The sequence below is a fragment of the Bradyrhizobium sp. CCBAU 45394 genome (genome assembly GCF_028128655.1).
Lineage (GTDB): Bacteria > Pseudomonadota > Alphaproteobacteria > Rhizobiales > Xanthobacteraceae > Bradyrhizobium > Bradyrhizobium diazoefficiens.
The window spans coordinates 337,736-450,487 of the sequence record NZ_LBIX01000175.1 but is presented as its reverse complement, the minus strand read 5'-3'; the positions used below and the strand labels follow the sequence as shown (position 1 = coordinate 450,487).

95 protein-coding genes, 1 tRNA gene and 1 pseudogene (1 of these 97 running past the window's edge) are annotated in these 112,752 nt (G+C 65.0%); 50 read left to right on the top strand and 47 right to left on the bottom strand.

Going from position 1 to position 112,752, the window contains the following annotated elements:
• Positions 1–125 precede the first annotated feature (125 nt).
• Entirely contained in the window at positions 126–1,370 is a 1,245-nt protein-coding gene (locus WN73_RS37315) for a S1C family serine protease (protein WP_039186762.1), read from the bottom strand.
• 192 nt (positions 1,371–1,562) lie between these two features.
• Between WN73_RS37315 and WN73_RS37310 the strand changes: the two genes are divergently transcribed.
• The 5 genes from WN73_RS37310 (at position 1,563) to WN73_RS37290 (ending at position 4,541) form a co-directional block, all read left to right on the top strand.
• Positions 1,563–2,180, top strand: coding sequence for a hypothetical protein (locus WN73_RS37310; RefSeq protein WP_028172569.1), 618 nt, complete (start codon positions 1,563–1,565; stop codon positions 2,178–2,180).
• Positions 2,167–2,541: a transcriptional regulator gene (locus WN73_RS37305; protein WP_028172570.1), complete on the top strand. Its 375-nt coding sequence runs from the start codon at positions 2,167–2,169 to the stop codon at positions 2,539–2,541. Before WN73_RS37310 ends, WN73_RS37305 begins: the two co-directional genes overlap by 14 nt.
• Before the next feature lie 30 nt (positions 2,542–2,571).
• Positions 2,572–3,312 (top strand): di-trans,poly-cis-decaprenylcistransferase, encoded by a 741-nt coding sequence (locus WN73_RS37300; RefSeq protein ID WP_011083674.1) that lies wholly within the window; start codon positions 2,572–2,574, stop codon positions 3,310–3,312.
• Between the two features lie 121 nt (positions 3,313–3,433).
• Positions 3,434–3,970 (top strand): GNAT family N-acetyltransferase, encoded by a 537-nt coding sequence (locus tag WN73_RS37295; RefSeq protein ID WP_028172571.1) that lies wholly within the window; start codon positions 3,434–3,436, stop codon positions 3,968–3,970.
• 85 nt (positions 3,971–4,055) lie between these two features.
• A complete protein-coding gene (locus tag WN73_RS37290) occupies positions 4,056–4,541 on the top strand; it encodes a Crp/Fnr family transcriptional regulator (RefSeq protein ID WP_028172572.1) in 486 nt (161 codons plus the stop codon).
• On the opposite strand, the gene WN73_RS37285 is transcribed toward WN73_RS37290, so the two are convergent.
• A complete protein-coding gene (locus WN73_RS37285) occupies positions 4,480–5,307 on the bottom strand; it encodes a metallophosphoesterase family protein (protein WP_271557209.1) in 828 nt (275 codons plus the stop codon). The genes WN73_RS37290 and WN73_RS37285 overlap by 62 nt on opposite strands.
• Positions 5,308–5,514: 207 nt before the next feature.
• On the opposite strand from WN73_RS37285, the gene WN73_RS37280 reads away from it, so the two are divergent.
• The 4 genes from WN73_RS37280 (at position 5,515) to WN73_RS37265 (ending at position 8,041) form a co-directional block, all read left to right on the top strand.
• Positions 5,515–6,201, top strand: coding sequence for a DNA-3-methyladenine glycosylase I (locus tag WN73_RS37280; protein WP_028172574.1), 687 nt, complete (start codon positions 5,515–5,517; stop codon positions 6,199–6,201).
• 303 nt (positions 6,202–6,504) lie between these two features.
• Positions 6,505–6,798, top strand: a complete 294-nt coding sequence (locus WN73_RS37275; protein WP_028172575.1) for a hypothetical protein — start codon at positions 6,505–6,507, stop codon at positions 6,796–6,798.
• A 242-nt stretch (positions 6,799–7,040) separates the two neighbouring features.
• Entirely contained in the window at positions 7,041–7,268 is a 228-nt protein-coding gene (locus WN73_RS37270; RefSeq protein ID WP_028172576.1) for a DUF3551 domain-containing protein, read from the top strand.
• Between the two features lie 389 nt (positions 7,269–7,657).
• A complete protein-coding gene (locus WN73_RS37265) occupies positions 7,658–8,041 on the top strand; it encodes an SHOCT domain-containing protein (protein ID WP_028172578.1) in 384 nt (127 codons plus the stop codon).
• A 63-nt stretch (positions 8,042–8,104) separates the two neighbouring features.
• On the opposite strand, the gene dinB is transcribed toward WN73_RS37265, so the two are convergent.
• Positions 8,105–9,205, bottom strand: a complete 1,101-nt coding sequence (dinB, locus tag WN73_RS37260; protein WP_028172579.1) for a DNA polymerase IV — start codon at positions 9,203–9,205, stop codon at positions 8,105–8,107.
• A gap of 214 nt (positions 9,206–9,419) precedes the next feature.
• Here dinB and WN73_RS37255 point away from each other — a divergent pair, with 214 nt between their 5' ends.
• Positions 9,420–9,629, top strand: a complete 210-nt coding sequence (locus tag WN73_RS37255; protein WP_011083684.1) for a hypothetical protein — start codon at positions 9,420–9,422, stop codon at positions 9,627–9,629.
• A gap of 27 nt (positions 9,630–9,656) precedes the next feature.
• Here the strand turns inward: WN73_RS37255 and WN73_RS37250 are convergent.
• The 12 genes from WN73_RS37250 to WN73_RS37195 all read right to left on the bottom strand — a co-directional run bounded on the left by WN73_RS37250 (position 9,657) and on the right by WN73_RS37195 (position 26,627).
• Positions 9,657–9,733: transfer RNA gene (locus WN73_RS37250), tRNA-Arg, on the bottom strand.
• A gap of 284 nt (positions 9,734–10,017) precedes the next feature.
• Positions 10,018–13,128 carry a bifunctional diguanylate cyclase/phosphodiesterase gene (locus WN73_RS37245; RefSeq protein ID WP_028172580.1) on the bottom strand — a complete coding sequence of 1,037 codons (3,111 nt, stop codon included), beginning with the start codon at positions 13,126–13,128 and terminating at the stop codon, positions 10,018–10,020.
• 173 nt (positions 13,129–13,301) lie between these two features.
• Positions 13,302–14,387 carry a branched-chain amino acid ABC transporter permease gene (locus tag WN73_RS37240; protein ID WP_028172581.1) on the bottom strand — a complete coding sequence of 362 codons (1,086 nt, stop codon included), beginning with the start codon at positions 14,385–14,387 and terminating at the stop codon, positions 13,302–13,304.
• Positions 14,384–15,394 (bottom strand): branched-chain amino acid ABC transporter permease, encoded by a 1,011-nt coding sequence (locus tag WN73_RS37235; RefSeq protein WP_028172582.1) that lies wholly within the window; start codon positions 15,392–15,394, stop codon positions 14,384–14,386. The genes WN73_RS37240 and WN73_RS37235 overlap by 4 nt, the downstream gene beginning before the upstream one ends.
• Complete coding sequence (locus WN73_RS37230) at positions 15,391–16,113, bottom strand: branched-chain amino acid ABC transporter ATP-binding protein (protein WP_011083707.1); 723 nt, start codon at positions 16,111–16,113, stop codon at positions 15,391–15,393. Before WN73_RS37230 ends, WN73_RS37235 begins: the two co-directional genes overlap by 4 nt.
• A complete protein-coding gene (locus WN73_RS37225; protein WP_271557208.1) occupies positions 16,110–16,874 on the bottom strand; it encodes an ABC transporter ATP-binding protein in 765 nt (254 codons plus the stop codon). Before WN73_RS37225 ends, WN73_RS37230 begins: the two co-directional genes overlap by 4 nt.
• 178 nt (positions 16,875–17,052) lie before the next feature.
• Complete coding sequence (locus WN73_RS37220) at positions 17,053–18,237, bottom strand: substrate-binding domain-containing protein (RefSeq protein ID WP_028172584.1); 1,185 nt, start codon at positions 18,235–18,237, stop codon at positions 17,053–17,055.
• Between the two features lie 111 nt (positions 18,238–18,348).
• On the bottom strand, positions 18,349–20,397 hold the full coding sequence (locus WN73_RS37215) for an acyl CoA:acetate/3-ketoacid CoA transferase (protein WP_271557207.1): 2,049 nt from the start codon (positions 20,395–20,397) through the stop codon (positions 18,349–18,351).
• A gap of 113 nt (positions 20,398–20,510) precedes the next feature.
• A complete protein-coding gene (locus WN73_RS37210; RefSeq protein WP_039186767.1) occupies positions 20,511–21,821 on the bottom strand; it encodes an MFS transporter in 1,311 nt (436 codons plus the stop codon).
• 195 nt (positions 21,822–22,016) lie between these two features.
• Positions 22,017–23,459 carry a sigma-54 interaction domain-containing protein gene (locus WN73_RS37205; RefSeq protein WP_011083712.1) on the bottom strand — a complete coding sequence of 481 codons (1,443 nt, stop codon included), beginning with the start codon at positions 23,457–23,459 and terminating at the stop codon, positions 22,017–22,019.
• 261 nt (positions 23,460–23,720) lie between these two features.
• The gene (locus WN73_RS37200; RefSeq protein ID WP_028172586.1) at positions 23,721–25,457 is read right to left on the bottom strand and encodes a putative bifunctional diguanylate cyclase/phosphodiesterase; all 1,737 of its coding nucleotides are present in this window, start codon (positions 25,455–25,457) and stop codon (positions 23,721–23,723) included.
• A gap of 198 nt (positions 25,458–25,655) precedes the next feature.
• Complete coding sequence (locus WN73_RS37195) at positions 25,656–26,627, bottom strand: sensor histidine kinase (protein ID WP_011083714.1); 972 nt, start codon at positions 26,625–26,627, stop codon at positions 25,656–25,658.
• 179 nt (positions 26,628–26,806) lie between these two features.
• Here WN73_RS37195 and WN73_RS37190 point away from each other — a divergent pair, with 179 nt between their 5' ends.
• Positions 26,807–27,646, top strand: coding sequence for an SDR family NAD(P)-dependent oxidoreductase (locus tag WN73_RS37190; protein WP_028172587.1), 840 nt, complete (start codon positions 26,807–26,809; stop codon positions 27,644–27,646).
• Between the two features lie 106 nt (positions 27,647–27,752).
• Here WN73_RS37190 and WN73_RS37185 read toward each other — a convergent pair whose 3' ends face one another.
• From WN73_RS37185 to WN73_RS37175, 3 genes and pseudogenes are all read right to left on the bottom strand, one after another.
• On the bottom strand, positions 27,753–29,129 hold the full coding sequence (locus WN73_RS37185) for a cytochrome P450 (RefSeq protein ID WP_028172588.1): 1,377 nt from the start codon (positions 29,127–29,129) through the stop codon (positions 27,753–27,755).
• Positions 29,130–29,271: 142 nt separating this feature from the next.
• A complete protein-coding gene (locus WN73_RS37180; protein ID WP_011083717.1) occupies positions 29,272–30,507 on the bottom strand; it encodes an LLM class flavin-dependent oxidoreductase in 1,236 nt (411 codons plus the stop codon).
• Between the two features lie 148 nt (positions 30,508–30,655).
• Positions 30,656–31,520: pseudogene (locus WN73_RS37175) on the bottom strand (FAD-dependent oxidoreductase).
• A 159-nt stretch (positions 31,521–31,679) separates the two neighbouring features.
• Here WN73_RS37175 and WN73_RS37170 point away from each other — a divergent pair.
• Positions 31,680–33,092, top strand: coding sequence for an MFS transporter (locus WN73_RS37170; protein WP_271557206.1), 1,413 nt, complete (start codon positions 31,680–31,682; stop codon positions 33,090–33,092).
• Between the two features lie 129 nt (positions 33,093–33,221).
• Positions 33,222–34,400, top strand: coding sequence for an extracellular catalytic domain type 1 short-chain-length polyhydroxyalkanoate depolymerase (locus WN73_RS37165; RefSeq protein ID WP_271557205.1), 1,179 nt, complete (start codon positions 33,222–33,224; stop codon positions 34,398–34,400).
• A 93-nt stretch (positions 34,401–34,493) separates the two neighbouring features.
• On the opposite strand, the gene WN73_RS37160 is transcribed toward WN73_RS37165, so the two are convergent.
• Positions 34,494–35,186 carry an MBL fold metallo-hydrolase gene (locus tag WN73_RS37160; RefSeq protein WP_161532908.1) on the bottom strand — a complete coding sequence of 231 codons (693 nt, stop codon included), beginning with the start codon at positions 35,184–35,186 and terminating at the stop codon, positions 34,494–34,496.
• Between the two features lie 171 nt (positions 35,187–35,357).
• Here WN73_RS37160 and WN73_RS37155 point away from each other — a divergent pair, with 171 nt between their 5' ends.
• A complete protein-coding gene (locus WN73_RS37155) occupies positions 35,358–36,956 on the top strand; it encodes an alpha-amylase family glycosyl hydrolase (RefSeq protein ID WP_271557204.1) in 1,599 nt (532 codons plus the stop codon).
• 175 nt (positions 36,957–37,131) lie between these two features.
• On the opposite strand, the gene WN73_RS37150 is transcribed toward WN73_RS37155, so the two are convergent.
• Positions 37,132–38,829, bottom strand: coding sequence for an alpha-amylase family protein (locus WN73_RS37150; protein ID WP_271557203.1), 1,698 nt, complete (start codon positions 38,827–38,829; stop codon positions 37,132–37,134).
• A 261-nt stretch (positions 38,830–39,090) separates the two neighbouring features.
• Between WN73_RS37150 and WN73_RS37145 the strand changes: the two genes are divergently transcribed.
• Complete coding sequence (locus tag WN73_RS37145) at positions 39,091–39,582, top strand: MmcB family DNA repair protein (protein WP_011083725.1); 492 nt, start codon at positions 39,091–39,093, stop codon at positions 39,580–39,582.
• Between the two features lie 114 nt (positions 39,583–39,696).
• Here the strand turns inward: WN73_RS37145 and WN73_RS37140 are convergent, their stop codons facing one another.
• Together WN73_RS37140 and WN73_RS37135 are read right to left on the bottom strand one after the other, a co-directional pair.
• On the bottom strand, positions 39,697–40,251 hold the full coding sequence (locus WN73_RS37140; RefSeq protein WP_008141807.1) for an ActR/PrrA/RegA family redox response regulator transcription factor: 555 nt from the start codon (positions 40,249–40,251) through the stop codon (positions 39,697–39,699).
• 102 nt (positions 40,252–40,353) lie between these two features.
• Complete coding sequence (locus WN73_RS37135; RefSeq protein ID WP_011083727.1) at positions 40,354–41,676, bottom strand: ActS/PrrB/RegB family redox-sensitive histidine kinase; 1,323 nt, start codon at positions 41,674–41,676, stop codon at positions 40,354–40,356.
• A 106-nt stretch (positions 41,677–41,782) separates the two neighbouring features.
• Here WN73_RS37135 and WN73_RS37130 point away from each other — a divergent pair, with 106 nt between their 5' ends.
• From WN73_RS37130 to WN73_RS37115, 4 genes are all read left to right on the top strand, one after another.
• On the top strand, positions 41,783–42,586 hold the full coding sequence (locus tag WN73_RS37130; protein WP_271557202.1) for an ABC transporter ATP-binding protein: 804 nt from the start codon (positions 41,783–41,785) through the stop codon (positions 42,584–42,586).
• A 238-nt stretch (positions 42,587–42,824) separates the two neighbouring features.
• Positions 42,825–43,643, top strand: a complete 819-nt coding sequence (locus WN73_RS37125; protein ID WP_271557201.1) for an ABC transporter permease — start codon at positions 42,825–42,827, stop codon at positions 43,641–43,643.
• A gap of 122 nt (positions 43,644–43,765) precedes the next feature.
• A complete protein-coding gene (locus WN73_RS37120; RefSeq protein WP_028172598.1) occupies positions 43,766–45,094 on the top strand; it encodes a polyhydroxyalkanoate depolymerase in 1,329 nt (442 codons plus the stop codon).
• Positions 45,095–45,415: 321 nt separating this feature from the next.
• A complete protein-coding gene (locus WN73_RS37115) occupies positions 45,416–46,255 on the top strand; it encodes a M48 family metallopeptidase (RefSeq protein WP_271557200.1) in 840 nt (279 codons plus the stop codon).
• Between the two features lie 293 nt (positions 46,256–46,548).
• On the opposite strand, the gene WN73_RS37110 is transcribed toward WN73_RS37115, so the two are convergent.
• Complete coding sequence (locus WN73_RS37110; protein WP_271557199.1) at positions 46,549–48,762, bottom strand: transglycosylase domain-containing protein; 2,214 nt, start codon at positions 48,760–48,762, stop codon at positions 46,549–46,551.
• Positions 48,763–48,942: 180 nt separating this feature from the next.
• Here WN73_RS37110 and WN73_RS37105 point away from each other — a divergent pair, with 180 nt between their 5' ends.
• The gene (locus tag WN73_RS37105; protein WP_011083733.1) at positions 48,943–49,368 is read left to right on the top strand and encodes a DUF1330 domain-containing protein; all 426 of its coding nucleotides are present in this window, start codon (positions 48,943–48,945) and stop codon (positions 49,366–49,368) included.
• A gap of 162 nt (positions 49,369–49,530) precedes the next feature.
• Here WN73_RS37105 and WN73_RS37100 read toward each other — a convergent pair whose 3' ends face one another.
• The 3 genes from WN73_RS37100 to WN73_RS37090 form a co-directional block, all read right to left on the bottom strand.
• Positions 49,531–50,757 carry an ABC transporter substrate-binding protein gene (locus WN73_RS37100; RefSeq protein WP_028172601.1) on the bottom strand — a complete coding sequence of 409 codons (1,227 nt, stop codon included), beginning with the start codon at positions 50,755–50,757 and terminating at the stop codon, positions 49,531–49,533.
• A gap of 177 nt (positions 50,758–50,934) precedes the next feature.
• Positions 50,935–52,161, bottom strand: coding sequence for an ABC transporter substrate-binding protein (locus WN73_RS37095; RefSeq protein ID WP_028172602.1), 1,227 nt, complete (start codon positions 52,159–52,161; stop codon positions 50,935–50,937).
• Positions 52,162–52,338: 177 nt separating this feature from the next.
• A complete protein-coding gene (locus WN73_RS37090) occupies positions 52,339–52,695 on the bottom strand; it encodes a DUF1304 domain-containing protein (RefSeq protein WP_186363054.1) in 357 nt (118 codons plus the stop codon).
• Positions 52,696–52,793: 98 nt separating this feature from the next.
• Here WN73_RS37090 and WN73_RS37085 point away from each other — a divergent pair, with 98 nt between their 5' ends.
• A complete protein-coding gene (locus WN73_RS37085; RefSeq protein WP_028172604.1) occupies positions 52,794–53,324 on the top strand; it encodes a methylated-DNA--[protein]-cysteine S-methyltransferase in 531 nt (176 codons plus the stop codon).
• A gap of 146 nt (positions 53,325–53,470) precedes the next feature.
• Here the strand turns inward: WN73_RS37085 and WN73_RS37080 are convergent, their stop codons facing one another.
• Entirely contained in the window at positions 53,471–56,260 is a 2,790-nt protein-coding gene (locus WN73_RS37080; RefSeq protein WP_028172605.1) for a [protein-PII] uridylyltransferase, read from the bottom strand.
• A 188-nt stretch (positions 56,261–56,448) separates the two neighbouring features.
• On the opposite strand from WN73_RS37080, the gene WN73_RS37075 reads away from it, so the two are divergent.
• From WN73_RS37075 to WN73_RS37050, 6 genes are all read left to right on the top strand, one after another.
• Positions 56,449–57,420 (top strand): aliphatic sulfonate ABC transporter substrate-binding protein, encoded by a 972-nt coding sequence (locus WN73_RS37075; protein WP_271557198.1) that lies wholly within the window; start codon positions 56,449–56,451, stop codon positions 57,418–57,420.
• A gap of 261 nt (positions 57,421–57,681) precedes the next feature.
• Complete coding sequence (locus WN73_RS37070) at positions 57,682–58,527, top strand: ABC transporter permease (RefSeq protein WP_038965193.1); 846 nt, start codon at positions 57,682–57,684, stop codon at positions 58,525–58,527.
• Between the two features lie 4 nt (positions 58,528–58,531).
• Complete coding sequence (locus tag WN73_RS37065) at positions 58,532–59,317, top strand: ABC transporter ATP-binding protein (protein ID WP_028172608.1); 786 nt, start codon at positions 58,532–58,534, stop codon at positions 59,315–59,317.
• Positions 59,318–59,372: 55 nt separating this feature from the next.
• Positions 59,373–59,882, top strand: coding sequence for an OsmC family protein (locus WN73_RS37060; protein WP_027542149.1), 510 nt, complete (start codon positions 59,373–59,375; stop codon positions 59,880–59,882).
• A 218-nt stretch (positions 59,883–60,100) separates the two neighbouring features.
• Positions 60,101–60,910 carry a hypothetical protein gene (locus tag WN73_RS37055; RefSeq protein WP_011083743.1) on the top strand — a complete coding sequence of 270 codons (810 nt, stop codon included), beginning with the start codon at positions 60,101–60,103 and terminating at the stop codon, positions 60,908–60,910.
• A 388-nt stretch (positions 60,911–61,298) separates the two neighbouring features.
• Positions 61,299–62,975 carry a methyl-accepting chemotaxis protein gene (locus WN73_RS37050; protein ID WP_271557196.1) on the top strand — a complete coding sequence of 559 codons (1,677 nt, stop codon included), beginning with the start codon at positions 61,299–61,301 and terminating at the stop codon, positions 62,973–62,975.
• Between the two features lie 116 nt (positions 62,976–63,091).
• Here WN73_RS37050 and mutS read toward each other — a convergent pair whose 3' ends face one another.
• Positions 63,092–65,830: a DNA mismatch repair protein MutS gene (gene mutS / locus WN73_RS37045; protein WP_060909484.1), complete on the bottom strand. Its 2,739-nt coding sequence runs from the start codon at positions 65,828–65,830 to the stop codon at positions 63,092–63,094.
• 326 nt (positions 65,831–66,156) lie between these two features.
• Between mutS and pcaF the strand changes: the two genes are divergently transcribed.
• From pcaF to WN73_RS37015, 6 genes are all read left to right on the top strand, one after another.
• The gene (pcaF, locus tag WN73_RS37040) at positions 66,157–67,365 is read left to right on the top strand and encodes a 3-oxoadipyl-CoA thiolase (protein WP_028172612.1); all 1,209 of its coding nucleotides are present in this window, start codon (positions 66,157–66,159) and stop codon (positions 67,363–67,365) included.
• Positions 67,366–67,484: 119 nt separating this feature from the next.
• Positions 67,485–68,378 carry a dioxygenase family protein gene (locus WN73_RS37035; RefSeq protein ID WP_271557193.1) on the top strand — a complete coding sequence of 298 codons (894 nt, stop codon included), beginning with the start codon at positions 67,485–67,487 and terminating at the stop codon, positions 68,376–68,378.
• Positions 68,379–68,506: 128 nt separating this feature from the next.
• The gene (gene pcaH, locus WN73_RS37030) at positions 68,507–69,208 is read left to right on the top strand and encodes a protocatechuate 3,4-dioxygenase subunit beta (protein ID WP_271557191.1); all 702 of its coding nucleotides are present in this window, start codon (positions 68,507–68,509) and stop codon (positions 69,206–69,208) included.
• A 1-nt stretch (position 69,209) separates the two neighbouring features.
• Positions 69,210–69,812 (top strand): protocatechuate 3,4-dioxygenase subunit alpha, encoded by a 603-nt coding sequence (pcaG, locus tag WN73_RS37025; protein WP_271557189.1) that lies wholly within the window; start codon positions 69,210–69,212, stop codon positions 69,810–69,812.
• A 263-nt stretch (positions 69,813–70,075) separates the two neighbouring features.
• Positions 70,076–71,767 carry a methyl-accepting chemotaxis protein gene (locus WN73_RS37020; protein ID WP_028172616.1) on the top strand — a complete coding sequence of 564 codons (1,692 nt, stop codon included), beginning with the start codon at positions 70,076–70,078 and terminating at the stop codon, positions 71,765–71,767.
• Positions 71,768–71,815: 48 nt separating this feature from the next.
• Complete coding sequence (locus WN73_RS37015; protein ID WP_271557186.1) at positions 71,816–72,907, top strand: phosphotransferase; 1,092 nt, start codon at positions 71,816–71,818, stop codon at positions 72,905–72,907.
• 176 nt (positions 72,908–73,083) lie between these two features.
• On the opposite strand, the gene WN73_RS37010 is transcribed toward WN73_RS37015, so the two are convergent.
• The 3 genes from WN73_RS37010 to WN73_RS37000 are packed head-to-tail and all read right to left on the bottom strand — an operon-like array spanning position 73,084 to position 76,283.
• Entirely contained in the window at positions 73,084–74,640 is a 1,557-nt protein-coding gene (locus tag WN73_RS37010) for an MDR family MFS transporter (RefSeq protein WP_011083753.1), read from the bottom strand.
• Between the two features lie 4 nt (positions 74,641–74,644).
• Entirely contained in the window at positions 74,645–75,808 is a 1,164-nt protein-coding gene (locus WN73_RS37005) for an HlyD family secretion protein (protein ID WP_271557182.1), read from the bottom strand.
• Positions 75,801–76,283 (bottom strand): MarR family winged helix-turn-helix transcriptional regulator, encoded by a 483-nt coding sequence (locus WN73_RS37000; protein WP_011083755.1) that lies wholly within the window; start codon positions 76,281–76,283, stop codon positions 75,801–75,803. The genes WN73_RS37005 and WN73_RS37000 overlap by 8 nt, the downstream gene beginning before the upstream one ends.
• A gap of 156 nt (positions 76,284–76,439) precedes the next feature.
• Here WN73_RS37000 and WN73_RS36995 point away from each other — a divergent pair, with 156 nt between their 5' ends.
• The 6 genes from WN73_RS36995 to WN73_RS36970 all read left to right on the top strand — a co-directional run bounded on the left by WN73_RS36995 (position 76,440) and on the right by WN73_RS36970 (position 82,583).
• The gene (locus tag WN73_RS36995) at positions 76,440–76,934 is read left to right on the top strand and encodes a Fur family transcriptional regulator (RefSeq protein WP_011083756.1); all 495 of its coding nucleotides are present in this window, start codon (positions 76,440–76,442) and stop codon (positions 76,932–76,934) included.
• Between the two features lie 34 nt (positions 76,935–76,968).
• Positions 76,969–77,922: a DMT family transporter gene (locus WN73_RS36990; RefSeq protein WP_011083757.1), complete on the top strand. Its 954-nt coding sequence runs from the start codon at positions 76,969–76,971 to the stop codon at positions 77,920–77,922.
• A gap of 12 nt (positions 77,923–77,934) precedes the next feature.
• Positions 77,935–79,218: a flavodoxin-dependent (E)-4-hydroxy-3-methylbut-2-enyl-diphosphate synthase gene (gene ispG / locus WN73_RS36985; protein ID WP_027542165.1), complete on the top strand. Its 1,284-nt coding sequence runs from the start codon at positions 77,935–77,937 to the stop codon at positions 79,216–79,218.
• A 138-nt stretch (positions 79,219–79,356) separates the two neighbouring features.
• Positions 79,357–80,253 carry a TauD/TfdA dioxygenase family protein gene (locus WN73_RS36980; RefSeq protein WP_271557177.1) on the top strand — a complete coding sequence of 299 codons (897 nt, stop codon included), beginning with the start codon at positions 79,357–79,359 and terminating at the stop codon, positions 80,251–80,253.
• A gap of 185 nt (positions 80,254–80,438) precedes the next feature.
• Positions 80,439–81,776, top strand: a complete 1,338-nt coding sequence (locus WN73_RS36975; protein ID WP_271557175.1) for a Rieske 2Fe-2S domain-containing protein — start codon at positions 80,439–80,441, stop codon at positions 81,774–81,776.
• Between the two features lie 3 nt (positions 81,777–81,779).
• Entirely contained in the window at positions 81,780–82,583 is an 804-nt protein-coding gene (locus tag WN73_RS36970) for an N-acetylmuramoyl-L-alanine amidase (protein ID WP_271557173.1), read from the top strand.
• 224 nt (positions 82,584–82,807) lie between these two features.
• Here the strand turns inward: WN73_RS36970 and WN73_RS36965 are convergent, their stop codons facing one another.
• The 3 genes from WN73_RS36965 to WN73_RS36955 all read right to left on the bottom strand — a co-directional run bounded on the left by WN73_RS36965 (position 82,808) and on the right by WN73_RS36955 (position 85,911).
• Complete coding sequence (locus tag WN73_RS36965) at positions 82,808–84,418, bottom strand: Na+/H+ antiporter (protein ID WP_074076494.1); 1,611 nt, start codon at positions 84,416–84,418, stop codon at positions 82,808–82,810.
• Positions 84,419–84,463: 45 nt separating this feature from the next.
• Positions 84,464–85,345, bottom strand: a complete 882-nt coding sequence (gene bla, locus WN73_RS36960; protein ID WP_271557170.1) for a class A beta-lactamase — start codon at positions 85,343–85,345, stop codon at positions 84,464–84,466.
• Positions 85,346–85,536: 191 nt separating this feature from the next.
• Positions 85,537–85,911: a nuclear transport factor 2 family protein gene (locus WN73_RS36955; RefSeq protein WP_011083764.1), complete on the bottom strand. Its 375-nt coding sequence runs from the start codon at positions 85,909–85,911 to the stop codon at positions 85,537–85,539.
• Between the two features lie 94 nt (positions 85,912–86,005).
• Here WN73_RS36955 and WN73_RS36950 point away from each other — a divergent pair, with 94 nt between their 5' ends.
• Together WN73_RS36950 and WN73_RS36945 are read left to right on the top strand one after the other, a co-directional pair.
• Positions 86,006–86,434 carry a GFA family protein gene (locus tag WN73_RS36950; RefSeq protein WP_028172624.1) on the top strand — a complete coding sequence of 143 codons (429 nt, stop codon included), beginning with the start codon at positions 86,006–86,008 and terminating at the stop codon, positions 86,432–86,434.
• A gap of 148 nt (positions 86,435–86,582) precedes the next feature.
• The gene (locus WN73_RS36945; RefSeq protein WP_271557168.1) at positions 86,583–88,400 is read left to right on the top strand and encodes a caspase family protein; all 1,818 of its coding nucleotides are present in this window, start codon (positions 86,583–86,585) and stop codon (positions 88,398–88,400) included.
• Positions 88,401–88,552: 152 nt separating this feature from the next.
• Here WN73_RS36945 and WN73_RS36940 read toward each other — a convergent pair whose 3' ends face one another.
• Together WN73_RS36940 and WN73_RS36935 are read right to left on the bottom strand one after the other, a co-directional pair.
• Positions 88,553–89,239 carry a DUF1345 domain-containing protein gene (locus WN73_RS36940; RefSeq protein WP_028172626.1) on the bottom strand — a complete coding sequence of 229 codons (687 nt, stop codon included), beginning with the start codon at positions 89,237–89,239 and terminating at the stop codon, positions 88,553–88,555.
• A gap of 7 nt (positions 89,240–89,246) precedes the next feature.
• A complete protein-coding gene (locus WN73_RS36935; RefSeq protein ID WP_011083768.1) occupies positions 89,247–90,170 on the bottom strand; it encodes a polyprenyl synthetase family protein in 924 nt (307 codons plus the stop codon).
• Positions 90,171–90,331: 161 nt separating this feature from the next.
• Between WN73_RS36935 and mtgA the strand changes: the two genes are divergently transcribed.
• The 3 genes from mtgA (at position 90,332) to WN73_RS36920 (ending at position 92,160) form a co-directional block, all read left to right on the top strand.
• Positions 90,332–91,006 carry a monofunctional biosynthetic peptidoglycan transglycosylase gene (mtgA, locus tag WN73_RS36930; RefSeq protein WP_028172627.1) on the top strand — a complete coding sequence of 225 codons (675 nt, stop codon included), beginning with the start codon at positions 90,332–90,334 and terminating at the stop codon, positions 91,004–91,006.
• 168 nt (positions 91,007–91,174) lie between these two features.
• Positions 91,175–91,357: a 50S ribosomal protein L32 gene (rpmF, locus tag WN73_RS36925; protein ID WP_007598106.1), complete on the top strand. Its 183-nt coding sequence runs from the start codon at positions 91,175–91,177 to the stop codon at positions 91,355–91,357.
• Positions 91,358–91,515: 158 nt separating this feature from the next.
• Positions 91,516–92,160 carry a hypothetical protein gene (locus tag WN73_RS36920; protein WP_028172628.1) on the top strand — a complete coding sequence of 215 codons (645 nt, stop codon included), beginning with the start codon at positions 91,516–91,518 and terminating at the stop codon, positions 92,158–92,160.
• Between the two features lie 202 nt (positions 92,161–92,362).
• Here the strand turns inward: WN73_RS36920 and WN73_RS36915 are convergent, their stop codons facing one another.
• Positions 92,363–92,623 carry a hypothetical protein gene (locus tag WN73_RS36915; protein WP_028172629.1) on the bottom strand — a complete coding sequence of 87 codons (261 nt, stop codon included), beginning with the start codon at positions 92,621–92,623 and terminating at the stop codon, positions 92,363–92,365.
• Positions 92,624–92,844: 221 nt separating this feature from the next.
• Here WN73_RS36915 and WN73_RS36910 point away from each other — a divergent pair, with 221 nt between their 5' ends.
• On the top strand, positions 92,845–94,539 hold the full coding sequence (locus WN73_RS36910) for a bifunctional diguanylate cyclase/phosphodiesterase (protein ID WP_028172630.1): 1,695 nt from the start codon (positions 92,845–92,847) through the stop codon (positions 94,537–94,539).
• A gap of 42 nt (positions 94,540–94,581) precedes the next feature.
• Here WN73_RS36910 and WN73_RS36905 read toward each other — a convergent pair whose 3' ends face one another.
• The 7 genes from WN73_RS36905 to WN73_RS36875 form a co-directional block, all read right to left on the bottom strand.
• Positions 94,582–96,090: a tripartite tricarboxylate transporter permease gene (locus WN73_RS36905; RefSeq protein ID WP_011083773.1), complete on the bottom strand. Its 1,509-nt coding sequence runs from the start codon at positions 96,088–96,090 to the stop codon at positions 94,582–94,584.
• A gap of 4 nt (positions 96,091–96,094) precedes the next feature.
• On the bottom strand, positions 96,095–96,580 hold the full coding sequence (locus WN73_RS36900) for a tripartite tricarboxylate transporter TctB family protein (protein ID WP_028172632.1): 486 nt from the start codon (positions 96,578–96,580) through the stop codon (positions 96,095–96,097).
• 187 nt (positions 96,581–96,767) lie between these two features.
• Positions 96,768–97,745, bottom strand: a complete 978-nt coding sequence (locus WN73_RS36895) for a tripartite tricarboxylate transporter substrate binding protein (protein WP_011083775.1) — start codon at positions 97,743–97,745, stop codon at positions 96,768–96,770.
• A 202-nt stretch (positions 97,746–97,947) separates the two neighbouring features.
• On the bottom strand, positions 97,948–100,815 hold the full coding sequence (locus WN73_RS36890) for a PAS-domain containing protein (protein WP_271557160.1): 2,868 nt from the start codon (positions 100,813–100,815) through the stop codon (positions 97,948–97,950).
• Between the two features lie 335 nt (positions 100,816–101,150).
• Complete coding sequence (locus WN73_RS36885; protein WP_011083777.1) at positions 101,151–102,026, bottom strand: hypothetical protein; 876 nt, start codon at positions 102,024–102,026, stop codon at positions 101,151–101,153.
• 95 nt (positions 102,027–102,121) lie between these two features.
• Positions 102,122–103,102 (bottom strand): amino acid--[acyl-carrier-protein] ligase, encoded by a 981-nt coding sequence (locus tag WN73_RS36880; RefSeq protein WP_028172634.1) that lies wholly within the window; start codon positions 103,100–103,102, stop codon positions 102,122–102,124.
• Positions 103,103–103,166: 64 nt separating this feature from the next.
• Positions 103,167–104,384: an acyl-CoA dehydrogenase family protein gene (locus WN73_RS36875; RefSeq protein ID WP_028172635.1), complete on the bottom strand. Its 1,218-nt coding sequence runs from the start codon at positions 104,382–104,384 to the stop codon at positions 103,167–103,169.
• 353 nt (positions 104,385–104,737) lie between these two features.
• Here WN73_RS36875 and WN73_RS36870 point away from each other — a divergent pair, with 353 nt between their 5' ends.
• From WN73_RS36870 to mtnA, 3 genes are all read left to right on the top strand, one after another.
• Positions 104,738–105,010, top strand: coding sequence for a phosphopantetheine-binding protein (locus tag WN73_RS36870; RefSeq protein ID WP_011083780.1), 273 nt, complete (start codon positions 104,738–104,740; stop codon positions 105,008–105,010).
• Positions 105,011–105,285: 275 nt separating this feature from the next.
• Positions 105,286–106,161, top strand: coding sequence for an S-methyl-5'-thioadenosine phosphorylase (locus WN73_RS36865; RefSeq protein ID WP_011083781.1), 876 nt, complete (start codon positions 105,286–105,288; stop codon positions 106,159–106,161).
• An 18-nt stretch (positions 106,162–106,179) separates the two neighbouring features.
• A complete protein-coding gene (gene mtnA / locus WN73_RS36860; protein ID WP_271557154.1) occupies positions 106,180–107,286 on the top strand; it encodes an S-methyl-5-thioribose-1-phosphate isomerase in 1,107 nt (368 codons plus the stop codon).
• Positions 107,287–107,393: 107 nt separating this feature from the next.
• Here mtnA and WN73_RS36855 read toward each other — a convergent pair whose 3' ends face one another.
• Positions 107,394–108,029, bottom strand: a complete 636-nt coding sequence (locus WN73_RS36855; protein WP_161532936.1) for an HAD-IA family hydrolase — start codon at positions 108,027–108,029, stop codon at positions 107,394–107,396.
• Between the two features lie 107 nt (positions 108,030–108,136).
• Here WN73_RS36855 and WN73_RS36850 point away from each other — a divergent pair, with 107 nt between their 5' ends.
• Positions 108,137–108,895, top strand: coding sequence for a S1 family peptidase (locus tag WN73_RS36850; RefSeq protein WP_271557151.1), 759 nt, complete (start codon positions 108,137–108,139; stop codon positions 108,893–108,895).
• A 125-nt stretch (positions 108,896–109,020) separates the two neighbouring features.
• On the top strand, positions 109,021–110,523 hold the full coding sequence (locus WN73_RS36845) for a flavin-containing monooxygenase (RefSeq protein WP_271557149.1): 1,503 nt from the start codon (positions 109,021–109,023) through the stop codon (positions 110,521–110,523).
• A 264-nt stretch (positions 110,524–110,787) separates the two neighbouring features.
• Here the strand turns inward: WN73_RS36845 and WN73_RS36840 are convergent, their stop codons facing one another.
• On the bottom strand, positions 110,788–111,720 hold the full coding sequence (locus tag WN73_RS36840; protein WP_442870132.1) for a response regulator: 933 nt from the start codon (positions 111,718–111,720) through the stop codon (positions 110,788–110,790).
• On the bottom strand, positions 111,704–112,752 hold the 3' portion of the coding sequence (locus WN73_RS36835) for a hybrid sensor histidine kinase/response regulator (RefSeq protein WP_271557147.1). The gene runs 2,323 nt beyond the window's last position; 1,049 of the gene's 3,372 nt are visible here — the last part of the coding sequence; the start codon falls outside the window, past its right edge — the gene reads right to left on this strand; it ends in the stop codon at positions 111,704–111,706. The genes WN73_RS36840 and WN73_RS36835 overlap by 17 nt, the downstream gene beginning before the upstream one ends.

The following is a 112,752-nucleotide window of genomic DNA, read 5'->3' as shown; positions in this document are numbered from 1 at the left end:
GACCGGGCGATCCAGTACTCCGAGAGGGGAGTGATAGAGACGAGAGGCCGCAGCGTACTGGATTCCCCGCCTTCGCGCGGAATGACAGCAGTGGTCGGCGCGGCAGCTTGCCTTGCTCGTGAGGGCTACCGCTTCGCGTCGGCCTGCTCCGTCGCGTTGCACGAGATCAGCATCGTATAGGGCCGCGCGTTGCCGGCGATGTCGGTGGTCTTGAGCTCGGCCTTAGGCTCGGCGGTCTGATAGGGCACCACGGAATTGTCGAGGAAGTCGCGCAGCACGCCGGTCTTGATGGCGAAGTTGATGTTCTCGGGAATGTTGCCGGTCGCCACGGCGATGCGGAGCGCGTCGACCTTTCCGGTAACGACGCCCACGATCTGCCCGGTGGCGTCGAACAGCGGGCCCCCGCTGTTGCCGGGCTGCACTGGCGCACTGATCTGCAGGAAGCGCGTGTCGTTGCGCATGCCGCTGAGTGAGCTCACGATACCGGTCGTCACGGTGAAGTCCGAGGTCAGCATTCCATGGTAAGGAAAGCCGATCGCGATGACGGAATCGCCGGAGCGGATCGAGCGGTCGCGGATACGGGCAAAGTCCTTGAAAGCCGCCGTCGACGGCGCCTGCAACAAAGCGAGATCGTTGTTCGCATCGCTGGACACAACGCGCAGCGCCATCGAGGCCTCGCTGGTGAGGTTGCCCTTGATGTCGCCGACGCAGCCGTCGATCACATGGTTGTTGGTGACGACGTGGCCGTTGGCGCTGACCACGAAGCCGGTGCCGCTCTTGGTTCGAGCAGATTTGCCGCCGGTTGCCGGTGATGCCTGCTTGTCCGGCGCGGTCTGCGGCTTGGCGGCAATCTTTGTAAAATCGCCGGCCTTATCCAGGCCGTCGGCTTTGACTCTGGTCACACAATTGGTAATCGCAGCCACCAAAGGCGCAGTTGACGTCAGGCTGAACTGAAAGGGCGTACCTCTCGCCACCGCCACCATCAGGCTCGCCTTCTGGAGCGCGCGGGCGACGTTGGTGGGCAGAACTGCCGAGACCATCACCTCGGAAAACGCGGTCGCGAAGAGTCTTACCTCGGCCTGACCGTCGAAGGTTACGTCGATCGTCAGGTTCTCACCCTTCTTGAAGCGAAATGCCGGATTGGCAAAGCCGAGCAGCCAAGAGCTGTTTGCATCCTGGCCAACAAGCAAGGTGACGCCGTTGGCGTAAGGTGTGCTTGCGGCGCAGTGAGAGAACGCGCCGGTTGAATCATTGGAATAGGCGCCACCGTTCCAGTTGCCGACGCGGATCGTGCCGAAAGGCCCCGCCGCATGGGCCACCCCGGCCAGGATCATCTGTAGCACGCACGCAACAACAGTCGTCTTGAACATCTCCACGCCCCGGAACGCTATTGGCTCATCTTATCCGGCCGGTCCCCATTGGCGCAACCGGCAGTTGTTCTGTTGAAGCGTGTTTCCTCGGGGCATCCTTCGGGCTTGCGCTTACTTTGCAATGCTATATACTTTGCAATACAAAGTAACGGATCCCGACAAGCGGGGTCGAGCGAGGTTCTGGCGTTGCCGATGCGCGATCTCGACAAGGCGCTGGCCGACATCGTGGCGATCCGCAGCCAGATTGCGGCCGGCACGGCGTTCCGCGGCTACGGCCCGGCAACCATGGTCGCGACCGGCGGTGTCGCGCTGATTACGGCAATCCTGCAATTCTGGCTGCTCGGCGACCCCACCGGAGAGCCGCTCGGCTTTTTCTTCGGCTGGTTCATCGCCGCCGTGGTCTCCGGCCTGATGATCGGGATCGAGATGCGCGCGCGTTCGCGCCGCCATCATTCCGGCCTTGCCGACGCCATGATCCACCAGGCGGTCGAGCAGTTCCTTCCGGCAGGCGTCGCCGGCGTGCTGCTTGCGGTGGTGATGTGGAAGTTCGCGAGTGAGACGCTGTGGCTGTTGCCGGGTCTGTGGCAGATCCTGGTGTCGCTTGGCATCTTCGCCTCCATTCGCTCGCTGCCGCGCACCGTCGCGCTCGCCGGCGCCTGGTATTTCGTTTCGGGTTTCGCGGTCGTGGTGCTCGCGAGCCGAACCCACACGCTGTCGCCGTGGACCATGGGCCTGCCTTTCGTGATCGGCCAGTCGGTGATGGCGGGCATTCTGTATTTTGCGTCCGGAGATCATGATGTCGAAGACTGACAGCGCGCCTTTTTCCTATGAAGGGCTCGACCGCGTCATCCACGAGAAGGCGAGGCTCGGGCTTCTGACCTCGCTGATGGCGCATCCGAAGGGGCTGGCGTTCGCCGACCTCAAGCTGCTCTGCGGCCTTACCGACGGCAATCTCAGCCGGCATCTTGCCGTGCTGCAGGAGGCCGGCCTCGTCGAGGTAACCAAGGGCTATGAGGGCAATCGCCCGCACACCACATGCCGGCTGACCAGGGCAGGCCGCCGCCGCTTCCTCGACTATCTGGCCGTGCTCGAGCGCCTGGTGCGCGACGCCGCCAAGGCCGCCGGTCGCGAAGCGCCGCCGCTCGGCCGTCTCGGTATCATCTCGACCTGATCCTCCCCTTTTTTGACCGGAGACTTTGCAATGCAAAGTGACATGACCTCTCGCAGCGAGAAGCTTCACGTCGGCATCATCATGGACGGCAACGGCAGATGGGCGACGCGGCGCGGCCTGTCGCGGCTGCGCGGCCACGAGGCCGGCGTCGAGACGATCCGCCGCATCGTCGAGGCGGCGCCCAAGCAGGGCATCGGCACGCTGACGCTCTATGCGTTCTCGACCGACAATTGGCGAAGGCCGAAGGCCGAGGTCGCAGCGCTGATGACCCTGCTGCGCTTCTATCTCGCCAACGAGGTGCAGAGCCTGGTGAAAAACGGGGTGCGTCTCACCGTGATCGGCCGTCGCGACCGACTGCCTGACGGCATCGCGAATGCGATCGCGCGGGCCGAAGCGGCCACCGCCCACGGCAGCACGCTCCACCTCCGCATCGCCGTCGATTATTCCGCGCGCGATGCCATCCTCAACGCGGCGGCGAAGGCGGCGGCGCTGACCAGCCTCACCCGCGAGGCGTTCTCGCAGCTCGTCACCGGCGAGGCCGGTTTGCGCGACGTCGATCTCATCATCCGCACCTCGGGCGAGAAGCGGCTGTCGGACTTCCTGCTGTGGGAAGGCGCCTATGCCGAGCTGCACTTCACCGAGCGGATGTGGCCGGAATTCGATGCGGGCGATCTCGCCGAGGCGCTCGCCGCGTTCCACGGCCGTGAGCGGCGCTTCGGCGGCCTCCAGGCGATCATGCCCGAGGAGGTGCCGTCACTCTCGCGGGTGTGAGGTACGGCATAGGGCGGCGCGCAGTTCGTTTTCGGCCGCAAGATTGGCAGCAATGTCCAAGCGGTAAGTGCACGGTCTCGGCTAGGTGTGCGGTTCACGCAACCTGCCGAGAGCGTCACGCATGCTACAGCTGTTTCCGGGGGGCGTCGTCGCGCCGGTTGAACTGGCCGAAGCGAAGGGGATGGTCTGCATCAGGGCCGCCAGTGCGTCCGATGTGGAGGACCTGTCGGTCTATTTCACCGGCCTGTCCACGTCATCGCGCAACAAGCGTTTCATGGGGGCGCGCGCCGACCTCGCCGTGGTCGCGGCCGAATGCGTGGCGAAGGCCGACCGTCCCGGTCACTTCACCTTGCTGGCCGAGTTCAGGCAGGAGGGGCAGCGCAACATCATCGGCGAAACGCACTACGCCTACGATGCGGCCGCACGGCACGGCGAGTTTGCCATCTCGGTCGCCGACGCCTTCCAGCGCCTGGGCCTTGGCCTCCAGATGATGACGGCGATGGAGACGCGCGCGATCGATCTCGGCCACGAGATGATCGCCGGCGAGACCGCGCGGACGAACGCGGAAATGCGCGGCCTGGCGAAGAAGGCCGGGTTCAGGGATACCGGGCTCGGCGACTGGCAGTCGGTTCACCTCGCAAAGCACCTGTCGCGATAGCTCTACACAGGTCGAATTGCCGCGTGGCACGGATCGTGCTCTAGTATCCCGGCGATGGGTATCCCCAGCGATGGGAGCTTCGGCGATGCGCGCAGTCCTGGATTATTGCACCGGCGGAATGGAGCGGCAGGTTGCGGCCGGTACGGTTTTCGTCACCGAGGGCGGCACCAGCGGCCATCTCTATGTGCTGATGCAGGGCAAGCTCGAAGTGCTCAAGGGCGAGATGGTGGTCGCCACCGTCACCGAGCCGGGCGCGGTGCTGGGCGAAATGTCGGTGCTGCTGGGCCAGCCGCACACCGCGACGGTCAGGGCCTGCTCCGATGCAATCGTCTACGAGTTCGAGGATGCCGCCTCGTTCCTGAAGCAGGAGCCGGGGGTGGCGCTGCTGATCGCGAAGATGCTGGCGCAGCGGCTCAACGTCGCCAACACCTATCTTGCCGATCTCAAGCGGCAATATGCCGGCCACGGCACGCATCTGGCCATGGTCGGCGAAGTGCTTCAGAGCATGATCAACTTGCCACCGCTTGAGGTCTCGCCAGGCTCGGATCGGCAATCCGATCCAAGAATGTAAGCCAGTCCGGCGGCGCCTCGACAAATGCCGCCGGCCGCTTCAGCGGCGCGCCGAGGTCGATCCACTGCGCCTCGCCGGCCGCGAGCCAGTACGCCCTGTCGGCATCGAGATCCAGCACGATATGCGTCGGCGGCCGGCCCGGTTGCAGGCCCGCGTTGAAGACCCAGGTCTGGCCCAGCCGGTCGAACCACGAGCCGTCGGTGATGAAGGGCGACTGATGCACATGTCCCGAGATCACCATCGACGGCTGATACTGCATGATCCACTGCACCACCTCGACATCGCCGAAGAAGCGCTTGCCGCCCCAGCTCGTCGGCGAATTCGCCGGCGGCGCATGATGCGCCCAGATCCAGCGCTGCGGCCGGCTCGCCGCGGCATCGCGGAGCTGGTCGGCGATGCGCTGCTTGACCAGCGGTCCATCCCACCACGGGCACACCGTGAACAGGGTGTCGCCGATGGTGAGGCTGTCGCCGTCGCAGGCGATGCCCAGCTCGCGCACCTCCGAGATCCAGCGCGAGATCTTCTCGCCTTCCGCATTGCGCTCGTCGAGGTCGTGGTTGCCGGAGCAGATGATCACGCGGGTCTTCCCGGCAAGCAGCGCGAGGTATTTCTTCACCACCACGATCTGCGCGCGAAAATCCACCATCGAGCCGATATCGAGCGCATCGCCGGCGAAGATCACCAGGTCGAATTGCGGCGCCGCGCTGACCAGCCAGTCGAACTGCGGCAGCGCGTAGTGCAGGTCAGCCACGACCAGGCAGCGCATTTGAAATCCGTTCGCGATTGAAATTGTCTGGGAATTCCAAAACGGCAAAAAGCAAGAAGCAGACCAGCACGGCCGCCCCCTCGCGTCAATCCAATGAGCCGGAGCATGCCGCGGCGTATCGCGGCATGCAGGGCATCGGGCGTCGCAGGTCTGGACCGGACCATCGAATTCTGCTGTCGTGGCATATCCTCAATCGCTCGTGTCCGCATGACCCCCTTCAAGACCATTCGTGCCCGCGCCGAGAAGCGCAAGGGCGGCCCCAAGGCGCTGGACAGGCTGATGCCCGACAAGCCCGACCTCAAGCGTCTGGCCAAGCTCGGCGACGACCGCATCCTCGCCGAGATGACCCGGCGGGTGTTTTGCGCAGGGTTTGCCTGGAGCGTGATCGATTCGAAATGGGACGGCTTTGAAGCGGCCTTCCTGCATTTCCAGCCGGCCAAGCTCACCTTCCAGCCGGAAGACTATTGGGAAGGTCTGCTGCGCGATGCGCGGATCGTGCGCAACGGCGCCAAGATCATGTCGGTGCGCGACAACGCCGCCTTCGTCCAGGCGATCGCAAAGGAGCACGGCAGCTTCGGCAAGTTTTTGGCGAAGTGGCCGTCGTCCGACGAAATCGGCCTGCTCGATCTCCTCACCAAGCGCGGCAGCCGGCTCGGCGGCAATACCGGCCAGATGCTGCTGCGCTTCGTCGGCTGGGACGGTTTCGTCACCTCCAGGGATGTCGTGGCCTGCCTGCGCGGTGCCGGCCTCGATATCGGCGAAGAGGTGAAGTCGAAGGGCGATCTCGCAAAAGTGCAGGCGCAGTTCAACGCCTGGGCCGGGGAGACCGGTCTGCCCTACACATATCTGTCACGCATCTGCGCGCTCTCGGTCGGCGAGGTCAGGAGCGAGTAACGGATCAAAAGGCATCAGGAGAAGCCTATCAGGCTGCCCATGATTTGCTCGGCGACGGCGCGGACCGCGACATTCGGATCGTCGAAGCTGCCGATTAGAGCCGCTCACAGGCAGATCGTGGACATCGTGTGGCGAACCCGTGCCGTGAGCGCGGCGGATGAAACTCGCGATCACGAAATACATTTCATCGGAACATTTGTGCGCAGCACCGGTTCGGGAATTTGAGCCAGGCGACACAGGCGCAGGGAACGCCGGTCCTAGCTCAACTCAATGAAACCCGGCACGACAGAAACGGAGCAGCTCATGAAGCTCACATCCGAACAGGTGAAGCAGACCGTCAACCAACTCGGCGCCCAGGTGCTGCCCGACGAGCATCCCGCAATGCCGCAGCTCAACAGCATGTTCGGCGAGCACACCTTCTTCGTCGACGAGACGGGCCTGAAGGTCCTCGAGCCGACCCCGTCGCTCGGCGCCGAGCGCCAGACCGGCGAAGTCGTCAGCCTCGCCGACTGGAGCGATGCCGACCTCACGCGCCTGATGGCCCACGAGCCGGAGCCGACGGGTGTGATCGTCGTGTTTGAGCATGTGAGGCATTGACCATTGCCGGTCGTGAAGGAAGATCAGATCGGCGGGGGAGACCCCCGCCGTGAAGGTGTGACGCCGTCAATCGATACGGCCGCCTTCAGGCAGCTCCGAGCTTGAGATTTTCGCGATAGCGTGGGCGCTTTTCGCCTCAGGTCGCATCAATAAACGCCGCAGCGTCTGGCAAGGGCTTTTACTGGCGGTATGGCCGACGCGTCGGCGATATAATTCGCCTCCATCCATCCATGGAGGTCGAGATGCATCGTGCCGTTCCGATGCTGGCATTGCTTGCCACATTTTTATCCGTTGTATTCTCGGGGCCGGCCCAGGCCGCCGAGGCGGATCGTTACTGCCTGCGTGGTCGCAACTGGGGCTTTCCGGGCAATTGCCAGTTCGCCACACGCCCGCAATGTCTGGCTGCCGCTTCCGGCACGAACGCATATTGCGGCATCAATCCACGCTATGCCGCTCCGCGGCGGCGCTGATCACCCTCAGAGATAAACCGTTCTGCGGTTATCTGCGCGGCAGACGCGTCCAATCAGGAAAGGCACGCTCAGATGCGAAAGCTTGCACTGTTCGTCATCCTGCTCGCGTTCGCGGGAATGTTCCCTTCCAGCGAATCGTATCCTCAGAGCGCGCTTCGGGGTGCGGTCATCGGCGGTGCCGTCGGCGGTCGTCGCGGCGCTGCGATAGGAGCTACGGCCGGAGCGATCGCCGGCGCCCACCGGCGGCATCGGCATTGGCATAGATATTATTGGCGGAACGGCAGCTGCTGGTACCGCTCGAGCAGCGGAAGGTCGCACCGCGTGTCGCATCGGTACTGCCGTTAAGTGGAGCGACGGATCGAGAACGGTAATTCAACGAGGGGATGGCAATGTTCTTCGTTCAAGAGGGATTCACGTACCGAAATTTCCTGATGGACATGATTGCGATATTCGCATTCGTCGTCTGGTTCTGGCTGCTCATCGTCATCTATGGCGACCTGTTCAGGCGCCACGACATCTCCGGGTGGGGCAAGGCACTATGGGTGCTCGTGCTGGTTCTGACCTCCTACCTCGGCATCTTTGCATACCTCATTACGCAAGGGCGAAGCATGGCCGAACGTAACGCCGAGCAAGCTCAACGGGCGCGCGAGGAGTTGCGGCACATCGTCGGCTTCAGCGTTGCAGACGAGCTTACCAAGCTTGATCAGCTCAGAAAGGCGGGATCCGTAACGGATGACGAGTACAGGCGGCTTCGCACCAGGCTGGTTTCCTAGCCGTCATTGCGCGCGGCACATTCGGAAGCGATGTTTGAAAAATCCCGTCACCGTCCATCCGGTTCAAATGCCGAAAGTCAGCTGCGGCTCCGGATCATCCCCGTCCTGGAGGGCAGACAGCGATACGCCCAACAGCCTGACGCGCTTGGGCAGCGGCATCTCGACTTCGAGCAGGCCGCAGGTCAGCCGCTCCAGATCGTCCCGGCCTGCAACCGGTGTTGGTGCGGACCTGCTGCGTGTGATGATCTCGAAGTCGGCAAATTTGATCTTCAAGGTGACGGTGCGGCCGCGGTTGCCGGTCGCCTCGCAATGGCGCCAGACCTTGTCGACGAGAGGCTTGAGCGCGGCGACCAGCGCCTCGAATTCGTCGAGGTCGGCCTGGAACGTGGTCTCCGCGCCGATCGACTTGCGGATCCGGTTGGCCCGCACCGGACGTTCGTCGACACCGCGTGAGATCCAATAGTAATAGGCGCCCGCCTTGCCGAAATTCGCGTTCATGAACTCCAGCGTCTGGTTACGCATGTCGCGACCGGTAAATATGCCGAGCGCATTCATCTTCGCGCTGGTCGCCGGGCCTATCCCGTGGAACTTGCCGACGGGCAGCGCCTCGACGAAGGCGGGTCCCATCTCCGGCGAGATCACGAACTGGCCGTTGGGCTTGCGATGATCGGAGGCGAGCTTGGCCAGAAACTTGTTGTAGGAGATGCCCGCCGAAGCGTTGAGCCCCGTCTCGGCCTTGATCTTCTCGCGGATCCGCAGCGCGACGTCGCGTGCCAGCGGAATGCCCTGCAGGTTTTCCGTCACGTCGAGATAGGCCTCGTCGAGTGACAACGGCTCGATGATCGGGGTGTGTTCGGCAAAGATCTCGCGGATCTGCCTGGAGATCGCCTTGTAGACCTCGAAGCGCGGCCTGACGAAGATCAGGTCGGGACATTGCCGCTTCGCCGTCACCGACGGCATGGCAGAGCGAACGCCGAACTTGCGGGCCTCGTAGCTGGCGGCCGCGACGACGCCGCGTTCGGCGGAGCCTCCGACCGCGACCGGCTTGCCGCGCAGCTCCGGATTGTCGCGCTGCTCCACGGACGCATAGAACGCATCCATGTCGATATGGATGATCTTGCGGACGGGCGAGGTTTCGCCCGTCACCGTGCCGGAATCGCTCATGGAGAGATGATACAATCGTGCAAGGAGAAGCGCGAGGCGATCGATGCTTTTCGCGCCTTACGCAGCCTGGGTTCGCGTTTGCCGGCCTGCTCAATGCGGCCATCTGGCGTTTGAATTGAGGCGTTCAGTCTCGACCAGGTTCAAACAACAGTCTCAGGCTTGTGAGTGGCAAGCATGGGCACGCGATCTAATATGAGGGCGCGGAGGACAACCCATGCAATACAGCTCCGAGCTCATTCGCACGATGCGTCAAGCGCTGGAGACCGTGATGGCGAGCGTACCGGCCCATCAATCGGTCTTCGGTCTGAAAGCGGCTGTGGCCGAATGCATCCTGAAGGCCGCCGCACACGGCCAGACGTCCTACGACGGCCTGGTCGCGTCCGCCTCGGACCAGATCCAGACGATGATCTCGATGCTCAGCTAGGCGCTGGCGTGAAGACGGCGACAAGGCTGGCGCACCCGACACGATTCGAACGTGTGACCTTTGCCTTCGGAGGGCAACGCTCTATCCAGCTGAGCTACGGGTGCAGTGGGCCTCATTTAGCCGATTGGCGAGGGGTGGGCAACCGCTTCCGCCGTGTTCGGCCACGTTGATTTGCGGGCAATGCGGCCAGGAACCGGCAGGCTGTCGCAGCCAAGCCGTATTGCCGCATAGAGCGCCTGGTCGGCCAGGCCCAGCAGCCGGTCGGGGGTGCCGTCGGCCTCGCCGGGAATGTGGCTGGCGACGCCGACGCTGAGGGTGACGTGGTCGCCGGCTCCCTGGCGCCATGGGCGATCCGCAAGGCCATGACGGCGATGCGGATCTCGCCATCTCAGGCCACCGCCGCCACCGGAACGGCGTGGCTCGGGCCGAACAGCTTTCGCACCTCGCTGGCGGGCTTCGGCGCGCTGAACAGATAGCCCTGCATCTCGGTGCAGCCGAGCGCGCGGAGCAGCTCGCGCTGGGCCTCGGTCTCGACGCCCTCGGCGACCGTGGTCATGTGGCTCGCGGCGGCGATGTTCACCACCGCCTGCACGATCACGGGCGCGCCGCTCGTCTCCGCGATGTCGGCGACGAAGCAGCGGTCGATCTTGATCTTGTCGAACGGGAAGCGCTTCAGATAGCTCAACGAGGAGTAGCCCGTGCCGAAATCGTCGAGCGCGATCCGCACGCCGATCGCGCGAAGCTGGTGCAGGATCGCGAGCGCCGCCTCGTCGTCGCGGATCAGCACGGCCTCGGTGATTTCGAGCTCGAGCCGGCGCGGATCGAGTCCGGAGGCGGCGAGCGCGCCGGCGATCCTGAGCGCCAGCGTGTCGCATTTGAGCTGCACCGGCGAGACGTTGACCGCAACCCGCACATGCGCCGGCCAGGTCGCGGCTTCGTTGCAGGCCATGCGCAGCACCCAGTCGCCGAGCTCGTTGATCAGGCCGGTATCCTCGGCGATCGGAATGAACTCCGCCGGCGAGATTCCGCCGCGTTCGGGATGGCGCCAGCGCAGCAGCGCCTCGCAGCCGGAGACCTCGCCCGAGCGCAGATCGACCAGCGGCTGATAGTGGATCTCGAAGCCGCCGTTCACCAGGGCCTGACGCAGATCCTGCTCCATGGTCAGGCGCGCCTTGGCGCACGCGTCCATTTCCGGCTCGAAGAAGCGGTGGGTGCGGCGTCCCTCGGCCTTGGCGCCGTACATCGCGAGGTCGGCGTTCTTGATGAGTTGGTCGAGATCGTTGCCGTCCTGCGGCGCCAGCGCGATGCCGATGCTGGCGTCGGTGGAGAGCTGGTGGCCGAGACAGTGATAGGGCTGCCGGATCGCCTCGTAGATCCGCGTCACGAAGGACAGCACGTCGGCACGGGACTGGATTCCGGTCTGGATCACTGCGAACTCGTCGCCGCCGAGCCGCGCGATCAGGTCGCTCTTCTTGAGGCAGCCACGTAGGCGGGTGGCGATCGCCTTCAACAGCTCGTCGCCGACGTGATGGCCGAGCGAATCGTTGATGCCCTTGAATTCGTCGACGTCGATGTAGAGCAGCGCGAACTGCCCGCCGTCGGCGACCTTCGCCAGCTCGCGTTCGATCTGCTCGCGGAACAACGTACGGTTCGGCAGGTCGGTCAACGCATCGTAGTGCGCCATATGCGCGATCTTCTCGTGGGCGCGCCGCCGCTCGGTGACGTCCTCGACGACATTGATGATGTAGCGCGGCTCGCCGGACTTGTCGCGAATGCCGATCCGGGTCGAGGTGATGTAGCGCCGTCCGATGGTCGGGGTGCTCCAGATGTGCTCATCCAGAAATAGTCCGTCCGGCGATTGCAGCAGCTTGTCGTCGTCCCGGGTGATGATCTCGGCGGCGTCCGTCGGATAAAGGTCGAACGCGGTCTTGCCGACGATCGTCTCGGGGGCGGTGACGAGTTGTTCCTCGGCCACCTGGTTGGCCAGGAGGTAGCGCCGCGTGTGGGCGTCCTTCACGGTGATGCGCGAGGGAATATGGTCGATGATCTCGCGCAGGAAGGTGTGGTTGCGATCGCGCTCCTGTTCCAGGTTGCGGCGCTCGGTGATGTCTTCGATCGTGGCGACCCATCCGCCCTGCGCGAGCGGGGTATTGATGACCTGGAAGGCGCGGCCGTTGGCGATCTGATGGGTTCTCGTGGAGACCGTGCCTTCGGCGACGGTCCTCATGACGTCGTCGCAAAATTCCTCGACGTCGCCGTCGAACGCGTCACGTTCCTTGCGATGGTACATCGCCTCGCGGATGTGACAGCCGGGCTTGATGACGTCGTGGGAGAGGCCGAACATGTCGGCGTACCGGCGGTTGCAGGTGACGATGTATCCGGCGGCGTCGTACAGGATCAGCCCTTGCGACATGTTGTTCAAGGCCGTGTCGAGCCGCAGCCGCTCCGCTTCGATTCCCTCCTGGGCTTCGCGGTTCTGCCGGTTGATCTGGCGGATGATCAGAAAGAGGATCAGCGCGATCACGACGGCCGAAAGCGCGGCCGTCGTGACCATGAAGCCGGTCTGCTGCCGCCAGTCGGCAAGCGCCGCCGCCGTGGTGTTGGTGGCAACGATGACCAGCGGGAAATGGTTCAGCGACGCGGCTGAGCCAAGCCGCTCCTCGCCGTCGACCGGGCTCCTGACGCGAAGCGTTTGATGGCCGCCCTCGGTCAGCACCTTGTGCATCAGCGGCGCGGTCTTGAAGCTCCTGCCGATCAGCTCCTCGACATGCGGATAGCGCGCCAGCATCTTGCCTTCGCGATCGAACAGCGAGATCGCCGTGCCTTCGGCGAGCGCCACGGATGCGAAATAGTTCTGGTAGCTGTCCGGATCGATCCGCCGGACCATCGCACCGACGAAGGTGCCGTCCGGCAGGCTCAGCCGGCGTGCGACGACCGTGGTCCATTTGCCGATGATGAAGCTGCGGACGGACTCCAGCAGCACCGGTTCGGCCATCGGGTCCGATTTGAAGGTCTGGAAGTAGGCGCGCGAGGAGATGTTGATCTTCGGCAACGGCTGGGCCCGCGACCAGTTGATCAGTTCGCCGTCGGCATCGTAGATCGCGATGTCTCCGAGATAGGAGACCGAGCTGACCTTGCTGCGCAGCATCTGGTTTGTGGCAGGTCCGTACATGCGCTCGCGGAACATCCCGGGCGAGGCGATGCCCGGCAGGTTCATCTGCCCGATCAGATCGGCGGCGACGACGTCGGAATCCTCGAATTGCTGATCGAAATGCCGCGCGATCAGCTGCACCGTGTTTTCCAGCTCGCGCTCGCGGTTGGCGAGGGTTCGCTCGCGGAATTCGCCGACGGCCATGGCGGTCACGGCGAAGATCCCCGCGACCAGCAACACGCCGCACAGGGTCAGCCACAGGACAGGACCACGCCGCGCCAAGGCCGCCCAGCCGCTCTTTGCGGCTAAGGACATTCCGGCTGCCACCGTGGAAAAGACCTGGCGCATTCCCCCTCCCTGGAGGAACATGAATACACCGCACAAATGGCCCAAACCTTAGGAAAGCCGGTTACCTGAGCATTAATGCGGTTGCACGGCCCGGCCGCATGCAGCTGGGCGGGAATCGCTCCGCGGTTGCGCGATGCGCGTAACAATCGCTGCGCTGCATCACTAACGGCAGCTTAATGCGAGGCGCCCGCGCTCTTGTCACCGCCGCCACTCCGCAGCCGTCCGACCACGCCGGTCGGGAAGAAATAGACGCTGGCAATGAACAGCAGCCCGAGCCACAGCAGCCAGCGGTCGGGATGCAGAAGTCCCGGCAGCAGCGGCAACCCGGCTTCCGACGCCGCCTTGGAGGCGACGCCCATCAGCGACTGGAGATAGTTCTGCGCGAGGATGAAGATGGTGGCGCCGATGATCGCGCCGTAGATCGTGCCCATGCCGCCGATCACCACCATCAGCAGGATGTCGAGCATGATCGAGAAGCTGAGCGAGGTGTCGGGGCCGGCGTAGCGCAGCCACAATGCGTTCAGGATGCCGGCGCTGGCGGCGACGAGGGCCGCGAGGCAGTTGGCGTAGGTCAGGTGGAACACGGTGCGGAAGCCGAGCGCCTCGGCGCGAAAACGGTTCTCGCGGATCGCCTGCAGCACACGGCCGAACGGCGAGTTCACCACGCGCAGCAATGCGAGGATCATCAGGGCCGAGATGGCGAGCACGAGGTAATAGGTGAGAATGCGGCCGTTGACCTCGAAGCCGAACAGGTTTCTGGAGATCAGCACCGTGCCGGGGCGCAGCAGTTCGGGCAGCTGGAAGCTGCGGCCATCCTCGCCGCCGGTTAGCCAGGACAGCTGCGAGGCCAGCACCTGGAAGGCGGAGGCGACCGCCAGCGTGATCATGGCAAAGAAGATCGCCGCGACCCGCAGCGAGAACAATCCGATCGCGAGCGCGAGCAGAGCCGCAAGCGGCAGGCCGATGACGATGCCGGTTGCGACCGCGGCCCAGTTCGGACCCATCCCGTACAGCGCGATCGCGATCGCGTAGCTTCCGATGCCGTAGAACATGGTGTGGGCAAACGACACCGAGCCGGTATAGCCGAGCAGCAGGTCGTAGGAGGCGACCAGCGCGGCGAAGACGCAGATCTTGGCCGCAACGTTCAGCGCCTTGGCACCGGGAAACAGGAACGGCGTCGCCGCAAGCGCCAGGATGATGAGGACGAGGACGAGCGTGAGAACGCGGCTGCGCGGCGGATCGCCTGAGAGGATCATCATCGGCTGGTCACCGCATAGAGGCCGCGCGGCCGCCACATCAGAATGGCGACCATCAGCAGGATGTTGGAGACGAGGGCGAGTTTCGGCACCAGGAAGCCGCCGTAATTGGCGACCATCGCCACCAGGATCGCGCCGATGAAGCAGCCGCCGATCGACCCGAGCCCGCCGATGATGACGACGATGAAGATCAGCACGGTGAGGTCGTCGCTCATGGAGGCGTGGACCTGCTCGCGATAGAGCGCCCACATCACCCCGCCGAGGCCTGCGAGCGCGGAGCCCGTCATGAACACGCCGAGGAACAGGCGGCGGATGCGATAGCCGAGCGCCTCGACCATCTCGCGGTTCTCGACCCCGGCGCGGATCAGCAGGCCGAGCTTGGTGCGGTTGAGCACGAGCTGGATCGCGATGAAGACGGCAAGGCCGATCAGCGTCGCCAGCACGCGGTACTTGGCGATCGCGACGTCGCCGAGGATGAAGGAGCCGCGCAGCGAGGTGGGCAGCGGCATCGGGATGATCTGCGGCCCCCACAGCGCATAGAGCGTCTGCTCGGCGACGATCAGGCCGCCGGTCGTCATCAGGATCTGCTTCAGGTGCTGGCCGTACACCGGCAGGATCAGCACGCGCTCGACGATCAGGCCGAGCGCGCCGGACATCGCCATCGAGAGGAGCGCAGCCGGCGCCAGCACCGCGAGGTTCATCCAGAGCGAATCGGCCTGAATGGACGCCGCAAACGGTGCCAGCACCAGGGTTGCGACATAGGCGCCGACGGCGATGAAGGCGCCATGACCGAAATTGAGCACGTCCATCAGGCCGAACACCAGCGTCAGCCCGGAGGCCATGATGAAGATCATCATGCCCATGGCGAGGCTCGCGGCGGTCAGCGTCAGCCAGGTGCTGGGCGAGCCGACCAGCGGGATCACCAGGAGGGCGAGCGCGATCGGCAGCAGGATCGGCGCGATGTCGCGCTTCGGCTTCGGCAGCGGATCGTTTGCGGCAAGTTCTGTCACTGATGCGCCTCCAGGCTCAGGCCGAGCAGCCGCTCCTGCAGCGGCACGTCGGCGGCGAGCGCCGCCATCTCGCCGCGATGAACGATGGTGCCGTTGTCCATGACCAGCACGTTGTCGCCGAGCTCGCGCGCGGCAAAGAAGTTCTGCTCGACCAGGAGAATGGTGGCGCCCTTGCGCTTGATCTCCTTCAGGCACTCGATCAGCGCCATGACGATGGCGGGCGCCAGCCCCTTGGTCGGCTCGTCGATCAGCAGCAGCTTTCGTGGCTCGATAATGGCGCGCGCGATCGACAACATCTGCTTCTGTCCGCCCGAGAGGCTTCCCGCGCGCGACAGCCAGAACCGGCGCAACGCCGGGAAGAAGCCGAAGATCCAGTCGAGCTGAGCGTCGTCGAGCGGCCCGTCGCGGGCCGCCAGCACGAGGTTCTCCTTCACCGTGAGATCGGAGAACACCGCCATGCTCTCGGGCACGTAGCCGACGCCGAGCCGGGCGATGTCGGGCGTGGCGCGGCTCTCGATGCGCATCCCGGCGAGGCTGATCTCGCCCTTCGAGGCCTGCCACAGGCCCATGATGGTGCGCAGCGTCGTGGTCTTGCCGGCGCCGTTGCGGCCGAGCAGCATCGTGGTCTGTCCTTGCGGGACGACGAGATCGATGCCCTGGAGGATGTGATAGCGGCCGATATGGGTGTGCACGCCGGAGAGTTTCAACAGCTCGGTCATGCTGCGCTCTTCGGTGCGATGCCGAGATAGGCCTCCTGCACGATCGGCGAGGCGATCACTTCGGCAGGTACGCCGTCGGCGACGAGCTGGCCGTTATGCAGCACGATGATGCGGTCGGCCAGCGAGCGCACCACGTCCATCTTGTGCTCGACCAGGAGAATGATCTTGCTCCTGTCCTGCTTGAGCTGCGCGATCAGGTTGAGCACGACAGGCACCTCGTCGATGCTCATGCCGGCGGTCGGCTCGTCGAACATGAACACCTTCGGCTCCAGCGCGATCATCAGCGCCACCTCCAGCTTGCGCTGGTCGCCATGCGACAGCGCGGTCGCGGCGACGCCGCGGCGGCCACCGAGCGCGACCCGGTCCAGGATGGCGGCGGCGCGCGCGATCAGGTCGCGGCGGACCATCCACGGCCGCAGCATGTCGTAATGGGTGCCGTTCGCGGCCTGTACCGCGAGGCGGACGTTCTCTTCCACGGTGAGGTTCGGAAACAGGTTGGTGAGCTGGAAGGCGCGTCCGAGGCCCGCGCGGGTGCGCAGCGGCGCGGAATGCTGGGTGATGTCGGTACCGTCGAACAGGATGCTGCCGCTTGATGCGCGCAGCTGGCCCGAGATCAGGTTGAAATAGGTGGTCTTGCCGGCGCCGTTCGGCCCGACGATGGCGGTGAGCTCGCCGGGGCGGAACGTGCAGGAGACGTTGTTGACCGCGACGTGGCCGCCGAAGCGGATGGTGAGGTCGCGGGTTTCGAGAGAGAGCGTCATTCGATGTTTCGACCGAGTTTGGCGAATAAAATGGAGATGTATCCGCGGTCACGCTGCGCTCCCTCCCCCGCTTGCGGGGGAGGGTTGGGGAGAGGGTGTCTCAGCAATCGAGAACCCCCGAGCGAGAAGAGCCCCCACCCGGCCTCCCCCGCCGGCGGGAGAGGTGAAGCAAGAGAGCTCAGCGCTTGTTGCGGACGGGAACGTCCATGTCTTCGATCTTCAGCTCGCGCACCGGCTCGAGCACGGCCCAGGCGACGTTCGGATCGACCTTGACCTTGAAGTGATACATGCTCTGGAGCGCCTGATGGTCGTCTTTCCGGAACACCATCTTGCCCTTCGGCGTGTCGAACTCCAGGCCTTCCATCGCGGTGATCAGCTTCTCGGTGTCGGTCGACTTCGCCTTGGTGACGGCGGCGACGACGGACATCGCGGCGGCGAAGCCGCCCGCGGTGAAGAAGTCCGGCGGCGCGTTGAAGCGCTTCTGGTGCTCGGCGACCAGCCAGTCGTTCACCGGGTTCTTCGGGATCTCGTAGAAGTAATAGGTGGCGCCTTCCATGCCGGGCAGGCCCTTATAGGCGGCGAGCGCCGGCAGGATGTTGCCGCCGGTGGAGAGCTCGATGCCGTAGCGCTTCGGATCCATGTCCTGGAGCTTGGCCAGCGGATTGCCGGCGCCGGCCCAGATCACCCAGATCACCTTGCGGCCCGGCTTGTCCTTCAGCGCGTCGAACAGGCGCTGGCCGACCGCGGTGAAGTCGGTGGTCGAGGTCGGGGCATATTCTTCGGCGGCGAGCGTCGCGCCGGTCTTGGCAAGCGCCTCCTTGAAGGCGGCGACGCCGTCGCGGCCGAAGGCATAGTCCTGCGCCAGCGTTGCGACGGTGACGCCCTGCTTGCCGATCGCGACCGCGTTCGAGATCGCGTCCTGCGACGAATTGCGCGCGGTGCGGAAGATGTAGCGATTCCACTTCTCGCCGGTAATCTGGTCCGCGACCGCCGGCTCGACGATCAAGATCTTCTTGTTCTCCTCGGCGACCGGGAGAATGGCAAGCGCTGCGGCCGACGATGTCGTGCCGATCGCGATATCGGCCTTGTCGTCCTGATAGGCTTCCGCGAGCGCGGCCTTGGAGAGATCGGGCTTGCCCTGGTCGTCCTTGGTGATGACGACGATCTTGCGGCCGTCGAGCGTCATGGTGCCCTTGGTGGCGTATTCAAAACCCATCTGCAGGCCGGTCTCGGTCTGCTTGGCATAGGCTTCCAGCGGACCGGTCTTGCCGTAGATCAGCGCGACCTTGAGATCGTCGGCCCGTGCGGAGGTGCCCGCGGCGAGGGCGAGGATGGTTGTTGTTATGATGAGTGATCGACGCACGATGGTCCCTCCTGATTCAAAGTTTCTCGGTAACAGCGAGTTGCACAACGTTACGAACATTGCAATTCATCCTTCCGGCGGACTGCGGCGGCCCATGAGCATGCATCATTTTTAGGCCTGCCGTGTCACGCGCGTGTCGCCTGATGCGGCGGGGCTGCCGGCAGTCTCGATCTGCCGCCAGTCCGACTGTGCCTCTTCCGCGCTCTCGAAGATGTGCGGCGCGACGCCGCGCTTCTCCAGCGCTTCGCCGAGCTTGATGCGCAGGAAGCCGGACGTGGTGTAGCGCGACACGCCGGAATAGAAGCGGTCGACGAGGCTGCGCACCATGGCCGAATAGTCGTCCATCAGCTCCGGCAGGATCGAGAAGTTGTCGTAGTTGACGATGGCGTAGACCCGGCGGCCGAGCGGGGCGAGCTTCGCCTCGACGAGGGCCGCGATCGCATCGATCTCGGCCTTACTGCGCAGCGGATAGCGTTCCAGGTTGACGAAGAACAGGTTCTGCTGCTCGTCGAGCGTGAAGCGCTGGTCGAGCGGAATGGTCAGCAGTCGCTCGCGCAGGTCCATGGGGCCGTCGCGGAAGATGCGGGTGTCCATCAGGATAGGGTCGCGCGGGATCAATGGCTTGAAATCCATCAGGCGCAGGATGTCGCGCTCGATGTCGATGCCGGGCGCTATTTCCATGAGCTCGAGCCCGTCGGGCCGCAACGCGAAGACGCAGCGTTCGGTGACATAGAGCACGCGCTGCCCCCGTGTCGCGGCGAAGGGGCCGCTGAAGGTGACGTGCTCGACGCTGTTGACGAATTTGCGCGACCTCGCCTCGTCGAGGATGGCGAGCTTTCCGTCGTTCACCGCAATGCGCTGCTTGCCGGCGCCGAACGTGCCGACGAAGACGACCTCCTTGGCGTTCTGGCTGATGTTGATGAAGCCGCCGGCGCCCGCGAGCTTCGGCCCGAACTTGCTGACATTGAGGTTGCCGGCGCGATCGACCTGGGCGAGCCCGAGGAAGGCGGCATCCAGGCCGCCGCCGTCGTAGAAGTCGAATTGATACGGCTGGTCGATCACCGCCTGGGTGTTGATCGCCGCGCCGAAATCGATCCCGCTCGCCGGAATGCCGCCGATCACGCCGGGCTCCGCCGTCAGCGTGATGAGATCGATGATCCGCTCTTCATTTGCGACCGAAGCGATCCCTTCGGGCATGCCGATGCCGAGATTGACCACGCTGTTGGCCTTGAGCTCGAGCGCGGCGCGCCGGGCGATGATCTTGCGCTCGCTGACCGGCATCACGGGCAGGGAGGCGGCGCGGACCCGGATCTCGCTCGAGAAGGCCGCATTGTATTGCGTGCCGAAGGTCTGCCAGTGGTTCTCAGGCCTCGCCACGACGACGCAGTCGACGAGGATGCCGGGAATCTTGACCTGGCGCGGATTGAGGCTGCCGCTCTCGGCGACGCGCTCGACCTGCGCGATGACGATGCCGCCGGAATTATGCGCCGCCATGGCGATCGCGAGCGCCTCCAGCGTCAGCGCCTCCTTCTCCATTGTGAGATTGCCGTCGGGATCGCCCGTCGTGGCGCGGATGATCCCGATATCGATCGGGAACGTCCTGTAGAGCAGGCATTCTTCGCCGCCGATCTTGATCAGCTCCACCATGTCCTCGGTGGTGCGCGCATTCAGTTTGCCGCCGCCATTGCGAGGGTCGACGAAGGTGCCCATGCCGACGCGGGTGATGTGGCCGGGCCGGCGCGCGGCGATGTCGCGGAACAGATGCGTGATGACGCCCTGCGGCAGGTTATAGGCCTCGATCTGATTGGCGATCGCAAGCTGCTGGAGCTTCGGGGCAAGGCCCCAGTGCCCGCCGACCACGCGCCGGACCAGGCCTTCATGCGCGAAATGATTGAGGCCGCGATGCTTGCCGTCGCCCTGGCCGGCCGCGTAGACGAGCGTCAGATTGCGCGGCTTGCCCTGCGTGTAGGGCGCATCGCCCTCGTGTGAGAGATAGAGCTCCTCCAGTGCGATCGCGATCTCCTCGGCAAAGCCGATGCCGACGAAGCCGCCGGTCGCGACGGTGTCGCCGTCGCGGATCAGCATGACCGCTTCGGCCGCCGTGACGACCTTGCCTTTCTCGGAATTGCGCAGATAGGGCAGAGCTGGATGATGGCTCACGGCGTTCCTCCCGATCCCTGGACGGTATGCCGTCGTTGCTGTGCGTCGATCCTAGCGCGGGGAGCAGGCCCGGAACAGGCTGCTCCTCGCGACGAGAGGTATCGTCAGGACGTTCAGGACTGCACTATCTTGCGTGTTTCGGTGGCGAAATAGACCGACACGACGGTGATGATCGCCAGCGCGATCATGTAGAGCGAGATCGGCCAGGTCGCCGGCGCGTACGCCGTCATCAATCCCGTCGCGATCAGCGGCGACAATGCGCCGGCGAAGATCGAGGCGAGGTTGTAGCCGAGTGAGACGCCGCTATAGCGCACCTTGGTGCCGAACAGCTCCGACAGGAAGCTCGCCTGCGGGCCGTACATCGCGGCGTGACCGACGGCGAGGCCGAGCACGATCGCGATCCAGGCATATTGCGGGTTCTTGGTCGAAAGCAGCATGAATAGCGGGAACGACATCAGCGCCGAGAACACCGCGCCGAAGATGTAGATCGGCCGCCGCCCGAGCCGGTCGGAGAGCGCGCCGAAGGCGGGAATGGTGAAGGTCTCGATCGCCGCGCCGATCAGCACGCCGTTGAGCATGTCCTGCTTGTTCATGCCGAGCGATTGCGTCGCATAGGCGAGCACGAAGGTCGCGTAGATGTAGAAGAAGCCGTTTTCGGCAAAGCGCGCGCCCATCGCGAGCAGGATGTTCTTGGGATACATCCGGATCGCCTCGAGGATCGGCATCTTGACCTCTTGCTTGGTGTCCTTGACCTTCTGGAACTCCGGCGATTCCGCGATGGTGAAGCGAATCCACAGGCCCACCAGCACCAGCGCGATCGAGAACAGGAACGGGATGCGCCAGCCCCAGGAAAGAAGCTGTGCGTCGGTCAGCATCGCGGACACCACCGAGAACACCAGCGTGCCGAGCACGAGGCCGAGCGGCGCCCCGAGTTGCGGCCAGCTGCCGTAGAATCCCTTCTTGTCCGCGGGCGCATGCTCGACCGCCATCAGCACCGCGCCGCCCCATTCGCCGCCGAGGCCAAAGCCCTGGATCAGCCGGCAGGTCACCAGCAGGACCGCGGCCCAGATGCCGGCGGTCTCGTAGGTCGGCAGGAAGCCGATCGCGGCGGTCGCCGCGCCCATGATCAGCAGGGTCAGATAGAGCATGGTCTTGCGGCCGATCTTGTCGCCGTAGTGGCCGAACACGACGCCGCCGAGCGGACGCGCGATGAAGCCGAGCGCGTAGGTCGCGAACGCCAGCAGCGTTCCCATCATGGGGTCGAAGGTCGGGAAGAACAGCTTGTTGAAGATCAGCGCCGCGGCGGTGCCGTAAAGGAAGAAGTCGTACCACTCGATGGCCGTGCCGATCAGGCTCGCGGTGGCGACGGTCACGTGCGAGGGCTGTCTCGCCTCAAGCTGATGGACTGAGATCGCTTCACTCATCTTGCGTCCTCCCTGGTTGCGAATGCGCATGTGCAGCACGCGTCATTGTGCAGAGCGAAGAGCAAGCTCCGCGCCAGATGCCACAGGTTTGCGCAAAATGGCTGAAAACCCAGCAGTTTCAGCGCCTGATCCGGGACAGAACGGCAGCGCGCCGTGTCTGGAGTCCGAGACTCCGGACACGCGATGTCTCGCAACTCAGACGGATGCGGCTCCCGAGGCGAGGCCGAACTTGGCGAGCTTCTTGTAGAAGGTCGCGCGCGAGATCTGGAGCATCTTGGCGGCCTCCGAGATCTGGCCGTTGCTGGCGGCGAGCGCCTGTTCCAGCGTGTGCTTCTCGAACTCGGCCTCGGCTTCCGCATAGGGCAGGACGAGGCCGGCCGGCCGCGATGGTGCCGTGGGCACCGTCTCCGCGCCGACGGGGAGAATGCGATCGAAGTCGTCGCTGGTGAGGCGTCCTGAATCGCTCAGGATCAGCGCGCGTTCCAGGATGTTGCGCAGTTCGCGGACGTTGCCGGGCCAGCCATAACGCGCAAGCGCAGCCAGACCGCTCGGCGTGATCCTGGCATTGAGGTAGTCGCCGGATGCGCTGATGTCCTCGAGCAGCCGTCCGCAGATCTCGGGCAGGTCGTCCAGGCAGTGGCGCAGGGGCGGCAGCTCGATCGAGAGCACGTTCAGCCGGTAGTAGAGATCCGCCCGGAATGTCCCCTCGCTGACCCGCTTGTGCAGGTCGACATTGGTGGCCGCAATCACGCGCACGTCGACCCTGGTGACCTTGTCGGAGCCGAGTGGCTCGATCTCGCGCTCCTGGAGCACGCGCAGCAGCTTGGCCTGCAATTGCAGCGGCATCTCGCCGATCTCGTCGAGAAACAGCGTGCCCCCGTCGGCGATCCGGAATTTTCCGTCGCGACCCTTGCGGTCCGCGCCGGTATAGGCGCCCGGCGCGGCGCCGAAGAACTCCGATTCGATCAGCGTATCCGGGATCGCCGCGACGTTGACGCTGACGAACGGCTTTTCGGCGCGGGCGGAGGCGTTGTGGATGGCCTGCGCCAGCATCTCCTTGCCGGTGCCGGTCTCCCCGGTGAGCAGAACGGTGACGCTCTGGCGCGCTGCGCGCGCTGCAAGCTCCTTGGCCTGTGCGATGCCGGCGGTTGCACCGACATAGTCGTCGAAAGTGAACCGGGCGGCGCGCGCATGCGACAATTGCCGCCGCGCCAGCCGCAAATCGTTCTCGAGCTGGGCGACGCGACCGAGCAGTGGCTTCAAGCCCTCGAGGCGGTCGTAAAGTACGAAGCCGATCGCGCCGATGATATTCCCCTTCTCGTCCTCGATCGGCATGCGGGTCACGACGAGTTGCTCGCCGCCGAGCTCCATGATGTCGAGGATGATCGGTTCACCCGTCTCCACGACCCTGCGCATCAGGCTGTTGGGGATGACCTCCTCGATCGGGCGGCCGAGCGCCTCGGATTCATGCGAGAGGCCCATCGCGGTGACGTATTTCTCGTTGACATACACCACGCGTCCGCTGCGATCGATCGCGATGGCGCCCTCGCACAGATGCTCCAGCCGCTCGAACAGCGTCTCCATGGCGCGTGCGCGGATATAGGCGGGATCGCTGACGACAGAAGAGGGACCGGACATGGCGTGCCTCGCGGGAAGCCCGCCTGTTTATTACCAAAAGGGCAGTAATTTCAAAGGGGAGAATTGGCGCTGGCTTCGCGACCCATTCTCGGTCGTCGTCCTGGACAAGCGAGCAAAGCGAGCGCCGATCCAGGACCCATTACCCCAGGAAGCTGTTTGGCGAAGACTCGTGGTCACCATCCCGCGCCACGACACCTGCCTGGGGTAATGGGTCCTGGCTTTCGCCAGGACGACGGCGGTGTTTGTTGCGCCGCTGTCGCCCTACCGCCGATACCCGCCCGCCCGCGAATAGCCGTGTCGGTTCTGCTGCATCGGGCGGCTGGCCACGCTGGCGCGGGACTCGCTGGCGACGGGTGTTGCGAGCTTCAGCTCCTCCAGGAAGATCGGCCGCGAGAAATAATAGCCCTGCGCGTAGCGGATCTTGGTCGCGGCCTGCAGGTAGGCGAGCTCCTCGTAGGATTCGAGGCCCTCGGCGATCACGGTCATGCCGAGCGCTTCGCTCAAGGATTCGATCGCGCGCAGGATGCCCTGGCTGCGCGGCCGCTTATGGATGTCGGTGATGAAGGAGCGGTCGATCTTGATCTCGTCGGCCGTGATGTCGGCGAGCGCCGAGAGCGAGGAATAACCGGTGCCGAAATCGTCGATCGAGATGCCGACGCCGAGCTTGCGGAACATCGGCAGGATTTCCGACTGGAAATGGCTTTTGGCGACGAAGGCCTCTTCCGTCAGCTCGATCATGAAGCGTTGGGGAAAGCCGGTGTTGTCCAGCGCCTGCGCGAAGCTGCGCATGAACTCGGGATTGCCGGCCTGCCTGGCGGCGACGTTGATGCTGATCGAGGCGTCCGCGCCGAACGTGTCGTTGATCAGGTCGATCGACTTGACGATCTCGGCGAGCACGAGATGGGTCAGCTCGTCGATCAGTCCGAGCTCGCCGGCAAGGTTGATGAACGAGCCCGGCGCCTGGATCACGCCTTCGTCGTCGCGCAGCCGCACCAGGGCCTCGATGCCCTTCACGGCCTGCGTGCGGATGTCGACCTTGGACTGGAACGCGCAGCAGAAGCGCTTCTCCAGGATGGCGAGCCGCAGCGACTGCTCGATCTTGGTCCGCGCCAGCGCCTCGCGCTCCATGCTGGCGTCGAAGAAGGCGGCCGATCCCTTGCCGTCGTTCTTGATGCGGTACATCGCGATGTCGGCGTTCTGACGCAGCATCTCGAAGCTGCTTCCGTGATCGGGATAGATGCTGATGCCGACCGAGGTCGAGGCGAAGACCTCCGAATGGTCGATGAAGAACGGCGCGGTCAGCCGCTCCAGCGTCGCTTGCATGAATTCGGCGACTTCCTCCTGGCCCTGGATCGGGGAGAGCAGCAGCAGGAATTCGTCGCCCGAGATGCGCGACAGCATGTCGGAATCGCGCAGGTCGCGCCCGAGCCGCTTCGCCAGCTCGACCAGCAGCGCATCGCCGACGGCGTGGCCGTAATAGTCGTTGATGTGCTTGAAATTGTCGACGTCGAGAAAGGCGAGCGCGAAGCGCTCGCCGCCGCCATCGCGCGCGAGCAGGTTGTTGGCGCGGTGCTCGATCACGCGCCGCGACGGCAGGCCGGTCAGCTCGTCGAAATAGGCCGAGCGGAACAGCTGGTCCTCGAAATTCTTCTGCTCGGTGATGTCGGAGGAGGCGGAGATCAGGAGCTCTCGTCCGGCGAGGCGAACGGGGCGATGGGTCGTGAGCAGCACCTGGCGCGCCGCGCCGTCGTGCAGGGCTTCCTCGGTGACGACCGCCTGGCCGGCGCTCAGCGCCCGGCGGCAGGCTTCCCGGCGCGGCGTCAGATCGGGCGAGGGACGGCTGCCGTCCATGCCGAGCTGCGCCGCTGCGGCATCGTTAACCAGCAGAAGCTCGCCATGGGCGTCCTGAACGGTCAGGCCGGCCGGCAGCATTCTAACGATTTCCTTGAGGAATCCGAGTTCGGCTTCGCTCGCGCCGGAATATCTGTTGTCGTTCATAGAAGTCATGAATCTTGTTGTTTCAGCGCGCCTTTGCAATGGGCGCGATCTTGCGTGGTTCCCTCTTAAGTTTGGTTAAGGGGTCCGGAGAAATACGGTGGTGTCTTGCGGCGATGCGGCACGCGCGCCGATCGTCATTAACAGAGGGTCAATGCGCCCAGCGAAACCGCGAGCGGGGCGCGCGGGCCTGCTTTCGCTTTAGCGGCTTTCACCTTGGGGGATGCGGCATTGCATGATGCAATGCAGCCCGGTCTTCAGATACGAGATCTCGGTCCTGCCATCGAAGGCGGAAAGCGCCGATTTCAGCAGCTTGGTGCCGAAGCCAGGCTCGGACACCTTGTCCACGGTTGGCCCCTCGGTCTCGTCCCAGGTGATGGTCAAGCGATCGTCGCTGACGGTCCACGACACCTGCAGTAGACCGCGCGGCGCAGAGAATGCGCCGTATTTGCCTGCATTGGTGGCGAGCTCGTGAAACATCAATGACAGCGTGACCGCGAGCTTCGCCGGCAGGAACAGCCGGTCGCCGTTGAGGGTGAAGCGGACGTGGCCGTAGGGGCCGAGCTCCGAGATCAGGAGATCGCGGATGTCGCAGCCGGCCTTGTCGATCCGCGAGATCAGATCGTCGGTTGCGGCCAGCGATCGCAGCCGCGGATCGACCCGGGCCCAGACCTGCGGCTGGTCATGCAGCACCTGGTGAATCACGGCGTGCACTGTCGAGAGCTTGTTCTTCAGCCGGTGCTGGAGCTCGTCGACCAGCAGCTTGCGATAGTCTTCTTCCTCGATCAGGCGCTTGGAGATCCGGCGCTGCTCCGCCAGCATGGTGCGATAGTGCTCGACGCCCCAGATGGTCAGCGCGCTCACGGCCCAGTAGAGCGCCAGCAGGGCAAAACGCGCGCGATCGGCAAGCGCATCGCTGAAATTCACGACGACGCCGAGCACGCCGCCGACGATCGCCGTCACGATGCCGATCCGGAAGCCTCCGAACGCGGCGGCAAAGAACACGGCCGGAAAGTACGGGGTGAAGTAGACGTCGGGCCGCACTTGCGCGAGGCCCCAGCGCGCCAGCGTCGCAACGAGCAGGCAGGCCACCGCAAAGGCAATGCTCAAGCCGAGCGACGGAGGTGCCGCGCCCTGCCAGCCCTTGCGGAATTCGTCGATCAGCTTCTCCATGCGCCGCCCGGTTGCGAGGTGCGTTCGTTGCGAATGTTACGCATCTCGCCAGCGCAAGCAAAGCTTGCCTTGTCGGGAGCCGGCAGGAATAGTGACCGTCGCGGCGCCGACTGTCGCGGCGTCGTCGTCGATCGGTATCCGCCATTTGGCGTCAAGAGGTTCGAAAACAGGGACATTCCATGGGCAGGCTGGACGGAAAGGTCGCGGTGATTACGGGTGCGACGAGCGGGATCGGATTACGGACCGCTGAAGTCTTCGTTGCCGAAGGTGCCAAAATTGTGATCGCGGGGCGGCGCATACCGGAAGGCGAGGCGCTGGCGAAGCAGCTCGGGGCCAATTGCATCTTCCGCCAGACCGATGTGACGGTCGAAGCGCAGATGCAGGCGCTGATCGCGCTCGCGGTAGACAAATTCGGCCGGATCGATTGCCTATTCAACAATGCCGGCGGGCCGGCGCAGACCGGCGGCATCGAGGGCCTCGAGGTCGAGCGCTTCGACGCGGCGATGGCGACGCTGGTGCGCAGCGTCATGCTCGGCATGAAGCACGCCGCGCCCTACATGAAGAAGCAGGGGTCCGGCAGCATCATCAACAATGGCAGCATCGCTGGCCGGCTCGCCGGCTTCTCCTCGTCGGTGGTTTACGGCGCGGCCAAGGCGGCGGTGATCCATCTCACCAAATGCGTGGCGATGGAGCTCGGCGAGTCCAACGTCCGCGTCAACTCGATCTCGCCCGGCGCGATCGCGACCGGCATTTTCGGCAAGGCGCTTGGGCTGGCGACCGACGCCGCGGAGAAGACGCCGGCGGTGATGCGCGAAGTCTACAAGACCGCCCAGCCGATCCCGCGCGCCGGCATTCCCGACGACATCGCCCATGCCGCGGTGTTCCTGGCGAGCGACGAATCCAGCTTCATCAACGGCCACGACCTCGTCATCGACGGCGCCATCACCGGCGGCCGCAACTGGAGCCAGCAGCAGCAGGGCTACGTGGCGCTACGCAAGGCGTTCGATCAGGAGGCGTAAGGCGGCCCAGCTATTTGCTGTCATTCCGGGGCGCGCGAAGTGCGAACCCGGAATCTCGAGATTCCGGGTTCGCACTTCGTGCGCCCCGGAATGACGGTGTTTGTCATCACACCGCCTTCACCCGCACCTTCAACCCGTCCCGCGGCTTCGGGATCGGCCACATCTGCCAGTCCGGCTTGTAGCCCGGCTCCAGCGACACCTCGATGTTCTGCAGGAAGTGCCGGGCAAAGCATTTGGCCTGCATGTAGGCGAAGTGCAGGCCGAGGCACATATGCGCGCCGCCGCCGAACGGCACCCAGGCGAAGCGGTGGCGGTTGCGCTGGGCCTCCTCGGTGAAGCGCAGCGGATCGAAGCGGTCCGGCTCCGGCCAGATGTCCTTCATGTGATGCGTATAGAGCGGATTGACGCCGACCGCGGTGCCGGCGGGAATCCTGAAACCCTTGAAGGTGAAGTCGCGCATCGCGCGGCGCGGCATCGACGGCACCGGCGGCTTGATCCGCAGCGCTTCCTTGAACGCCATTTCGGACAGCGGCATCTTCTCGAGATCGTCGAAGCTGCTTGGCGCGCCCGGGGCGAGCCCGAGCGCCAGAACCTCGGCGCGCAGCCTGTCCTGCCAGTCCGGGTTTGCGGCGAGCTCGCCGATGAAGGAGGTCAGCGACGAGGTCAGCGTGTCGTGCGCCGCCATCATCAAAAAGCTCATGTGGTCGATGATGTCCTGCTCCGACAGCAGCGCACCGTCCTCATGGGTGGCGCGGCAGAGCTGCGAGAACAGATCATCGCCGCCGTGATTGCCGCGGCGGAGCGGAATCTGCTGGCGGAAATAGGCGACGATGCGCTTGCGGCCCGCGACACCGCGCGCCATCTGCGTGCCGGGCAGGGGACGGCGGATCGGCGCGACGGCGGCCGCGACCATGTCGATGAAGGCGCGGTTGATCTCGTCGACCTCCGGCCCGATATCGGCGCCGAGAAAGGACGCGGCGGCGAGATCGAGCGTGAGCTGCTTCATCGCCGGATAGAGCTGCATCTCGCCGGGCTTGGCCTTCCACTGCGCGACGCGCGCGGAAATGCCGCGGTCGAGATCGCTGAGATAGGATTTCATCGGTCCGGACTTGAACGCGACCGACAGCGCCTTGCGGTGCAGCCGGTGCTCGTCGAAATCGAGCAGCATCAATCCGCGCGGAAACAGCAGGCCGAGCACCTTGTTCCAGCCGTGCGTCGACGAGAACAGTTTTTGCTGGTCGAACATCACGAGCTCGTTCGCTTCGGGTCCGAGCAGCACGACATTGGTCTCGCCGAAGACATGGGTGCGGTAGACCGGGCCGTATTTGGCGCCGTTCGCCTCGATATGCCCCTTGGGGTCGGCCAGCACCTGGAAGGTCTTGCCGATGACCGGCCAGCCCTCGTCGCCCGGGATGTGCGTCAGCTCGTTACGCCTGGGGGCGGTGAACTGAAGCGCAGGGGCGGCCACATTCTGCATCGACATGACGAGTGCTCCGGTTGGCTGACCGAACGGACATCGCGCGACCGCGACTTTATTGCGGCCTGCGCCAGCTGACCGGGGCAGCATAGCACAGGCCGATATCGCTTGCTTGAGATCGTGGTTACACGTGTAACGCCAACGAGCCCTACCGCTTCGCCGCTTCCTTCTGCAGATCCGGGGCGTTGACGGCGGGAATGGCGACGCGGCCGGGTCCGGTGACCTTCAGCGCTTCGGCAGCCTTCTCGTTCTCCATGATCTTGGCCATCACGGCCTGGCCGGCGCGTTCGAAGATCGCGCGGTTCTCGATCACGAATTTTTGCGACTTGCGGAGGCCATCGATATAGCCGTTGATCTCCGGCACGACATAGCGCGCGACCAGGTCCCAGCTCCGGCGCGTGTTCTCCGGGTTGGCCCAGTCGTGCACGAAGCCGATCACGGCGCCGACGCCGCCGGAGACCTGCATCACGTTCTTGATCATTTTCACGAGGTCGTCGGGCGTGCCGATGACGGAGGCGGCGCCTTCGACGAAGGCGGTCTTGTCCACGGCTTCGTCGGGCGAGGTGAACGCGGTGAGGCCCGGCCGCTGCAAGGTGCCGACATTATATTCGTTGTGCCAGCGCATCAGGCCGGCGCCGGCCTCGCGGCGGGCCTGCTCGCGGGTCTCGGCGACGTGCCAGGTCAGGAGCACGCGCCAGTCGGCGCGATTCACCGTCGTGCCGTGCTTCCTGGCGGCATCCTCGGCGAACTGCCATTGCTGCTGGAGCGACATCAGGCCCTGTGTCGTCATCGAGCCCAGCGAGATGATGCCGATGCCGTATTTGCCGGCGAGCGTCATGCCGGAGGGCGAGATCTGCGAGGCGACCACGAACGGCATTTCCTCCTGCAAGGGCAGGAGCTGGAGCGCGGCATCGTTCATGGTGAACCAGTCGCTCCTGGCGGTGACGCGCTCGCCGTTGAACAGGCGGCGGATCACGCCGATCGCCTCGTCCTGGCGGTCGCGCTGCGTCATCGGGTCGATGCCGAGCGTGTGCGCGTCGGAGGCGAGCGCACCGGGACCGGAGCCGAAGATGGCGCGGCCGCCGGTCATGTGATCGAGCTGCACCATGCGCTGGGCGACGTTGAAGGGATGGTGATAGGGCAGCGACACCACGCCGGTACCGAGCCTGATCCGCTTGGTGCGCTCGCCGGCCGCGGCCAAAAACATCTCGGGCGAGGCGATCATCTCCCAGCCGGAGGAATGGTGCTCGCCGCACCAGAACTCGTCATAACCGAGCGCGTCGAGCTGCTCGACCAGGTCGAGGTCGCGCCGGAACTGGAGCATCGGATGCTCCCCGATCGGGTGATGCGGGGCAAGGAAGGCTCCGAACTTCAGGCGCGCCATGGCGTTCTCTCCGGCTGGATTTTTTGTTTGTTGAGACGGTGAGGCTACGTGCCCGATGGCGCGAACGCAATCGCGCGATGTCCCGCGCGGCGGAATGCAGGCATGCGCTCATCTTCTCCCTCTCCCCGCGGGGAGAGGCGAAGGAAGATCACCGCGTCATCCTGTTCCACGCATCCAGGCCGGCGATCTTGTACGCCTCCGCCAGTGTCGGGTAGTTGAACGTGTTCTGGATGAAATAGTCGATGCCGCCTTTGAGGTTGAGCACGGCCTGGCCGATATGGATCAGCTCGGTAGCGCCTTCGCCGAGGATGTGCACGCCGAGCAGGCGGCGCGTCTTGGTCGAGAAGATCATCTTCATCATGCCGCTGTTCAGCCCCATGATGTGGCCGCGCGAGGTCTCGCGGAAGCGGGCGATGCCGACCTCGTAGGGAATGCCGCGCGTGCGCACCTCTTCTTCGGTGAGGCCGGCGGTCGAGATCTCCGGCACCGAATAGATGCCGTAGGGAAAGAACTCCGGCGGCGCCAGGGGCTCCATGCCGAGCGCGTGACAGGCGGCGACGCGGCCCTGCTCCATCGAGGTCGAGGCGAGGCTCGGAAAGCCGATCACGTCACCGGCCGCGTAGATGTGGGGCACGCTGGTCTGCAATGTCACGGGATCGACCGTGATGCGCCCGCGATGATCGACGGCGATGCCGGCGGCCTCGAGGTTGATGCTCGAGAACCTCGACCTCGTGATCGAGGGTTTTCTGCAGCCGGGTCGTCAGGTCGCTTGCCGCGATATCCTGCTTCACCCGGTAGGAGCGGCCGTAGAAGCCACGCTCGCGCCAGCCGGACAGATTGAGCACGGTCTCGCGCAGGGTTTTGGAGGGAATGGTGCCGGTGTGGACGGAGACGCCGCCGACCCGCCGGCCCTTCTCCACCACCAGCACCGCCTTGCCGAGCTTGGCGCATTGCACTGCGGCCCGGCGCCCCGACGAGCCCGAGCCGATCACCACCATGTCGTAGTCGTACATCGGAAGACTTCCGAACCCCGCGAGACCAGCGGGAACCGACATGCAGCAATCGGGCCAAGGCGGCAAGAAGGCGGCAAGGCCTACCTCGGAGGTAATCGCGCCGATGACGCCGATCTGCGAGCATCGCGCGCAAATAAATTCCGGAAGGGCCGCGCGCCGATGCATCAAACCGTCACAAAGCAGATCGATTCGTCGCGCCGCTGGTGGGTGCTCGGCATCGTCGTCGCCGCCCAGTTCATGTTCGGCGTCGACGCCTTCATCGTGAACGTCGCCATTCCGACCATCGCCGTCGATCTGCACGCAACGCCGGCGCAGATCGAATCCGTCATCGCGATCTATCTGATCGCCTATGCCACGCTGGTCGTCACCGGCGGCAGGCTCGGCGACATCCACGGGACCAAGAACGTATTCCTGGCCGGCGTGCTCGGCTTCACCCTGACCTCGCTGTGGTGCGGGCTGGCGCAATCAGGCGCGGAGCTGATCATCGCGCGGCTGGCGCAGGGCGCCACCGCCGCGCTGATGGTGCCGCAGGTGCTGGCGACGCTGCATCTGTTGTTCACCGACGGCCAGCGCAACCGCGCCTTTGCCGTCTACGGCATTGTGCTCGGGCTTGCGGGCGCCGCGGGCTTCCTGCTCGGCGGGCTTCTCGTCACGCTCGATCTCGCCGGCACCGGCTGGCGCTCGGTGTTCTTCGTCAACGTTCCCAGCGGCCTCGTCATCGCCGGTGCCGCCTGGCGCATCATGCCGTCGGTGCCTCGCCGGGCCGGTACGAAGCTCGACATCAAGGGCAGTGTTGTGCTGTTCGCAGGGTTGTTGTGCCTGATCGGTCCGCTGCTGTTCGGGCACGATGTCGGCTGGGCGCCGTGGCTGTGGGCGGCGATGGCGATCGGCGGGGTGATCCTCGCGCTATTCCTGAAGCTCGAGCACGCAGTCGGGCGCGCCGGCGGCATGCCGCTGATCGATCTCACGCTGCTGGCGGATGCGGCGTTCCTGCGCGGCCTCGGCGCAGCCTTCTTTTTCTTCGTCGCCAATCTCTCGTTCTATCTCGTCATGACGCTGTTCATGCAGCGCGGCCTGAAGATCCCGCCGCTCGAAGCCGGCATGGCCTTCATTCCGCTCGCGTTCGCCTTCATCGTGGCCTCGCGTCACAGCGGTGTGCGGGCGCGCCATCGCGGCACCAAGGTGTTGATCGAGGGCTGCGCCCTTCAGATCGCGGGCCTCGCCGCGCTCGCGCTTGTTGTAGTCGATCTCGATGCGCCGACGCCGATCGGGCTTGCGCTCACCATGATCATCTTCGGCTACGGTCAGGGCCTGGTGATGGCGCCGCTGTCCGGCGCGGCGCTTTCCACCGTGAAGCCCGTCGCCGCAGGCTCGGCGTCCGGCATGTACGGCACCATTGCGCAGATCGGAAATGCGGCCGGAGTGGCCGCAATCGGCGCATTGTTCTTCGCGCTCGAAGCTCTGCAATCACCGCGCGCAGGATTTCTCGTCTCGCTCGCGCTGTTTGTGACATTAATAATGATCTGCGCCGCATTTCTGGCGTGGATGCGCCGCGCATCTGCACGAAGTTGAGGCATTGCGGTTAATGCGTGCGGTTTCTCCGTGAATTTCTGGTAATTGACAGCACACACACTTTTCATTTTGCAGTGCAGCAACTATCTGGTTTGGGTGGACGTTGAACGTCGCCTGCCAGGAGTTGCCGTGTCGCTTGCCAGAAATATCGATCTCTTGAGACGCCTGCCGAAGGTGGATGGTCTGCGCTTTGCCGACTTCGGCCGCAGCGCGGATGCGCCCGGTCCATTGCAAGAGGTTGCGGACTTCGGTGACAATCCCGGCAATCTTCGCATGTTCGCGTTCGCGCCGGCGCAGTTGCAGATGCCGCGCGCGCTCGTCGTCGTGCTGCATGGCTGCGGACAGACCGCAGCGGCTTACGATCTCGGCGCGGGCTGGTCGACGCTCGCACGGCACTACGGCTTCGCGCTGCTGATGCCCGAGCAGCAGCGCGTCAACAACGGTAACACCTGCTTCAACTGGTTCAATCCGGAAGACACTGCGCGCGACAGCGGCGAGGCGCGCTCGATCCGCGAGATGATCGCGCATATGATCAAGACGCACCGCATCGATCCCAGGCGCGTCTTCATCACCGGCCTCTCCGCCGGCGGCGGCATGACGTCCGTGATGCTCGCGACCTATCCGGAAGTCTTCGCGGCCGGCGCGGTGATCGCAGGCCTGCCCTATGGCATCGCCTCGAATTTGCGCGAGGCGCTGGACGGCATGTTCCATTCGCCGGCGCGTCCCGCGCGCGAGCTCGGCGATCTCGTGCGCAACGCTTCCGATTATCGCGGCCCCTGGCCGAAGATGTCGGTGTGGCACGGCAGTGCCGACCGCACCGTCAATCCCGGCAATGCCAACGAGATCGTCAAGCAGTGGCTCGACCTGCACGACCTGCCTGACGTGCCGATGGCCGAGACCAATGTCGACGGCTATCCGCGCCAGGCCTGGTGGAACAAGGACGGCGAGACGCTGGTCGAGTCCTACGCCATCACCGACATGGCGCACGGCACGCCGCTCGGGCTAGCCGACAACGACCAGCGCTATGGCGTCGAAGGCGCGTTCCTGATCGAGGCCGGCATCTCCTCGTCCTACCACATTGCAAAGTTCTTCGGCCTGACCGGCTGGATTCCGGACGCGGCGAAGAAGAAGGTGGAGGCAAAGCCTGGAGCGCCGAAGCCGGCGCTGACGCCAGCGCCGCATCTGGCCCGCTCGATCCGCGACGCGGTCGCCGAACCGCCGGCCGAGCCGAAGCGCGAGGACGCCCGCGGCTTCGACCTCGGCCAGATCATCACGCGCGCGCTCACCGCCGCGGGGTTGATGAAGTAGCTCAGCCCTCACGCGTCGTCCCGGATCTGCGCTTACGCTTGTCCGGGATGACAGCTCTGTTTGTGGCGACGCCGGTGCATCGCTGAATCGAGCTTACATCTCGCCGGTGATGAACGGATTGGTCATCCGCTCCTGGCCGATGCTCGAGCCGGCGCCATGGCCGCAAATGAAGCCGACATCGTCGCCGAGCGGCAACAGCTTGGTCTTGATCGAGCTGATCAGCGTGGCGTGACTGCCGCCGGGCAGGTCGGTGCGGCCGACGGAGCCTGCGAACAGGACGTCGCCGACATGGGCAAAACGTAATTCCTTGTTGAAGAACGCCACGCTGCCGGGCGAATGGCCGGGGCAGTGCAGAATGTCGAACTGCAAGCCGCCGATCGACACGGCGTCGCCCTCCTCTAACCAGCGGTCCGGCGCGAAGTTGCGCACCCCGGTCATGCCGAAGCGCGCGCCGCTCTCCACCACGTTGTCGAGCAGGAACTTGTCGGCTTGATGCGGTCCCTCGATCGGCACCTTCAGCGCATCGCGCAATTCCGCGGCGCCGCCGACATGGTCGATATGGCCGTGCGTCAGCCAGATCTTCTCCACGGTGACGCCGGTCTGCTTGATCGCGTCCAAAATCTTCGGCACGTCCCCGCCGGGGTCGATCACCACGGCCTTCTTGCCGGGTTCGTCCCAGATGATGGTGCAGTTCTGCTCGAACAGCGTCACGGGGACGATGATCGCGCCGGCCTTGGCTTGCGAGGACTCTTGCGAGGATCCTTGGGTATCATTTTGCTCGGTCATGGCGCCACAATGCCGATTTTTGCCATGCCGCCAAGCAAAAGATTCGTGGCCCGGCCCCGGAACAGCCGCCTCGGCCGTCACACGGCCGTCCCAATTGGCCTGCTGGTTTGAACCGGGGCGTTGCTTCCGCGTTCTCTCGCGCGAGGCGGATTTTCGGGTGGGTTCTCCGACATGGCACAGGGCGAGGTGAATTGGTGGCGCGACGGCATCTTCTACCAGGTCTATCCGCGCTCGTTTCAGGACAGCGACGGTGACGGCGTCGGCGATCTCGCCGGCATCTTGCGGCGGCTGCCTTATGTGAAGTCGCTCGGCGTCGACGCGATCTGGCTGTCGCCGATCTTCCCCTCGCCGATGGCCGATTTCGGCTACGACATTTCCGACCATACCGGCATCGATCCGCTGTTCGGCACGATGGCGGATTTCGACGCGCTGCTCACGGCCGCGCATGAGCATGGTCTCAAGCTGATCCTCGACCTCGTGCCCAACCACACCTCGGACCAGCATCCCTGGTTTGTCGAGAGCCGGTCCTCGCGCGACAATCCCAAGCGCGACTGGTACGTCTGGCGCGATCCGGCGCCCGATGGCGGCGTGCCGAACAACTGGCTGTCCGAGTTCGGCGGCAGCGCGTGGCAGTTCGACGAGACGACGGGTCAATATTACTATCACGCCTTCCTCGCCCAGCAGCCGGACCTCAACTGGCGCAACCCGGACGTCCGCGCGGCGATCTACGACGCGATGCGGTTCTGGCTGGACAAGGGCGTCGACGGCTTTCGCGTCGACGTGATCTGGCACCTGATCAAGGACGCCGAATTCCGCGACAATCCGCCCAATCCTCACTACGTCGAGGGCCGTCCGCCGAACGAGAAGATACTCACGCAATATTCCACCGACCAGCCGGAGGTGCACGACGTCATCGCCGAGATGCGCCGCGTCACCGATGCCTATCGCGCCCGCGTGCTGATCGGCGAGATCTATCTGCCGCTGCACCGGCTGATGGCCTATTACGGCAACGACCTCACCGGCGCGCAGATGCCGTTCAACTTCGCGCTGCTCTCGACGTTCTGGAGCGCGCGCTCGATCGAGACGATCATCGACGACTACGAGAAGGCGCTGCCGAAAGGCGCCTGGCCGAACTGGGTGCTTGGCAATCACGACCGCCCGCGCGTCGCCAGCCGCGTCGGGCCCGAGCAGGCCCGCGTCGCCGCCATGCTGCTGCTGACGCTGCGCGGCACGCCGACGCTCTATTACGGCGACGAGATCGGCATGCATCAGCTCGCGATCGCGCCCGAGGATGTGCGCGATCCCTTCGAGAAGAACGTGCCCGGCATCGGCGTCGGCCGCGACGGTTGCCGCACGCCGATGCAGTGGGATTCCTCGAACTTCGCCGGCTTCTCGAACGTCAGGCCGTGGCTGCCGCTGCCTGAGGATCATATCCACGAAAATGTCGTCAATCTCGAAGCCGACACGCGCTCGATCCTCAGCCTGTACAGGCGACTCATCGTGCTGCGAAAGAGCAGCCCGCCCCTGGTGGCCGGCAACTATCATCCGATCGCGGCGCAGGGCGATCTCCTGATCTACCGCCGCGAGGCCGAGGGCAGGGCGGTGATCGTGGCCCTCAATCTCGGCCCCGACCCGATCGCCGTCACCACCAGCGCGATCCGCTTCGGCAGCGAGATCCTGCTGTCGACGTTCCTGGATCGTGAGGGTGAGCGGCTGGAAGGGGTGCTGGATCTGCGCGGCAATGAGGGCGTGATCGTCGCGCCGCCCTAAAAAGTAGGGCGAGGCGATAGCGTCATTCTCCAACGTCGTCCTGGACAAGCGAAGCGCAGATCCAGGACCCATTACCACAGGACGCAGTGTGGCGGAGGCTGGTGGTTATCAGCTCGCGCGCCAACGACCTCTTGGGGTAATGGGTCCTGGCTTTCGCCAGGACGACGCTGTGGCGCTACCCCGGATGCTTGTTACCCGCAGTATCCCCGTCGATATCACTCCGCTTCAGCAAATAATCCAACCCGCCGACCCGATACCAGCGATAGCCATACGGCTCCAGGACGACGCGGTGCTGGCCGCGCTTGTCGGCGTGGCTGTGGTCTTCCGCGAGCAGATTGATCAGGTGCGCGCCGGCATCATCAGGCAGCCCCGTCGAGAACGCGATCTCGCGTGGCTTCTCATCGAGATTGTGCACGAACAGCACCGAATTGTTGCGCCAGTCATAGCGCATGATGAAGACGGCCGGATCACGCGTCGCAATGATCGCGAAATCGCCCCAGCCGATCTCCGGCACCTCCTTGCGCATGCGGACGATGCGTTCGGTCCAGTTCAGCATGGAATTGGCATCGCGCCGCTGCTTGGCGACGTTGACGTGCGGAAAGCCATAAGGGCCCTTGTCGATGACTGGACAGGCCGGCTTGTCGTTCTTGGTGAAGCCGCCATGCGGCTCGGTCGACCATTGCATCGGCGTGCGCGCGCAATTGCGCTCCGGCAATGAGAGATCGTCGCCCATCCCGATCTCGTCGCCATAGCGGATCACGGGCGTTCCCGGCAGCGTGCACATCAGGCTGTAGGCAAGCTCGAGCCGCCTGCGGTCGCCGCCGAGCATCGGCGCGAGGCGGCGGCGAATGCCGCGGTCGTAGAGCTGCATGTCCTTGTCGGGGCCGAAGCTCTTGAACACGGTGTCGCGCTGCGCCGGAGTCAAGCGCCCGAGATCGAGCTCGTCGTGGTTGCGCAGGAACAGGCCCCATTGCGCCGAGGCCGGCCGCGGCTTGGTCGCCTTCAGCGCCTTTGCCAGCGGTCGCGAGTCGGCCGACGCCAGCGCATAGAACAGATGCTGGTTGACGTGGAAGTTGAACATCATGTGCATGCGGTCGGCATCGCGGCCGAAATATTCCATGTCGGTTTCCGGCAGCACATTGGCTTCGGCGAGGATGATGGCGTCACCCTGGCGCCATTGCAGGAATTCGCGGAACGCGCGCAGCATGTCGTATTGCTCGACCGGCTTCTTCACCTTGGCGCCCTTGGTCGCAATCACGAAGGGCACGGCGTCCATGCGGAATCCGGAGACGCCGAGCTGGATCCAGAAGCCCATGATCTTCAAAATCTCGGCCTGCACGTGCGGGTTCGAGGTGTTGAGGTCGGGCTGGAAATCGTAGAAGCGATGAAAATACCAGGCGCCGGCGTCCTTGTCGCGCGTCCAGGTCGATTTCTGCACGCCGGGAAACACCATGCCCTTGTTGGCATTGGCGGGCTTTGTGTCGGACCAGACGTACCAGTCGCGATAGGGCGAGTTCTTGTCGCGCCGCGCTTCCTTGAACCAGCGATGCTGGTCCGAGGTGTGGTTGACGACGAGGTCGATGATGATGCGGATGCCGCGCTGCTTGCAGCCATGGGCGAATTCGACGAAGTCGCCGAGCGTGCCGTAGCGGGAATCGACGCTGTAATAGTCGGCGATGTCGTAGCCGTCGTCGCGGCCGGGCGAGGTCTGGAACGGCATCAGCCAGATCGTGGTTATGCCGAGGCCGTGCAGATAGTCGAGCCGCCGCAGCAGGCCCTTGAAGTCGCCGACGCCGTCGCCGTCGGCATCCATATAGGTGCCGACGGACAGGCAGTAGATCACGCCGTTCTTGTACCAGAGATCGTCGATCATGCGCGAGCGGCCTCACAGGTCCCGCCGGGGTGCGGCGGCTGCGTGATAAGTGCGAGGGCAGGGGGAGGTTCCTGCCCGGCCGTCGTCCCGGGGCGCGCGAAGCGCGAGCCCGGGACCCACAGCCACAGGGAGTAGTTTTGCGAAGACCGGGAGTTACCCGTCCTGCGCCACAACCGCTCCCCGTGGTTATGGATTCCGGGCTCGCGCCAATTGGCGCGCCCCCGGAATGACGGGTGGAATGGAATCGGCTATCCTCATCCCATGGACAGCAGCGCCCGCAACATCGCCCTCGTGCCGCCGCCGGACCGCCGCCAATCCGAGACGGCGCTGGCGATCGCGCGCGGCACGGCGCGGCTGCTGCGCTCGCTCGGATTTTCCTGCATCAGCGAACTGCCGCTGCCGTCGGGCCGGCGCGCCGATCTGGTGGCGCTGAACGAGCGCGGCGAGATCTGGATCGTCGAGATCAAGTCGTCGGTCGAGGATCTGCGCGCGGATCAGAAATGGCACGAATACCGCGCCCACTGCGACCGGCTGTTCTTCGCCTTCACGCAGGACCTGCCGTGCGAGATCTTTCCGCAAGGCACCGGCCTCATCATCGCCGACGCCTATGGCGCGCATCTGCATTGCGAGGCGCCCGAGCACAAGATCGCGGCCGCCACGCGCAAGCAGATGACGGTGCGTTTTGCGATGGCGGCGGCTTTGCGGATCAACCGGCTGGTCGATCCGCAGGGGCACGCGGATTTCTGGGAATGAGTCCGTAGGATGGGTAGAGCGAAGCGAAACCCATCACTTTCGGTCAGGTAAGCAAGGCGGTCAGGTCAGCAAGGAAGGTGGGTTTCGCTTCGCTCTCCCCACCCTACGAAACCGTTACCGCGGCGCGCGCTTGGCCAAAATGCGCTGCAACGTCCGGCGGTGCATGTTGAGCCGCCGCGCCGTTTCCGAGACGTTGCGGTTGCACATCTCGTAGATGCGCTGGATGTGTTCCCAGCGGACGCGATCGGCGGACATCGGGTTGGTCGGCAGCTCGGATTTCTCTGCGCTGGTCGACAGCAGCGCGGCGACGACGTCGTCGGCATCGGCCGGCTTGGAGAGATAATCGATCGCGCCCATCTTCACCGCGGTCACCGCGGTGGCGATGTTGCCATAGCCGGTCAGCACGATCGCGCGTGCATCCGGGCGCTTCTTCTTCAGCGCCGAGACCACGTCGAGGCCGTTGCCGTCCCCGAGGCGCAAATCAACCACGGCGAATGCCGGCGCCGCCTTGCCGATCTGCGCGAGACCGTCCGAGACGGTGTCGCACGATGTCACCGCAAAGCCGCGCGTCTCCATCGCGCGCGACAAGCGCTCCAGAAACGGCTTGTCGTCCTCCACGATGAGAAGCGAGCGGTCGGTCTGTTCGTTCAGTTCGGCGATGGCGTTCAAGGTTTCGTCCTCTCTCTGCACATCCACATATGGCGTCGCAAACGGGCGGCGCCAAGGCCGCCAATAGTCGATCAGCCGGCCTGTGCGACGCAAGGTCGCGGTCTATCCTATTGTTTCTTCAAGCGTCTCGATAGCCTCAAAACGCTGTCGCGGCCACGTTATCTGGACCACCGCGCCGTGTTCCGGAAAGATCCGGTTGGTAAACGAGACCTTGGCGCCGGTGCGTTCGAGCAGGGTGCGCGCGATGAACACGCCAAGCCCGAGGCCGCGCCGTTCGCCGCCGGCGTCATCCGGGGTGCGCCGCCGCGACAGATAGGGCTCGCCGATCCGGTTAAGGATATCGGGCGGAATGCCGGGGCCGTCGTCGGAGATCAGGAGCTCGATCGTGTCCTTGTTCCACCACGCGTTCACCTCGACGGTGGTGTGGGCGAAATCGACTGCGTTCTCGACGATGTTGCCGACGCCGTAGAGGATCGCCGGGTTGCGCGAGCCGACCGGCTCGGCGAAGGCGGCCACCGCGATCCGCACCTTGATGTCGACGCCGAAATCGCGGTGCGGGGCCACCACTTCCTCGATCAGCTCCGACAGCTTCATGCGGTCGAACGGCGCTCCGGTGGAGGAGAGCTGGGTGATCTTGCTGAGGATGTCGCGGCAACGCTGGGTCTGCTCGCGCAGGGTTTTCAAATCGGCGGCAAAGATCGGGTCCTTCACCGTCTTTTCCAGCTCGCGCGAGATCAGGAAGATCGTCGCGAGCGGCGTGCCGAGCTCGTGCGCGGCCGCGGCGGCGAGGCCGTCGAGCTGGGTCAGATGCTGCTCGCGCGTCAGCACCAGTTCGGTCGCGGCGAGCGCATCCGCAAGCTTGCGCGCCTCCTCGGTGACCTGGAACGAGTAAAGGCTGGTGACGCCGATCGCGAGCACGATCGAGAGCCAGACGCCGACGAGATAGATCGGCGGCAGCACCAGCGGATCGTCGGAATCCCAGGGCAGCGGCAGGTGGAAGAAGAACAGGACCGAGGCGCAGGCGACCGCCAGCACGCCAAGCCCGAAGGTGAAGCGGGCCGGCAGCGCGGTTGCCGAGATCAGCACCGGTGCGAGGAACAGGAACGAGAACGGGTTCTGGAGCCCGCCGGTGAAGAACAACAGGCCGGCCAGCTCCACGATGTTCAGCGCAAGCAGTCCGGCCGCCTGCATCGGCTCCAGCCGCTGCAGCGGATTGGACACGGTCTGGAGCGCCAGATTGAGCGAGGCCGACAGGGCGATGATGCTGACGCAGGGGACGATCTCGACGTTGAACTCCAGCCCCTGCGCCACGATGAAGATCGCGGCGAGCTGGCCGAGCACCGCGAGCCAGCGCAGCCGCAGGATGGTGTCCAGGCGGATATGCCGCTGCGCGGGGCGGAAGTCGGAAGCGGCAATTTCGGTCATGTCGGCCAATGTGGCGGTGCCTTCTGGTCACGAACGCGCGGCTGGTGGAACCACCCGGATTACAAGCCTTGCGCTGTCAGCTGCAATAGCAGAAGAACGGCTCAGCATGACCGGGAACGACAAAGCTTCAAGTCCGCCGACTGTCGCGGAGCGCAGCTCCTCTGCGGCAATTGCGGTCGATCACCTCGTCAAGGTCTACAAGCAGACCCGCGCCGTCGACGATATCTCCTTTTCGCTGCCGCGCGGCAGCATCACCGGGCTCCTGGGCGGCAACGGCGCCGGCAAGACCACGACCATCGCGATGATCATGGGCCTGGTGCTGCCGACCTCCGGCCGCGTGCAGGTGCTCGGGCATAAGATGCCCGAGGAGAGCGCTTCCGTGCTGGGGCGGATGAATTTCGAAAGCCCCTATGTCGACATGCCGATGCGGCTCACGGTGCGGCAGAACCTCACCATCTTCGGCAAGCTCTATGCGGTGAAGAATCTCGCCGACCGCATCGCCAGGCTCGCCGACGATCTCGACCTCACCGAATTCATCGACCGTGCCAACGGCAAGCTCTCCGCCGGCCAGAAGACCCGCGTCGCGCTGGCGAAAGCGCTGATCAACCAGCCCGAGCTGCTGCTCCTGGACGAGCCGACCGCCTCGCTCGACCCTGACACCGCCGATTGGGTGCGAGGCCATCTGGAGCGCTATCGCAAGGAGAACAACGCCACCATCCTCTTGGCCTCGCACAACATGCTCGAGGTCGAGCGTCTGTGCGACCGCGTCATCATCATGAAGCGCGGCCCCATCGAGGATGACGACACGCCGGAGGCCATCATGGCCCGCTACAACCGCACTACGCTGGAGGAGGTGTTCCTGGACGTCGCGCGCGGCCGGGTGAACGGCGAGAAGGAGGCGGCGCGATGAGGGAGTCCCGATTTTTCGGTCCTAGCCCGGATGGATCCCGTCATCCCGGGGCGCGACATAGTCGCGAGCCCGGGATCCATAACCACAGGATTGAATTTGGCGAAGACTCGGGGTTGCCGGCCTCGTCCCACAATCGCCGCCTGTGGTTATGGATTCTCAGATGCGCAATTGCGCATCATAGCTCGCGCTCCGCGCGCCCCGGAATGACGAAGCTTCATCCGGGCTACGCGGTGCAGCCATGACCGAGCTCTCCCTCCATCGCGGCATCTCCATGCAGCGCATCGGCGCGATGATCCTGCGCTACTGGTACCTGTTGATGTCGTCCTGGCCGCGGCTGCTCGAGCTGCTCTACTGGCCTGCGCTCCAAGTCATCACCTGGGGCTTCCTGCAGCTCTACATCGCGCAAAACGCCAATTTCTTCGCGCGCGCCGGCGGCACGCTGATCGGCGCCGTCATCCTCTGGGACATCCTGTTCCGCGGCCAGCTCGGCTTCTCCATCTCCTTCCTGGAGGAGATGTGGGCGCGCAACCTCGGCAACCTCATGATGAGCCCCCTGAAGCCGATCGAGTTTCTGCTGTCGCTGATGATCATGAGCCTGATCCGGCTCGCGATCGGCGTGATCCCGATGACGCTGCTCGCGCTGTTCCTGTTTCACTTCAACGTCTACGCCCTCGGCCTGCCGCTGATCGCGTTCTTCTGCAATCTGATCTTCACCAGCTGGTCGGTCGGCATCTTCGTGTCGGGACTCGTGCTGCGAAACGGTCTCGGCGCCGAGAGCATCGTCTGGACCCTGATGTTCGCGATCATGCCGCTCGCCTGCATCTACTATCCGGTCAGCGTGCTGCCGGGCTGGCTGCAAGTTGTCGCCTGGACGCTGCCGCCGACCTACGTTTTCGAGGGGATGCGGGCGCTCTTGATCGAGAACACCTTCCGCACCGACCTGATGCTGGAGGCGCTGGCCATCAATTTAGGGCTGCTGATTGCATCTTTTTGGGCATTCCTTGCCCTTTTGCGCAGCGCCAGGAAGAACGGCTCGCTGCTGTCCAGCGGCGAATAGTTTCACTTTCCCGTGGATTCAGGCTGATTTAACCGTCTTTGCCACGTAGATGTACGGGGACGGTGCATTGACGCAATATTACGCATTCGGCAGTATGCTGCGATGCGAAGAGGGATATAGCGATGCCTATTGGTGAGTTTGGCGGCGCGCCGCCCCTGGCTGCAGAAGGCAGTCCGGTCCTGACGACGCCGATGTACTGGATGTACGAGATGGCCCACGCCTCTCTCAATCCGGCACGTGCGGTCACCGACGCGACCAAGTTCCTGTTTCAGAATCCCCTCAATCCCTGGGCGCGCACCGAGGTCGGCAAGTCGGTCGCCGCGGCCTGCGAATTGTTCGAGCGCACCACGCGCCGCTACGGCAAGCCGGAATGGGGCCTCAACGACACCGAGGTCAACGGCATCCGCGTCCCCGTCGAGATCCGTTCGGTCTGGGAAAAGCCGTTCTGCCGGCTGCTCTACTTCGATCGCAAGTTCACCCGTCCGCTGCGCAGCCCGCAGCCGCGCGTGCTGATCGTAGCCCCGATGTCCGGCCACTATGCGACGCTGCTGCGCGGCACGGTCGAGGCTTTGCTGCCCGCGCATGATGTCTACATCACCGACTGGGCCGATGCCCGCATGGTGCCCCTCAGCGACGGCCGCTTCGATCTCGACGACTACATCGACTACATCATCGAGATGTTGCACGTCCTCGGCGGCAACACCCATGTCATGGCGGTGTGCCAGCCCTCGGTGCCCGTCGTCGCCGCCGTTTCGATCATGGAAGCGCAGCGCGATCCGTTCGTGCCGACCTCGATGACCCTGATGGGCGGCCCGATCGACACCCGCCGCAATCCGACCGCGGTGAACAACCTCGCCCAGGAGCGCGGCATCGACTGGTTCCGCAACCACGTCATCACCAAGGTGCCATTCCCGCATCCGGGCATGATGCGCGACGTCTATCCGGGATTTTTGCAGCTCAACGGCTTCATCAGCATGAATCTCGACCGGCACATGGATGCCCACAAGCAGCTTTTCGCCCATCTGGTGAAGGGCGACGGCGATCTCGTCGACAAGCATCGTGAGTTCTATGACGAATATCTCGCGGTGATGGACCTCTCCGCCGAGTATTACCTGCAGACCGTCGACACCGTGTTCGTGAAGCACGCGCTGCCGAAGGGCGAGATGACCCATCGTGGAACCCGCGTCGATCCCTCCAAGGTCAAGCGTGTGGCGTTGATGACGGTCGAAGGCGAGAACGACGACATCTCCGGTCTCGGTCAGACCGAAGCAACGCACACATTGTGCCGCTCGATCCCCGATCATCGCCGCGTTCATTACGTCCAGAAGGGCGTCGGCCATTACGGCGTGTTCAACGGCTCGCGTTTCAAGTCGGAAATCGTGCCGAGGATTCACGACTTCATGGTCTCCGCTGCGAATCCGAGCTCGTTGCAGGCTCTCGCGGCCGAATAGAGCGTTTTCGAGCGAAGCGGGACCGGTCCGCGCAAAGAAAACGCGTCAGAAGTGGAATCGAGAGCCATCTCCGTTCGATCACATCGGAGCGGACATCGCTCTCGACGCGTTTTTCGGCTTTCCCGTCGAAAATTCGGGTGCTGCCGGAGGTTCCGGCAGGGCTTGGTTCCCTCCAGATTCGCGGTATTTAGGTAGCTTTATAGGAGTGAGTCAGCCCTCACCCCTTGGGGGTGTCGCATGCGTCCGGAGGGGGCGAAAAAAGCGGGTTCCAACCCCAGTCTGTAGGGTCTCCCGGACGCCAGACCCCTGTATATTGGGCAAATGATTTGTTTTTGCGCCGAGCGCTTTCCCTGGCGGCGGTTATGGCAGAATCCGGGCGAACTCCTGCTCCCCGGACTGACAGACATGGCCACTCGCGCTCTCCTCTATCGGCGGCCCCACGAGCCAAAGACCCTCGTCATCACCCATGGATCGCAGTTTTTTGCGATTCGGCTGCGTCGGCACAGGCGTGCGCGCCGCTACACGCTCAGAATTCATCCGAGCGATCGCGAAGCCATCCTCACCATGCCGCCGCGCGGCACGCTCGCCGAAGCAAAAGACTTCGCGCAGCGTCACGGTGCATGGATTGCGGCACGTCTCGGGCGTTTGCCGAAGGCCGCGCCGTTCCAGCCTGGCACAGTGATACCGCTTCGCGGTGTTCCCCATCGTATCGTTCATCGCGCCGGTGCGCGCGGCACGGTGTGGACGGAAGTGCGCGACAGCGGTGAACGCATTCTCTGCGTCGCCGGCGGCGTCGAACATGCTGACCGCCGCGTCCATGACTTCCTCAAGCGCGAGGCGCGCCACGATCTTCAGCGTTCGGCCGAAGCCTATGCCGGCGAGCTCGGTGTCAGGGTCAAGCGGCTGTCGATCCGCGACCAGTCCAGCCGCTGGGGCTCCTGCACCTCGGCCGGCTCGCTGTCGTTCTCCTGGCGCCTGATCCTCGCGCCGCCCTTCGTGCTCGACTATCTCGCCGCCCACGAGGTCGCCCATCTCGTCGAGATGAACCACTCGGCGCGGTTCTGGCGCGTGTGCGGCAAGGTCTGCCCCTCGATGGAGCGCGCCAAGAGGTGGCTCGACACGTGCGGGAACGACCTGCACCGGTACGGGGTCGAGGATTAGCGTCGGCTGCTAACCAAATTGGAGCTGTCATCGCCCGCGAAAGCGGGCGATCTAGTATTCCGAGGCGGTTGTTATTGAATCGAGAGGCCGCAGCGTACCGGGCTGAACATTTCGCGGGCAATGACGGCGGAGAGTGGGGCGACGTCAGCGCCTTGCGCCACGGCTTTTGATTTGCCCGACGTATCAATGACCTCGCACAATCCACCGCGCATCGCGCCAGCAATCACCGGCTACTGTGCATGGGGTTGTTTTCGCAGTTTCTGTTTTGAGGTCGTTACGGCCTCAAGCAAGGCCTACCGATTTCCACCAAACAACCGGTCCATCAGCCAGCCATCCAGCCCCGCCGCCGCTTCCGGCCGCGCATTGGCGCGCGTCGGTGGCGGGCGATAGCCGCTATTGTTCACAGGCGCCGGTCCGGGCGCGGCCGCCGTCGGCGGCGACACCTGCGATGCCGCCTGCGCGAGGTTCGACAGGCCCCAGCTCGCTTGCGAGTTCGGCAAGTTCGCCACCGGCACGCCCTCGTGCGCGGTGCGCATGAAGCGCGACCAGACTTCGACCGGCAGGCCGCCGCCGGTGGCCTTCTTGGTCGGCGCGTTGTCGTCATTGCCGAGCCAGACGCCGGTGACGAGGTTGGCGGTGTAGCCGATGAACCAGGCGTCACGGTAATCCTGGCTGGTGCCGGTCTTGCCGGCCGCCGGCCAGCCGGGGATCTCGGCCTTCTTGGCGGTGCCTGATATCAGCGTTTCCCGCATCATTGAATTCATCATGCCGACATAGCGCGGGTCGATCACCTGGTTGCGCTCGTCCGGCTGGCGCATGTAGAGCAGCTTGCCACTGAGCGTCCTGATCCGCGTGACGACATGCGGCGTCACCGCGAAGCCGCCATTGGCGAAGGGCGCATAGGCGCCGACCAGCTCGACGACCGAGACTTCGGAGGTGCCGAGCGCGATCGAGGCATTGGGCTCGAGCTTCGAGGAGATGCCGAGCCGGTGCGCGGTGCGCACCACGTTCTTGGGCCCGACCTCGAGACCGAGGCGGATGGCGACCGTGTTGAGCGACATCGCCAGCGCCTGGGTCAGCGTCACCGCGCCGAAATATTCATGGGTGTAGTTCTCAGGTCTCCAGCCCTTGACCTCGATCGGCGCGTCCTGGCGTACGGTGTCGGGCGTCAGGCCCTGCTCGAGCGCGGTCAGGTACACGAACGGCTTGAACGAGGAGCCCGGCTGGCGCTTGGCGGTCACCGCGCGGTTGTACTGGCTCTCGGAATAGTTCCGCCCACCGACCATGGCGCGCACGGCGCCGTCGGGCGTCATCGCCACCAGCGCGCCCTGGCTGACATTGAACTTCACGCTCTTGGCCGCGAGTTCGTCGATGATGGCGGCTTCCGCCACGCCCTGCAGCTTCGGATCGATCGTGGTCTCGACCTTGATGCTCTCGTCGATCTGGCCGACGAGGTCGTCCAGCACCTCGCCGATCCAGTCGGCGACGTAATTGACCGTGCCGGCGCCGACCGGCTTCACGTTGTAGGAGGGATGGCCGATCGAGGCCTGCGCCTGCGCTTCGGTGATGAACTTTGCATCCGCCATCGCCGTGAGCACGATTTGCGCGCGCGCTTCCGCGCCTTCCGGGTTGCGGTTCGGCGCAAGCCGCGAAGGCGATTTGACGAGGCCGGCCAGCATCGCGGCTTCCGCGATGGTCACGTTCTTCGCCGACTTGCCGAAATAGCGCTGCGCGGCGGCCTCAACGCCATAGGCGCCGGAGCCGAAATAGACGCGGTTGAGATAGAGCTCCAGGATCTCGTCCTTGGAATGCTTGCGCTCCAGCCAGATCGCGAGCTCCGCCTCCTGCAGCTTGCGCTGCATGGTGCGCTCCTGGGTCAGGAACAGGTTCTTCGCGAGCTGCTGCGTCAACGTCGATCCGCCCTGCGACACGCCGCGATGAAGCACGTTGGTGACGAGGGCGCGCAGGATGCCGACGGGATCGATGCCGAAATGCGAATAGAAGCGGCGGTCCTCGATGGCGATGAAGGCCTTGGGCAGGTATGGCGGCAGATCCTTCAGCGCGACATTGGCGCCGGCCATCTCGCCGCGTTGCGCCAGCATGCTGCCGTCCATGCCGACGATCTGGATCGTCGGCGGACGCTTGGGAATTTCCAGCGACTGGATCGGCGGCAGATGGGCGCCGACATAGATCACGACGCCGACCACGGCGATGGCGCCCCACAGGCCCACCACCGCGCCCCAATAGACCAGGCGGCCAAGGCTGGCGCCGATACGCGACTTCGACCGGCGCTTGGCGCCGCTGCGGCCGGCCGGTGGCTTCCGCTCGCGCGGCGGCTCGTCGCCGGAATCCTCAGCTTTGCGCCTGGCGGACGATTTCGCTGACTTCTTCGGCTTGTCCTCGCCGCCCGGGACGCGGTCGGCCGCGGTCAGGCGTAGGTCGGCGAGCGCCGCGGGCAAGCCGAACAGCGGCTCCTTCCGCCCACCCTTTTTCTTTCCCCACGCCATACGCAAAACGCCCGGTCAGCCCGCCCCGCCGCACGCTAGCGGTCGCTGTTTAAGGCCCGGTTACCCAGAGCTTAACGCGCGATTAGGAGGTGCGGCATTCGCCCGCCGCAGTTCCGCTGATCGGACGGCGAAGCTAGGATCGCCGCCACAAAACAAGAGGGAACACACGAGGGAGTACCTATGGGCCACATCGATCCGACCAAGGAGATTTTCGCGCAATTCCGGGACAACGATCGCCCGGGCCCGATCCACATGCTCAATCTGGTGCGGCTGCGCAAAGACGCCGTCTACCCGGACGGCCGCAAGGCGAGCGGCGCGGAGGCCTACGCGGCCTATGGCCGCGAGAGCGGCCCGGTGTTCGAACGCCTCGGCGGGCGCATCGTCTGGCAGGGCAGGTTCGAGCTGATGCTGATCGGCCCGCAGGAGGAACGTTGGGACCATTGCTTCATCGCTGAATACCCAAGCGTCGCCGCCTTCGTCGAGATGATCCGCGATCCCGTCTATCGCGAGGCGGTGAAGCACCGCCAGGCCGCCGTGGAGGATTCGCGGCTGATCCGGCACGCGGTGCTGCCGGTGGGCAAGAACTTTGGCGAGGTGCCGACTTGAGAGCCGCGGAGCGACACTCTCTCTGCCGTCACGGCCGGGCTTGACCCAGCCATCCACGCCTTCTTGTTCAGTCATTCCGGGGCGGCTCGAAGAGCCGAACCCGGAATCTCGAGATTCCGGGTTCGATGCTGTCGCATCGCCCCGGAATGACAGCGGAGGAAACTAACCCGCCGGCCCTGCATCCTCCAGGATCGGGCCGAACAGTTCCCAGCGCTCGCCGTTGAACTTCATCATCTGAAGCTGCTTGTTGACGCGGTAGTCGGTCGGCGAGGTGTTGGCCTTGATGCCGGGCAGTGCGATGTCGCCGGTCACGTCCTTCAGCGACGCCGCCTGCTTCATGACGTTCTCGCGCGTCAGGTTGTCGCCGCACTGCTGGAGCACATGGGCCAGAAGCTGCGCGGTGCCGTAGCCGTAGGTGTTGAAGTTCGAGTCCTTGTCGCCGTCCGGGTAGTATTTCGCCATGAAGTCGAGATACCGCTTCATGCCGGCATCGTCCTTCCAGGTCGGATCGAGCGGGTCCTTGCCGTAGTTGACGCTGATGACGCCCTTGGCGGCATCGAGCCCCGCGGGCTTCATCACCGCGCCGACCGAGGTCGCGTTGATGTCGACGATCTGCACCGGATGCCAGCCGAGCTCGGCGATCTTCTTGATCGCCTGCGCCGCCTGCTTCGGCGTGGTCGCGCTGAAGAACAAATCGGCGCCGGCATCCTTGATCTTGAGGATCTGCGAATCGACGGTCGGGTCGGACACCTCGTAGGACGCCTCCGTCACGATCATCTTGGCGGCCTTGTCGCCGAGGCCGGCCTTGATGCCGTTCAGATAGTCCTTGCCGAGGTCGTCGTTCTGATAGAGCACGCCGATCTTGGCGTTCGGATGCTCCTTCAGGATGTATTGGCCATAGATGCGGCCTTCGACGAAATAGTTCGGATTGTAGCCCATGGTCCACGGGAAGTTCTTGGGGTCCGTGAACTTCGAGGCGCCGGTGGCCGCGAACAGCTGCGGCACTTTCTTGGAGTTGAGATATTTCTGCACGGCCGCGTTCGACGGCGTGCCGATGATCTGGAAGGTGAGCAGCACCTCGTCGCTCTCGACGAGCTTGCGGACCTGCTCCACCGCTTTCGGCGGCGAATAGGCATCGTCGTATTGAATCAGATTGATCTTGCGGCCGTTGATGCCGCCCTGGTCGTTGATCATCTTGAAGTAAGCGGCCTGGGTCTTGCCGATCGACGCATAGGCCGACGCTGGCCCCGAGAACGGCACGGTCTGGCCGACCTTGATCTCGGTGTCGCTGGCGCCCGGATCATATTTTTTCTGGGCATTGGCCGCAGAGACCGACAGCGCCAGGGTCAGCGCCGTTGCCGTGGCCAGATGCAGCATTCCATTCCTCATTCGCAATTTCCTCAGCTTGTTATTGCCGATGATCTGCCGGACGCACTGTTGCGCGCCCGGCGCCATCGCTGCCGGGGAGTGTGGAGGAGGCGTTGCTGCAACGCAAGGCGGGGATGTGCCCGCAGTTCGTAGGGTGGGCTGCGGTTCGCCAACCCACCCTGTGACGTCTCCGAGTCGCTAGCCCGACGGACCGTTGTCCTCGATGATCGGTCCGAACAGCTCCCAGCGCTCGCCGTTGAACTTCATCATCTGCATCTGCTTGTTGACGCGGTAGTCGTTCGGCCCGGTGTTGATCTTGATGCCGGGCAGCGCGAAGCTCGGGGTGAAGTCCTTGATGTTGGCGACCTGCTTCATGACGTTCTCACGCGTGAGGTCGTCGCCGCATTGCTTCAAGACCTGCACCAGCAGCTCGGCCACCGAATAGGCATAGGTGTTGACGGTGTTGAGCTTGTCGCCTTCCGGGAAGTACTTGTCCATGAAGGCGAAGAAGGCCTTCACGCCCGGATCGTCCTTCCACTGCGGATCGCTGGGTTCCTTGCCATACTGGGTCGAGATGATGCCCTTGGAGATCTCGAGGCCGGCCGGCTTCAGCGTCGCCGAGATCGGGCTCGCATTGATGTCGAGGATGTGCACCGGCGTCCAGCCGAGGTCGGCGAGCTTCTTGATGGCCTGCGCGGCGAATTTCGGCGTCGAGGCATCATAGAACAGGTCGACGCCCATCGACTTCAGCTTGACCACCTGCGAATCCACGGTCGGATCGGTGACCTCGTAGGACACCTCGCCGACGATCATGCCGGCGGCCTTGTCGCCGAGGCCGCTCTTGAGCCCCGCGAGGTAGTCGCGTCCCATGTCGTCGTTCTGGTAGAGCACGCCGATCTTGGCGTTGGGGTGATTGGCCAGAATGTACTTGGCGTAGATGCGCCCCTCGGACACGTAGTTCGGATTGTAGGCGATGGTCCAGGGATAGTTCTGCGGATCGTTGAAACGCGCCGCGCCGGTCGAGGCCAGCAGCTGCGGCACCTTCTTGCCGTTGAGATATTTCTGCACGGCGGCGTTGGCCGCGGTGCCGATGAGCTGGAAGGTGAAGAGCACCTCGTCGCCTTCGACCAGCTTGCGGACCTGCTCGACGGTCTTCGGCGGCGAATAGGCGTCGTCATACTGGATCAGGTTGATCTTGCGGCCGTTGATGCCGCCCTGATCGTTGATCATCTTGAAGTAGGCGGCCTGGGTCTTGCCGATATTGGCATAGACCGAGTAGGCGCCGGAGAACGGCACGGTCTGGCCGATCTTGATCTCGGTGTCGCTCGCACCGGTGTCATATTTCTTCTGTGCGAGGGCTTGGCTGGCGGAGACCGCGAAGGCGAGCGCCGCCGTGGCAGCCATGAAGACTCTGCGATTGCTCATGTTGGGTTGTTCCTCCTGACGGAATTTTCGGCCGATGGTCTTTTTCCGTTGGTTGCAACGGTCGCCATCGCTGCCGAAGAGTGTGGAGGAACGTTCGCCGCCGCGCAAGGATCGCGGCACTGCGCCGTAGCGTCTCAGGCCAAGGATCTTAGGCCCAAGGATCTTAGGCCAGCGGTCCTAGGCCAGGAACAATGCCGCCAGCGCGATCGCCGCCGGCAGCGCCTGCACGAGCAGGATGCGCGTGCTGACGGTTGCCGCGCCATAGGCGCCGGCCACGATCACGCAAAGCAGGAAGAACGCCTTGATCTGGAATGCAAAGGCCGGGTTGCCGTGAAGCAGGCCCCAGATCAGGCCGGCGGCAAGGAAGCCGTTATAGAGGCCCTGATTGGCAGCCATCACCTTCGTGATCGCGGCCTTTTCCGGCGTATTGCGAAAGACCTTCAAGCCCTGCGGCTTGTCCCAGAGAAACATCTCCAGGATCAGGAAGTAGGCGTGCAGTGCGGCGACCAGCGCCACCAGGATATTCGCGATCAGACTCAAGTTGAGCTCCCCCAAAGCGTCAGCTTTCGGGTGGACGGTAGCACGCCCGGCATGGCAAGTGCGATCCCATGATTTGAAGTGATGGAGTCGCAATGGCCGCTCGATCAACCAGCCTGCCGGAACGCTTCGGCCTCGATCGTCTGGCGACGCCGATCGGAACCGCCCTGCTCGTCACCGATGCCGAGGGCGCCTTGCGTGCGCTCGACTGGGACGACTACGAGCACCGCATGCGCGAGCTGCTGCGCCTGCACTACGGCGCGGTGGATCTGAGCCAGCGCTCCGCGCCGGCAGCGATCAAGGCCGCGCTGTCGGATTACTTCGCAGGTAACCTCGGAAGGCTATCAGCGATCGCATGGCGCATCGCCGGCACACCGTTCCAGCAAAAGGTCTGGACCGCGCTTGCGCAAATCCCCGCCGGCACCACGATGAGCTACGGCGCGCTCGCCGCAAGGATCGACATGCCCAGGGCCATTCGCGCCGTCGGCCATGCCAACGGCTCCAACCCGATCAGCGTGGTGCTGCCCTGTCACCGCCTGATCGGCGCCGACGGCTCGCTGGTGAAATACGGCGGCGGGCTCGAGCGTAAGCGCTGGCTGCTGCGGCACGAGGGAGTGGAGGTCTAGGTTCTCACTCCCGTGGTCATTCCGGGGCGCGCGTAGCGCGAACCCGGAATCCATTTATCCGCGTCACCAGTGGCTCGATGGATTCCGGGCTCGCCGCTGCGCGGCGCCCCGGAATGACGAGGGGAGAGAGGTGCGCGCGACCGCCGTCACGCCGCGGGCTGAACCGCCTTGTCGCCGGCCATCACGTGGGTCAGCGCGCTCTTGATCGCGGACTGGCGGGTCGGCGCGTTGATCTGCGCGCCGAGCAGGTCGGTGACGTAGAACACGTCGCGCGCGCGCTCGCCAAAGGTCGCGACGTGGGCGGAGGCGATGTTCAGATTGAGCTTCGAGATCGCGGTGGTGAGCTCGTAGAGCAGGCCGGGCCGGTCGAGGCCGGATACCTCGATCACGGTGTAGCGGTCGGACCACTGGTTGTTGATGGTCACTTCAGGCTCGATCACGAAGGGCCGTGCCTTGCTGCGCACCGTGCGCCGCGCCACCACCTCGGGCAGGCGCAGCTTGCCTTCCAGCACGTCCTCGATCATCTCGCCGATACGGGTGGCGCGCCTTCCCTCGTCCTCGTCGCGGTCGTATTCCCGGGAGATCGAGATCGTGTCGAGCGCGCGGCCGTCGGTCGTGGTGTAGATCTGGGCGTCGACGATGTTGGCGCCGGCGGAGGCACAGGCGCCCGCGATGATCGACAGCAGCCAGGGATGGTCGGCCGCGAAGATGGTCAGCTCGGTGACGCCGCGCACCTCGTCGAAGCCGACATTGATCGCGAGCTTGTGGCCGGCCTGCTCGCTGGAGCGGACGAAGCGGGCGTGGCGGATCTTGCGCGGCAGCTCGACCTTGAGCCAGTAGGCCGGGTAGTGCCGGGCGATATAGGCGTCGAGCTCGTCCGCCGGCCATTCGGCGAAGGCGTTGCGGAATTCGGCGTATGCGGCCGTGAGGCGCTTGCCGCGGTCGACTTCCGAGAAGCCGCCGGTCAGCACCGGTTCTGTCTCGTAGTACAGTGAACGCAGCAGCTGCGCCTTCCAGCCGTTCCACACGCCGGGACCGACGCCGCGGATGTCGGCGGTAGTGAGGATCGTCAGCAGCTTCATCTGCTCGACCGACTGCACCACGGCAGCGAAATTCTCGATCGTCTTGCGGTCCGACAGGTCGCGCGACTGCGCGACCGTGGACATGGTCAGATGCTCCTCGATCAGCCAGGCCACGAGCTCGGTGTCGGCCGGGCTGAAGCCGAGCCGCGGGCAGAGCCGCCGCGCCACCTTGGCGCCGGCGATGGAGTGATCCTCCGGCCGGCCCTTGGCGACGTCGTGCAGGAGCGTCGCAATGTAGATCACCGAGCGATGCTCGGGCCGGATCTTGCGCATCAGGTCGCTGGCTACGGCGAATTCCTCGATGCCGCCGCGCTCGATGTCCTGGAGGAAGCCGACGCAGCGGATCAGATGCTCGTCGACGGTGTAGTGATGATACATGTTGAACTGCATCATCGAGACGATCTTGCCGAAGGCCCGGATGAAGTGGCCGAGCACGCCGGTCTCGTTCATCCGACGCAGCACGATCTCCGCGTTGTCGGAGGTAAGGATCTCCATGAACAGCCGGTTGGCTTCGGGGTTCTCGCGAAGCTGGGCGTTGATCAGGCCGAGCGAGCGCGTCACGTCGCGCATCGCGTCCGGATGAAAGGCGAGGTTGTTCTTCTGCGCCAGGCGGAAGATGCGGATCAGGTTGACCGGGTCGTGCTTGAAGACGTCGGGCGCGGCGACGTTGATGCGGTTGTTGTCGACGATGAAGTCGTCGCTGTCAGGCACGCGCCGCTTCGCGGGGGTCGGGCGCAGCCGCGCCATCATCCGGCTCAGGACCGGCGCGGGCTTGGCCTGCTGGTCCTCGAGCTTGGCGCAGAGGATGGCGGTGAGGTTGCCGACTTCCTTGGCGACCAGGAAGTAGTGCTTCATGAACCGCTCGACGTCCTGCATGCCGGGATGCGAGGTGTAGCCGAGCCGGACCGCGATCTCGCGCTGGAGATCGAAGGACAGGCGCTCTTCGGCGCGGCCGGAGTAGAAGTGCAGGTTGCAGCGCACCGACCACAGGAAATCGGCGCAGCGGCGGAACGTGCGGTATTCCTGCGCGTCGAACACGCCGCGCTCGACCAGCTCGTCGGTGTCGCGGACGCGGTAGACGTATTTGGCGATCCAGAACAGCGTGTGCAGGTCGCGCAAGGCGCCCTTGCCGTCCTTGACGTTGGGTTCGACCAGGTAGCGCGACTGGCCGCCGCGCCGGTGCCGCTCCTCGCGCTCGGCGAGTTTTGCGGTGACGAATTCGGACGCGGTGCCCTGCACCACTTCCTTGTCGAAGCGTTCGACCAGCTCGTCATAGAGCGGCTGGTCGCCGGTCAGGAAGCGCGTCTCCAGGATTGCGGTGCGGATCGTCATGTCGCCGCGCGCCTGCCGGATCGACTCGTCGACCGAGCGCGTGGCGTGTCCGACCTTCAGCCCCATGTCCCAGAGGCAATAGAGGATCGCCTCGGCGACCTGCTCGCCCCAGGCGGTCTGCTTGTAGGGCAGGATGAAGAGCAGATCGATGTCCGATTCCGGCGCCATCAGGCCGCGGCCATAGCCGCCGGTCGCGACCACCGCCATGCGCTCGGCGCCGCTCGGGATCGGCGAGCGGTAGAGATGGCGGGTTGCCGCCGAATAGAGGATGCGGATGATCTCGTCCTGCACATGGCACAGCCGCTCGGCGCAGCGACGGCCATGGCGGTCCTTCAGCAGGATCGCCTGTGCGGCGGCGCGCGCCGCGATCAGCTCGGCCTTGAGCAATTGCGCCATGGCCGTGCGGAACGCGTCCTCGCGTCCCTGGTGCTTTTCGGCAAGCGCATCGACCGCTGCGGTGATCCGCGCGGTGTCGAAGCGATCGTCCACCTCTTGCTTGTGCTCTGTCGTGACGCTGTCCATGTCACACCGGATATAAGAGGTGACAGGCGCTGTCACCCGCCATTCGCTGGCAATAGTCGTTCCATGCTTGAAAAGCCCGGCATCGGGCAAAGTTGTTCTCGGGCGACCCGCTTTCAAGGGTGGGATTTTCTCGTTGACCTCTAGATGTAACTCATTGAAAAACAATGAAGTTTTTGAGGAGGGCGGGCATGACCAAGGTGACACGACGCATTCTGCTGGTGGGCGCGATGGCGCTCGCCATGACCCCCGCGGCGCGGGCGGCCGATCCGCTCAAGGAAATCCGCATCGACTGGGCGACCTACAATCCGGTGTCGCTGGTGCTGAAGCAGAAGGGGCTGCTGGAGAAGGAGTTCGCCAAGGACGGCATCACCATCACCTGGGTGCAATCGGCCGGCTCCAACAAGGCACTCGAATTCCTCAATGCCGGCTCGATCGATTTCGGCTCGACCGCGGGCTCGGCGGCGCTGGTGGCGAAGATCAACGGCAACCCGATCAAGTCGATCTATGTCTATTCGCGTCCCGAATGGACCGCGCTGGTGACGGGCAAGGAGTCCAGGATCGCAAGCGTTGCGGATCTCAAGGGCAAGCGCGTCGCGGTGACGCGCGGCACCGATCCGCACATCTTCCTGGTGCGCGCGCTGCTTGGCGCCGGCCTCACCGAGAAGGACATCACGCCGGTGCTGCTCCAGCACGCCGACGGCAAGACCGCGCTGATCCGCGGCGATGTCGATGCCTGGGCCGGGCTCGATCCGATGATGGCGCAGGCCGAAGTGGAGGAGGGCGCCAAGCTGTTCTATCGCAAGGCGGACGCTAACACCTGGGGCATCCTCAATGTGCGCGAGCAGTTCCTGAAGGACTATCCGGACGTGGCCCGCCGCGTGCTCGCCACTTACGAAGAGGCGCGCAAATATTCGCTGGCGAACTATGACGAACTGAAGAAGACCTTCATCGCCGTGACGAAGCTTCTCGAGGCCGTCGTCGACAAGCAGCTCAAGGAGCGCACCGAGCTGACCCACAGCCGCATCGGCTCGCCCCAGCGCGAGTCGATCCTCGCCGCCGGCCTGGCGTTGCAGCAGGCGGGCGTCGTCGACGCCAAGGTTGACGTGAAGGCGACGCTGGATGCGCTGATCGACGACCAGATTCCGCTGCCGACGAATTAGTCGGCAGGAAGAGGCAGCCGCGCGTGCATCAAACTCCGCCGTCGTCCCGGCCTAGTTGCGCAATTGCGCACGGGGGGCCGGGACCCATCACCACAGGGAGTGGTTGTTGCGCGAAGGCGGTCACTCCGAATCCCCGTAACCACTCCTCCCCGTGGTTATGGATCCCGGATCGGCGCGCGCTTGAGGCGCGCTTGTCCGGGACGACGGTCGTGGGTGTGGCGACACTGTTGCATTCCCTCACAAGACGCGCTTGCTATGGCCATGATCTCCGACGCGCCTGCCTTGCAACGATCCTCTGAACCGGCCGAGGGCGCCGCCGCGCCCTCGCGCATCGCGCGTTACGCGCGGCCGGTGCTGGGTGTGCTGTTGCCGCTCGCGCTCGCGCTCGGCTGGGAGCTCGTGGTGTGGTCCGGCTGGTCCAACGGCCGGCTGGTGCCGCCGCCCTCGCGCGTCTTTGTCACCATCACTGACCTCGCCCGCTCCGGCGAGCTGGTCCGTCACATCGCCGCGACGCTGTGGCGTGTCGGCCTTGGCTTCGCGTTCGGAGTGGTCGCCGGCACGCTGCTCGGCGCGATTTCCGGCTATTGGTCGCTGGCGCGCCGGCTGCTCGATCCGACCGTGCAGGCGCTGCGCGCGATACCCTCGCTGGCCTGGGTGCCGCTGTTCATCCTCTGGCTCGGTATCTTCGAGACATCGAAGATCGCGCTGATCGCGGTCGGCGTGTTCTTCCCGGTCTATCTCGGCGTGATGGGTGCCATCCTCTCGGTCGATCGCAAGATCGTCGAGGTCGGGCGCACCTTCCGCCTCTCCGGCCCGGCGATGATCCGCCGCATCCTCTTGCCCGCGGTGCTGCCGGCCTATGTGGTGTCCTTGCGCGTCGGCCTCGGTCTCGGCTGGATGTTCGTGGTGGCGGCCGAATTGATCGGGGCGTCCGAAGGTCTCGGCTATCTCCTGCTCGACGGCCAGCAGCTCGGCAAGCCCGCGCAGATCCTCGCCGCGATCGTGATCTTCGCCATGCTCGGCAAGCTCACGGACTGGCTGATCGAGGTCGGGTCCGCGCCCTTCCTGCGCTGGCAGGACGGCTTCGGGCGTCCCAGGGGAGCGTAACGCGATGCTCGCGCTCGACAGGGTCAGCAAGACCTATCCCAACGGCGTCGAGGCGCTGGCGCGTTTCTCGGCCGCGATCCGCCAAGGCGAGATCGTCGCCATTATTGGCGGCTCCGGCTGCGGCAAATCAACATTGCTGCGCGCTATCGCCGGCCTCGATCGCGCCAGCTCAGGCACGGTGACGCTCGACGACGAGGCGATCGCCTCGCCCCACGCCAAGATCGGCATCATCTTCCAGGAGCCGCGGCTTTTGCCCTGGCTCAGCGTCGCCGACAATATCGGCTTTGGCCTTGCCGATTTGCCCGCGGCCGAGCGGCGCGAGAAGGTGGCGCGCGCGCTCGCGCGCGTCGGGCTCGCCGACAAGGCGCAGGCCTGGCCGCGCGAGCTCTCCGGCGGGCAGGCGCAGCGCGTCGCGATCGCCCGCGCGCTGGTGCCGCAGCCCGAGGTGCTCTTGCTCGACGAGCCGTTCTCCGCGCTCGACGCATTCACCCGCAGGGATCTCCAGGATCATCTGCTCGATCTCTGGGCCGACACGCGCCCGACCTTGATCCTCGTCACACATGACGTCGACGAGGCCGTGGTGCTGGCAGATCGCGTGCTGGTGATGCGGCCGCGGCCGGGCCGCCTGTTCGACCAGATCGAGATCAATCTGGGCCGGCCGCGCGACCGCAATTCGCCGCTGTTCGAGAACTTCAAACGAAGTGTGCTGACGTCACTCGACCGTTCGCTCGACCGCAGCGTGCCCGACCGTGACGCAACCCAGGGTCCCGGTCAGGCCATGTGGTGGTGACAATTTCTCCTCAAGCCGGTACATCGAGGGGCGATTTTTCCGGGAGAGAACGAAAATGGACGCTGCCCAACTGCGCCAGATGCAGGCCCCGATCAAGGAACGCTACAAGACCGATCCCAAGACCGCGCTGATCACGTTGAAGGCGAAGGGCTCGACCGACAGCGACGGTATCGCCTGCAAGGTCGAGACCGGCCGCGCTATCGCGCTTGCCGGCCTGCATCCGGCCACCGGCGGCTCCGGCCTCGAACTCTGCTCCGGCGACATGCTGCTCGAGGCGCTGGTTGCTTGCGCCGGCGTCACGCTGAAATCGGTTGCGACCGCGATCGAGGTGCCGCTCAAGACCGGCAACGTCTATGCCGAGGGCGATCTCGATTTCCGCGGCACGCTCGGCGTCGACAAGGAGACGCCGGTCGGCTTCGCCGAGATCCGCCTCCGCTTCGAGGTCGACACGCCGGCGCCGCAGGACAAGCTCGATCTGCTGCTCAAGCTCACCGAGCGCTATTGCGTGGTCTACCAGACCATCAAGAACGGCCCGAAGGTTTCGGTGTCGATGCAGCGGATGTGAGGCGCGAGCCACTGCTCCACAACTGATGTCGTTCCCGCGTAGGCGGGAACCCATAACCCAAGGCTGTCGTGATTTCGGACGGTCGTAGGTCCGGCTCTCGAATCACTACGCCCTGTGGCTATGGATTCCGGGTTCGCGCTTCGCGCGCCCCGGAATGACGGACAGAATGCCTTCCTTCCGGATCTGCGCTTCGCTTGTCCGGCACGACAAACAAAAAAATGTCCCCCGAGCTCCACTTCATCCTCTTCCTGCTCCTGCGCATGGCGATCGCGGCGGCGTTCGTCGTGACGGCCTCGATCATCACCGAACGCTCGGGTCCGGTGATCGGTGCGCTGATCGCGACCCTGCCGGTCTCGGCCGGTCCGTCCTACGTCTTCCTCGCGATCGACCATGACGCCGCCTTCATCGCGCAGGGCGCGCTGGCGAGCCTGCCGGTGAACGCGGCGACCATCTTCATGTGCCTCACCTATGTCGTGCTGTCGCAGCGGCACAATCTCGCGGTGAGTTGCGGCAGCGCCGTCGCGGTGTGGATCGGGCTGGCCTCGATCATCCGCCAGTTCGACTGGTCGCTCACCGCCGGGCTTGCCGCCAATCTGATCGCATTCGGCATCTGCATTCCGCTGCTCGCAGGCTATCGCCACGTGAAGATGCCGCTGGTGACGCGGCGCTGGTACGACGTCCCGATGCGGGCCGCGCTGGTCGCGACCCTCGTCGCCATCGTGGTCTCGACTTCCAGCTGGGTCGGCCCCCGTATCAGCGGCATCATCGCGCTGTATCCCGTGGTGTTCTCCAGCATGATGGTGATCCTGCATCCGCGCATCGGCGGTCCGCCGACCGCCGCCGTGCTCGCCAACTCCGCCTGGGGCCTGCTCGGATTCGGCATGGCGGTCGCCGTCATGCACGTCGCGGTGGTGCAGTTCGGCCTGGCCGTCGGCTTGAGTCTTGCGCTCGGCACTTGCGTCACCTGGAACCTGACGCTGTGGGGGATCGGCCGGCGCGCGATGCGCAAGGCTCGGCAGAAGCCGTGAGACTACGGATGAACGCGAGATGATGTCGAAGACATATCTGCGGCTAGTTCATTCGAGCAATCAGCGCGGCGTCCCGCAAGCCGTTGAATGACAAATGTCATTTCAAATTCGGGCCGAGACCGCCGCGGGGCGCCGTGTGCACCGATGATTTTCCCCGGCTGCTGCTTTCCGACATTTCTATTAGAACTTTGTTCGAGCTTTTCCCGTACGAATCAACTTGCATACCCGCGTCCGACACCGCCCGCGTATATTTTGGCGGATCTCTATTCAAGCGATCGGACCTGCGGGAACCGCTGATTGGAATACGGCATCGCTGCCGCGCGGTCACATCCCCTTGGTTCCGACGGGCACGTCCCGATCGGTGTTGTTTCGAGATGGAGATTCTTTGATGTTTGGTCGCAACTCCCGCAGTGATGCAGACGCACAGCTCGCCGCCATCGGCCGGTCGCAGGCCGTGATCGAGTTTGCGATGGATGGCACGATTCTTACGGCCAACCAGAACTTCCTGAAGGCGCTCGGCTACTCCCTCGACGAGATCAAGGGGAAGAAGCACGCCATGTTCGTGCCGGCCGACCAGCGCGACAGCGCCGAATACAAGGCGTTCTGGGCGCAGCTCAACCGCGGCGAGCCGCAGGCCGCCGAATTCAAGCGAATTGCCAAGGGCGGCCGCGAGGTCTGGATCGAGGCGTCCTACAATCCGGTGCTCGACAATGCCGGCAAGCCGGTCAAGGTCGTGAAGATCGCGACCGACATCACCGCCAAGAAGGTCCGCGCCATGACGGAAGCCTCCAAGGTGTCCGCCATCAGCCGCGCCCAGGCCGTGATCGAGTTCAAGCTCGACGGTACCGTCGTCACGGCCAACGAGAATTTCTGCAAGGCGCTCGGCTATTCGCTGGCCGAGATCGAGGGCAAGCACCACAGCCTGTTCGTGGCTCAGTCCGAGCGTGACGGCGGCGCCTATCGCGAATTCTGGGCCGCGCTCAACCGCGGCGAATACCAGGCCGGCGAGTTCAAGCGCATCGGCAAGGGCGGTCGCGAGGTCTGGATCCTCGCCTCCTACAATCCCCTGCTCGACGAGAACGGCAAGCCGTTCGGCGTCGCCAAGTTCGCGACCGACATCACCGCGGAGAAGCTGAAGAACGCCGATCTCGCCGGTCAGATCGCGGCGATCGACAAGGCGCAGGCGGTGATCGAGTTCAACATGGACGGCACCATCATCACCGCCAATGCCAACTTCCTCGGAACGCTCGGCTATTCACTCGCCGAGATCAAGGGCCATCATCACAGCATGTTCGTCGAGCCTGCCGAGCGCGACGGCGCGGCCTATCGCGAGTTCTGGGCCGCGCTCAACCGCGGCCAGTACCAGGCGGCGGAATACAAGCGCATCGGCAAGGGCGGCAAGGAGGTCTATATTCAGGCCTCCTACAACCCGATCCTCGATCTCAACGGCAAGCCGTTCAAGGTCGTGAAATATGCCACCGACACCACGAAGCAGGTGCTCGTCCGCATGGGCAACGAGCGCGTCCGCGGCATGATGGAATCTGTCGCCGCGGGTTCGGAGGAGCTCAACGCCTCGGTGCGGGAGATTTCCGAGGCGATGACCAAATCGCGCGAAACCGCGATGAGCGCGGTGGATCAGGTCGCCGCCGCCGACGCCCAGGCGCAGCGCCTCACCGAGGCCGCGCAGGCGATGAGCGGCATCGTCGAGATGATCAACAGCATCACCGGGCAGATCAACCTGCTCGCGCTCAACGCCACGATCGAATCCGCGCGCGCCGGCGAAGCCGGCCGCGGCTTTGCCGTGGTCGCCTCCGAGGTGAAGAGCCTCGCCAACCAGGCCAAGCAGGCGACCGACAAGATCGGCCAGGAGATCGGCAGCCTCAACGGCATCTCCGGCGACGTCGTCAGCGCGCTCGGCTCCATCAAGCAGGCGATCAACAATGTCAGCGAATACGTGACATCGACCGCCGCCGCCGTCGAGGAGCAGAGCACGGTCACGAACGAGATGTCGACCAGCATGCAGCGCGCCGCGGCGGAAGCGGCGGCGATCGCGGCGCGGGCGTAGGGCAGTATCGTAGGGTGGGCAAAGGCGCGCGCACTTCGCGCGCCGTGCCCACCATCCATCCGCGAATTCGTCGTTGCATGGTGGGCACGCTACGCTTTGCCCACCCTACGGCGCCGTTACTGCTTCGGCAGCTTGGCCTTCAACGCATACAGTGCATCGAGCGCCTCGCGCGGCGACATCTCGTCGGGGTGCAGCGCCTTCACCGCGTCCATCAGCAGCTCCGCCTCGCTCGGCGGCGCGGCTTCCGCGGCGGCGCGTGAGGGCACGGCGAACAACGGCAGATCATCGGCGAGGGCCCGCGCGGTCTGGCCGCGATCCTGCGCCTCGAGTTTCGCCAGCACGGATTTGGCGCGCGTGATCACGGCCGGCGGCAGGCCTGCGAGTTTTGCCACCTGGATGCCGTAGGAGCGGTCGGCCGAGCCCGGCAGCACCTCGTGCAGGAACACGACATTGCCCTGCCACTCCTTGACGCGCACGGTGGCGTTGAACATCCGCGGCAGCTTGGCCGAAAGCGCGGTGAGCTCATGATAATGCGTCGCGAACAGCGTGCGGCAGCGGTTGCTCTCGTGCAGATGCTCGATCGCGGCCCAGGCGATCGAGAGGCCGTCGAAGGTTGCCGTGCCGCGGCCGATCTCGTCGAGGATCACGAGCGCGCGTTCGCCGGCCTGGTTCAGGATCGCCGCGGTCTCGACCATCTCCACCATGAAGGTCGAGCGGCCCCGTGCGAGATCGTCGGCGGCGCCGACGCGCGAGAACAGGCGATCGATGATGCCGATGCGGGCGCGCGTCGCCGGCACGAAGCTGCCGATCTGCGCCAGCAGTGCGATCAGCGCGTTCTGGCGCAGGAAGGTCGATTTACCAGCCATGTTGGGACCGGTCAGCAGCCAGAGCTGTCCGGATTTTTGCGCGGGCGCCGGCGAGAGATCGCAGGCATTGGCAATGAACGGCTCGCCGTTGCGCTTCAGGGCCTGCTCGACGACGGGATGACGGCCGGCTTCGATCGCGAAGCCGAGCGAGGAGTCCACTTCCGGCCGCACATAGTTCTCGTCGACTGCAAGCTTGGCCAGCGAAGTCGCAACATCGAGCAGCGCAAAGCCTTGCGCGGCGGCGCGCAGGTCGTCGCTGATCTCGAGCGCCTTGGCGCAGAGCCGCTCAAAGATCTCGAGCTCGAGGCCGAGCGCGCGGTCGCCGGCATTGGCGATCTTGGCTTCGATCTCGCCGAGCTCGGAGGTCGTGAAGCGGACCTGGCCCGCAAGCGTCTGGCGATGGATGAAGGTCGCGTTGAGCGGTGCCGACATCAGCTTGTCGCCATGCTGCGCGGTGACCTCGACGAAATAGCCGAGCACGTTGTTGTGCCGGATCTTGAGGCCTTTGACGCCGGTGTCGTCGGCGTAGCGGGCCTGCATCGAGGCCACCACGAGGCGCGAGGCGTCGCGCAGGTTCCGGGCTTCGTCGAGCGCGGGCTCGTAGCCCTGGCGCACGAAGCCGCCGTCGCGCTTGATCAGCGGCAGTTGCTCGTCGAGCGCTGTCGCAAACTCGGCCGCGAGCTCGCGCGATGGTCGCGTCAAGGCCGCCATCACCGCAGCGATCTCCTGCGGCGGCTGGTCGAGTTCGCCGAGCCGCGCCAGCACCTGGTCGGCGGCGATGATGCCGTCGCGCAAGCCCGCGAGGTCGCGCGGTCCGCCGCGGCCGACCGAGAGACGGGCCAGCGCCCGCGACATGTCGGGCGCGCCGCGCAGGATGCTGCGGATGTCTTCGCGCGCGGCCGAATCGGCAACGAAGGCGCCGACCGCGTCGAGCCGCCGCGCGATCGCCGGCGCATCCGTCAGCGGCGCCGCCAGCCGCTGCGCCAGCAGGCGCGAGCCCGCCGAGGTCACGGTGCAGTCGATCGCATCGAGCAGGGAGCCGCGGCGCTCGCCGGCGAGCGTCCGCGTCAGCTCGAGATTGGCGCGCGTGGCCGGATCGATCGCCATGGTCGCACCCGAGGCTTCGCGCGCGGGCGGTGACAGTGGCGGGTGCCTGCCGACCTGGGTGCGGTCGACATAGGTGACGGCGGCGGCCGCGGCCGTCGCTTCGAGCCTGGTCAGCTGTGCCAGCCCGTCCATGGTCGCGACGGCAAAGTAGTCGCACAGCCGCTTCTCGGCGGTTGCGCCGTCGAAGACGTCGCGGGTCAGCGGCGTCACCGCCGGCAATTCGCGCAAGGTCTGTCCGAGCTCGTTGTCATTGTAGAGCGCGTCGGTGACGATCGCCTCGTTCGGATTGATCCGCGCCAGCGTTGCGGCGAGCTCGCCGCCCGAGCATTCCGTCACCATGAATTCGGCGGTCGAGATGTCGATCCATGCGAGCCCGAAGCGGTCGCCGCCGGTGGACGAGCGGGCGCGCGCGATCGCCAGCAGGTAATTGTTGGCGCGCGCATCGAGCAGCGTGTCCTCGGTCAGCGTGCCGGGCGTGACCAGCCGCACCACGCCGCGGCGCACCACGCTCTTGTTGCCGCGCGCTTTCGCGGCGGCGGGATCCTCGGTCTGCTCGCAGACCGCGACCCGGTGGCCGGCCGAGATCAGGCGGTGCAGATAATCCTCGGCGCGCTCGACCGGCACGCCGCACATCGGGATGTCCGCGCCCTGGTGCTTGCCGCGCTTGGTCAGCACGATGCCGAGCGTCTTGGAGGCGATCTCGGCGTCCTCGAAGAACAATTCGTAGAAGTCGCCCATCCGGTAGAACAGCAGCAGGCCCTGATGCGCCGCCTTGATCTCCAGGTACTGTTCCATCATCGGCGTGACGCGCGCGGCGGCTTCCGCCTGAGGCGCGGGCGTTTCGTCGGGCGGCGGTACGGGTATCGGCTGTTGCATCGTCATGGGCGGCGCAACCTACAAAATTTCGTCCCGCGCTCCTATCGGTTTGGCCGGGGAAGGGAGGTTTTCCACGCTGTCCGTATGGCGGGATAAGCGCGCCTCATCTTCGGTCGTCATTCCGGGATGCGCCGAAAGGCGCAGGCCCGGAATCCATAACCCCGGCTTGTGGTTATGGATTCCGGGCTCGCCCTCCGGGCGCCCCGGAAAGACGGTGGGGTTTGAATGACGGCCACCCGCGAAACCGCCAATTGACCTGCCGCGGGCGCCCTCCTAAAACTCCGCCGGAATTGAAGAATTTGGCCGGACCGCGGCATTCAGGGAGAACAACGATGCGTGACGTCTTTATCTGCGATGCCGTGCGGACCCCGATCGGCCGTTTCGGCGGCTCGCTCGCCAAGGTGCGTGCCGACGACCTCGCCGCCGCGCCGATCAAGGCGCTGATGGCCAAGCACCCCAATCTCGATTGGGCGCAGGTGGACGAGGTGTTCTTCGGCTGCGCCAACCAGGCCGGCGAGGACAACCGCAACGTCGCACGCATGGCGTTGCTGCTCGCAGGCCTCCCCGACTCGGTTCCCGGCCAGACCCTGAACCGCCTGTGCGCCTCCGGCCTCGATGCAGTCGGTGCCGCCGGCCGCGCCATCCGCTCCGGCGAGATCGAGCTCGCCATTGCCGGCGGCGTCGAATCCATGACCCGCGCGCCCTTCGTGATGGGCAAGGCGCAGGAGGCCTTCTCGCGCTCGGCCGAGATTTTCGACACCACCATCGGCTGGCGCTTCATCAATCCGCTGCTGAAGGCGCAGTACGGCGTCGATGCGATGCCGGAGACCGGCGAGAACGTCGCCGAGGAATTCCAGGTCTCGCGCGCCGACCAAGACGCCTTCGCCATCCGCTCGCAGCAGCGCGCAGGCGCCGCGATCGCGGCCGGCTATTTCGCCGAAGAAATCACGCCGATCAGCATTCCCGGCGGCAAGGCCGGTCCGATCACGGTGGACAAGGACGAGCATCCGCGTCCCGAGACCACGCTGGAAGGTCTCGCCAAGCTGAAGCCGATTGTGCGCAATCCCGGCACGGTCACCGCCGGCAACGCATCCGGCGTCAACGACGGCGCGGCTGCGATGATCCTGGCGTCCGAAGCTGCCGTGAAGAAGCATGGCCTGACGCCGCGCGCCCGCATCCTCGGCCTCGCCTCGGCCGGCGTGCCGCCGCGCATCATGGGCATTGGACCCGTGCCTGCGACCCGCAAGCTGATGGAGCGGCTCGGCAAGAAGATCAGCGATTTCGACCTGATCGAGCTCAACGAGGCCTTCGCCTCGCAGGGCATCGCCTGCATGCGCCAACTCGGTGTTGCCGACGATGCCGACTTCGTCAATCCGCATGGCGGCGCCATCGCGCTCGGACATCCCCTCGGCATGAGCGGCGCGCGCCTGGCGCTCACCGCCGTGCACGGCATGGAGAAGCGCGGCGGCAAGCTCGCGCTCGCCACCATGTGCGTCGGCGTCGGCCAGGGCGTTGCCGTGGCGATCGAGAAGCTGAACTGACGGGACGCTGCGCGTCCCGTCATCCCGGAGCCGCTCGTTAGAGCGGAATCCGGGATCTCGAGATTCCGGGTTCAGCCCTGTGGGGCTGCCCCGGAATGACGGGCGACCGGGAGGCAAGCATGATCATCGAACGTGAGCAGGACGTCACGGCCGCGGTACTGGCGGTGATGGAGCGGACGTCCGATCCGCGGCTTCGCCAGATCATGGTCTCACTGGTCAAGCACCTGCACGCCTTCGTCCGCGATGTTCGCCTGACCGAGGCGGAATTCCGTGACGCGACCGCGATCGTGGCCGAGCTCGGCAAGCTGACCACCGATACGCATAACGAAGTCGTGCTGATGGCCGGCTCGCTCGGCGTCTCGCCGCTGGTGTGCCTGCTCAACAATGGCGATCAGGGCAATACGGAAACCGACCAATCGCTGCTCGGACCGTTCTGGCGGTTGAACTCGCCGCGGGTCGAGAACGGCGGATCGATCGTTCGCTCCGAGACCCCGGGTGCGCCGCTGTTCGTCAGCGGCCGCGTCGTGGACAAGGATGGCCGTCCCGTCACTGGGGCGGAGGTCGATGTCTGGCATGCCTCGCCGGTCGGTCTCTACGAGAACCAGGACCCCGAGCAAGCGGACATGAACCTGCGCGGCAAGTTCACGACCGACCAGGACGGGCGCTTCGCCTTCCGTTCGGTGATGATGGTTGGCTATCCCATTCCGACCAGTGGTGTGGTCGGCCGCCTGCTGAAGGCGCAGAGCCGGCATCCCTATCGTCCCGCGCATCTGCACGCGCTGATCTTCAAGCCCGGATTCAAGGTGCTGATCTCGCAGGTCTACGACCCCGCCGATCCGCATATCGACAGCGACGTGCAGTTCGGGGTGACGCAGGCGCTGATCGGCAAGTTCCTGCGCCACGATACGCCGCATCCGACCGCGCGCGACGTCGCGACGCCCTGGTATTCGCTCGACCACACCTACCGGCTCGAGGCCGGCGAGGCCGTGCTGCCACGTCCGCCGATCAAATAGGGCGCGGCTGTGCCATGTGCCGGCGCAGAGAGGCCGCCAAACCCGCTTCCCCCAATTAGTTATATCCTATAATGATTGGCGGAAGTGTTGACCGGCCGGACCAAAATGGCCGGGGGAGGAGTTCGCCAATGACATTCATCTATCCCGTCGATAGCAACAAGGCGCATCCGCTGCCGCTGTCGCCCGAGTACAAGAGCTCGATCAAGCGCGCACCGAACAAGCCCTTGATCCCGATGCGCCACACGCTGTCGGAATTGACCGGCCCGGTCTACGGCCACGAGACCGTGCGCGAGGGCGACAACGATCTCACCATACAGCATACCGGCGAGCCGATCGGCGAGCGCATCATCGTGCACGGCCACGTGCTCGACGAGGACGGTCGCGGCGTGCCGAACTCGCTGGTCGAGATCTGGCAGGCCAATTCCTGCGGCCGCTACGTCCATGTCCGCGACCAGCATCCGGCGCCGCTGGATCCGAACTTCACCGGCGCAGGCCGCACCCAGAGCGATGCCTCCGGCTACTACCGCTTCGTCACCATCAAGCCCGGCGCCTATCCGTGGGGCAATCACCACAACGCCTGGCGTCCCGCGCACATCCATCTCTCGGTGTTCGGCCATTCCTTCGTCACGCGCCTGGTGACGCAGATGTACTTCCCGGCCGATCCGCTGTTCCCGTTCGATCCGATCTTCAATTCGGTGCCGGACGAGAAGGCGCGCGCGCGGATGGTCTCGTCGTTCGATCTCGAGAACACCCAGCCCGAATGGGCGCTGTGCTACCGCTTTGACATCGTGCTGCGCGGCAAGAACGCCACGCCCATGGAGAACCACTAACGTGCAGGATTCTGTGAAGCCCGAGGGGATCACCCCATCGCAGACCGTCGGTCCGTTCTTCAAATACGGCCTGACGCCGACCGGCGACTACGCCTGGAATGACGCGTTCACCAACTCGACGCTGACGCCCGACGTCACGGGCGATCGTGTCCGCATCGAGGGTCGCGTGCTCGACGGTGACGGCGTCGCCGTGCCCGATGCCATGCTGGAGATCTGGCAGGCGGATGCTCAAGGCCGCTTCTCCGATCCGCAGGACAAGCGCGCGCTGCCGAACGCCAGCTTCCGCGGTTTCGCCCGCTGCGGCACCGACAAGGACGGCAATTACGCCTTCGACACCGTCAAGCCGGGCGCGGTGCCCGATCCCGACGGCAAGCCGCAGGCGCCGCATATCCTCCTTGCGGTGTTCGGCCGCGGCATGCTGCGGCATCTCTACACCCGGATCTATTTCAGCGACGAGGCCGGCAATGCCGCCGACCCCGTGCTGGCGCTGGTGCCCGCTGAGCGCCGCGCCACGCTGATCGCGACGCGCGAGGCGGGGAAGGCGGTCTATCGCCTCGACCTGCGTTTGCAGGGCGACAACGAGACGGTGTTCTTCGACGTGTGAGGCGGCACGCGTGGCGGCGATATCGACGGCCGGCACGCGTTTCTCATCCAGCGCAACCGAGTCGGCTGCTGCTCCGCATCGGGCCTGAGTCGTTTCTCTTCGCGCCGTGAGTCGGTCTCGCTGCCTGAAAACCGACCGTTCGACATCCAATTCCCGTAATTTTCCGGTCTCCGCGGAATACAATTTCCGCGCGAAGCAATCCCGTGTTTACCGCAATCGTTTAGGGTCCGTTCGGATTTCGACCAGCGGCATTGGATTGTTCCATGAAATTTCGTCTCTCGCTTTCTTCTGCGGTCATTGCATTCGGGATCGTTCTCGCCATCGGCTTCACGGCGGTCGTTTCCACCAGCCTCTACGCCCTGCGCGAGCTCAAGGTCGGCGGTCCGCTCTATTCCGACATCAAGCTGGGCAACGACCTCATCGCGGACATCCTGCCGCCGCCGGAATATGTCATCGAGGCCTATCTCGAAGCGACCCTCGCCATGCGCGAGCCGGATCAGCTGGCGGCCCATGGCGAGCGCCTGGTCCAGCTCCGCAAGGATTACGACGAGCGCAAGGCATTCTGGATCGCCTCCAGCCTCTCGGCCGATCTGAAGAACGCGCTGGTGTCGAAGTCCGATGCCGAGGTGCAGAAGTTCTGGAAAGTCCTGTCCGATCAGCTCCTGCCGGCCCTCAAGGCCAAGAACAGCGCCGCTGCCGAAGGCGCCTACGCGCAGCTCAAGGACGCCTACACGGCCCACCGCGCCGTCATCGACAGCATCGTCGAGAGCGCCAACAAGCAGAACGCCGACATGGAGAAGCTGGCCGCGGAGCGCGACAGCACCATGCTCTATATCCTCCTCGGCGTCTCCGCCGCCGTCCTGGCCTTCGTTGCCGCAGGCCTGCTTGGCGTTGCCCTCGGCGTGGTGCGCCCGATCGTGCGCATGACGGATACGATGCAAAGGCTCGCGACCGGCGATCTCGCCGCCGACATTCCATTTGCACACCGCCGGGACGAGGTCGGCTCGATGGCGGGCGCGCTTGTGGTGTTCAAGCAGGCGGCGGCCGAGAATTCGCGGCTGCGCGAGGAGCAGTTGCAGAAGGAGCGGGAGGCCGCGCTCGCCAAGCGCGGCGCCCTGCACCAGATGGCCGAAACCGTCGAGCGCGAGACCGGGCGCTCGGTCGACACCGCGAGCGCGGCGAGCCAGGGCGTCGAGCGGGCCGTCTCCAGCCTGTCCGAGATCGCGCGATCGCTGTCCTCGGAGTCGCAGGCGGTGGCCGCGGCCTCCACCCAGGCCCTCGGCAGTTCCCAGACCGTTTCGGCCGCGGCCGAAGAACTGAGTGTTTCGATCCGCGAGATCGCGGGCCAGGTCGCGCGGACCAGCACGGTCACCAGATCGGCCGTTGCCGGCCGTGAGCAGGCGCGTTCGACCATTCAGGCGCTGGCGGGATCGGTGAAAAAGATTGCCGAGGTCTCCGACCTCATCGGCGGCATCGCCGGCCAGACCAACCTGCTGGCGCTCAACGCCACGATCGAGGCGGCGCGCGCCGGCGAGGCCGGCCGCGGCTTCGCGGTGGTGGCCGCCGAAGTGAAATCCCTGTCCGACCAGACCGCCAAGTCCACCGAGGAGATCGGGCGGCTGATCGCCGAGATCCAGGCCTCGACGCAGGCCGCGGTCGATGCCGTCGAGACCATGGGGGGCCACATCGTCGAGATCGACGGTGTGGCGACCTCGGTTGCTGCCGCGATGGAACAGCAGGACGCCGCGACGCGGGAGATCGCGCGGTCGATTTCCGAATCGGCGTCCGCCGCGAAGGAGGTCTCGGCCAAGATCAGCAATGTCAGCCGCGACGCTGCCTCCGTGAACGAGCGCGCCGCGGAGGTCAGGCAGGCGATCGCCGGCATGGCGTCCAATCTCGAACAGCTGCGGTCGGTCGTGGTCCGGACTGTGCGCGACTCGACCGCCGCGGCTTGAGCCCGGCATCGCGTCGGCCGCTGGTGCCCGGGGGCGTGATCGTGCAGTATGGCGCGGGACAGGGGCATCGTGGCTATGACATCTCCACAATTGCCGGCGGTCGTTGAGCCCGCCCAACTGACGGCGGCGCTGCGCAGGGGCGGCGTGCTTGACGCCGGCGCGGTGCGCGAGGTGAAGGTGCTCCATCAGCGCGACACCCTCGTGTCACAGATCGTCAGGCTCGGGCTGCGCTATGTCGGCGAGTCCGCTGGCGCCCCGCAGTCGCTGATCCTCAAGACTCCCAATTCCGCTTTCGCCGAGAGCCTCGCCAATGGCGGCCGGCGCGAGGTGGACTTCTACACGCAGCTTGCGCCGAAGATGCCGCCGGGACTGGTGCCGCGCTGCTTTGACGGGCATTTCGACGAGGACGGCCCCACCTGGCTCCTGCTGCTCGAGGACCTTACCGACAGCCATGAGATCGCAACGAAGTGGCCGCTGCCGCCGTCGCGTGAGCAGGCGATGGCGATCGTCACGACACTGGCGCGCTGGCATGCGGCATGGTGGGACCATCCCGGTCTTGGCGACACCGTCGGCACCTGGGCGAGCGCCGAGGACCGCGCGCAGCACATGGAAACCTTCGCCGGCCATTACGACCGCTTCGCCGATCTGCTCGGTGATCGCCTCGGCGAAGAGCGCCGCACCCTCTATCGCCGCCTGATCGAGCACTCGGCTCGGCTATCCCAGCGCTATCATTCGCGGCGTCACATCAGCATTGCCCATGGCGATGCCCATATCTGGAATTTCATGCTGCCGCGCCCCGGCGTCGCGGATACCGTGCGCATCTTCGATTTCGATCAGTGGCGCATCAACGTGCCGACGAGTGACCTTGCCTACATGATGGCGATGCAATGGTACCCGGACCGCAGGCAGGCGCTCGAACGGCCGCTGCTCAATCGCTATCACGAGACGCTGGTCGCCAACGGCGTCAGCGGCTACACGCGCGGCGCGCTCGATCAGGACTATCGTCTGTCGGTGCTCTGGCAGATCACGCGGCCGGTCTGGCAGTGGAGCATCAACATCCCGCCGCTGATCTGGTGGAACAATCTGGAGCGGGTGATGATGGCGGTCGAGGATCTGGGGTGTGAGGAGTTGTTGGGGTAGGCGACGCTACATACTTGCTGTCGTCCTGGCGAAAGCCAGGACCATTACCCCAGGGCGAGGTTGTGGCGCGAAGCTGGTAATCACGAGTCTTCGCCAAACTCCTCCCTGGGGTAATGGGTCCTGGATCTGCGCTTCGCTTGTCCAGGACGACGGCGGAGCTTGTGACGCCCCTCCCCTTACTCCATCACCGCATGTTCCGGCCCCGCGGCCTGCCTGCGCAGCGTGGCCTTGGTCGAGCCGATCAACAGGGCGAGCGGGATGGTGCAGAGGATGAAGACCATCACCAGCATATAGTCGTGCGCGAAGGCGATGATCTGCGCCTGCACGCTGACCATCCTGTCGGCCATGGCGCGGCCCGCGTCGGTGGATAGGTTGATCATGCCGCTGACGCTGGGCATCTGGAGCGCGTGGTTGAACGGGTTGACGTGCTCGGACAGGATCGCATAGGTCCGCCGCGTGCCCTGCGTCAGCTGGGCGATGACGACGGAAATGCCGACCGAGCTCGCGACGTTGCGCATCAGGGTCAGCATCGCGGTGCCGTCGGTGCGCAGCTCGTTCGACAGCGTCAGGAACGCAACGGTCGAGAGCGGCACGAAGACCAGGCCGAAGCCAAAGCCCTGGATGACGCTGACGGTCACGATCTCCGGCACCTGGGTCAGGTCGGTCCAGCCGGTCATTTGATACAGCGAGCCCGCGGTCAGCGTCAGGCCGGAGATGATCAGCGTGCGTGCCTCGAAATAACGCATCATGCGGCCGACCAGCATCATGGCGAAGAAGGTGCCGAAGCCGCGGCTCGCCAGCAGCAGGCCGGCGGTGATGATGGGGTAGCCGATCACGTTCTGCATGTAGGGCGAGGCCAGCGCCATGGTCGAGAACAGCACGAGCCCCATCACGACCATGAACATGCAGCCGGTGACGAAATTGCGATCCTGGAACAGCGCGAAGCGGATGAACGGCGTCGAGGTCGTGAAGGAGTGCGCGACGAAGAAGTAGAACGCGACGGCGGAGACGATGAACTCCGCGACGATCTCATTGGATTCGAGCCAGCCCAATTGCTCGCCGCGGTCGAGCGCGAGCTGAAGCGAGCCGATCGCGACCGCCAGCGCAGCGAAGCCGAACCAGTCGAATTTGAGGCTGATGTCCTTCCTGGTCTCGTCCATGAAGATGATCAGCCCGAGCACGGTGATGGCGCCGAACGGCAGATTGACGAAGAACACCCAGTGCCAGGAATAGGTCTCGGTGAGCCATGCCCCTAGCGAGGGACCCATGATCGGGCCCATCATCACGCCCATGCCCCAGATCGACATCGCCTTGGCGCGTTCCTGGAGCGTGTAATAGTCGAGCATCACCGACTGCGACAGCGGCACCAGCGCCGCGCCGAACACGCCTTGCAGCAGGCGGAACAGCACCATCTGGTTGATGTCCTGCGCGAGGCCGCACAGCACCGACGCCATGGTGAAGCCGGCGGAGCAGATGATGAAGATGCGCTTGCGGCCGAAGCGGTTGGCGATCCAGCCCACCGGCGCCGTCATGATCGCGGCGGCGACGATGTAGGAGGTCAGGACCCAGTTGATCTGGTCCTGCGAGGCCGACAGCGTGCCCTGCATGTAGGGCAGGGCGACATTGGCGATGGTGGTGTCCAGCGCCTGCATGATGGTCGCGGTCATGGCGCAGATCGTCACCATGTTCCGGCGCAGACCGGGGACCATCAGGCTGGCATTGGGGCCGGACATCGGATCAGTCCTTGTCCTGGCCCGCGGTCGCCGACAGGCCGAACAGGCCGGCGAGCGAGCGCCGATGGCCGGTGTCGATGGTGGCGTAGACGCTCATGCCGGCCTTCAGCTTCCGCACGTATTTGTCGGTCTCGTCGAAATAGATGCGGATCGGCACGCGCTGCACCACCTTGACGAAATTGCCGGTGGCGTTCTGCGGCGGCAGGATCGCGAACTGCGCGCCGGTACCGGGCGAGAGCGAGCCGATCTTGCCCTTGAACACGTGGTTCGGGAACGCGTCGACCTCGAGGGTAACAGGCTGGCCTTCGGTGACGTAGGTGAGGTCGCTTTCCTTCGGATTGGCGTCGACCCAGGGATGGGCGACGTCGATGATGGAGAACACCGGCGTGCCGGCCGTGACGTAGCGGCCGAGCTGAATCTGCTCGACCTGCGTCGCGACGCCGCCCATCGGCGCGCGCACCACGGCGTGATCGAGATTGCGCTCGGCGTTGTCGAGCTTGGACTTGGCCTGCGCGTAGGGTGGGAATTTCTCCAGCGGCAGGTCGGTATCGCCGAGCAGTTGCGTCTTGGCCGCCGAGATCTGCTGCTTGACGTATTGCGCGATCGAGCCTGATGTGACCAGCGCGTTCGCCGCGTTGTCGAGGTCGAGCTGCGAGCCGTAGCTGTTCTTGACCAGCGCCTGCTTGCGCTCGACGTCGCGCTGCTTGAGGTCGACGCCCTGCTGGGCGAGGCTCAGCATGTCGCCGTAGATCTTGATGTTGGCGCGGAGATTGTCGTAGGTCGACTGCGCCTGCGCGAGCTGCGCCCTGGCCTCGTCCACCGCGAGGCGGAACGGCACGGGATCGATCTCGAACAGCTCATCGCCCTGCTTGACGAGCTGACCTTCCCTCACGACGACCTTCTCGATCTTGCCGGAGATGTCGGGCGTCACCAGCACCTTCTGCGCGCCGACATAGGCGTCATCGGTACCGACATAGCGGCCGCCATTCAGATAGAAGGTCAAGCCGCCAATGGCGACGACGATCGGCAGCACGACCATCAGCAGGAAGCGGCGATAGCGCCGCAGGCCTGCGGCGATGCGGCGGCGGGGATCGGTGCCGGCTTTCTTGGTGGGCTTGCCGCTGTCGATCTTCTGCTCGGGCTGGAACTTGATGACTTGATCAGCCATAGCGCTGCTCCTTACGTGCTTGTTCCGCTCCGGATGTCTGGATCGCGGTACGCACGTTTTCCTTGATTGCTTCGAGTTGGGTGAGGAGGCGATGGGCATCCGCCGGATTGATACCGTCGAGCGCGTTGGCCGTGATTTCGGACCTGAGCCCGCTCATCTTGCCGAGCAATTGCCGGCCGGCCTTCCTCAGGTAGAGGCGCTTGACGCGCCGGTCCGAGGCGTCGCTGCGGCGCTCGATCCAGTCATTGTCGCAGAGCTTGTCGATCAGGCGCGTCAGCGTGATCGGCTGCACCTCGAGGAGCTCGGCGAGCTCCGACTGCTTCATGCCCTCGCTACGCTCGACCTTGGCCAGCACCGCCCATTGCGCGCGGGTGATGCCGAAGCGCGACGCCTCCTTGTCGGCATAGACGCGCAGCAGGCGATAGAGCTCGGCGAGCGTAAACAGGAAGTTCTGGTCCACGGGCCCGCGGCTCATGAGCTTGGTCTCCTATAAGCTTGAGATACTATAAGCAAGCTTATGATTTTTTCATGGCGGGTTAACGGGACGCTGTCCCGCTGCAAGAGCATGGCTGACCGCCGTTCGCCGGTCGTGCTTTGGGTTCCCTCGCCGAAATGCTAGAAGGCAGGCCAAATGACCCTCGCAAAGCCGGCATTCCCCGCGCCCGACCACGATCACGGCCGCTGCACTGCGGACGCGCTGGCGCATGCCGAGGAGGTTTGCGAGCAGCGCGCGCAGAAATTCACGCCGATTCGCCGCCAGGTGCTCGGGGCGCTGCTCTCCAGCCACCGCCCGCTCGGGGCCTACGAGGTGATCGACGAACTCGCCAAGTCGATGCCGCGGCCGGCGCCGATCACGATCTACCGTGCTCTCGATTTCTTGATGGCCAACGGCCTCGTGCACCGCATCGAAAGTCGCAACGCCTATCTCGCCTGCGCCGCCCACGACCACGATGCGACCTCCGCGGTGGCGTTCCTGATCTGCGAGCGCTGCGGTCTGGTCGGCGAGATCCCGTCGGCGTCCTTCGCAAAGGATATCAACGCCGCCGCGCGCAGCTCAGGTTTTGCCCCCAAATTGTCCGTGGTGGAGATCACGGGCATCTGCACCCATTGTCAGAAAACTGCATAAAGCAACAACGGCGCAAAGCCGATATCGGGAAGAAATGTCCTCACCTCAAGCCATTCCGTCCGCCGGTCGCCCCCTCAGTGCCGGCGCCATCGCCCTGATGCTGATGCTGTGCCTGACCTGGGGGTTCAACCAGATCGCGGTGAAGCTGGTGCTGCCAGACATCCCGCCGATGCTCCAGGCGATGATCCGCTCGATGGGCGCGCTGCCGGTACTCTTCATCATCGGCACGCTGCGCGGCGTCAAATTCTTCGAGAAGGACGGCACGTGGAAGCCCGGCCTGATCGCCGGGCTGATGTTCGGCATCGAGTTCGTGCTGATCTTCCAGGGCCTGCGCCTCACGCCGGCGTCCCGGGCCGTGGTGTTTCTTTACACCGCACCGTTCTTCGTCGCGCTCGGCTCTTACCAGGTGCTCGGCGAACGGCTCGGCGGCACGCAATGGCTGGGGCTCGCGGTGAGCTTTGCCGGCGTCGCGCTCGCGATCGGCGTGCCGCAGCCGGATGTCGACGCCAAGGTGCTGCTCGGCGACCTCATGATCGTCGGCGGTGCCGCGCTGTGGGCGGCCACCACGCTGGTTGCCAAGGGCACGCGGCTGCGCTTCGCCGCGCCGGAGAAGGCGCTGGGCTACCAGGTTGCGACCTCGATCCCGATCCTGGGCCTGGCGGCCTGGTTGTTCGGCGAATCCATCACCCACACCCCGGCGCCGCTGTCCCTCGCCCTGATGGCCTTCCAGGCGATCTGGGTGGTGGGAACCACGTTCACGCTTTGGTTCGCGCTGGTGAAGGCCTATTCGGCCAGCAAATTGTCCGCTTTTACCTTCATCACCCCTTTGTTTGGCGTGGTGGGTAGCTATTTCATCATGCACGACACCTTGAGCCTGACATTCGGGGCCGCCGCGGTCCTTGTAATTGCTGGGCTTTTTCTGGTTAACCGTCCCAGCCAAACGGCTGCGGCGCCGCGCGATGCATTGCTGAACGTCACCAAAACCTGATATTTGGACCCCATGAACAAGCTCGAAAACACCATCGATTCAGACATCGCGGGCCCCGCGCCCCGGCACCGGACCACCCAGGTCAAGGTCGGAGACGTCGCCGTTGGCGGCGGTGCGCCGATCGTCGTGCAGTCGATGACCAACACCGACACCGCCGATATCGACGGCACCATCGCCCAGGTTGCAGCGCTCGCGCGCGCTGGCTCCGAAATGGTCCGCATCACCGTGGATCGCGAGGAGGCCGCGGCCGCCGTCCCGCACATCCGTGACGGCCTCGCCAAGCGCGGCATCACCACGCCCCTGATCGGCGACTTCCATTATATCGGCCACAAGCTGCTCGCAGCCTATCCGGCCTGCGCCGAGGCGCTCGCCAAGTACCGCATCAATCCCGGCAATGTCGGCTTCAAGGACAAGCGCGACACCCAGTTCGCCGATATCATCGAGATCGCGAACAAGAACAGCAAGCCGGTCCGCATCGGCGCCAATTGGGGTTCGCTCGACCAGGAGCTGCTGACCAAGCTGATGGACGAGAACGCCGCGTCCGCCAATCCGCGCGACGTGCGCGCGGTGACGCGCGAGGCCATGGTGCAGTCGGCACTGCTCTCGGCCGCGCGCGCCGAAGAGCTCGGCATGCCCAAGGACCGCATCATCCTCTCCGCAAAGGTCTCGGCGGTGCAGGATCTGATCGCGGTCTACCAGGATCTCGCATCGCGCTCCGACTACGCCATCCATCTCGGTCTCACCGAGGCCGGCATGGGCTCGAAGGGCATCGTCGCCTCCTCGGCCGCGCTCGGCATCCTGCTGCAGCAGGGCATCGGCGACACCATCCGCATCTCGCTGACGCCGGAGCCCGGCGGCGACCGCACCCGTGAGGTGCAGGTCGGCCAGGAGCTCCTGCAGACCATGGGCTTCCGCACCTTCGTGCCGCTGGTCGCGGCCTGCCCCGGCTGCGGCCGCACCACCTCGACCACGTTCCAGGAGCTGGCGCGCTCGATCCAGGATTTCATCCGCGACGAGATGCCGGCCTGGAAGACGAAATATCCGGGTGTGGAAGAGCTCAACGTCGCGGTGATGGGCTGCATCGTCAACGGCCCCGGCGAATCCAAGCACGCCAATATCGGCATCTCCTTGCCCGGCACCGGCGAAGCGCCGGCCGCGCCCGTCTTCGTCGACGGCAAGAAGTTCCGCACGCTGCGCGGCCCGACCATCTCCGCCGACTTCAAGGCGCTGGTGATCGACTACATCGACCAGCGCTACGGCCAGGGCGCCAAGGTACCGGTGACCGCGGCGGAGTAGTCGTTCCCAAACATTGGAATCGTGAGGCGGGTTCGCGAAGCGTAAGCCGCCTTATTTTTTGCGCGGGTCGTAGCCCAGATTGCGCTTCGCTCCATCCGCGCTACGATGTCTCCAATCAAAATGATCGGGAGACACGCCATGAGCTCACTCGCCGGCAAGCAGGGTCCGCGCTATCGCCACATGGCCGAGGACGGCGCGCCTTACGAAACCATCGCGGTCGAAAAGCTCACACCGATCATCGGCGCGGAAATCTCCGGCGTCGACATCGGCAGGCTCGTCTCCGATGACGTTCGTTCCAATCAACAGATGGACGAGATCCATCGCGCGCTCGCGGAAAATCTCGTCATCTTTTTCCGCGACCAGCACATCTCGCCACAACAGCATCTCGCCTTCGGCCGCAAGTTCGGCGAGCTGCATTTTCATCCCGCCGCACCCCACGAGGACGAAGACCCGGCACTGATGAAGATCTATGCCGACAAGAACTCGCCGCGCGCCAACGGCGAGGGCTGGCACTCCGACGTGTCCTGCGACCTCGAGCCGCCAATGGGCTCGATCCTCTACATCAAGCAGTGCCCGCCCCGCGGCGGCGACACGCTGTTCGCCAACATGTATGCGGCCTATGAGGCGCTGTCGGATCGCATGAAGGCCTATCTCGACGGCCTGACCGCACTGCATGACGGCGAGCCGATCTATCGCGGCCTCTATGCCAACTATGGCGTCGCCGATCGTCCATCCTATCCGAACGCGGAGCATCCGGTGCTGCGCACGCACCCGGTCACGGCTAAGAAGGCGCTCTACGTCAACCGCGGCTTCACTCGCCACATCAACGGCGTCCCGCGCGACGAGAGCGACGCGATGCTCGCCTATCTCTACCAGCACGCCGAGAACCCGCTGTTCCAGTGCCGCTTCCGCTGGACCGAGAACGCCATCGCCTTCTGGGACAACCGCTGCACCCAGCACCGTGCGATGTGGGACTACTGGCCGCACACGCGCTCGGGGACACGGGTGACGGTGAAGGGGGAGCGGCCGGTTTAGGCATGGCTGCCGTAGGGTGAAAATGGCGCGTCAGCGCCGTGCCCGCCATCTCGCTGTGCATGCAACAGGACGGTGGGCACGACGCGCGAAGAGCGCGCCTTTGCCCACCCTACGAAACCGTTCTTGCGTTGACGTCGTCTCACGTCCGCGCCAATCTTCCCAAAAACAAATCGGGAGGATTTTCCATGCTCCGCGCAGAGGACAATAAATTCCTGACCGAGTCCGGCCCCGGGACGGGCATGGGCGAGCTGCTGCGCCGCTTCTGGATTCCTGTGCTCCTGTCGAAGGAGCTTCCTGAAGCCGATGGCGAGCCGAAGAAGATCGTCGTGCTCGGCGAGGAGCTGCTCGCCTTCCGCGATTCGCGCGGCGTCGTCGGTGTCATCGATCAATACTGCCCGCATCGCGGCGCCAATCTCTGGCTCGGGCGCAATGAGGAATGCGGCATCCGCTGCGTCTATCACGGCTGGAAGTTCGACACGGACGGTCGCTGCGTGGACATGCCGACCTCCTATCCCGATCTCAACGCCAAGGATCTCATCCGCATCAAGTCTTATCCGGTGCGCGAATGGGGCGAGATGATCTGGGCCTATATGGGCCCGGCGGACGTCATGCCCGAGCTCCCCGATCTCGAAATGGCGATGCTGCCGGCCTCGCATCGTTACGTCAGCAAGAAATGGCAGGACTGCAACTGGGTGCAGGCGCTGGAGGGCTCGATCGACACCGCGCATTTCACCTTTGCGCATCTCTCCTTCGACAAGGAGGAGAACGAGATCCTCGACATCAAGAAGCATTTTGTGAATCCGATCGCGCGGATGTCGAGCGACCATATGCGCTGGATCGCCGAGGACCCGCGGCCAGTGATCAAGATCGCCCCGCACGACGCCGGCCTCTCCATTGCCGGTGGCCGGCTCACCGGCACCGACAACATCTATTGGCGGATCGCGCAGTTCCTGATGCCGTTCCACGCCTACGCACCGAGCGCGATGCCGGGTGAGAACATCTTTGGCCAGACCTTCGTGCCTGTAGCCGACACCAATTGCTGGATCTACACCTATGCCTGGAATCCTGAGCGTCCGCTGACGCAAGCCGAACGCGACGCGTTTGATCGTGGCAACGGCGTGATCGCGGAGGTTGACGATCATTACGTGCCACTGCGCCACAAGGGCAACGATTACATGATCGACCGCAAGCTCCAGAGGACGAGGAGCTACACCGGCATCAAGGGCGTCTCCGAGCAGGACGCCGCCGTGCAGGACAGCCAGGGCCCGATCGCCGACCGCACCCGCGAGCATCTCGGCCCGACCGATCTCGGCATCATGCATTTCCGGAAAGTCGTGATGGATCTGGCGCGCGCGCTTCAGCAGGGCGTGCCGCCGCCGCAGGCCGCACACCAGGATCGCTACGCGGTGCGCTCCGGCGCCTGCGTCACCAGCAAGGCCAAGGACCTGCCCGCGGTGATGCTGGAACGTTTTGGCGATGTCGCGGGCTTCGTCGGCCGTCCCAAGGTCGCAGCAGCGGAGTAGCGCTTGGGCCAATTGCGCAGCATCATCGCCGGATTGGTCGCGTCGACCCTGCTGTCGTCGCTTGCCCCTGTCGAGCGCGGACATGCCGCTGCCGCGCGAACAATGACGAAGCCGCCGGCGTCACCGGCCAAATGCCAGATGCCGAAATTCCGGATCGTCGTGGATGTCGGGCACACCCCGGACTCCTATGGCGCGCTGAGCGCGCGCAATGATACGGAATTCGGCTTCAACTTCCGGCTCGGAAAGCTGATTACGGCGAAACTCAGGGACCAAGGCTTTGCCGCAACCCGCCTGCTCGTGACGGACGGCAAGGCGCGGCCGAGCCTGTTCAAGCGCGTCAGCGCCGCGAATGACGGCCGGGCCGATCTCCTGCTGTCGATCCATCACGACTCAGTGCCGGACAAGCTGCTCGAGGCCTGGGAATTCGACGGTGCAATGAGTTATTTCAGCGATCGGTTTTCGGGCCATTCGCTGTTCGTATCCGAACGCAATTCGCACTTCGCCACCAGCCTGTTGCTGGCCCGGATGATCGGCCGGCAGTTGAAAGAGCAGGGCCTGCACTATGCCAGCCAATACACCTTGCCGGTGATGGGGCGCTACCGGCGCCAGTTGCTGGACAGGGATTTCGGCGTCTACCGCTATGACGGTCTCGTCGTGCTGTCGCGAACGAACAGCGCCGCGGTGCTGCTCGAAGCCGGCTCGATCATCAACCGCGACGAGGAGATGGTGATGAACTCGCCGGAGCGGCAGGAGATGATCGCGGGAGCCGTCGCGGCGGCGATGGGGGAGTTTTGCGACAGGCGGTAGTGCTGACATCGGGCGTCGCGATGCTCACCGTCGTCGTCCTGGCGAAAGCCAGGACCCATTACCCCAAGGAGAGGTCGCGGAGCCATGCTGGCAACCGCGAGTCTTCGTCAAACTGCTCCCTGTGGTAATGGGTCCTGGATCTTCGCTCGCTCTGCTCGCTTGTCCAGGACGACGCAAGGAGATTGACGTCGCGCAGCCAACCCGTATCGCTGTCCGACAGCGCACTACAGCGGCACGCCCCGATACTCCCGGTTCGCCAGACTCGCTTCCTCCAGATCCAGATCCCGCTCGATCCGGCGCCGCGTCTCGTCGGTGATCTGGCCGTCGCGCAGGAGGTTGTGGATGAATTTTCGTTCGGCGGCGATCAGCTCGCGGGTCAGCGCGGTGCCGGCGGCGGAGACGTCGTGATGGGTGGGATCGAGTGAATCAGGGAGCTGGTTGACGCGGATCTCGTGGCGGGCGCGCAGCAGCCGCATCACCTCGTCCGACACCTCCTTCGCCTCGGTCAGCGCATCGAGCGACTTCAGCGCAGCGTCGAGTGCCTGGCGGCGTGCCGCGATCTCGGCCTCATGCTCGGCGACATGCTCGTTGCGGCCGGCTTCGGCGACGCCGAGCCAGCGCACCACCGGCGGCAGCGTCAGTCCGACGCCGATCAGCGTGACGAAGATGACGCCGAAGGCGACGAACAGGATCAGGTCGCGATACGGAAAGGCATTGCCATCAGGCAGCGTGAACGGCAGCGCCAGCGCCGCCGCCAGCGACACCGCGCCGCGCACGCCGGTGAAGGCGAGCACGAACGGCCATTGCCATGGCGGCGACGGGTCGCGCTTGCGCAGCGATTTGGAGAGGATCCGCGGCAGATAGGTCGCGGGATAGAGCCAGGCGAAACGCGCGGTCACAATGATCGTCAGCACGACGGCGGTCGCGATGAGAATGTCGTCGAGCGGGAACGCCTTCGATTTCTCGTAGAGCGCGCGCATTTGGAAGCCGGTGAGCAGGAACAGCAGGCCCTCGATCAGGTAAATGATGAGGTCCCAGAAGAAGATGCCTTGCAGGCGCGTCGCCGAGGAGATCAGCAGCGGGCCGTTCCAGCTCACATAGAGGCCGCAGGCGACGGTGGCGATCACGCCGGAGCCGCCGACATGCTCGGGCAGCCAGTAGGAGACGTAAGGCGTGATCAGCGACAGCGTCAGCTCGACCTGCTGATCTTTCGCCCATCTGCGGAAGCGCAGGGAAAGCCAGCCGACGCCGATGCCGAAGGCGATCTCTCCGGCGATAATGAGGACAAACTCGCCGGCCGCCATCGGAAGCGATAGATGGCCGACCATGATGGCGGCGAGCGCGAAGCGGTAGAGGATCAGCGCGGTGGCGTCATTCGCGAGCCCTTCGCCTTCGAGTATGACCAGGAGGCGGCGCGGTATGTTGAGCCGTCGCGCGATCGCGAGCGGCGCCACCACGTCGGGCGGCGCGACGATGGCCCCGAGCAGGAAACCGATGGCCCATGGCAGGCCGATCAAATAGTGCGTGGCGGCCGCCACCATCGCCGCGGTGAAGATCACCGCGCCGACCGCGAGCAGCACGATCGGGCGCAGATTGTTCCGGAACTCCCGCCAGCTCATGGCGACGCTCGCCGAGTAGATCAGCGGCGGCAGCACCATCAGCAGCACCAGCTCCGGCGGCAGTTCCACCGGCGGCATGCCCGGCACGAAGGCGAGGCCGACGCCGGACAGCATCAGCAAGATCGCAGGCGCGATGTTGAAACGGCGGGCGACGAGCGCGGTGCCCGCCAGCACCGCGAGCAGGATGAGGAAGGTCTGGAATTTCGCTGCGATCATGGCCTGTCTTCGCCCGGAAGCGGCCAAGAGGTCAATGCGGGGGCCTTACGCCAGGCGCCCTGCCACCATGCGTCCGATGCGCGCGAACACGGCCTCGATCTGCGGGGCAGTCGGCGAGCCGCCCTGGGTGTAGGCCGCGATCAGGATCGGCGCATCGGGCTTAGTATCGGGCTTAGTATCGGGCTTGGGCCAGGCGACCGCGATATCGCCCGATGCGTCCTTGCCGTTGTTGCCGGTCTTGTCGCCGATGGTCCAGCTCGCGGGCAGGCCCCCGCGCAGCCGGTTCGCACCGGTCTTGCAGCCCACCATCCATTCGGTGAGCTGGGCGCGCGACGCCGGCGACAATGCCTCGCCCGTCACCAGCCGCCGCAGATTGCCGGCCATCGCGGCCGGCGTCGTGGTGTCATGGGGATCGCCGGGCGCTGACTTATTGACCTCAGGCTCGTTGTGATCGATCCGTGAGGTGGTGTCGCCAAGCGATCGCCAGAACGCCGTGAGGGCGGCCGGCCCTCCGATCCGTGCCAGCAGCAGATTGGCGCAGGTGTTGTCGCTGAGCTCGACGATCGCCTTGCACATCTCGGCGACCGACATCTTGCCGGCCGCGAGATTTTGCTTGGCAACAGGCGCATAGCTCAGAAGGTCGGCCTGGCCGTAAGGGATCATGGCCGCGAGCTGCTCCTGGCCGCGATCGACCCGCGCCAGCACGCAGGCCGCGAGCGAGGCCTTGAACGTCGAGCACATGACGAACCGCTCGTCGGCGCGCCAGGCGATCTTCGCGCCGGTCGCCAAGTTTTCCGCATAGAGCCCGATCCGTCCGCCGCTTTCGCGCTCATAGGCTTCGAGCTCAGGCGGCGCGTCGGCGGCGATCACGGGAGAAGTGGCCATCCAGCACAGCGAGGCGAGGAGGGAGCGGCGGTCGAGCAGCATGGGGGACCTTTGGGACAGATGGAACAGGGGGAGGGAAGGTCGCGCACGATTGTCCCACATCGTCATTGAGAGCGTAGCGAAGCAATCCAGTGTTTCCGCGGAGAGATTCTGGATTGCTTCGCTACGCTCGCAATGACGGAGGATGGGCATCGAGCGCGGCAGATATTGGGCAGCGGGAGATTGAGGCTCCCTCACTCCCTCAGGTCATACCGGTACGATTTCGACACGATCTGCCAGCCGTCGGCGAGCTTCATCGCCACCAGATAATCGGTGAAAAAACGTGGCGGCAGTTGGCACCGGACCTTGATGAAGGCGGTCTTGTCGTCCGAACGGTCGATGGTGACGATGAAATCCTCGCGCGGCTTGCCTTCCGCCTTGGCCGAGGGGCGCTTGCGCACCCAGGCGAGCCAGTCCGGCACGGTCAGGATCTTCAGCTCGCCCTTTTCCACCCAACGCAGATCGGCGGACGGATGGAATACGTCGCCGAGCTTGTCGGCGTCGCCCTCGTAGAGCCCGTCAAAATAGCTTTGCACGACGGCTTCGACGCTCGAACGATTCTGGCTCATGGGTCATCCCTTTGAATGATGGCTCGGCGGGAATTTAGTCGTACGCATAAAAATGCGCTATGGGTGTGTCAACCATCTGCACGCAGGCGTTGCCATGACCGGATCAGAAAATTCGAATGCTCGTATCCTCACCGGCGAATGCTACTGCCGCGCCGTGCGCTACGAGGTCGCGGACCAATTCTCTTACGCAATGAACTGCCACTGTTCGAATTGCCGTCGCACCACCGGCTCCGCCTTCAAGCCGTTCGCCGGCATCGCGCAAGAGAAGCTCCGCATCGTCCGGGGTGACGACCAGCGGATCATTTTCGGGGACGACACCACCCATGACGCCCACTGCGCCCGTTGCGGCTCGCTGCTTTATTCCCGGGTGCGCGACGGAAAATGGGTTCATGTCGCCATGGGAACCCTGGTCGATGCCCCCTCGATCCGGCCGAGCGCCCACATTTTCGTCGGCTCGAAGGCGCCCTGGCATGAGATTACGGACAATCTGCCGCAATATCGGGGGCACGTCGGGGACGGATGAGGGAACCCGGCCGGGACCCCAGCGAACCGCGACGGCGCTGGCGCGACGAACCAAAGGGGGCATTCGATCTGACAAGCACCGGCGCTGGAGCCTGCTAGAACGATCCCAAAGGGGGGCTCGAACGGCCCTGAACTTCGGAATTCGTGTCATGCGCAATTTGCTCAGACTTTGCCCGCTTCTCCTCGCCCTCGCGCTGCTGTTCGGCGCAGAACCTGCTTTTGCCGGAAAGCGCGTGGCGCTGGTGCTGGCCAATTCGGCCTATCAGCACGCGCCGTCACTCACCAACCCTGTCAATGACGGTTCGGTGATGGCGAAGACGCTGAAGGATGCCGGTTTCGACATTGTCGATTCCCGGCACGATCTGTCGGCACTCGAGACGCGGCGCGTGCTGCGCGACTTCGCGGACGCGACCCGCGATGCCGACATCGCCGTGGTCTACTATGCCGGTCACGGCATCGAGGTCGAAGGCTCCAATTATCTGATCCCCGTTGACGCCAGGCTCGAGCGCGATACCGACGTCTATGACGAAGCACTCTCGCTCGACCGCGTCCTGGTCGCCGTCGAACCCGCCAAGCAGCTTCGCCTGGTGATCCTGGATGCCTGCCGCGACAATCCGTTCGGCAAGACCATGAAGCGCACGGTGGCTTCGCGCGGCATCGGCCGGGGCCTCGCCCAGGTCGAGCCGACCAGCCCCAACACGCTGATTGCCTATTCGGCCAAGGCCGGCTTCACGGCGCAGGACGGCGACGGTGCCAACAGCCCGTTTACGGTTGCGTTGTCGAAGCACCTGACGACGCCGGGCCTCGATGTCCGCCGCGCCTTCGGCTTCGTGCGCGACGACGTGCTCAAGTCGACCGGCAACAAGCAGGAGCCGTTCGTCTATGGCTCGCTCGGCGGCGACGACGTCCCGCTGGTGCCGGTCAAGGTGGCGGCTGCAGCGTCGCCCGTGGCGAACCCGCAGGCCGACATCCGCCGCGACTACGAGCTCGCGCTCCAGGTCGGCAACAGGGCGGCATGGGACGCCTTCCTCGCCCAGCATCCGGACGGTTTCTATTCCAGCCTCGCCAAGCTTCAGCTCGAGAAGATCGGTGCCGAGCAGGCCCATGCGGCGGCGATCGAGAAGGCGAAGCAGGCCGAGGCCGAGCGCGATCGTCTTGCCGCCGTCGGTGCGCAGAAGGATGCGCAGATCAAGGCTGCGGCCGATGCGAAGGCCGCCGAGCAGGCGCAGCTTGCCGCCCAGAAGGCAAAGGAGCAGGCGCAGCAGCAGGCGGCCGCCGCCGAGCAGCAGCGCGTCAACCTCGCCGCCGCGGCCCCGAGCGCTGCGCCGGCCAGCACGGCGAGCCCCGCCGGGACCAACGTTGCGTCCCTGACGCCGGCGACCACGCCGGCCGATCTCAGCCGCTCGGTCCAGACCGAGCTCGGCCGCGTCGGCTGTTTCTCGGGCCAGGCCGACGGCAACTGGAACACGTCCTCGCAGCGGTCGCTGTCGCAGTTCAACCGCTATGCCGGCACCAAGCTCGACGTGAAAGTGGCGAGCACCGATGCGCTCGATACGGTCAAGTCGAAGCCGTCGCGCGTCTGCCCGCTGGTCTGCGAGCACGGCTTCAAGGCCGACGGCGACAAGTGCACCAGGATCGTCTGCGGCGACGGCTATGCGCTGAACGACGACAACGAATGCGAGAAGAAGCGCGCCGCCAAGCCGACGGCTTCCAAACCTGCGACCTCGCGGCGTGACGACAGCGAGGATCGCCCGGCACGGCAGCGTCCGCAGATCGGCGCCGCGGGCGGCCTCGGTGGCTTGGGCGGCGACGCTGCCGGCATCGCGACCGGTGCGCGGCGCGCCTCAGGCGGCGGGCAGGTCTTCTGCACTAATGGCGGCTGCCGCCCGGTCAACCGCGGTTGCCATCTCGAGTATCGCGGTGGCGGCGGCCCCGGCAACGATGCCAACGCCGAGGTGTGTAATTGAAGGGCACGGTGTCGTCCCGGCGAAGGCCGGGACCCATAACCACAGGAAGTGGTTTGGCGAAGATTAGCTATGATCTATAGAGTCTTCGGTACTCGCACCGTTCTCATACGATAGATCACGCGGTATGGGTCCCGGCCTTCGCCGGGACGACGTTACGTCGCAATCGCGCTCGCCGCGATGTTCACCGTCAGGGCCAGCAAGGCCGTGTTGTAGATGAACGAGATAATGCCGTGCGCGGTCGCGGTGCGGCGGATGGTCTTGTCGGTGATGCCGACGTCGGAGACCTGCGCGGTCATGCCGATCACGAACGAGAAATAGACGAAGTCCCAATAGTCGGCGTGGTCTTCCTTGTCGCCGCTCGGGAATTGCAACCCGCCCGGCGGGTGCCGATAGTAGTCATGGGCGTAGTGCAGCGCGAAGGTGGTGTGCACGGCGGCCCATGACAGCGCGATGGTGGTGATCGCGATCGTCAGCTCCGTGGCGCCGCGATGGGCGCCGAGCTCGGCGACGATCGCCGCGATGCTCGCGAATGCGCCGATCGCCGTCACCAGCAGGATCACGAAGCGGCCGTCGTCCTGCATCGCAGCGTTGCGGCGGATGTGCTGGTGGTCGTTGTTCAGCATCATCACGTAGACCAGCACCAGATAGGCCGCGATCAGCGCATCCCAGCCGAGCACGAGCCGCGTCGCCAGCCGCAGGGAGCCGGGCAGCAGCAGGCAGACCAGAATGCCGAAGCCGAGTGAAATGAAAGTCCGCGGCCGCGCGTAGATCACGCGCATCGGCCGCGACATTCTCTGGAAGCGCGCGAGGACGGGATCTTCCTTGTCGACGCCCGTCATCGCCCGGTCAGTTCTTGCGCTCGGCGACAAACCGCGCGGCGGCTTGCAGCACGGCGGCGCGGTCGCCGAAGATCGAGACCGCGCTGTCGGCCCGCGCGAGCAGGTCGCGCACGCGCTGCTTGGCGCCTTCGATGCCGAGCTGGGTGACGAAGGTGGTCTTGCCGAGCGCAGCATCCTGGCCCGAAGGTTTGCCGAGCGCCGCGGCATCGCCTTCGACGTCGAGCAGATCGTCGGCGATCTGGAAGGCTTCGCCGAGCGCGCGGCCGTAATCGTCGAGCGCCTGATATTCCTTGGCCGTGGCCTGGCCGAGAATCGCGCCGGCGATGCAGCCGTAGCGCAGCAGCGCGCCGGTCTTCATCTGCTGAATGCGGGCGACATCGATCGGCTCGTTGCCGCCGAAGCGGCCTTCGCCTGCGAGGTCGAGAATCTGGCCCCCGACCATGCCGCCGATGCCGGCGCAGCGCGCCAGCGCGCGCGTCAGCAGCAGCCGTACATTGGCGTCGCGATGGATCTCGTCGCGGGTGACGATATCGAAGGCGAGCGTCAGCAGGCCGTCGCCGGCGAGGATCGCGGTCGCGTCGTCGGTCTTCTTGTGCAGGGTGGGCCGGCCCCGGCGCAGGTCCGAATTGTCCATCGCCGGCAGGTCGTCATGGATCAGCGAGTAGCAGTGGATGCATTCGAGCGCCGCACCGGCGAGCAGCGCCGCCTCGCGCGGCACGCCGAACACGGCTGCGCTTTCAACCACCAGGAACGGCCGCAGGCGCTTGCCGCCGTTCAGGCTCGAATAGCGCATTGCGTCCATCAGTCGCTTGGGACGGGCGATTTCATCGGGCAGGATGTCGTCCGCGAGGAGGCGCCCGAGCAGGGCCTCGGTGTCATCAGCGGTCTTGTCCAGACGTTTGGCGAAATCGGACGGGGACGTGCCGGTCATCAAGAAGGGCTCCAGAACTAAAATTCGGCGGGACAATCCTTTATGAGCCCGCCTCAGTCAATCGTTTGGAAGGCCTAAAAAGTGCTGGAAAAGACCCGAATTATCACAGACTTAATGGCTGGGCCCGTGGCTGCGTTTCATTTTGCGCCGGAAAGGTCGATTTGCGCATCGTTAAAATCCTGCTGGTAGCGCTCGCGGTCGTGGTTCTCGCGCCCTATGTGATCGCGCCGTTCTACCGCACCGGCCATCCCGTTTCGACGCTGATGGCCTGGCGCAGCTTGCGGGGCGCGCCGATGCAGCGGGAATGGATCGATCTCGCGGCGATGTCGCCCTACCTGCCGCGGTCGGTGGTGGCGGCCGAGGACGCTCATTTCTGCAAGCATCACGGCATCGACTGGGGCGCGTTGCGCGAGGCGATCGACGACGCGAAGGAGGACGGCACCGCCTTCCGGGGCGCCTCCACCATCACCCAGCAGGTGGCGAAGAACCTGTTCCTCTGGCAGGGGCGGGACTTCATCCGCAAGGCGCTGGAATTCCCGCTGGCGTTGTGGATCGATTTCGTCCTGCCTAAGCCGCGGATCCTGGAAATTTACCTCAACATCGCCGAGCTCGGTCCGCAGGGCCAGTTTGGGGTGGAGGCGGCCAGCGCCTATGCGTTCGGTAAATCGGCCGCCAGCCTCTCCCCCCGGGAGGCGGCACTTCTGGCCTCGATCCTGCCGAATCCGGTCAAACGCAGCGCCAGGACCCCCGGACCGGGCGTCCGGCGGCTCGCCGGGACCTATGTGGCAAGGGCGCAGGCCTCGACGCTTGCGACCTGCTGGCGGGAAAATCGCTGATTTCGGGCCCTTTTCGGGCGCATTTTCCGGCCCAAGAGCCTAGCTTTGCGGCCAGCCTTCCTCTATAAGCGCGGCCTTGATCGGCATTCAGCTCGCCTCGTATTGCGGGTGCTGAGCCGTCCCTCGCGGACGATGCCCTGATGACACCAATCCCTAGAGGATATTGAAATGGCCGTTCCGAGAAGAAAAACCTCGCCGTCGCGCCGTGGCATGCGCCGCTCGGCAGACGCCATCAAGAAGCCGACCTATGTGGAAGACAAGGACTCCGGCGAGCTCCGTCGTCCGCACCATCTCGACCTCAAGACCGGCATGTACAAGGGCCGTCAGGTCCTGAAGAAGAAAGAGTCCTGAGGTCGGACTCTTCTTCGGGCAGGGTTATCCTCAATCAGGATGACGTGACCTGCCTGATTTCGGCCAACCCATGAGATATGACGGTGACGGCGGCGGAGCGAATGCTTCGCCGCTGCATTGTTCTGTCCGGATATCTTGATCGAGAAGGCATTTCGCCGATGGTCGGTTTCCCGCTGCTCCTGATTCCGCTCGCGGTCTACAACATCATCGCCTTCCTGATGCCCAGCGTGTCCTTCTCGGACGTGCTGTTCAAGGTGCCGATGATCACGGGCGAGACCTGGCCGGTCACGCTCGCCGATCTGATGCTTGCGCTCGGTATCGTGCTGCTGCTGCTCGAGGTGGTCAAAGGCGCGCGGCCCGGCTCGAAATTCCTGATGGATCATCTGCTGTCGCTGATCGTGTTCGGCGCGGCCGCCGCCGAATTCGTGATGTGGCCCAAATTCGGCAACTCCACCTATTTCCTGCTGGTGCTGCTCGCGATGGCCGATTTCCTCGGCGGCATCGCCCAGCGCACGCGCCGCCGCGTCACCTATGTCGCCGAGACGACGGTGCCCGCGCCGCGCAAGGCCAAGCGCCAGGCCGAGGCGCCGGCGGATGACGTCGCGTCCGAGCCCAAATTCGAGCCGGTGTCGGCACCGCAAGCAGCCCCGGTGCCGCCCGCGCCCACCGCGCAATCGGTCGCCGAATCCGTGCTGATGGACCATCCGGCGCCGAAGCCGGTGAGCCCGCCCTCGCCGGAAATTCCCTCGCCGCATCTGCAGCCGGGCAATGGCACGCCGTCGTCGCCGGATACGCCGCGCTGATCGAGCGCGTTACCCCTGTTGCCGCTTTGACGGTGTGCTCACTCTCCCGCTTGCGGGGGAGGGTTGGGGAGGGGGTGTCTCCGCAGAGGGAATCCCCAAGAGGAGAGAGCCCTCACCCGCCGCGCTCTTCGAGCGCGTCGACCTCTCCCACAGGCGGGAGAGGTGCAGCGAGCGTGAGGCAACAATTGTCCTGCAAGTTGGATTAAGCCACCTGCCGCGTGCGCGCGCTGACGCTTCCGAGCGGGCGCTTGCTGCCATAGGCCATCCGCGCATCTTCAGGGGAGGCGCGGCGGAGCCGGCTGGCCTGGGGCAAATGCTCGGCATTGGCGATGAGTTGGGTGACGAAGCTCGGATCGGGGCGAGGCAGCGGCGCCTTGATAACCCACTGCAACGTCGGCAGCAGCGGCACGAGGGCCGAGCCTGTGCCGTAGTCCGCCAAGTTCGATCGATCAGTACTCAACATCGCAATCACCGTTGATCCGGCGAAGATCGTCGCGTTTCGAGACGCGGGCGCCGGTGCGAGTCACGTACTCGCAAGGCCTATGCCGGCCGGGCCGGTTTGGTTCCGCGCTGCCCCGAAACATGGTTTCCAAATTGTTTATCAACTTTGCCTAGGGTTGGGGGCGAATCTGGCTCTATCCTGTGCCGGCTCAGGACTCCCCGCTGTCCCGAAATGAGGCGATTTTGACCCCCGCATTGCCACAAGCCTCCGACATCCTGGCCGCGCTCGGCCAGGCCGTGTTCGCCTGGGACATCGCCAGCGACGTCATCGTCTGGGGGGAGCACGCCGGCGCCGTCTTCCCCGGCATCCCCGCCGAGCGGCTCGCGACCGGCGCCGAATTCGCCAAGCTGATCGAGCCCGCGCCGTCGCTGCGGACCGCCGCGCTGGCGCAGACATCCGCCGTGCACGGCGCCGACGGCACGCCCTACCGGGTCGAATACGGCGTGCGCATGAGCGCCTCCGATCCCGTGGTCTGGGTCGAGGAGACCGGCCGCTGGTTCGCCGGTCCCGACGGCCGTCCGGTCCGCGCGATCGGCTCCGTCCGCATCAACAATGAGCGCCACGCCCGCGACGAGGAATTGACCAGGCTGGCCCGGCTCGATCCGCTGACCGGCGAACTCAACCGCTCGCATCTGATCGCGGCGCTGGCCGAGGCGATCGAGGAGACGACCCGCTTCCGCTCGACCGCGGCCTTCATGCTGGTCGGCATCGATCATCTCGCCCGCGTCAACGACGCCTTCGGCTTCGACGTTGCTGATGCCGTGATTCTCGATGTCGGCAAACGCATTCGCGCGCGGCTGCGCGGCGGCGACGTGCTCGGGCGCTTCTCCGGCAACAAGTTCGGCCTGATCCTGAAGAACTGCACCATCGACGACATGAACGTCGCCGCCGAGCGTTTCCTCGCCGGCATCCGGGACGAGGTGGTGCCGACCAAATCCGGCCCGGTCTCGGTCACCGCGTCGATCGGCGCGGTCAGCGTGCCGCGCTATGCCCGCAACACCGACGAGGCGGTCAACCGCGCCCATGAGACGCTGGACGCCGCAAAGCGCCGCCGCGCCGGCTCGTTTGCAGCGTGGCGTCCGGATGCCACGCGCGACGCGCAGCGCCGCGTCAACATCCGCGTCACCGACGAGATCGTCACCGCACTGAACGAGCGCCGCATCAAGCTCGCCTATGAGCCGGTGGTCTCGGCCGTCTCGCGCGAGCGCGCATTCCATGAATGCCTGGTGCGGATGGACCAGGGTGACGGCCAGGTGCTGCTCGCGCCCGACATCGTGCCGGTTGCCGAGCGCCTCGGCCTGATCCGCCTGGTCGATCACCGCGTGCTCGAGCTCGTGGTCGCCGAGCTTGCGGCCGCGCCCGCTGTCAGTCTCAGCCTCAACATCTCGCCGGACACCACCATGGATCCGGACTGGTGGGCGGGAATCGAGTCGCTGATGCTGGCGCATCCCGGGGTCGCCGAGCGGCTGATCGTCGAGATCACCGAAACGGTCGCGATCCAGGACATCGACGATGTCCGCGGCTTCGTCACGCGGCTGAAGAATTTCGGCAGCCGCATCGCCATCGACGATTTCGGCGCCGGCTACACCTCGTTCCGCAATTTGCGCAAGCTCGGCGTGGACATCGTCAAGATCGACGGCGCCTTCGTGCAGAACATCACCCGTTCCGCCGACGATCGCGCCTTCGTGCAGACCCTGATCGATCTCGCCCGCCGCCTCGACATCAAGACGGTGGCCGAATGGGTGCAGGACGACGAGGCTGCAAACATGCTGCGCGACTGGGGTTGCGACTACATCCAGGGCCGTCTGATCGGGCTGGCGTCAGCCGAACGCCCGTGGAGTGCGCCGCCGGACAGCGCGCTGCCTGCGGCGGGGTAGGAGTTCATCGTTTAATCGCGCTGCGATCTCGCTTCCCCTCCCTCACGCTCCCTCATCCAGCGCCACCAGCTCGCGCTTCCTGCGCAGCGACGGCAGCAGCGGGGCGACCAGCAGCGCCAGCGCCAGCGCAAGACACGCCGCCGAGATCGGCCGCTGCACGAAGGTCCAGAGATCGCCCTGCGACAGGATCAGCGATTTGCGCAGATTGTTCTCCAGCATCGGTCCGAGCACGAAGGCGAGCACCAGCGGTGCCGGCTCGTAGCCGAGCTTGCGCATGAAATAGCCGATGATCCCGAACGCGATCATCACATAGACGTCGAACACGTTGTTGCTGGAGCAGTACACGCCCAGGATCGTGAACAGGATGATCAGGGGAAAGAGGATGTTGTAGGGCAGCTTCAGGAGCTGCACCCACATGCCGATCATCGGCAGATTGAGGATCAGCAGCATGACGTTGCCGATATACATGCTGGCGACGATGCCCCAGAACAGGCCGGGGTTTTGCGTGATCAGCAGCGGCCCCGGTTGCAGGCCGTGGATGACGAAGGCGCCGAGCAGCAGCGCCATCACCACGTTCGGCGGGATGCCCAGCGTCATCAGCGGAATGAACGCGCCGCCAGCCGCCGCGTTGTTGGCGGATTCGGGGCCCGCGACGCCCTCGATCGCGCCATGGCCAAACCGTTCCGGCGTTTTCGACAGCCGCTTCTCCAGCGCATAGGACGCAAACGAGGCCACCACCGCGCCGCCGCCGGGCAGGATGCCGAGCAGGAAGCCGAGCAGCGTGCCGCGCGCGACGGGGCCGGCGCTGGCCTGCCAATCGGCCTTGTTCGGCAAGAGCTGCGTGATCTTGGCGTTGATGATGTCGCGCTTGATCGCCTGCTCGGTGTTGAGCAGCACCTCGGCGACGCCGAACAGGCCCATCACCACGGGCACGAGTCCGATGCCGTCGATCAGCTCCATGCGGCCGAAGGTCAGGCGCGGCTGCGCCGTGATGCTGTCGAGCCCGATCAGCCCGAGCACGACGCCGATGCACGCCATCAGCAGCGCCTTCGGCATCGAGCCCTGGGTGAGGAAGGTGAGCACCACGAGGCCGAGCACCATCAGGCTGAAATACTCGGCCGGGCCAAATGCGATCGCAATGCTGGCAAGTCTCGGCGCCACCAGCATCAGCGCCACCAGCGCGAACGTGCCGGCGATGAAGGAGCCGAAGGCGGAGATGCCGAGCGCGGGGCCGGCGCGGCCCTGCTTGGCCATCTGGTGGCCGTCGATGCAGGTCACGACGGAGGCCGCCTCGCCGGGGATGTTGACCAGGATCGAGGTGGTCGAGCCGCCATACATCGAGCCGTAATAGATGCCGGCCATCATGATGATGCCGGATTCCGGCGTACCCGACAGCGTCACGGGCAGCAGCAGCGACATCGCCGAGATCGGCCCGATGCCCGGCAGCACGCCGACCAGCGTGCCGATGAAGACGCCGATGAAGCAATAGAGCAAGTTGATCGGCAGCAGCGCGACGCCGAACCCATGCGCGACGTTGACGAGCGTATCCATGCGATCAGCCGATCCCGAACAGGCCGGAGGGCAACTGGATCAGGAGCAGGCGCTTGAGCACCCACCACATGCCTGATGGCACCAGCACGGCGATCGGGATCGCCAGCGTCCAGCGCACCGGATCGATCAGCCGCAACATCAGCAGCAGCAAGGGGATCGACGACAGCAGAAATCCCAGCGGCTCCAGCGCGAAGGAGAACGCGACGAGGCAGGCGATGACGAGCAGCGGCTTGCCCCAGCGCACATTTTCCCAGCGCGAGGCCAGCGTCGGCCCGCCCTCGGTGACGGCCGAGACGATGATGGAGGCCGCGAACACGCACATCAGGATGCCGGTGTAGAACAGCACGTAGCCAGAGCCGGGATCGTTGATTGTGCCGAGCTTCAGCCGCAAGCCCTGCCAGATCACGAAGCCGCCGAGCCCGAGCCCGATCAGCCCGCCCCAGAGTTCGGAGTTGGAGAGGCGGAGTTTGACGTCGGTTTGGTCGCCCATGTGAAACACTCCTAGACCACCGTCACCCCCGCGCAACGGCTAAGCCGTTGTCGCTGAGGCGGCCGCTTCTTCGGCGGCCCACGAAGGGCGACGGTGCCCGTGTCCATCCTTCGAGGCGAGCCGCAAGGGCGGCTCGCACCTCAGGATGACGTCAGAATTTGCAGTAGCCCAAGTTGTTCTCGCGATTCTACTTCTTCGCGAGCCCGAGCGTGTCGATGACCTTGCGTTCGGACTCCGTGACCTCGACGACGAACTTCCTGTAGTCCTCGGTGTTCTTGTAGTTCGGCACCATGTCGTACTTGGCGAGCGTGGCGATCACCGCGGGATCTTCGACGGCCTTCTTGAAGGCGTCGTGCAGCTTGGCGACGATCTTGGGGTCCATGCCCTTCGGGCCGGCGATGCCGAACGGGGAATCGTAGACCATGGGGTAGCCGAGCTCCTTCAGCGTCGGCACGTCGGGATAATTCGGCGATCGCGCGCCGGTCCACACCATCAGAAGCTTCAGCTTGCCGGCATCGACCAAGGGCCGCCATCCCGTGGAATCGGCCTGGAGCATCGTGTGCTGGCCCAGCACTGCGGCGTTGGTCTCGGCGCCGCCCTTGAACGGCACCTGCGTGAGCTTGATGCCGGACATCGCCGCGATCTGCTCCATGCCGATATGGAGCGAGGTTCCGGTGCCCGGTGTCGCATAGGTCACCTTGCCCGGATTCGCCTTCGCGAACTCGACCACGTCCTTCCAGGACTTGAACTGCGACTCAGCGCTGGTGGTCACGCCGAACGTGTAGCCGGTGAGGTGAATGATATAGGTAAAGTCCTTCGCCGGGTCCCATGACACGTCCTGCATCAAGGGCAGGCGGAAGACGGTGATCGGGATCTGCGAGATGGTGTAGCCGTCGGGCTTGGCGGCCGCTGCCATGGTCGCGGGGCCCACCGTGCCGCCGCCGCCGGCCTTGTTGTCGATCACGATCGGCTGTCCCAGCACTTTCGAGGCGCTGTCCGCGATCGCGCGCATCGAGATGTCGGTCGAGCCGCCGGCCGGCCATGGCACGATCAGCGTGACCGGCTTGCTCGGATAGTCCTGCGCGCCGGCCGCGGTCGCGAGCAGCGCTCCCACGGCAATATGTATGGCGGCGAATACAGCCGTCCTCAGCCCATACCGCGACATCGGGTTACCTCCCTCGCAGCGGCCTCGTTCGGGCCGCCGTCTCTCTTTGTCATGACGGGATTGTCCCTGAAATCGCCAGAGAAGAAAAGCGCATTGCGCGGACCGTGCGCAGCGGTCGACGCGGCTATCCAGCCGGAAACGTTATGTGCGACAATTGGTCGTTTGGAGGCGTGCCGAGGCACGGAATTTGACGTGGGCGTCCTTACGCCACGCGGCGAACCGCGTTCAGCGTCTCGATGGTACGTGCAACCTCGGCCGCCGGGCACGGTCTGCCGAAGTAATAGCCCTGCACCGCGGTGCAGCCGCATTCGCGCACGAAGTCGAGCTGCTCCTCGGTCTCCACACCCTCAGCGGTGGTCTCGACGCCGAGCACGGAGCCAAGGCTTGCGATGGTGCGAACGATGGCGACGCTCTCCGGGCTTTCGCCGAGCGTGCCGACGAAGGAGCGGTCGATCTTGATGCGGTCGAACGGAAACTTGCGCAAATAGCTCAGCGAGGAATAGCCGACGCCGAAATCATCGAGGCTGACGCGCACGCCGAGCGCGCGAAGCTGGTGCAAGATCTCGATCGTCGCCTCGCTGTCGTCGAGCAGCGCGGTCTCGGTGACCTCGAGCTCGAGCCGCTGCGGCGGCAGGCCGGCTTCCGCGAGCGCGCTCGTGACCATCGCCGTCAGCCCGCGCGCGCGGAACTGCACCGGCGACAGGTTCACCGCGACCGTGACATCGGGCCATGACGCCGCGGTCGCACAGGCCGTGCGCAGCACCCATTCGCCGATCGGAACGATCAGCCCATTCTCTTCGGCGATCGGAATGAACTCGGCCGGCGAGACGAAGCCGCGCGAGGGATGCTTCCAGCGCAGCAGCGCCTTGAAGCCGGTGAGCTCCGAGGACTCGAGCCGCACCTGTGGCTGGAACACCAGGTGGAATTCACGCGCCTCCAGTGCGCCGCGCAGGTCGTGCTCGAGCGCGTGCCGGCTGCGGGCCTCTTCCTCCATCTCGGGTTCGAACAGCTGATAGGCGCCGCGCCCCCTGGCCTTGGCCTGGTACAGCGCGAGATCGGCGCATTTCATCAGCTCGTCGGCATCGAGCCCGTGATCGGGCGCGATCGCGATGCCGACGGAGGCGCCGACATGGATCGACTGGCTTTCCAGCGGCGGCGGGTGGCCGATGATCTCGACCAGGCGGCGGGCGAGCTTTTCGGCCGACTGTGGCTGCGGGCCGCGCTGGAGAACGGCGAACTCGTCGCCGCCGAGGCGGGCGACGGTGTCGTGCTCACCGACATTCTCCTTCAGGCGCGCGGCGACCCAGCGCAGCAAGCGGTCGCCGGCGGCATGGCCGAGCCTGTCGTTGACGGTCTTGAAATTGTCGAGGTCGAAGCACAGGACGGCCATGGCGCCGCCGGCGATCGCGACCTGGTTCAGTCCCTCGCCCATCTTGTCGCGGAACAGCGTGCGGTTGGGCAGGTCGGTGAGTGAATCGTGCCGGGCCATGTGCGCGACGCGGGCCTGGGCTTTGTGGCGCTCGGTGATGTCCTCATAGGTGACGACCCAGCCGCCAAGCTCCATCCGCTTGTGGTTGAGCTTGATGATACGGCCGTCGCTCAAATGGCGGTGCAGCGTGTGTTCGCCCTCGCGCAGCCTTTCGACATAATCGGCATAGAGCTTGGCGCCGGTCGTGTCCGGATGGATGCCGAGCTCGCAGCTGTGATCCATGATCTCGCGCATCGAAATGCCCGGCTTCACCACGTCGGGCGACAGCCCGTACATCTCGATATAGCGGCGATTGCAGACGATCACGCGCAGGCTCGAATCGAGCATGCACAGGCCCTGGCTCATGTTGTTCAGCGCCGCGTCGAAGCGGCGATACTGTTCGCTCAGTTCCTCGATCGCGCGCTCGCGCTCGGTGATGTCTTCATAGGTGGCGACGAAGCCGCCCTCGGCCAGGGCGCAGTAGCGCACCGAGATCACGGTCTCGTTCGTCATGCGCCGGCGCATCGGCGAGGAATCGCGATTCGCGATCTTCGCGCTGGCGACTTCCAGGAGCTGTTGCGGACTGTATTCCGAAGCGAACGCGCCGTTCGCCATCGATCGTTCGATCAGCTCGCCGAGATGCGTGCCGGGCCTGGTTTCCTCCGGCGACAGCCAATAGATCTTGCGGTAGGTGGTGTTGCAGACGCGCAGGCGCATGTCGCTGTCGTAGAAGGCGAGCCCGTGCGCCATGTTCTCCATCGCCGCGTCGAGGATGAAGTTCTGCTGCCTCAGCGTCTCCTCGTATTTCAGCCGCTCGGTGACGTCTTCGTGTACCGTCACCCAGCCGCCGTCGGGCAGGAAGCGGGAGACCGCCTGCACCATCCGCCCGTCGTAGCGCATCACCAGCAGCGTCTTCGCCTTCCGGCTGCGCACGTCCTCGAGCCTGGTGTCGTGGAATTCGTCGGCCGACATGCCCGGCGTGTTGCCGCGCGAGAGCCAGTGTTCGATGGCCGCGCTGTGCGTGACGCCCGGCTTCACGACTTCTGGGTCGAGGTTGTAGAGTTTCAGGAAGCGTTCGTTGCAGACGACGACGCGGCTGTCGGCGTCATACATGATGAGGCCGTGCGACATGTTGGCGAGCGCATGCTGGCTGCGTTCTGTCTGCACGCGCAATTCCGCCTCGAGCCGGGCGAGGCGGCTGACGTCGTCGCAGATCGTCATCCAGCCGCCGCCGGGAAGCGGCTTCAGCTCGAGTGCCATGACGAGGCCAGTCGCCAGCCGTTGCTCGGTACGGAACGGCTTGCCTGCCGCGATCTGCACGATCCGCGTCGAATACAGCGAGTCGAGCTCGCTTTCCGGAAAATTCCCACGCGTCGCGCTGTGCGCGAGCACCTCGCGATAGCTCGTGCCCACCCGCACGACATCGGCCGACATGTCGAACAGCGACAGGTAGCGTTGGTTGACCAGCACGATCCTGTTGTCGGCATCGTAGACGCAGACACCCTGCTCCATGTGGTCGAGCGCAAGCTGGCTCAGCGCGACCAGGGCCTCCGGGCCCTGCTCGCGGCGTGCACCAAGCTCGTTGTCGCAGGTCGACGTCATGGGGTCGGCGTGATCTCGGCGGGCAATAGACTTAACGCAGCGTAATTCGAGCGCCGAGGGTAACGGAGACCCCGGAAAATTCCCTTAAGCGCAGTAGTTTACGGAGGGTGACCGGCGATGGAGAGCGTCGCCGGATTGCAAAGGTGCCTGCAAGCGCAACATATCCTGGTGTCGTCCCGGCGAAGGCCGGGACCCACAACCATAGGGAGAGGTTTGGCGAAGACTAGTAGTGAACAGGTTTTCCCGCGGTACTAGCACCCTGCGCTTACAGATAGATCACGCGGTATGGGTCCCGGCCTTCGCCGGGACGACACTGAGTGTGGCGGCATCTGCCCTCACGGCCCGTAGAGCACGAGTTCCGTGTCGGTGAGATCGGCGAGCTGCGGCTGGTGCGGACCCTTGAAATATTTGCGGCCACGCCGCTCGGTATAAATACCGACGAGGCCGGGAACCGGGCCGTTGGCATCGACCGCCACCGAGATCTTGCCGAGCCGCAGCAGCAGCCGGCCGATGCGACCCGCGCAGGCGGCGTATTCGGCGGCGCTGCGGCAGTAGATCAGCTTCATCGCGGGCGGCGCGATGAAGCCGCGGCGGATGCGCACCGGTTGCAGGATGAAGGGGAAGGTTCCCTGCGGCGTGCGGCAGACGAGGCTGAGGCAATTGTAGCGCGCATGCCGCGTCAGCAGTTCAGTCTCGGCCTCGGAAAGTCCCTCGATCGTCTTGGCGTGCTGCGAGATGACTTCGATCTTGCTCCAGCGCGGGGGCCGCGCCAGCGCTGGCACCGAAAAGAATATGCCGCGGCAATAGGCACGGAAGCCCTGCGTCTCGATGATCGGCCAGGTCCACGGCGCCGGGCTGATGTTGAGATAGGTCACGTCCTTGTGCCGCTGCGCGATCTTGGTCAGCAGCGGGGCGTAGTTGCGATACGCCGGATCGACATACCAGCTCGACAGGTTGCACTGGATCGCGGTCTCTTCACCGTTCTTCCGTGCCGTGTAGATCAGCAGCAGCACGCCGACCGGCGTGCCGTCATTGTCGATCATGTAGCCGAAGCGCGGATAGCCCTCCGGCACCGGCCGGAAGGCCTGCCGGCGCAGGCCCTGGATCCAATAGTTGCGCGAGCGGCCCACGAAGCCGCGCGTCAGCAAGTCCGCGATGGCATCGACATCGGACTCGGTAATCTCGCGGCATCGAACCTTGGTGTGGATCACGCTCGTCTTACCCGTGGAAATGGTCGGCCTCGTTTGGTCTATCGTTTCAGCATGATCTTTTCGGAAAACTGCTTCGCACTTTTCCGGATCATGCTCTAGCGCCAGCCTTCGCCATGGGCGCCGGCCGCAACATGCGGCTGCAGGCCCAGGATGTCCCGCACCTTGGCGGGCCAGGCGGAAAGATCGGTGCCGTGGGTGTGGAACATGGCGACCGCGAGCCGGTCCATGCCGAAGGCGACGCAGCCGGTGTGGGCCGGCTCGCCATTGGCGTCCTGGATGCCCCAGGTGGTGCCGAAATGCTCGCGGTGATAGTTGAAGCTCATGCAGGCGGTCGGCTGCTCTTCCGAGCGCAGCGGGATCAGGAGCTCGAACTTGAGCTGCTGCTGCTTCTGGCTCACCGCCTTCATCTGGCCGACACGGCCGAAGAAGGGATCGCTGGCGTAGTCGACGCGGAAGGTCAGGCCGAGATCGCGGGCGATCGCCTGCGCGCGCACCATCCAGCGCTCGCGGAAATCGGAAACGTCGTCGGGCGTGCCGATGCAGACATATTCGCGCATCCGGAATGATTGCAGCCGGTCGAGATGCTTCGACGGCTCACGGCGGAAGCAATCGGCGGCGACGTCGAAGCGGAGACCGCCCTTCGGCAAAGGTCCGCGGCTCGCCGCGATCGGATAGACGGGGTAGCAGGCGGCCGGCGACAGCACGAGGTCGGCCGGCGACAGCGACGTGGTCCAGTCGCCGCCGGCATCGAAACGGCCCACCGCGGCGTTGATCTCACGCTCGGTGCCGTGCAGGCCGCAGACGCATCCGAGCAGGTTCGGAAAGCTCTTGAGATAACCGGACTTCTCGAGCTGGGCGCGGCTCATCACAGGTGGGAAGCGCAGCGCTTCGGTGCCGGCTTCGCGATGGCTGGTGATCAGCGCGGCGAGCCGCTCGACGATGCCCTCATAGAGCGCGGTGCGGGCGTAGACGCCGTCCGAGCCCATGCTGTGGAACAGCTTGTCGGCGAGATGATCGAGCGGATCGGCGATTTGCGGCGCGGTGTCAGGCGAGTTGGGGAGAACAGCAATGTTCATGTTCGACTTCCTGCTATCTGAAATTATTCTTGTTGGACGAAGGCACGTCGGTCTCGAAAACCTGTCAGTCCCGCAGGCTCGCCGGAATGCCGCTCATCAGCGTCGAGGTCGCAGCGTTGGCCAGGATACGGTCGTTGTTGATCATGATCGGCGACGACAGCACGTCGCGCAGGTGGCGGCCCATGGTGAACTCGCCGTCGTTGCGGTAGCCGGAAAGGCCCGCGGTGCGCATCGCATGCATCACGGTCTCGACCGCGAGCTCGGAAGCTTGCACCTTCAGCAGCGTGATCGACGACTGGAAGTCGAGCGAGCCGAGTGCGCGCTCGTCATGCTCGGCGCGGGCGAAGGCGTCGATATTGGCGGCGATCAGCGCGCGGAGCTTTGCCAGCGACATCTTTGCCGCGGTGAAGTGCGCTGCTGCCGGCGGCATCTGGCCCCCGGAGCTGCGGGCCGCCTTGCGGATGAAGGCCTGCGCGCGCGTCACGGCCGCGGCGGCAATGCCGGCCCAGGCCGAGGACCAGCACAGATGCGCGAACGGCGTCATCGTCTGGGCATGGATCTTGTCGTAGGCTTCCGGGAAGACGCGGTCGGTCGGGCAGTCGACCTTCAACTCGAATCCGGTGGAGCAGGTGCCGCGCATGCCGAGCGTTTCCCAGCCCAGCGTCCGCTTCAGCGAATAATCGTCCTTGGCGAGCGCCAGCAGCACCTGGTCCGAGGCGGCGGCGTCGGTGGCGCGGCGGGCGATGGTGACGAGGCCGTCGGCCTCGGCGCCGTAGGAGATCACGGTGGCGTCGCGCACCAGCGAGACGGTGTCGCCGGCGACGTCGACGGCGGCAGCGCTGGCGCGGATGTTGCCGCCGTTCTGGCCTTCTGTGGTGGAGGAGGCGAGCAGCCACTGGTCGCGGGCGACCCGGCGCATCATGGTTTCCATCCAGGGAATGCCGTGGCCGTGCCTGATGACGCAGGCGACCTTGGTCTGGTGCATCGCGTAGATCATCGCGGTCGAGGCGCAGGCGCGCCCGAGCGTGTAGCAGATGTCGGTGACGTCGTAGATCGAGGCGCCGAAGCCGCCGAACTCGACCGGGATCATGACGCCGAGCAATTTCTGCTCACGCGCGACGTCGAAAGCCTTGTGCGGGAAGCGGGCGTCGCGATCGACCCCGTCTGCGTCGGCCGCTGCCGCTACCGCGGTTCGGGCGACGCGCTCGATCAGGGAGGGACCCTGCTCGAGGAGGTTCGTCTGCGTTTCGTCGACAGTGAGAACTGCTTCACGCACGTTCATGCTCGTCCGCCTCCGGTTTGCCGTTCGAGATCGCCGACATCATTCGCGATGCCGCGTAAGCGATCCTCCGGCCATCTTTGCTTGTGAGACGAGGCTACGGATTTAATTCAAATTCGTCGATGAAATACAGGGTAAACAAAGCCAAATTCCGAACGAACAGTTAAGGTCGGGTTGTTGGCATGGCCGGAATTTCCGCGATCGCGTTAGGGATCTGGAAGATGTCCGGATTCCCGACAATCTGAGTCATCGTTTACTAAGAAACGCGAAGTAATGGTGCCGGCCATTGCGGGATCGGCCGTCCCTGACCATCGTAGGCGGCAGTCCGGACCGACCAGACAAACGGGAATTTGCCGATGCAGGCCTTCAATACCGACGTGCGCAATCGCATCATCAAGCTGGTGAAGGGCATCCTCGAACAGAACGCGCTCGCCGCGGACGTCACGCCGCAGGCCAAGCTCGTCGATGTCGGCCTGACCTCAATGGATATGGTCAATCTGATGCTCGGCGTCGAAGCCGAATTCGATTTCACCATTCCGCAGTCGGAGATCACGCCGGAGAATTTCCAGTCCGTCGAGACGCTGGAGCGGATGGTGATGACCCAGCTGCAGCCGGCGACCGCGGCTTAGCTAAGCGCACAGCTGTCTCCCCGGGATCGTCCTGGCGAAAGCCAGGACCCATTACCCCAGGCAGGAGTTTGGCGAAGTTTGGTCGTTCGGGATTGATATCGCGCCCCATCGATGGACCTCGCGGTATGGGTCCTGGCTTTCGCCAGGACGACACCGAACGTGTTACGAGCGCCTCACGCCCCTCACGCGCATCGTTCCCCCACCCCCGTTCCAAAACCGCCGCAAAACTGGCATAGCTTAACCATGTCGCACGTAGCGGACAGGGTGGAGCAGGCATGACGCAGGCGGTATTGGGCATCATCGGTGGCTCCGGCATCTATGACCTGCCGGGCCTCGAGGGCGCGCACGAAGAGGTGATCAAGAGCCCGTGGGGCGAGCCGTCGGCGCCCCTGCGGCGCGGGACCATCGCAGGCCTGCCGATCGTGTTCCTGCCGCGGCACGACAAGGGCCACAGGCTGTCGCCCTCCGACATCAACTACCGCGCCAATATCGACGTGCTGAAGCGCGCCGGCGTCACCGACCTGATCTCGCTGTCGGCCTGCGGCTCGTTCAAGGAAGAGATGCCGCCCGGCACCTTCGTGCTCGTCGATCAATTCGTCGACCGCACCCACAAGCGCGAGAGCTCGTTCTTCGGCCGCGGCTGCGTCGCGCATGTGTCGATGGCCCATCCGGTCTCGCCGCGGCTGCGCATCCATCTTGCCGCGGCGGCCGAGGCCGAGGGTATCGCAATCGCGCGCGGCGGCACCTATGTCTGCATGGAGGGGCCGCAGTTCTCGACCTATGCGGAGAGCATGACCTACAAGACATCAGGCTATTCCGTGATCGGCATGACCAACATGCCCGAGGCGAAGCTCGCGCGCGAAGCGGAGATCTGCTACGCCACGGTCGCGATGGTGACGGATTTCGACTGCTGGCATCCCGACCATGACGCCGTTACCGTGCAGGACATCATCCGCGTGCTGACCTCGAACGCCGACAAGGCGAAGGCGCTGGTGGCGCGGCTGGCAAAGGATTTCCCGCGCGAGCATGAGCCGTGCCCGATCGGTTCGGACCGCGCGCTCGACACCGCGCTGATCACTGCGCCCGAGGCGCGTGATCCCGAGCTTCTGAAGAAGCTCGATGCCGTAGCAGGGCGCGTGCTACGCGGCTGAGACGAAAGGCAGAAAGCCATGAAGGTTGACGGCAAGCATTTCCGCAGCATCTGGCGCGAGCGCGACGGCTGGTCGGTCGGCGCGATCGACCAGCGCCGGCTGCCGCATGAGTTCGTCGTTGCAAGGTTGACCTCGTGCGAAGACGCGGCCGTTGCGATTCGCGACATGCTGGTGCGCGGCGCGCCGCTGATCGGCGCGACGGCAGCCTATGGCATGGCGCTCGCGATGCGCGAGGATGCTTCCGATGCGGGCCTGAAGCGTGCCTACGAGACGCTGGTTGTGGCACGCCCGACCGCAATCAATCTGAAATGGGCCCTGGATGAGATGCGTGCGACCCTCGCGCCGATCGATCCGGTTGAACGGGCCGAGGCGGCCTATGCGCGCGCGGACGAGATCGTCGAGCAGGACGTCGAGATCAACCGCGGCATCGCCGCCAACGGTTTGGCGCTGATCGAGGCGATCGCGGCGAAGAAGCCGGGCGAGGTCGTCAACGTGCTGACTCATTGCAACGCCGGCTGGCTCGCCACCGTCGACTGGGGCACCGCCACGGCGCCGATCTACCTCGCGCATGATCGCGGCATCAAGGTCCATGTCTGGGTCGACGAGACGCGCCCGCGCAACCAGGGTGCCTCGCTCACCGCCTGGGAGCTCGGCCATCACGGTGTGCCGCACACGGTGATCCCCGACAACACCGGCGGCCATCTGATGCAGCATGGCATGGTCGATCTCGCCATCGTCGGCACCGACCGCGTCGCCGCCAATGGCGACGTCTGCAACAAGATCGGCACCTACCTCAAGGCGCTCGCCGCGCATGACAACGGCGTGCCGTTCTACGTCGCGCTGCCGTCGCCGACGATCGATTTCGCCGTCCATGACGGCATCCGCGATATCCCGATCGAGCAGCGCAGCGGCGTCGAGGTCACCGATATGACCGGCCGCACCGCCGACGGGAGGCTGGAGACGGTGCGCATCGTGCCCGAGAACTCGCCGGTCGCGAACTACGCCTTCGACGTGACGCCTGCTCGCCTCGTCACCGGTCTCATCACCGAGCGCGGAGTGCTGAAGCCCGACCGCGCCTCGCTCGCCGCAGCGTTTCCGGAGCGAATCGCCGCCGCGGCGGAGTAGGCTCTCGTAGAGTGGGCAAAGGCGCGAAAGCGCCGTGCCCACCATCTGCTTGTCCCAATGGAATTGGTGGGCACGCTTCGCTTTGCCCACCGTACAGCCTTCGCGAACTATGTCAGCTTCAACCCTGTCGCCTTCTCAAGCTCGGCAATCGCCTGGGCGCCGCTGGTGACCTTGATGGTGGTCATTCCCATCTCGCGCGCGGGTTTGAGATTGACGCCGAGATCGTCGAGATAGACGCAATTTCCCGGATCGACCTTCAGCGTCTCGACCATCATCTTGTAAATGCGTGGGTCGGGTTTGCGCAGGCCGATCTTGGCGGACTCGATGACGTGGTCGAACAGCACCATCACCTCGGCGATGTAGAGCGAGCGCCCGGTCATGCTGCCGATGGCGTTGGCAGGCAGGTTGTTGGTGATGCAGCCGGTCTTGAGCCCGGCCTTGATGCGCTTCAACGCTTCGACCATCTCGGGACGCAGATCGCCCTGAAGCAGCGGCAGCACGTCGCGGCCGCGCACCTCCGCGCCGAGCGCGCGCGACTCCTCCGCGAACAACGTGTCGAAGGTGTCGATGTCGACCTCGGCGCGCTCGAACCTGGCCCAGGCGTTCTCCAGATGGTTGGCCGCGTTGGTGCGCCGGATGATGTCGATGGGCAGCCCACGCTCGGTCTCGAACCGCGTGAACGCCTCGAACGGCGAGCTCGTCAGCACGCCGCCAAAATCAAAGATCACCGCCTCGATCGCCAATGTCCTGCCCTCGTCAATTCCTTTCCAAGAGGGCTAGCATGCGCTATCGGCAAGGGCCAGTCCGAAGCAATCCGCCCTCACCGAGGCCGCCGCCAAAGCGTGTTCCCATGAAGAAGCTTGCAACTCCCATCATCGCGGCGCTGCTGCTCGCCACGCCCGCCCATGCCATCGTCGGCGGCGGCACGCCGCAAGCCGACGGCGTTGCGCGCGCCGTCGTCACCATCGTCGGCTCGCGCGGCAATTTCTGCACCGGCAGCCTGATCGCACCAAAACTCGTGCTCACCGTCGCCCACTGCGTGCAGCCCGGCGCGGACTACAAGATCGTGGATCGCGGCACCGACGGCCAGCCGCAATTGCTGAATGTCCGCACCGTCGCGATCCATCCGAACTTCAACATGCAAGCGATGCAGGCACATCGCGCCACCGCCGATGTGGCGCTGCTGCAACTGGAAATTCCACTCAAGGGAAAATCGGCGGTGCCGGTCGGCATGCCGAATATTCCAATCCAGGTCGGCAGCCGCTTCGTCATCGCCGGTATTGGCGTCACCGTGCGCGGTGATGGCAAGAGCGGCGGCGCGACGCGCGTCGCGGGCCTCGTCGCCACCGGCCAGCCCGGCACGCTTCAGATCCGGCTGGTCGATCCCGTAACCAACGGTGTTCGCGACGGAATCGGCGCCTGCATCGGTGATTCCGGCGGTCCCGTGTTCGAGGACAAGCCGAACGGCGCCATGCTCGTCGGCCTCATCAGCTGGTCCACGGGGGCGAATGGCACGGCTGGCTGCGGCGGGTTGACCGGCGTCACGCCGCTCACGCTCTACCGCGACTGGATCTTGCAGATCGCGCGGAGCTGGGGTGCGGCGCTGTGATTTGACCGCAACTTGATCTATGTCATTTTGTAGCGGAAGCGCGATGGGCGACCATGCCTGTCGCGGAGGAAACGCGTCGCTCAATCAAGGGCGGCCACAAAAACAAGCAAGGCATAGAAGCAACAATGAATGTCGCTGTTCGCAGTCACGCCACGGCCAAACAGGTTTCAGAGCATTTCGACGTGCTGATCGTCGGCGCCGGCATCTCCGGCATCGGCAGCGCCTATCACGTCACAAAGCACCTGCCGGGCACGAGCTACGTCATCCTGGAAACGCAAGCGACGTTCGGCGGCACCTGGAGCACGCATCGCTATCCCGGCATCCGCTCGGACAGCGACCTCCACACTTTCGGTTATAGCTTCAAGCCCTGGGTCGGGCCGCCCATCGCGACCGCCGAGGAGATCCTCGCTTATATGAACGAGGTGATCGAGGACAACGATATCGCCCGCCACATCCGCTACAAGCACAAGATCAATTCCGCGAGCTGGTCGAGCGACCAAAACCTCTGGACCATCGAAGCGGTCACGACCGATACCGGTGAAGCAAAGACCTTCACCGCAAACTTCCTCTGGATGTGCCAGGGCTATTATCGCCATTCCGAGGGTTACACGCCCGAGTGGAAGGGCATGGATCGCTTCAAGGGCCGCATCGTCCATCCGCAGACCTGGCCTGATGACATCGACCTCACCGGCAAGAAGGTCGTCGTGATCGGCTCGGGCGCGACGGCGGCGACGCTGGTGCCGAACATCGCGGACGATTGCGCGCATGTCACCATGCTGCAGCGCTCGCCGACCTATTTCCGCCTCGGCCGCAACGCCATCGAGATCGCCGAGGAGCTGCGTCGGCTCCAGGTGGATGAAGCATGGATCCACGAGATCGTCCGCCGCAAGATCCTGTTCGAGCAGGATGCGTTCACGAAGCTCTGCGTGTCCAGGCCCGAGCAGGTGAAGAAGGAACTGATCGGCCAGATCAGCGCGGTGCTTGGGCCGGATTACGATGTCGAGACGCACTTCACGCCGAGCTACCGGCCGTGGCGGCAGCGCATCGCCTTCGTGCCCGATGCCGATCTGTTCAAGGGGATTGCCAGCGGCAAGGCCTCCGTCGTCACCGACGAGATCGAATGCTTCGTCGAGAACGGCATCCAGCTCAAGTCGGGCAAGCTGCTGGAAGCCGATATCATCGTCACCGCGACCGGCTTCAATCTCGCGGCGCTCGGCGACATCGCCTTCGAGATCGACGGCAAGCCGCTCGCCTTCGGCGACACCGTCACCTATCGCGGTATGATGTTCACGGGCGTGCCGAACATGGTCTGGGTGTTCGGCTATTTCCGCGCCAGCTGGACGCTGCGCGTCGACCTCGTCGCCGATTTCGTCTGCCGTCTGCTCGGACATATGAAGGCGAAGGGCAAAAAGAAGGTCGAGGTGAGCTTGCGTCCCGAAGACCACAACATGCCGATCCTGCCCTGGATCGATCCGGAGAACTTCAACCCCGGCTACATGATGCGCAACATGAACCTGCTGCCCAAGCGCGGCGACAAGCCGGAATGGCAGCACAGCCAGGATTACTGGACCGAAAAGGACGAGATCCCGAAGACGGATCTGGATGACAAGGCGTTCGTGTACGGGTGAAAGGGTTGTTCCTGTAGGGGCGATGGCCGTTGTCACGCACGCCACTGTCGTCCCGGGGCGCGAAGCGAGCCCGGGACCCATACTGCCAGGCAGTGGTCGTAGGGCGAGCAGGTAACTCCGAGTCTTCGCCAAACGTCTCCCTGTGGCTATGGAGCCCGGATCGGCGCTCCGCTCTGGACAACGCTACGCGTTGACGAGAGCTTCGCTTGTCCGCGACGACACCGTTTGTTGGGTTAGTGGTGTCCCAACTCATTGGCGCCGCGGCTACGAATTCCTCCGCGTTGCGCTCGTCGCAATTGCCGCAGCCGCAGTCCGGTTCTCCACGCCCAGCTTCGCATAGATCTGCTCGAGATGCTTGTCGACCGTGCGCGGGCTCAATCCCAGGATCTGCGCGATGTCGCGATTGGTCTTGCCCTTGCTGAGCCAGGCCAGCACTTCCCCTTCGCGGGTGGTGAGGCCGAGCTCGCTGGTGAATTCCGGCGGCAACGCGGTGCCGGATTCCTTGGACAGCCGTAGCAGGAACTCGTTCGGCGCGGTTTCGCCCATGTAATAGAACCGGAGTTGCGGATTGTCGGGCAAGGAAGCGCCTTGCGACTTCGAGCTGCCCTTGCCCTTGCCCTTGGCCTGCTCTAGCCAGTGCAGCAGTGATGGCGGAAGGGCAAAGTCATCGGCCTGGGCCCCGTGGTGATCGGACAGCAGCTTCTGCGCCTGCGGGGTCGCCCAGAGGATGCTGCCCTGCCGGTTGACCGCGAACAGGAAGCGGCCGGAGACGTCGAGCGCGGCGCGCGCGCTCTGGGTCAGGCGGGCGTTGCCGAGATGGACACGGATGCGCGCCAGCATCTCCTCGATCACGATCGGCTTGGTCACGTAGTCGACGCCGCCGGCGTCCAGCCCGCGCACGATATGCTCGGTCTCGGCGAGGCCCGTCATGAAGATCACGGGGACGTTGGCAAGGCCCGCATCGCGCTTGAGGCGGCGGCAGGTCTCGAAGCCGTCGATGCCGGGCATCACCGCATCGAGCAGCACGATGTCGGGCGTGATCTGCTCGACGATGCGCATCGCCGCCGCGCCGTCGAGCGCCACCATCACCGTCATCCCGGCGCCGTCGAGCGCGTCGGTGAGCAGCCGCAGCGTCTCGGGAGAGTCATCGACAACGAGCGCGACGTCGCGCTTCTTCGACTCAATGCTCATGCGCATGCAACGTCTTCAATGTGGCCATGTACTGGTCGAGATCGAAGCGGTCGACCAGTGATCGCATCTGGGCGACGAAGTCGGCATGTTCCGGATGCTCGCTGCCGATCTCGTCGAGCTTCAGCTGGATGCCCTTGACGTAGCCGATCTGGCCGAGCCCGATCAGTTCCTCGATGTGTCGCACCGGCGGCCGTGAGCCGCTCTCGGGCTGCCAGAACGGCACCGCGATCTCGTCCGAGCCGTATTGCCATTCGATCTTGAGGAGTTGGCGGATCGTCTCCAGCAGCCGCGGAATGTCGATCGGCTTCATCAGATAGCCGTCGTGGAACGGTTGCGCCAGCGGCGTGCCGTGAGCCTCCAGCGCGCTCGCTGAGACCATCAGGATTCGGGCCTGGTGATGGCCGCTCGCGCGCAGCGTCTCCGCGACCGTCCAGCCGTCCATGCCGGGCATGGAGATATCGAGCAGGAACAGATCGGGCCGGCAATGCTGCGCCAGCGCGAGGCAGCCCGGGCCGTCGGTGGCGCTGAGCAGGATGAAGCCGAGCGGCGTCAGCACTTCGCGCAGGAGGTCGCGATGAACGGGGTCGTCGTCGGTGATCAGGATCGTCTTGCGCGCGCCGTGATAGCCGGAGACCGGCGCCTCCACCGGCGCGATGCGCTGGGGATTGGCGACCTCCGACAGCAGGATCTTGACCTTGAACGTGCTGCCGGTGCCGACCGTGCTCATGACCTTGATGTCGCCGCCCATGACGCCGGCGAGCAGCCGGCTGATGGTCAGCCCGAGGCCCGTTCCGGTCTGCGGCTGCGAGACACCGAGGGCGCCGCGTTCGAACGGCGCGAAGATGCGTTCGAGATCGTCGCCCTGGATGCCGGGACCGGTGTCGATCACTTCGAATTCGGCAACGGGGCTGCGATAGTGCACCACGAACTGCACGCTGCCGGTCTGGGTGAATTTGATCGCGTTGGAGAGCAAATTGATCAGCACCTGGCGCAGCCGCTTCTCGTCGGCATAGACCACGACCGGCAAGTGGGCGGGAC

Coding starts and splice junctions, on each gene's coding strand:
- WN73_RS37315 (WP_039186762.1), bottom strand. CDS start 1,370: ATGTTCAAGACGACTGTTGTTGCGTGCGTGCTACAGATGATCCTGGCC.
- WN73_RS37310 (WP_028172569.1), top strand. CDS start 1,563: ATGCGCGATCTCGACAAGGCGCTGGCCGACATCGTGGCGATCCGCAGC.
- WN73_RS37305 (WP_028172570.1), top strand. CDS start 2,167: ATGTCGAAGACTGACAGCGCGCCTTTTTCCTATGAAGGGCTCGACCGC.
- WN73_RS37300 (WP_011083674.1), top strand. CDS start 2,572: ATGCAAAGTGACATGACCTCTCGCAGCGAGAAGCTTCACGTCGGCATC.
- WN73_RS37295 (WP_028172571.1), top strand. CDS start 3,434: ATGCTACAGCTGTTTCCGGGGGGCGTCGTCGCGCCGGTTGAACTGGCC.
- WN73_RS37290 (WP_028172572.1), top strand. CDS start 4,056: ATGCGCGCAGTCCTGGATTATTGCACCGGCGGAATGGAGCGGCAGGTT.
- WN73_RS37285 (WP_271557209.1), bottom strand. CDS start 5,307: ATGCGCTGCCTGGTCGTGGCTGACCTGCACTACGCGCTGCCGCAGTTC.
- WN73_RS37280 (WP_028172574.1), top strand. CDS start 5,515: ATGACCCCCTTCAAGACCATTCGTGCCCGCGCCGAGAAGCGCAAGGGC.
- WN73_RS37275 (WP_028172575.1), top strand. CDS start 6,505: ATGAAGCTCACATCCGAACAGGTGAAGCAGACCGTCAACCAACTCGGC.
- WN73_RS37270 (WP_028172576.1), top strand. CDS start 7,041: ATGCATCGTGCCGTTCCGATGCTGGCATTGCTTGCCACATTTTTATCC.
- WN73_RS37265 (WP_028172578.1), top strand. CDS start 7,658: ATGTTCTTCGTTCAAGAGGGATTCACGTACCGAAATTTCCTGATGGAC.
- dinB (WP_028172579.1), bottom strand. CDS start 9,205: ATGAGCGATTCCGGCACGGTGACGGGCGAAACCTCGCCCGTCCGCAAG.
- WN73_RS37255 (WP_011083684.1), top strand. CDS start 9,420: ATGCAATACAGCTCCGAGCTCATTCGCACGATGCGTCAAGCGCTGGAG.
- WN73_RS37245 (WP_028172580.1), bottom strand. CDS start 13,128: ATGCGCCAGGTCTTTTCCACGGTGGCAGCCGGAATGTCCTTAGCCGCA.
- WN73_RS37240 (WP_028172581.1), bottom strand. CDS start 14,387: ATGATGATCCTCTCAGGCGATCCGCCGCGCAGCCGCGTTCTCACGCTC.
- WN73_RS37230 (WP_011083707.1), bottom strand. CDS start 16,113: ATGACCGAGCTGTTGAAACTCTCCGGCGTGCACACCCATATCGGCCGC.
- WN73_RS37225 (WP_271557208.1), bottom strand. CDS start 16,874: ATGACGCTCTCTCTCGAAACCCGCGACCTCACCATCCGCTTCGGCGGC.
- WN73_RS37210 (WP_039186767.1), bottom strand. CDS start 21,821: ATGAGTGAAGCGATCTCAGTCCATCAGCTTGAGGCGAGACAGCCCTCG.
- WN73_RS37205 (WP_011083712.1), bottom strand. CDS start 23,459: ATGTCCGGTCCCTCTTCTGTCGTCAGCGATCCCGCCTATATCCGCGCA.
- WN73_RS37200 (WP_028172586.1), bottom strand. CDS start 25,457: ATGAACGACAACAGATATTCCGGCGCGAGCGAAGCCGAACTCGGATTC.
- WN73_RS37195 (WP_011083714.1), bottom strand. CDS start 26,627: ATGGAGAAGCTGATCGACGAATTCCGCAAGGGCTGGCAGGGCGCGGCA.
- WN73_RS37190 (WP_028172587.1), top strand. CDS start 26,807: ATGGGCAGGCTGGACGGAAAGGTCGCGGTGATTACGGGTGCGACGAGC.
- WN73_RS37185 (WP_028172588.1), bottom strand. CDS start 29,129: ATGTCGATGCAGAATGTGGCCGCCCCTGCGCTTCAGTTCACCGCCCCC.
- WN73_RS37180 (WP_011083717.1), bottom strand. CDS start 30,507: ATGGCGCGCCTGAAGTTCGGAGCCTTCCTTGCCCCGCATCACCCGATC.
- WN73_RS37170 (WP_271557206.1), top strand. CDS start 31,680: ATGCATCAAACCGTCACAAAGCAGATCGATTCGTCGCGCCGCTGGTGG.
- WN73_RS37160 (WP_161532908.1), bottom strand. CDS start 35,186: ATGACCGAGCAAAATGATACCCAAGGATCCTCGCAAGAGTCCTCGCAA.
- WN73_RS37155 (WP_271557204.1), top strand. CDS start 35,358: ATGGCACAGGGCGAGGTGAATTGGTGGCGCGACGGCATCTTCTACCAG.
- WN73_RS37150 (WP_271557203.1), bottom strand. CDS start 38,829: ATGATCGACGATCTCTGGTACAAGAACGGCGTGATCTACTGCCTGTCC.
- WN73_RS37145 (WP_011083725.1), top strand. CDS start 39,091: ATGGACAGCAGCGCCCGCAACATCGCCCTCGTGCCGCCGCCGGACCGC.
- WN73_RS37135 (WP_011083727.1), bottom strand. CDS start 41,676: ATGACCGAAATTGCCGCTTCCGACTTCCGCCCCGCGCAGCGGCATATC.
- WN73_RS37130 (WP_271557202.1), top strand. CDS start 41,783: ATGACCGGGAACGACAAAGCTTCAAGTCCGCCGACTGTCGCGGAGCGC.
- WN73_RS37125 (WP_271557201.1), top strand. CDS start 42,825: ATGACCGAGCTCTCCCTCCATCGCGGCATCTCCATGCAGCGCATCGGC.
- WN73_RS37120 (WP_028172598.1), top strand. CDS start 43,766: ATGCCTATTGGTGAGTTTGGCGGCGCGCCGCCCCTGGCTGCAGAAGGC.
- WN73_RS37115 (WP_271557200.1), top strand. CDS start 45,416: ATGATTTGTTTTTGCGCCGAGCGCTTTCCCTGGCGGCGGTTATGGCAG.
- WN73_RS37110 (WP_271557199.1), bottom strand. CDS start 48,762: ATGGCGTGGGGAAAGAAAAAGGGTGGGCGGAAGGAGCCGCTGTTCGGC.
- WN73_RS37105 (WP_011083733.1), top strand. CDS start 48,943: ATGGGCCACATCGATCCGACCAAGGAGATTTTCGCGCAATTCCGGGAC.
- WN73_RS37100 (WP_028172601.1), bottom strand. CDS start 50,757: ATGAGGAATGGAATGCTGCATCTGGCCACGGCAACGGCGCTGACCCTG.
- WN73_RS37095 (WP_028172602.1), bottom strand. CDS start 52,161: ATGAGCAATCGCAGAGTCTTCATGGCTGCCACGGCGGCGCTCGCCTTC.
- WN73_RS37085 (WP_028172604.1), top strand. CDS start 52,794: ATGGCCGCTCGATCAACCAGCCTGCCGGAACGCTTCGGCCTCGATCGT.
- WN73_RS37080 (WP_028172605.1), bottom strand. CDS start 56,260: ATGGACAGCGTCACGACAGAGCACAAGCAAGAGGTGGACGATCGCTTC.
- WN73_RS37075 (WP_271557198.1), top strand. CDS start 56,449: ATGACCAAGGTGACACGACGCATTCTGCTGGTGGGCGCGATGGCGCTC.
- WN73_RS37070 (WP_038965193.1), top strand. CDS start 57,682: ATGATCTCCGACGCGCCTGCCTTGCAACGATCCTCTGAACCGGCCGAG.
- WN73_RS37065 (WP_028172608.1), top strand. CDS start 58,532: ATGCTCGCGCTCGACAGGGTCAGCAAGACCTATCCCAACGGCGTCGAG.
- WN73_RS37060 (WP_027542149.1), top strand. CDS start 59,373: ATGGACGCTGCCCAACTGCGCCAGATGCAGGCCCCGATCAAGGAACGC.
- WN73_RS37055 (WP_011083743.1), top strand. CDS start 60,101: ATGTCCCCCGAGCTCCACTTCATCCTCTTCCTGCTCCTGCGCATGGCG.
- WN73_RS37050 (WP_271557196.1), top strand. CDS start 61,299: ATGTTTGGTCGCAACTCCCGCAGTGATGCAGACGCACAGCTCGCCGCC.
- mutS (WP_060909484.1), bottom strand. CDS start 65,830: ATGACGATGCAACAGCCGATACCCGTACCGCCGCCCGACGAAACGCCC.
- pcaF (WP_028172612.1), top strand. CDS start 66,157: ATGCGTGACGTCTTTATCTGCGATGCCGTGCGGACCCCGATCGGCCGT.
- WN73_RS37035 (WP_271557193.1), top strand. CDS start 67,485: ATGATCATCGAACGTGAGCAGGACGTCACGGCCGCGGTACTGGCGGTG.
- pcaH (WP_271557191.1), top strand. CDS start 68,507: ATGACATTCATCTATCCCGTCGATAGCAACAAGGCGCATCCGCTGCCG.
- WN73_RS37020 (WP_028172616.1), top strand. CDS start 70,076: ATGAAATTTCGTCTCTCGCTTTCTTCTGCGGTCATTGCATTCGGGATC.
- WN73_RS37015 (WP_271557186.1), top strand. CDS start 71,816: ATGGCGCGGGACAGGGGCATCGTGGCTATGACATCTCCACAATTGCCG.
- WN73_RS37010 (WP_011083753.1), bottom strand. CDS start 74,640: ATGTCCGGCCCCAATGCCAGCCTGATGGTCCCCGGTCTGCGCCGGAAC.
- WN73_RS37005 (WP_271557182.1), bottom strand. CDS start 75,808: ATGGCTGATCAAGTCATCAAGTTCCAGCCCGAGCAGAAGATCGACAGC.
- WN73_RS37000 (WP_011083755.1), bottom strand. CDS start 76,283: ATGAGCCGCGGGCCCGTGGACCAGAACTTCCTGTTTACGCTCGCCGAG.
- WN73_RS36995 (WP_011083756.1), top strand. CDS start 76,440: ATGACCCTCGCAAAGCCGGCATTCCCCGCGCCCGACCACGATCACGGC.
- WN73_RS36990 (WP_011083757.1), top strand. CDS start 76,969: ATGTCCTCACCTCAAGCCATTCCGTCCGCCGGTCGCCCCCTCAGTGCC.
- ispG (WP_027542165.1), top strand. CDS start 77,935: ATGAACAAGCTCGAAAACACCATCGATTCAGACATCGCGGGCCCCGCG.
- WN73_RS36980 (WP_271557177.1), top strand. CDS start 79,357: ATGAGCTCACTCGCCGGCAAGCAGGGTCCGCGCTATCGCCACATGGCC.
- WN73_RS36975 (WP_271557175.1), top strand. CDS start 80,439: ATGCTCCGCGCAGAGGACAATAAATTCCTGACCGAGTCCGGCCCCGGG.
- WN73_RS36965 (WP_074076494.1), bottom strand. CDS start 84,418: ATGATCGCAGCGAAATTCCAGACCTTCCTCATCCTGCTCGCGGTGCTG.
- bla (WP_271557170.1), bottom strand. CDS start 85,345: ATGCTGCTCGACCGCCGCTCCCTCCTCGCCTCGCTGTGCTGGATGGCC.
- WN73_RS36955 (WP_011083764.1), bottom strand. CDS start 85,911: ATGAGCCAGAATCGTTCGAGCGTCGAAGCCGTCGTGCAAAGCTATTTT.
- WN73_RS36950 (WP_028172624.1), top strand. CDS start 86,006: ATGACCGGATCAGAAAATTCGAATGCTCGTATCCTCACCGGCGAATGC.
- WN73_RS36945 (WP_271557168.1), top strand. CDS start 86,583: ATGCGCAATTTGCTCAGACTTTGCCCGCTTCTCCTCGCCCTCGCGCTG.
- WN73_RS36940 (WP_028172626.1), bottom strand. CDS start 89,239: ATGACGGGCGTCGACAAGGAAGATCCCGTCCTCGCGCGCTTCCAGAGA.
- WN73_RS36935 (WP_011083768.1), bottom strand. CDS start 90,170: ATGACCGGCACGTCCCCGTCCGATTTCGCCAAACGTCTGGACAAGACC.
- rpmF (WP_007598106.1), top strand. CDS start 91,175: ATGGCCGTTCCGAGAAGAAAAACCTCGCCGTCGCGCCGTGGCATGCGC.
- WN73_RS36920 (WP_028172628.1), top strand. CDS start 91,516: ATGGTCGGTTTCCCGCTGCTCCTGATTCCGCTCGCGGTCTACAACATC.
- WN73_RS36915 (WP_028172629.1), bottom strand. CDS start 92,623: ATGTTGAGTACTGATCGATCGAACTTGGCGGACTACGGCACAGGCTCG.
- WN73_RS36905 (WP_011083773.1), bottom strand. CDS start 96,090: ATGGATACGCTCGTCAACGTCGCGCATGGGTTCGGCGTCGCGCTGCTG.
- WN73_RS36900 (WP_028172632.1), bottom strand. CDS start 96,580: ATGGGCGACCAAACCGACGTCAAACTCCGCCTCTCCAACTCCGAACTC.
- WN73_RS36895 (WP_011083775.1), bottom strand. CDS start 97,745: ATGTCGCGGTATGGGCTGAGGACGGCTGTATTCGCCGCCATACATATT.
- WN73_RS36890 (WP_271557160.1), bottom strand. CDS start 100,815: ATGACGTCGACCTGCGACAACGAGCTTGGTGCACGCCGCGAGCAGGGC.
- WN73_RS36880 (WP_028172634.1), bottom strand. CDS start 103,102: ATGAACATTGCTGTTCTCCCCAACTCGCCTGACACCGCGCCGCAAATC.
- WN73_RS36875 (WP_028172635.1), bottom strand. CDS start 104,384: ATGAACGTGCGTGAAGCAGTTCTCACTGTCGACGAAACGCAGACGAAC.
- WN73_RS36870 (WP_011083780.1), top strand. CDS start 104,738: ATGCAGGCCTTCAATACCGACGTGCGCAATCGCATCATCAAGCTGGTG.
- WN73_RS36865 (WP_011083781.1), top strand. CDS start 105,286: ATGACGCAGGCGGTATTGGGCATCATCGGTGGCTCCGGCATCTATGAC.
- mtnA (WP_271557154.1), top strand. CDS start 106,180: ATGAAGGTTGACGGCAAGCATTTCCGCAGCATCTGGCGCGAGCGCGAC.
- WN73_RS36850 (WP_271557151.1), top strand. CDS start 108,137: ATGAAGAAGCTTGCAACTCCCATCATCGCGGCGCTGCTGCTCGCCACG.
- WN73_RS36845 (WP_271557149.1), top strand. CDS start 109,021: ATGAATGTCGCTGTTCGCAGTCACGCCACGGCCAAACAGGTTTCAGAG.
- WN73_RS36840 (WP_442870132.1), bottom strand. CDS start 111,720: ATGCGCATGAGCATTGAGTCGAAGAAGCGCGACGTCGCGCTCGTTGTC.